We start from the raw sequence: 115,343 nt of genomic DNA, 5'->3' as shown, positions 1-115,343 counted from the left end.
CGGCGATCGTCAGTAGCCCGGATGAGATCAAACTGTCCGCGATACAAACCAACATCATCCTCAAAGTAATTGATGGTGGCGCTATCTGGTTTCTCGGTATCAAGCTGAAATGGCCATTTTAGCGACGGCTGGCTGCGATTATTTGCCCGGTCTTCTGCCACGGCACTCAACTCATATGCACCGTCGTTAGGCAGGTTCACTTCCACCTCCCATTTGCCATGCTGATTAGCGGTTACCGAAGCCAGGGGCGTTTTGCTGTTTTTGTTGTAGATGTATACCAGGCTATTTGCTTCTGCCTCGCCACGCACGACAGGATTTGCGTCATTGGTGTAACCATGTCGCTTAATGCTATTGCCGTTATGTATTCCACCCGCGGTATAGTCTTCGATTGCAGTAATTTGCGGCTTGTCTGGCGCGATTGTATCGATGTTGTAATTGACCGAAACGATATCACTTTGGTTATTAGCGCGATCAACGGCAACAAAGGTCAGCACATGTTCACCGTCAGGCAACGGTTGAGAAGGCGTCCAGGAAAAACGGCCGCCACTCACTGGCACACTTATTGGGTTTTTACCATTGACCATGATGATGACTGCAACGGTATCTGGCGAATGCGCACTGCCTTCCCATCGCTTCTGCGCATCGTTATACCAGTCGGATTGAATATGCACGGTGTGAGGTGAAGGGGTATTACTGGAAGCAGAGGCGTTAAAAAATAACATAAAAACTCCTTAAAAATAAATAATTTCAATGAGTTGCTAACTCACTTTCATCTTTATTATTTTGGTGTTTTTACGGTTATCAGATTCGTCCCGAATCTAAGGTTCTTAAATGCAGTGCATCTTAAAAGCAAAAAGCCAGCCGATTGGGCTGGCTTTGTTAGCTGAAGCAAATCATTAGCTTTTAACGTTCTGCATCAGTCCTTTGCGCTGCTCTTCCAGCACGGTTACGCGGTTGCATACTTCGTGGCCAAAGTTCTGGAAATCCTGCTCCTGCTTGTTCCACTCCGCCTGTACCGACTGTTGTAAACCGCCAAGGTTGCCCATAATGGCCTGCAGTGGATTGCTGCCACTCGCCGCCTGGCTGCTGCCCATTTCGTTGAGACTATCCTGCATGATGCCGCCTAGCGTGCTCTGCACCAGCTTCTCGCCTTCCGCGCGCACCTGATCGATAGCCTGATGATGGAACGTCAGTCCGTCTGGACGATGCTCAATAATGCGGTTCATTTGCTGCTTGAGCTGGCCATCCAGTTTAGTAAGACGGTTACGCACATTGCTGTTCGCGCCGAGCTTGTCGACAATCACTTTATCCAGCGCCACGCGGCTGCGTTCCAGACGCGAGGTTGCGCCGCTATCGATCCACGGCAAATCGCGACGCAGCGCGGTCTGGTAGTCGATGGCTTTCTGGCGCGCGGCGTTATCAACGTTGACCTTCTGGCCATTAAACTGCATGTCACCCTGCGGAGTGATTTCGAGGTTGCCGTTGGTTCCCACCACCTGCACGCTCTGCGGTTTAATGATCACATCATCCTGTGGCTTGACGCTGCATTCGTATGCAGCCTGAGCCTGAGTTGCCGCCAGCAGCAGCGCGGCGATAAGTACCTTACGAACCATGAAATCTCCCTTTTTTACGCGCTGAAAGGTCGGGCGTTGAGCGTCGCAGCCATTTTTGTGGCGGCCAGCGCGCAGCATCCGGAGCGTACATAAGTACGTGAGGAATGCGAGCACTGCCCGGTGCAAAAAGGGCAAGTAAGCTAGCCCGATACGATCTTTAGTCCCACCAAACGTCGAAGAGTTCAGTCACCTGCACATCCGTCAGGTTATGAGCTTCCAGCCACTTGCGCACCAGCTCGCGATGCTCGTCGGTGCATTTGCCGGTTTCCTGCAAGCACACCAGACCTTCCCACACCAGATAACCGCTGCCGTCATACGCCAGACCGTTCGGCGCAATCACTTCATTAATGAACTGATCAACAGTGGCGTCGATTTGCTCCTCGGTGGTGCCTTCGGCGAAACGCCAGGCGACGGAGAAGCCTAATTCCTGAAACTCATCAATATGCAGTTTTTTACGCAAACGACGGCTACGCTGTACGGCCATTATTTCACCCTCTCAAACATCAGATCCCACACGCCATGGCCCAGTCGCTGCCCGCGCTGCTCAAACTTGGTTAACGGACGCGTTTCAGGACGCGGCACGTAATTGTTACTTTCCGACTGATTTTTATATCCGTCGATGCTGCTCATCACTTCCAACATATGTTCGGCGTAGGCTTCCCAATCGGTCGCCATATGGAACACGCCGCCCAGCTTCAATTTGCGCATCACCAGCTCAGCAAACGGCACCTGTACGATGCGACGTTTGTTATGGCGCGCTTTGTGCCACGGATCCGGGAAGAACAGCTGCACCATGCGCAGCGAGTTATCCGGAATCATCTTCTGCAGCACTTCTACCGCGTCGTGACACATTACGCGCAGGTTCTCCACGCCCGCTTCCTTCGCCGACGCCAGGCAAGCACCCACGCCCGGCGCATGCACTTCCAGGCCAAGGAAATTCTGATGTGGATTGTTCTGCGCCATGGTCACCAGCGAGGCGCCCATGCCGAAACCGATCTCCAGCACTACCGGCGCGTCACGGCCAAACAGCGTCACCAGATCCAGCGGCTCCTGCTGGAACTCCACGCCCATCTCCGGCCATAAATTATCGAGCGCGAGCTGCTGTCCTTTCGTTAAGCGCCCCTGACGGCGCACAAAACTGCGGATACGGCGTAATGGCCGCCCGTTCTCATCAAATTCTGGGGTGATGACGTCATTAATCATGTTGAAGCCTGCTGGTTAGCCTGTTCTGGGAAACGGGCATTATGCAAAGTTAGGAAGCAGAAGCAAGCCTTTGCAATGTTCCGGTTTACACCCTGAGGTCTCTGTGCTGGAATTCCTGCCTGATTGTAGAGTAAACACGGAAAATTTCCTTCTTATGATGCAAGGGCCGACGTTCGCGCAACAAGTGCTGGATTGGTATCAGCGCTTTGGTCGCAAAACCCTGCCGTGGCAGCAGGAGAAAACGCCGTACAAGGTATGGCTCTCTGAAGTGATGCTGCAGCAAACCCAGGTTGCTACCGTCATTCCTTATTTTGAACGCTTTATGGCGCGCTTCCCGACGGTGGCCGATCTGGCAGCGGCACCGCTGGACGAAGTGCTGCATCTGTGGACCGGTCTCGGCTATTACGCGCGCGCGCGCAATCTGCACAAAGCCGCGAAACAGGTGGTGGAGAAGCACGGCGGCGAGTTCCCGCGAAACTTCGACGATGTCGCGGCGCTGCCGGGCATTGGCCGTTCTACCGCGGGCGCGGTGTTATCGCTGTCGCTCGGTCTGCACTTCCCAATTCTGGATGGCAACGTAAAACGCGTGCTGGCGCGCTGCTACGCGGTGGGCGGCTGGCCGGGTAAAAAGGACGTTGAAAAACGGCTATGGCAGATCAGCGAAGAAGTGACGCCAGCGGCAGGCGTCAGCCAGTTCAATCAGGCGATGATGGACCTTGGCGCATTAGTATGTACTCGCTCACGCCCTAAATGCGAAATCTGCCCGCTTAATAGCAGATGCGTTGCTTATGCCAACAACAGCTGGGCGGAGTATCCCGGTAAGAAACCCAAACAGACCTTGCCAGAACGTAGCGGCTGGATGCTGATGATGCAGGATGGCGATGACGTGTGGTTAGAGCAGCGCCCGCCGGTTGGCCTGTGGGGCGGACTGTTCTGCTTCCCGCAGTTTACAAGTGAGCAAGCGCTAACTGACTGGCTAATTGAGCGCGGCATTCATGTTAAACCGCAGCAGCTCACCGCATTCCGCCACACCTTTAGCCATTTCCACTTAGACATTGTGCCTATGTGGCTCGCAAAGCCTTCCGCTGGGTCGCTGATGGATGAAGCGGGCGGTCTCTGGTATAACTTAGCGCAACCACCGTCAGTGGGTTTGGCGGCGCCGGTTGAGCGCTTGCTGCATGAATTGCGCCATCCCCAGCAGCTTACGCGTCGAGCAGACGTGACCGAAGAGGAAGAGTAATGAGCCGCACCATTTTTTGTACTTATCTGCAACGCGATGCTGAAGGTCAGGACTTTCAGCTCTATCCTGGCGAATTGGGTAAGCGCATCTTTAATGAGATCTCAAAAGAGGCCTGGCAGCAGTGGATGTCCAAGCAAACCATGCTGATCAATGAGAAGAAATTGAGCATGATGAACCCGGAAGATCGCAAAGTGCTGGAGAAGGAGATGATCAATTTCCTGTTCGAAGGCAAAGATGTGCACATTGAAGGTTACACCCCGCCAGAAAAATAACCGTTCAGGGCTTCCCTTTGAGGCCCTCTTTTTCGATTCAGGCACGCATTAACAATGAATAAAAAACTGATAGCGCTCTTGGTGATTGCACCACTTTTGGTCTCCTGCTCCGGACAAAAAAAATCGCAGTTTCATGAAGAGTGGGTCAAGGACACCAACGGTTTCGATATTTTGATGGGCCAGTTTGCCCACAATATTGAAAACATTTGGGGAATCAATGAAGTTCTGATCGCCGGACCGAAAGATTACGTCAAATATAGCGACGGCTATTACACCCGCAGTCACATCAACTTTGACAGCGGTAGTATCACCATTGAGACCATTTCCGGCACCGATCCGATGGCCAGCCTGCGTCAGGCGATCATCACCACGCTGTTGATTGGCGAAGATCCGGGCAATGTCGATCTCTACTCCGATGCCAACGATATTCAAATCAGTAAAGAGCCGCTGCTGTACGGCCAGGTGCTGGATAATACCGGCCAGCCGATCCGCTGGCAGGGCCGCGCCGGCAGCTTTGCTGATTATCTGATTCAAAACAAACTGCAGAAACGCACCTCCGGATTGCACGTCATCTGGTCGGTTACCATTCCGATGGTGCCAAACCACCTCGACAAACGTGCGCACAAATATCTGCCAATGGTGCGTAAAGCCGCTGAACAATATGGCGTGGATGCGTCACTGATTCTGGCGATTATGCAGATTGAATCGAGCTTCAACCCGTATGCGGTGAGCCACGCTGATGCGCTGGGGTTAATGCAGGTGGTGCAGCATACCGCCGGTGTCGATGTGTTCCGTATGAAGGGCAAAGGTGGCAAACCGAGCCGCAGCTATCTGCTTGATCCTGAGAATAATATTGATGCGGGCACCGCGTATTTGTCGCTGCTGCAGAGAAGTTATTTAGGTGGGATTCAGGATCCGACATCACGGCGTTATGCGGTGATTACGGCGTACAACGGCGGCGCGGGCAGCGTGCTACGCGTGTTCTCCAGCGATAAGGATCGCGCGTTCTCGTCAATAAATAGTATGTCGCCGACGGAAGTTTACCAGACGCTGACCACCAACCATCCATCGGCAGAATCACGGCGTTATCTGTATAAAGTGAGCCAGGCGCAGCGCAGTTATCGACGATTTTAAGCTGATGCGGTTTGTCCCTCATCCCAACCTTCTCCCGCCCGCGGGAGAAGGGGCCGATCCAGCACGTACGTAACAATGAGCGCCCTCTAAACATTCCCTCTCCCGCTTGCGGGTGAGGGTTAGGGTGAGGGCAAGTGCAATCAGCTCACCATCATATTCGCCACCAGATGCTTACGCCCGTGCTCATCTTCTTCGGTGTAAACCCCTTGCAGCTCTGGCGAGAAGCCCGGCAGCAGATTGATGCCCTCTTCCAGCGCGAGGAAATAGCGCTGTACCGCGCCGCCCCACACTTCGCCTGGCACCACGCACAACACGCCGGGCGGATATGGCAACGCGCCTTCGGCCGCTATGCGCCCTTCAGCATCGGCAATCTTCACCAACTCCACTTCGCCACGAATATAGGCCTGATGCGCATCCTGCGGATTCACCTGCACCGGTGGGAAACAGGCTGAGCGGAACATGGCTTTTTGCAGATCCTTAACGTCAAAACTGACGTAGAGATCGTGCATCTCCTGACACAAGCGGCGCAGCGTGTAGCCTTTGTAACGCTCAATATTCTTGCGATACACGCTCGGCAGCACTTCCGCCAGCAGCGCATCCTCGCGCACGTGCTGCTCAAACTGCACCAGCATCGCCACCAGATGCGCCATCTTCTCAGGCGTTTCTGCTGGCGTCAGCAGGAACAGAATCGAGTTGAGGTCGCACTTCTCCGGCACGATGCCGTTCTCGCGCAGATAGTTGGCCAGAATGGTCGCTGGAATGCCGAAGCTGGTGTACTCACCGCTGGCGGCATCAATCCCCGTGGTGGTGAGCAGCAGCTTGCAGGGATCCACCAGATACTGCTCCTGTGCATAGCCTTCAAAACCGTGCCACTTTGCGCCCGGCTCAAGGCTGAAGTATGCCGGATCGATGGCGATGGCTTCCGTTTCCGCCGCTTGCCACAGCTTGCCGTGCACTTTCTCCGGCAGGAACGGCTGAATCATTTCGCAACGTTCAAGAATCGCTTTACGCGCATCAATGCCGATGGTGACGCACTCGTGCCACATGCTGCGTCCGGCCTCGCCTTTATGCATGCGGGCGTTGATATCCAGCGCGGCAAACAGCGGATAGAACGGGCTGGTTGAGGCGTGCAGCATAAACGCATTGTTGAGGCGTTTGTGCGGACAGAAACGCTGCTGCCCACGGATGTGATTGTCTTTCTTATGGATTTGCGACGTCTGTGAGAAACCGGCCAGCTGCTTGTGTACCGACTGCGTAACAAAAATGCCCGGATCGTTCTCGTTCAACTCCAGCGTCAGCGGTGAACAGCCGGCCATCAGCGGAATAAACTGCTCGTAACCCACCCACGCTGAATCAAACAGGATGTAATCGCACAGATGTCCGATGCGATCGACCACCTGACGCGCGTTGTACACCGTGCCATCGTAAGTGCCGAGCTGAATAATCGCCAGGCGGAATGGACGTTGATCGTTGGCACGATCGGGCGCCACTTTGGCAATTTGATCACGCAGATAAGCATCGTCAAAACAGTGCGCATCAATGCCGCCGATAAAGCCAAACGGATTACGCGCCGCTTCCAGATACACCGGCGTGGCGCCCGCCTGAATCAGTGCGCCATGATGGTTGGATTTGTGATTGTTGCGGTCAAACAGCACCAGATCGCCGCGCGTCAGCAGCGCATTGGTGACCACTTTATTGGCGCTGGAGGTGCCGTTAAGCACGAAGTAGGTTTTGTCGGCGTTAAACACTTTCGCCGCGAACTTCTGCGCATCTTTGGCTGAGCCTTCGTGGATCAGCAGATCGCCGAGCTTGACGTCGGCGTTGCACATATCCGAACGGAAGACGTTCTCGCCGTAGAACTCATAGAACTGACGTCCCGCCGGATGTTTGCGGAAGAAGGCACCACCCTGATGTCCCGGGCAGGCAAACGTGCTGTTCTGCATATCGACGTAGCGCGTGAGCGTGTCGAAAAATGGCGGCAGCAACTCGGCTTCATACGCCTGCGCGGCGTCCTCCAGCGCGTCCCACTCTTCTGGCGCGCCGTTGATTTCCCCTGTGACGCCCGGCAGCTTCAGCACTTCTTCATCGAACGCATTGGCGACAAACACCGGCAGATTAAAGCCGACCTTGCGCAATAGCGTCAGCACGCCACTGCGCGTGTCCGACAAGGTGATCACGACCGCAGCGACATCGGTAAAGTCGGTATTGTCCAGCGTCACCACGTCGCGCGCAGTGTTAAGACTAAGGGTTGGCGCTACAGCAACGCTGGCAGCAATTTTCAATGGGTTCATAACACAAATCCCTGAGAGAGGATGAGTGGGTGCCGATGGCACAGCAATGAGGAGGTTTCCTCGGCGAAGTCAATCTGAGAGTTGAATACTAACTGGGGCGCAATCATGTCATCTTTTTTTTGCCGGAACAACCGCTGCGCGGCCCTTCACCCCAGCCCTCTCCCGCAAGCGGGCGAGGGCGCCGTCCGAGCCGGTATAAAGGTGAGCTGGATCGGTTCCCTCTCCCACCTGTGGGAGAGGGTTAGGGTGAGGGCAAAAAAGGAGTACTATACCCCCACTTTCCTCAACCAGCCGGAGGCTGCATGTTCAAGGCATTGGTCATTGAAAATGATGAACAGGGATATCGCACATCCCTGAAAGATCTGTCAGAAAAACAACTGCCCGATCAGGATGTCACCCTCGAAGTAAGCTACTCCACGCTCAACTACAAAGACGCGCTCGCCATCTGCAACAAAGGCCCGATTGTGCGGCAATTCCCGATGGTGCCGGGCATCGACTTTGTTGGTCGGGTGATCAGCAGCCGCCATGCTGAATGGCAGCAGGACGATGTGGCGCTACTCACCGGCTGGGGCGTAGGCGAAAAGCATTGGGGTGGACTGGCGCAGAAAGCCAGCGTCTCGGGCGACTGGCTGGTAAAAGTGCCGGCCGCACTCAGCCCGCTACAAACCATGGCAATTGGCACCGCGGGCTTCACCGCCATGTTGTGCGTGCTGGCGCTGGAAAAACAGGGCATCACGCCGCAGCACGGCCCGGTTTTAGTCACCGGCGCGAGTGGCGGCGTTGGCAGCTTCAGCGTCAGCTTGCTGGCACGTCTCGGCTATGAGGTTATTGCTTCCAGCGGTCGCGCCAGCGATAGCGATTACCTGATCAACACGCTGGGCGCGACGTCGATTATTGATCGCGCAGAGCTGAGCGAGCCGGGCAAACCGCTGGCGAAAGAGCGCTGGGCGGCGGCGATTGATAGCGTCGGCAGTCACACGCTGGCCAATGTGTTAGCGGGCATCAAGCGCGATGGCGTGGTCGCGGCGTGCGGCATGGCGCAAGGTTTGGATCTGCCGACCAGCGTCGCGCCGTTCATCCTGCGCGGCGTGGTGCTGGCGGGCGTGGATAGCGTGATGTGTGCAAAACCGCTGCGGCAGCAGGCGTGGCAGCGCCTGGCGGAACTGGTGGATGGCGACCTGCTACAGCAGTTAACCAAGGTGATTCCGCTGAGCGAAGCGCGCGAAGGTGCCGAGCAGCTGCTGGCCGGTAAAGTACGCGGCAGATTGATCGTCGATTGCAGATAATCGCACATTACGTAGCGGCGCAATTTATGGCGCGTCTTTTCACAGAGCGCGATAAATCGCGCCGCTACGGTTTCAGGCACGCAGTTGAATCTGCGGTCTGCCCTTCTCATCCTGCATCACCACATCCAACTCCGCCTGATACCAGCGCGTCAGCGTGTGTTCGGTCATCACCTCATTGGGTGCGCCTTCCGCCACCAGCTTGCCCTGATGCAGTAACAGCACGCGATCCGACCACAGCGACGCGAGGTTAAGATCGTGCAGCACGGTGCAGACGCTGAAGCGTCCGTTGCGCGTCAGACGATGCAGCAAACGCAAACTGTGCTGCTGCCAGAACAGATCCAGCGCGGAAGTGGGTTCGTCGAGAAACAGCCAGCCGCGTGGCCCGTCATCGTGCCACAGCTGAGCCAGCACGCGCGCCAGCTGTACGCGCTGCTGTTCCCCACCGGAAAGCGATCGATAATCGCGCTGTGCCAGCTCAAGGCTGCCGGTAATGTGCATCACCTCGTCAATCACCGCTTTGGATTGAGCGCGCGGCCAGGGCGCGCGGCCCATCGCCACCACATCGGCGGCGGGCAGCGGAAAACTCACGCTATTTTGCTGACGCATCACCGCGCGGCGCTGCGCCAGCGGTTCGCGCGGCCAACTGTTTAGCGGACGATCGCCGAGCCAGCACTCGCCCGCTTGCGGCGTGAGAAAGCCGGTCAGCAAGCGCAGCAGCGTGGATTTCCCCGCGCCGTTGGGGCCGATCAGCGCGATCATTTCGCCAGGCTGCAAAGTCAGGGAAACGTCGTCGATCAACGCGCGTGAGCCGTGGCTAAATCGCAGCCCGCGCGCCTGCATGCAGTCACTCATTCATCCCCCTTTGCTCACGCAGAATCAGCCAGAGAAACCACGGGCCGCCCAGCAGGCTGGTTAACAGGCCCACCGGCATTTCCGCTGGCACCACCACGGTGCGCGCCAGCGTATCGGCCAGCAGCAGCAAAATCGCGCCCGCCAGCGCCGAACCGGGCAGCATCCAGCGATGATCGCTGCCGAGACAGAAACGCATCAGGTGCGGCACCACTAAACCGACAAAGCCGATAATGCCACTCACCGCCACGGCGGTGCCTACCAGCAACGCGCTCAGCACCAGCAGCTGACGCTGCGTACGCTTAACGTCGATGCCCATGTAATGTGCATCCTCTTCGCCGAGTTGCAGCAAATTGAGACGACGCGCGCGCAGCTGAATCGCTATCAGCGCCGGCAGAATCAGCACCGCGCACACCGCCAGGCTCGGCCACTGCGCCGCACTCAAACTGCCCATGCCCCACAACGCCAACTGACGCAACTGCTGATCGTTACTCAGCCACGACAGCACGCCGACCGCCGCGCCGCATAAGGCATTGATGGCGATACCAACCAGCAGCAAGCGTGACAAATTACCCAGCGCCAGACGGCTAAAGCTGAAGATCAGCAGCGTCACCACCAAACTGCCCACAAAGGCCGCGAGTGTTGGCAGCCACAGCGCCAGCAGCGGCGGCAAGCCGAGCGGGATAACGATCGATATCGCCACCGCTAAACCCGCTCCGCTGCTAATGCCGAGCAAACCGGGATCGGCCAGCGGATTGCGAAACAATCCCTGCATCACCGCGCCGGACACCGCCAGCGCCATGCCGAGCAGCACCGCCAGCAGCACGCGCGGCAGACGGATGTTGATCCAGATTTGCCACGCCATATCGCTGAGCGGCGCACGCAACAAAGTGCGCATTGAAAGCGGCATCGCGCCGAAGTTGGCCGCCATCAGCATCACTATCAGCATGCAGATGGCCATCAAACCGAGCCAGCGCATCACGGATGTATTCGCCATATTTTTCCCCTAAATAATTCAAGATGCAGGACGGCAGCAAGTGTTCGAATCCCCAGGAGCTTACACAAGTAAGTGACTGGGGTAAGAACACGCAGCTAACGCGCCTGCGGCTTGAAGTATGACGGGGAAGCCGCTTCGGCTGCGTGGCGCAGTTTGATAATCGCGCCCGGCGTATCAAGGCCAAAGCTCAGCAGCGCCATCTCATCCACCACCAGCAACGCGCGATGCTGACCGGCTGGCGTCAGTGCCAAACCGGGCAGCGACCACACTTTCTCTTCGCCGCCCAGCGTACGCAGGCCATCTTCACCCACCACGATCAAATCCGGTGCCGCCGCAACCACGCCTTCCTGCGACAGCTGCTGATAGTGCGGCACCGCTGCCATCGCGTTGATCAGACCCGCGCTGCGAATCGCGCCGTCCGCGCCGGTTTGTGCCCCCGCTGCCTGAGTGCGCATGCCGCCGTGCGCCATGATAAACAGCACTTTGATCGGCAAAGGTTTTTGTGGGATCTGCGCGCGCTGCTTGTTGACCTTTTCAATCAACGCGTTGGCTTCCTCTTCACGATGCAGCGCCTTGCCGATGGTAGCGATTTTTTCCGCGATGGCGTCGAGGCTGTTTTTGCCGGTGACATCCACCACTTTTACGCCAGCTTGTGCCACTTGCTGCAGCACCAGCGACGGTTTTGCCAGCTCGCTGCTCAGCACCAGCGTCGGTTTCAGCGCCAGAATCCCTTCGGCATTCAACTGCCGCATATAACCAACATCCGGCAACTTGTTGGCCTGCGCCGGATGCTGACTGGTGCTGTCGCGCGCTACCAGATCCTGCTGCGCATCCAATGCATAGATGATTTGCGTGACGTCACCGCCAATCGAGATCACCCGCTCGGCCGCAACAGCAGGCAGCGCCAGCGCAGTTAGCAGCAACAGAAGTTTTCTCATGCTAACGCCTCCAGCGACATCACCTGCTCGCGCCAGCGCGCCTGCTCCGGCGTGCCTTCGCTGCGCTGACCGTACAACTGCGCGATCTGCGTGCCGTCGGCGGCAAACAGTTCCAGGCTGGTGACGAAGCCGTCGCCGCTCGGTTTGCGCGTCACCCAGCTTTCGCTGATGTGATCCGCCATCAAATGCAGTGTGAAGGTGGGATTGAAAATGTTGATCCAGTTATCCATCGGCATCAGCTTCTGCACCGCGCCGGTGAAGATCTGCGTGCAGCCACGGTTGCCGATAAAAATCATGATTTCATTGCCATCCTGCTGCGCCAGATCCAGCAGCTGCGCCAGCGAGTCATTACTCACCTGACGCGCCAGATCGTCCGCCACCGCGTGGAACGCCTGCGGGCGCGAGATGTTGTGACGCTTCAGCAGACCAAAGAACTGATGCACATCGGTGATGGCGCGCCATTCGGCTTCCACTTTGCTGGCATCAACCGTACCGCTGTATTGCGGCGCGCTGGCGGGCTGCGGATCTAGCGCCGCCGCGTTTTCCAGCACAAACGCCGAAATCAGCGCATCCCACGCGGCGCGATCGGTATTTTCAGTGGTGTAGATTTTCAGCACCGCATCAGCGTGGCGATCAAAAATCTGGATGCTTTGAAGTTCACCGTGGGCGCTCAGCTCACGCAGGAAGAACGCGCTGTGCCACTGATGCGGGAACAGACGCTGATCGAGCGCGCGCGGGTTGAGAATTAGTCCGGCGTGTTCGCCGAGGTGCAGGTTTTCATATTTGCCCACCTGCTCGTGAACCGCATATTCATTGCGGGTGATGCTTTTGGTTTCACCCACCGCCGCCAGTGCTGCCAGCAGCGCAGGGAAATCAGCTTTTAACGCCTTTGCATCCTGGCCGACACGCGCTTCACACAGCTGCGCTTCGCCAATGCCCATCAGCGCGGCGAGATCGCGCGCGTACTTTTTCGGATGCTCGCCTTTCAGCGCCAGATAGTGATCGTAACGTGAGTTCATTGCCTTGCTCCATGAAAATGCCCTGCGCTGCCGCAGGGCGAAAAGGGATTAGAAATCGACGTTCACACCCAACTGGAAGGTGCGGCCTGGCATCACCGCCAGGTTGATGTCGTTGCGTTCCTGGGCGTTGCTGCTGGTCAGCGTGCGGCTGCTGGTGTAATCCCAGTATTTGCGATCGGTAATGTTGTAGATACCGCCGCTCAGCTTGACGTTTTTCGTCGCCTGCCAGTAAGCCGTTGCATCCACCATGCCGTAACCCGGCACGCGCATATATTCCGTGGTGGAATCAGTGATCGCCGTGCCGGTGTTGGTGTAGCTTTCGCGGTTGGTCGCCGTAGCCTGCTTGCCTTTCACGAAGGTGGCGGTCAGCGCTGCGCCGTAGCCGCGCGCTTTGTCATCCCACGCCAGGCCAACAATCGCTTTCAATGGCGCGACGCTATCGAGATCGATGTACTTGTCACCGGCGTAGCTGGACTTGGATTTACCTTCGTTATAGCCCAGCGCAAAGGTGCTGCTCAGGCCATCGACCTGCGGGAACCAGGTGCCGTAATTCACTTTGGTGGATATCTCAGCACCATAAATGTAGGCCTTATCGCGGTTTTCAGCCTGATAGCTGGTGTAGATGTTGCTCGGGACGTTGACGAACATCTCCGGATTGGTGGCGCGGCGATAGCGGGTGTAGGCGATGAAGTTTTTGTACTGGTTATAGAACACCGAGGTGTTGACCGTTACGCCTTCTGTCGCCTGGCCTTTCAGGCCCCACTCAAAGTTGTTGCTGGTTTCGGTTTTCAGATCGGTGTTACCAATCAGCGCATATTGCGCGCTACCCGCATAGCTGGAACCCAGGTTCCATGAGCCATACAGCTGGCTGGTGGTAGGGAACTGCACGCCGCGTTTGTATTGCAGATAGGTGGTCAGCGCTGGCGTTAAATCGTACTGGAAGGTCAGCGATGGCAGCACCTGCGTATCGGAGTTAGTTTTGCCATACAGCGCATCAACCTGCTCTTCGGTCAGCACCGTGCTGCCGGTGGTGAGATCGCCGAGATTTTTCGGCTTAGTGCTTTGATACATCACGCGCACGCCGGGAATGACCGCGAAGTTGTGGCTATCAAGATCGAAATTGATCTTATCTTGCAGGTATCCTGCCACCGCGAAAGTGCGGCTGTCAGACTGCGGTTGGGTGATGGCGCTAAAGGCGCTCGGCGCTGGTTCCTGGCGGAACGGACGCTCGCTGTTGTCCAGGCGCGCATTGACACCGGCACTCAGCTCGTGGCGGCCCAGCGTTTTGGTGCCGCGCGTGTCGAAGCCATAGCTATCGACGTTGAAATCGGAATAGACAAAGCCGTACTGGCTGGCGCTGGTCGGCAGATAGGTATTGTCGTGCGCCTGAGTTTGCTGCCAGTAAAGGCGCGTGGTCAGCGTATCGATAAAGTCGTTGTACGGCGTCCACTCATCCGCCAGATTGATGCCCCAACGGCGCGTATCGCTCTGCTGCTGCGCGGTGCCCCAAACGGTGTTGCCGCTGGTGTCCCAGGTATCGTAATGGCTGTGGTTGGTTTTGTGGTAGTAATCAAAGGTAGCGCTCAGCTTGTGCTGATCGTTCGGCTGCCAGATCCCGGACGTCATAAAGGCGTCAGAGTGCCAGTTGGCCGGATAAGCCTGTTTCACGTCGCTGTTGTTGCGGGTTTCCTGGCCATCGCGACGGCTGTAAACAAACAGGCCGCGCAGCTCGTCATCGCCAGCAGCGGCGGTGATGCCGTTGTGCCAGCTGCGATTCGATGAGTCGTAATCGCTCTGGTAACCGAAATAAGTATTTTTGTCGCTGCTAAGGTAATCGTCAGCGGTTTTATTGTGGAACGAGACGTTACCGCCAATCGAGGTATTCGGCTGATCCACCGCCGTGGCGCCCTTCTCAATTTCAACGCTGCCGAACAGGTAGGGATCGATGTAATCGCGGCCAATACCAAAGGTGTTGTTGCCGGTGCGGCTGACGTAAGGGCGGCCGGTGGCATCGGGAATCGGAATGCCGTCGATATCCATGCCGACGCGATTACTCTCCAGACCACGAATGTTGTAACCGGTGTAACCCGCGCGGTCGAAACCGCTTTTACCGGCAGAGGATCCGCCGCTGGATCCGGTGGCGCTGATCAGCGGCTCATAACGCATGATCGAACCGAAATCGTTCGCACCGCGTTTTTGCAGCTCTTGTGCTGTGATGGTGGTTTTATTGCCGGCCTGCTGTTTTGGCGCGGTGACGGTGAGAACCGGTTCATTGCTGGTGCTATCGCTGGCGGCAAAGCTGCAAGCGGCATGAATAGCTGAAGATAAGATGGCAACTTTGGAAAGACGTTGCTGGGCTGTTCCCTGAAAGAGTGAAGACATGCGCGAAATACCTGGTTAATTGTTAGTATTCGCTCACTTGCTTGCTGCCGGAAAGTACGGACCTTGGTTAAAAGACCGTAAAAATTATGGACTTATTTTTTGTAATAAATGATGTCGAAAGGAATGTAATGCAAGTGGTAATCATTATCAACTAGCAGTAAGCTAAGATGTATCTTGGACCGCACATTTTGTTAACTTCATTATCTAAATGAGACACGTTATGTCACAGAAACCAGCGATTACCATTCATTACTGCACACAATGTAACTGGCTGCTGCGTTCCGCCTGGATGGCGCAGGAGTTGCTGCATACCTTTGCCGAGGATTTAAGCGCGGTAACGCTACAGCCGGGAACCGGCGGCGTGTTTGAGATTACCATTGATGGTCAGGTGATTTGGGAGCGTAAGCAGGAAGGCGGATTCCCGGATGCGGCAGCGCTGAAGCAGCGCGTGCGCGACGTCTGCTGGCCGGATCGCGCGTTGGGGCATGTGGATAAGAAGAAGAGTTGATTTGGGGTTCGTGCATTATCGGAATAAACGGATGTACGCGCACCTAAGGTCGTCATTCATGGCGACCTGCTAACTTTTAGCGATTTTTTCCGCCGCTTCCTTCAGCGCGCTGATCACTATCTCCAGCGCCTCATCCGAAATATCTTCCTGCGCCAGACGATGATTCAAGGTGTATTTGATCAGATGAATCGCCTGTTCAACCTGCGGAATGCTGCGGTTATTCACCAGAATCGCCAGCGAGGTTAATCGCTCGATAATCGCATTCACGTTGTCACGATTCTCCGCCAGCAGCGCCTCGCCGCCTTCATTCAGCGCATAGGCTTTACGCGATGCCTGCGCATCGACCACGCGAATCGCATCCATCTCTTCGAGCAGCGTCAGGTTGGGATAGATAATGCCGGGGCTGGGTGAATATTCCCCTTTGGAGAGCTCTTCAACCGATTTGATCAACTCATAACCGTGCGCAGAGCTCATGGCGAGAAAGTGCAGCATTAACAGGCGGATATCGCTGGCATCCAGCATCCGCTCCCGACGCTTCTTGCGTGCGCCTGCACAGACGGTGCGCTGTGCGTGATCGGACTGCCATGGAAAATCCCGCTGCTGTTTCATTGCCTTCCTGAGCGCTAATTAAGGGAGGTTGATAGTAGTCTGCCGCCTGGCAAAATTCAACACAGGCGGCAGCGCGCGCGGCGTTGGCGTTATTTTTGATGCCAATAGGCTACGGCGCGCACGAAATCGGTATGTGCACCGCGTCCCTGGGTGAAGTAATCGCTCAGCAGTTTCACCGCTTCGCCCTCGCCCGTCAGCCAGATGAAGTATTCAGTGGCAGGCAGCGCAATCCTATCCAGCTGCGCCTTAATCGGTGTTAGGTTATCGGCCTGCATGGTGCCGCTGCCCAACCAACTCACCTGCACATTTGGCAGATCACCGAGATAATCGCGGCCGGTGGCTTCATCGGCATAGGCCAGCAGGTGAATTTCCTGCGCCTGGATTTCGCTGTAACGACGTTTAAAGGCGGGCAGACCGGTCTCATCACAGACGTAAATCTGGCAGGCGTAATCCGCCGGGATCACCAACGAACCGCGCGGACCGCCCATCGCGATTTGATCGCCCACTTTGGCTTGGTTTGCCCAGCTGCTGGCAACGCCGCCATCGTGGATGTAGAAATCGATGGTCAGAGAATCGACGCCGTTAAATTCCAGCGGCGTGTAATCACGCGCGGCAGGACGCACACCATTCGGCCAAACGATGCCTTCGTCGGTGATCTGCGGCAGCGCCAGCTCTGCACCAGCATGTTCCGGGAAGAACACTTTGATGTGATCGTCAAACGATGGCGAGTTGAAGCCGGCCAGATCGCTGCCGTTGAAAACAATGCGCCAGAATTCACCGGCAATCAGCGTCTTGCTGACCACGCTGATGTGGCGGAAACGCAGTTCATTGCGCACACGACGTGGCACGCGTTCGGAAGGGTGAGTTTGCAAGTGGTGTCTCCCTAAAAGATAGTGAAAGTCATTCTCATCTGATGGGGAGAGAATAGTTATGATATATCTTCGACGCAATGCCGAAAAATGCTATTGGAAAATTGGCACGTTAAAACAGCGCGATAAATCGCGCCGCTACGATGAAGAGCAGTTAGGGATAAGGTGCAAATGACAAGCAGAAAGTGTAGCGGCGCAATGTATTGCGCAATACATAAATGCGTTTGACTGCCGAGACCGCGCTTAGATTGCAGCGGTCACGGATTTTAAAAACGGATTACGCCTGGCGATTGCCGCAGGTCACGAAACTGCCATCATCCTGGCTATGTTTCGGCAGCACATTGTCGCCCAGAATTTCATGCTGCGCACAATGCGGTTGATGCGGATGCAGTCCGCCCGGCGGTGAAAAAGGCTCAGCCATTTGTGCACTTGCCAGCGAAGAAAACGCTACAAGCGCTGTCATGAGGAACAACGGTAGAAGTCGCATAATTTTTTTGTCTGTTCACTATAGCGGCCCGGAATGGACCAGAAATGCAGGTGATTATCCAGCCTGATGTGTGGCGGCTGGTGATTTACGCGGCCAATCAGGTTTCGATGAAGAATTTTACGCTTATTACGCCAGTGAGTTTATAAAATCGTGCGGTTTGTCACGGTTTACCGCACTAATTATGCATTACTTATCCGTCACCGGAATATAGAAGGTGCCTTGCAGCAGATCGGGCGTGCTGTATTTCAAATCCAGCTTAAGCAAATCTTTGCCCGCACGGCGTGCCACGCCCAGCGCTGGCAAATGGTTGTAGTAAATCTCTGCGGTGAACGCGTTGATCTCTTCCGGCGCGCCGTGCCAGTCAATCTCCGCATACAAACCACTCTCGCCGGTCCAGTTCTGCACGTTACGCGGCAGCACATCGGCGTATTGACTCTCCAGCGCCTGGAACAGGCTGATGTGTTGCTGGTCGGCAGAATGCACGCCCGGACTGAACTGAAAGCCCAGCCAGCCGCGGTTCACATGCTGACCGGCAAAAGCGATGAAATCGCGCGTATGCTGCGCCACCACATGATTTTGATGATCGATGTATTCCCCGAAACGGCATTCCCACTCAATCACTTCGCCACACAGCTGAATCTCCGGCTTCTGCGCCAGACGCGCATTGACCCACTCACGCTGCGTGGAGATGCGGCTGTGGAAATCCTTCATCAGCATTTCCGGAATGCGACGATAAGCACCCGGCGTCATCGAGAAGTGACTTTTAAACACACGGGTAAAATTCTGCTGATTATCAAAACCAAAGCGCACCGCAATATCGATCAGCGGCATGCTGGTCAGACGCAGCGCCATCGCCGCCATGGTCAGACGACGTTTGCGCGTGTAGGACGCCAGCGTTTGTCCGGTCATCTCTTTGAACATGCGCTGCATGTGCCATTTGGAGTAACCGGATTTCAGGGTAATCAGATCGATGTTGAGCTCGTCGGTCAGGTTCGCTTCTATCCAGTCCACCAGATCATTGATGTACTGTTTTTTTACATTCAGGCTGAGCATGATTTTGATAGTCGAATGAGGTGGTTAACGTCATGAATTTGCGTTATTCGTCACATAAATATAACAAAAACGTATTACCAACGTAAGGAAGAGTAAAGGTAGCGCAGCGGGAAAAGCATTAATTGCTTAGGTTACTAACGTTTTTATCGCGCACGAAAAGAAAAAGGTCGTCACGAATGACGACCTTACGGTGATATCAACAGATTGAAGCGGTGCGCGGGCTCAGTGCGAACGCATGCCCGCTGCCGTCATCATCATACGAAACAGTGATGCCACCACACCGAGTGCCAGCACGCTTGCGCCGTAAATGACTACCAGCCACATCACCTGCTTCCACCACGGAATCTTCGTTTCAGAGTGAGTTTTCATGTTGCTGACCTCGGTTTTCATATCAATGGTATCCTTCGTCGGCTTTGATTTTTCCGCGGAACACGTAGTAACTCCAGAAGGTGTAACCCAGAATTACCGGAATAATCAGCAAGCCGCCCACCAGCATAAACGCCTGGCTGCTCGCCGGAGACGCCGCCTGCCAGATAGTGATTGACGGTGGAATGATGTTCGGCCAGATGCTGATACCGAGGCCCGAGAAGCCAAGGAAAATCAGCGCCAATGTCAGGATGAACGGCGAGTAATGCGCTTCACGTTTGATGGCGCGCACAATCCCCCACGAACACAGCACCACCAGTACCGGAACCGGCAGGAACCAGAACAGGTTCGGACGCGAGAACCAGCGCTGCGCGATATCCGCGTGCGTCAGCGGCGTCCAGATACTGATAATGCCCACCACCAGCAGCAACGTCAGCGTCAGCGGCGTCGCCAGCGCAGACATTTTACGGTGCAGATCGTGTTCGGTTTTCATGATCAGCCAGGTACAACCCAGCAGTGCATAGGCGATGACCAGACCGACGCCGCAGAACAGCGGGAACGGCGCTAACCAGCTCATCGCTGAACCCGCATATTCACGGCCCACCACCGGGAAACCATTCAGGATAGCGCCCACGGCGACGCCCTGACTGAAGGTGGCCAGCAGTGAACCGGCAATGAATGACTTATCCCAGAACGCACGGTGTTCTAGCGTGGCTTTAAAGCGGAACTCAAACGCGACGCCACGGAAGATCAGGCCAATCAGCATCGCCGTCAAAGGAATCGACAGCGCATCCAGCAACACCGAGTAGGCCAGCGGGAACGCGCCATACAGCGCCGCGCCGCCCAGCACCAGCCAGGTTTCGTTGCCATCCCAAACCGGGGCAACGGTATTAACCATCATGTCGCGCTCGATGGGATCTTTATTGAACGGCAACAGCAGGCCAATGCCGAGATCGAAACCATCCATCACGATGTACATCAAGGTGCCAAACACGATGATGGCAAACCAGATAATTGAAAAGTCGATCATCTTAGTGCTCCCCACTCTTTTCGCTATGGGTTTTGGCCGCCGACAACGGACGCGCTGGCGTGTGATGCTGACCCGGACCACCGTGATCAACCTCTTTACCTTCGCCGGTCACCGGACCCTCTTTGATCAGACGCATCATGTAGAGGTAACCGACACCAAACACCGACGAGTAGACCAGAATGAACGCCAGCAGGCTGATGCTCATGTGCATATCGCCATGTGCCGAGACCGCATCAATGGTGCGCTGCACGCCATATACCACCCACGGCTGACGCCCAATCTCGGTGGTAAACCAACCGGCCAGAATGGCGATCAAACCCGATGGACCCATCAGCAGCGTGAACCACAGGAACGGACGCGAGTGATACAAACGGCCTTTGAAACGCAGCCACAAAGACACCACGCCGAGCGTAATCATCAGCAGGCCCAGCGCCACCATCACGCGGAATGACCAGAAGATGATGGTGGAGTTTGGACGGTCCTCTTTCGGGAAGCTCTTCAGCGCAGGAATTTGCTTCTCCAGGCTGTGCGTCAGAATCAGGCTGCCGAGGTACGGGATTTCCAGCGCGTACTTGGTGCGCTCCTGCTCCATATCCGGCACACCGAACAGAATCAGCGGCGTGGCTTCACCCGGCTTGTTTTCCCAGTGTCCTTCAATTGCCGCGATTTTCGCAGGCTGATGCTCAAGGGTGTTCAGGCCGTGCGCATCACCGATCATCGCCTGAATCGGTGCCACGATCAGCGCCATCCACAGCGCCATCGAGAACATCTTACGAATCGCTGGATTGTCATTACCGCGCAGTAAATGCCATGCGCCCGACGCGCCGACAAAGAAGGCGCTGGCCAGGAAGGCACCGACCGACATGTGAAACAAGCGATAAGGGAACGAGGGGTTGAAGATGATTTTCAGCCAATCTTCCGGTACCACGATGCCGTTCTGGATGATGTAGCCCTGCGGCGTATGCATCCAGCTGTTTGACGCCAGAATCCAGAAGGTGGAGAAGATGGTGCCGAGCGCGACCATGCAGGTTGCAAAGAAGTGCAAGCCCGGACCGACGCGGTTCCAGCCAAACAGCATCACGCCAAGGAAGCCCGCTTCAAGGAAAAAGGCGGTTAACACTTCATAGGTGAGCAGCGGGCCGGTGATACTGCCAGCAAACTGTGAGAAACCGCTCCAGTTAGTACCGAACTGGTACGCCATCACCAATCCGGATACCACGCCCATGCCGAAGTTAACGGCAAACGCTTTTGACCAGAAATGGTAGAGATCGCGATAGGTCTCGTTACGGGTTTTCAGCCACATCCCTTCAAGCACCGCCAGGAAACTGGCGAGACCGATGGTGATGGCTGGAAAGATAATATGGAAGGAAACAGTAAATGCGAACTGAATCCTGGCCAGATGAAAGGCGTCTAATCCAAACATTGCTTACCTCATTGCCACAAATTACACCGAATTTTTACTTATAATTAACAAGCAGAGCGCAGCGGTTATTTCGCCGTGCTTAAAGAAATGTCGCGCCAATGTAAAAGGAAGTGGTGCGAACAAAAAGATACAGGGGAAGTCGGTAAAACTATAACAGTGTTTTTTGATTTCGATCATTGTTTTCAGCAGAAACTAATACTTTAAAAATCACGACTTTAAGGTTAATCACCCTCATTCATTGTGACAATATTGTTATTGTTTTCCGCCTATTCCCGCTGTGCTTATCAGGTAAGCACTTCATTTATTTATTTTTTAGTGCGAAGAAAAATGGCGTTATTTACGGTAAATACGTTGAGCATGTAAATATTTCCGGACAGCGCAGGATGATCAGGATTGTTAATTAAAAGCTAATATTTTTAGAACAAAAAGATATATTTCTGCTGTTTATTAAACAGGTGATGTAAACGCAGTGACGTTAACCTACTGCGGCATGGTATTTGCCAGCGGCGACAAGCTGTGCTTTTTTAGAGCAGTAATCAACCAGTTAAACAGCGAAGGAGAGGTTATGGCCCGTCTTACTGCACAGGATTTCCCTCAGGAACTGCTCGAGCTTTACGATTACTACGCGCACGGCAAAATCAGCAAACGCGAATTTATCGCGATGGCGGCGAAATTCACCATCGCCGGCATGACCGGCGCCACGCTGCTCAGCGCCATGAGCCCCAATTATGCGCTGGCGCAGCAGGTGGAATTTACCGATCCGGCGATCAAACCGGAATACATTCACTATCCGTCACCGCAAGGTCACGGCGAGGTGCGCGGCTATCTGGTGCGACCGGCCAATGCATCCGGCAAAGTGCCTGCGGTGGTAGTGGTGCACGAGAATCGTGGCCTCAATCCCTACATCGAAGACGTGGCGCGACGGGTAGCGAAAGCCGGTTACATCGCGCTGGCGCCTGATGGTTTGAGCTCGCTGGGCGGTTATCCGGGGAATGATGATGAAGGCAAAGTGATGCAGGCCAAAGTCGACCCCACCAAGTTGATGAATGACTTCTTCGCCGCGATTGATTTCCTGATGCACCACGAGGAAGGCACCGGCAAAGTGGGTATCACCGGCTTCTGCTACGGCGGCGGCGTAGCCAATGCGGCGGCCGTCGCGTTTCCTGATTTGGCCTGCGCGGTACCGTTCTACGGCCGTCAGCCTAAAGCGGAAGATGTGCCGCGCATCAAAGCGCCGCTGTTGCTGCACTACGCCGCGCTGGATAAAGGCATCAACGAAGGTTGGCCAGCCTATGAAGAGGCGTTGAAAGCCAATCACAAAATCTATGAAGGCTATGTTTATCCCGGTGTGAATCATGGCTTCCACAATGATTCGACGCCGCGTTATGACAAAGCCGCCGCCGAATTAGCGTGGAGCCGCACGCTGGGTTGGTTTGAGAAGTATTTACGCGCTTGAGCGTGCGGCGGTCGCCATAAATGGCGGCCCTTCTCAATGCGCCTTCAAAATCCGATGCACATTGCTCTCCAGCCAATCCGCCAGTCCGGTCACCTGCCCTTCCACTTCGCGGCCTAACGACGTCAAACGATACTCAACGTGCGGTGGCACCACGTCATAGGCAATGCGTTCAACAAAACCATCCTCTTCCATATAGCGCAGCGTCTGCGCCAGCATACGTTCGCTGACGCCGCCAATCTTGCGGCGCAACTCGCTAAAACGCAGGGTTTCTTCACGCAGCGCCAGCAAAATCAGTACGCTCCAGCGGCTGGTAATGCGCTTCAACACGTCGCGTGACGGGCAATTCACGTTAAGCAACTCACCGCGCGTAAACTTTTCACTCAACTTTTCAGACATTTAACTCAGCTTCTCCAAACTAACCAATATGTAAGTACTTACTAAAAGTAAGTTTATCGCTTAGGCTGTTTTCATACCAGTTCAACAGGAGAACAACATGATTGCGATTACAGGTGCCACAGGCCAACTGGGCCGTCTGGTGATTAACGCGTTATTGAAAAAAGTGCCGGCTAGCGAAATCATTGCGGCGGTGCGTTCGCCCGAGAAAGCGGCCGATCTGCAGGCGCTGGGCGTAACGCTGCGAGCGGCGGATTACAGCCAACCGGAAACGCTGCAAAGCGCCTTCGCCGGTGTCGATAAACTGCTGCTGATCTCTTCCAGTGAAGTCGGCCAGCGTGAAGTGCAGCACAAGGCGGTGATCGATGCGGCTAAAGCCGCCGGCGTTGGCTTTATCGCCTACACCAGCTTACTGCATGCCGATACCTCGCCGTTGGGTTTAGGCGTTGAGCATCGTGCGACTGAAGCCCAGCTGAAAGCCTCAGGCATTCCTTTCGCGCTGCTGCGTAACGGCTGGTACACCGAAAACTACGCGGCGAGTATTGCGCCCGCGCTGGCGCATCATGCCTTTATTGGTGCGGTCGGCGAAGGTCGCATCGCTTCCGCGGCGCGCGCTGACTATGCGGCGGCAGCGGCCGAAGTGATCAGCCGTGACGATCAGGCGGGCAAGGTGTATGAACTGGCTGGCGACGACAGCTACACGCTGGCGCAGTTCAGCGCCGAGATTGCTAAACAGTCTGGCGAGCAAGTGGATTACATCAATCTGCCACAAGCCGAATTTGCCGCCGCGCTGAAAGGTGCCGGTTTGCCAGAGGGCTTGTCAGAGATGCTGGCAGATTCAGATGCCGGCGCCGAAAAAGGCGGTTTGTTTGACGATAGCCATACGCTAAGCAAACTGATTGGCCGCCCCACCACGCCGTATGCGGACGTGATAAAGGCGGCGTTGCAGAAGTAAGGTGCGGCCTGATGCCCTCACTCCGACCCTCTCCCACGGGGAGAGGGAGTCGCTGCCACATTTTAGCTCTATCGGTTCCCTCTCCCGCCTGCGGGAGAGGGTTAGGGTGAGGGAAATACAGCTCAATCTCCGCTGCGTTTGCCATAAATTGATCAAGCCATTCCACGCTTTTTTGCGCAAATTTTAGCGATTTTCTTAAATACAGATATTTCTGTGCAGCTATTTAAACATCCATCCTAAAAGCCGCTTTCATTTCCTGAAATATAGTCCGTTGTAATCACTGAAAAATCATAAAAACACCGGATCCATCGACATGATTTATTACGTTCATAGATAAATCGCATTGTTGTTTCGCCCGTTCAGAGCTCTATAATTTGTTCTTTACGCATTCAAGAATTTACCAGGAGGCTGCTATTAATACTAACCAACAGCAATATAACGCTTTCGAGGATCGACGCGCTGATGCTGAACTGGAGTATCAATATAATCCTCACGAGTTCGTTCGCGAAGGTATGCAGGATTCGGAGCCGGAACCCGAGCTGATTGAAGGTTTGCCCGCGCCGGATGCGCTGACGCCTGCCGATCGCTACATGGAACTGTTTGAGCAGGTACAGACATCGCACATATTTGCTGACAGTAAAACGTTTCCGGACTGCGCACCAAAATTCGATCCGCTGGATATTTTAATCCGTTTTCGTCGCCGTAAACGCGCAGCGGGTTTTGATCTGGAAGCATTCGTGCACGAACATTTTTATTCACCTCAGGTGAATGAGAGCTTTTATGTTTCCAATCCAGATAAAACCTTAACCGAACATATTGACGATCTGTGGCCGGTGTTAACCAAAATGCCACAGCAACATTTAGCGCACTCATCGCTGCTGCCGTTGCCGAAACCTTACGTGGTGCCCGGCGGCCGATTTGGAGAAACCTATTACTGGGACTCCTACTTCAGCATGCTCGGCCTCGCCGATGCAGGCCGCGACGATCTGCTGCGCCATATGGCGGATAACTTCGCCTGGCTGATTGATAACTACGGTCACGTGCCGAACGGCAACCGTACTTACTACCTCAGCCGTTCGCAGCCGCCGGTGTTTGCGCTGATGGTGGAACTGTTTGAAGAGGATGGCATTCGCGGCGCGAAACGCTATCTCGATCAGCTGATGAAAGAGTACCAGTTCTGGATGGACGGCGCGGGTGAGCTGATGCCGCATCAGGCCTATCGCCACGTGGTGCGCATGCCAGATGGTTCGCTACTCAACCGTTACTGGGACGATCGCGACACGCCGCGCGATGAGTCGTGGCTGGAAGATATTGAAACCGCGAAGAAATCAGGTCGTCCGGCCAACGAGGTTTATCGCGATCTGCGTGCCGGTGCCGCATCGGGCTGGGACTACTCTTCACGCTGGCTGCGCGATCCGCAGCGTCTGGCGAGTATCCGCACCACGCAATTTATTCCGATCGATCTCAACGCATTCCTCTACAAGCTGGAGCTGATGATTTCGACGCTGTCACATGCCAAAGGTGAAGAGCTCACGGCGCTGGCGTGGCAGAAAAAAGCCGATGCGCGTAAGCAGGCGATTCATCGCTATCTGTGGGATAACACTGCCGGGGTGTACCGCGATTACGACTGGCGTCGCGAACGCTTTGGCGCCTTCACCGCTGCTGCGGTGGTGCCGCTGTTCCTCGGCCTCGCCTCGCCCGAGCAGGCGCACCTGCAGGCCGTTGCGCTGCGTCATCTGTTACTGACGCAAGGCGGCTTGTTAACCTCGATGGTGGAGAGCGGCGAACAATGGGATAAACCCAATGCCTGGGCGCCGTTGCAGTGGATGGCGGTGGTCGGTTTGAATCACTACGGTGAAGAGACGCTGGCGACAGAAATTGCCGTTAACTGGCTGAATACGGTGAATAATTTCTATTCACTGCATCATAAGCTGGTGGAGAAATATGACATCAGCGGCGATCGCGCCCGTCCGGGTGGTGGTGGCGAGTATCCGCTGCAGGACGGCTTCGGCTGGACTAATGGCGTCACCCGCAGATTGATGACCATGTATGGGCATTTGCTGGCGGATTGAGATTGGTGCGGCTTGATGCCTTCACCCTGGCCCTCTCTCACTGGGAGAGGGAAATGCTGCCATAAGTAAGCTCGATGGGCCTGAGGAGAGGGAAACGCTGCCACATATCCACACGTATTCGCTCGATCGGTCCCCTCTCCCGCCTGCGGGAGAGGGTTAGGGTGAGGGTAAAAACTACCCCGCCAACCCAACCCCCTGCTTACCATTCTTCTTAATCTGATACATCGCCTCATCGGCCCGCGTCAGCGCTTCATCGAAGCTGTCGCGTTCCTGCACTTGCGCAATACCAATTGACGCACCAATCTGCGCATGGCCGTTATCGATATCAAACGGCGTCAGCGCAGCATCCAGCACCGCCTGCATCATAATGCGTACTTTCGGATAGTCGATCAGGAGCGGCATCAGCAGCACAAACTCGTCGCCTCCGAGTCGGCCAATCACCACGTTTGGGGGCACCACGTCGATGATGCGCTGGCTCAGCTGAATCAACACCTCATCACCACTGCGATGTCCCAAGGTATCGTTGACGTGTTTGAAGTTATCGAGATCGATAAACGCCACGCACAGTGGGCCGAGCGCTTTCATCCTGCTGAACTGCGTATTTAGCGCATGGCGATTAGTCAGTCCGGTTAGCGGATCGTGATGCGCCAGCGATGAGAGCTGCGCTTCGTACTGCTTCTCTTTGGTCATATCAATGTGCGTACCGGTGACTTTGAGCGGATTGCCCGCTGCGTCCCATTCGGTAACGCGTCCGCGATCCAGCACCCATTTGATGTTGTCGTTTTTGCCCAGCATGCGGTGCAGCGCTTCGTAATAAGGCGCGCGCCCTTCAATGTGATCGTAAAAAGCTTTGAGCACTTCGTCGGCGTCATCCGGATGCAGGCGTTCGCGCCACACATCGAACTGCGCTTTGGTCTCTTTCGGCTGAAAACCCAGCATCGCACCCCAGCGACGATTAAAAATCACCAGCTTACCGCTGGGAATATCCAGCTGCCACAAACATAAACCGGTTCCATCCAGCGCTGCACTCAGCTTATTACGCGCGTCATGCGCTATACGCTTTAACCGCGCATTATGCTTTTTCAGGTTCTGAATCTGCTGACGCAGCGCTTCTTCTGACATGGTTGGCTGAAGGAGAGGAAATAAGCGCTATTTTGCCTGCCGGGAAGTTTCTGTAAATAAAACAAATGAAAAGCCGATTAGCAGCGGCAAATTGGAGAAACTTCAGGAGTTACGTCGAAAGTTTGCTGTCAAAACAGCTGACTTAACTTACTTAAGTACCAGCCTGTAGTAAGCCCCGCCTACATACGTAAGAAATTTCTTAAAAAGCATTTAATAACCGTTGAGTTTCGTGCCGCTGTGAAGGGTCACTGGCGCATTAAAGCGCAGCCAGAGGGCCGCACCGCCGCACGGCAGTGCCTACAGCAGCAAAGAAAACTGAGAATCAATTCGTGGTCAAACGCATTTTTAGCATGATTTTTTTGTTGGGCTTTTGCCTGTCGGCCTGGAGCGCCACCACCTTAAAATTCACGCCGCGTTACGGTCTGGTTTCCCCTGAAGTGACGCTGAATGCAGAGGGACAGCAGTGGCTAAAACGTCATCCGGTGCTGCGCGTCGGCGTATGGAGCCATACGTTACCGCCCTATTCGGTTGAATTCGAAGAGGACACCTTTGAAGGACTGTCCGCCGATTATCTGGCCATCATCGCGAAAACGCTGAATCGCCCGGTCGAAGTTAAGCGCTATAACACCCGTCTCGATCTGGTTAACGCGCTCAATAACAAGCAAGTCGATTTAATTCCTTACTACCCGCAGGCTGCTAATCATGAAACCAAACTGGCGCTGAGTATTCCCTATTCGCTGGCGCAAAGCGTGTTGATTAGCCGCCGCCAGGCAAAATTTGATCGTCAGCTGAATGACAGCCGCTATCGCCTGATGTACTACGGTGACGACGAACTGAAAGCGCTGCTGCATAAACGCTATCCCGAAGCCACATTAGCGCCCGCCTCACCGCCGCTCTGGGCCTATACCGATACCGCTTTCAATGAGGACATGGTGTTCTGGAGTAACTCCGCCACGCAGCGCTATTTGTCGCAGCGCGGCTTGCAGAACATCATTGAAGGCCATAGCACGCCTTACATGAACGATGTGGATGCACGCTTTGCCGCCCGCGCGGACAATGCTGAGCTGATCGACGCCATTACTGAAATTCTTAAAAATATCCCGCTACGTAATGCAGTACAAATTGCCGAAGCCTGGGGGCTTGATTACCGGTCGGTGGTGAAGAATCATCCTTTAGACCTTAGCGAAGCCGAAGCAAAATGGCTGGCGGAGCACCGCGACATCACGGTGAATTACGACCCTACACATCTGCCTTTCACCTTTCTCGACAGCAAACAGCGTGTCGCCGGACTCAGCGTTGATTTGTTAAATCTCATCTCGCAACGCACCGGTATTCGTTTTCATTACAACCCAATGCGGGGCTTGAGCAACATGCGCGATGCGCTGGTTAATCAACGCAATTCCCTGATTGTGGTGAGTGACGGCGCGTCAAAGCAGAGCCCGCAGATTCAATACACGCGATCTTATGTCTATTCGCCTTGGGTGGTGATGACCCGCAGCGACAGTAACTGGCACAGTTTCGATGAGATGACAGGGAAACGCATCGGCATCTACGAGCGTTCTTACTATCGCTTTGATCTGCGTCGCCGCTGGCCAACCATCGATTTTAGTGAAAATGCGGTTTCGCTCGACTCCCTCGGGCAGCTGCAGGACAAAGAGGTTGACGGCTTTATCGTGCCCTACGAATCGGCGCAATATTTGCTAAATAACCACTTCAACGATCGCTTCAAAGTGGCGTTTGTCGCACCGTTGCCGATGTTTCGCATGGCGATGGCCACCAATGTGGCGGATGAGCATCTGAATTCCATCCTGAATAAAGCGCTGTCCGATATTCCGCAGCCAACCATGCAGTCACTGATGGAGCGCTGGATCAAGTACACGCCGCCCGCCACCAGCACGTCCTGGCAGAGCTATCGCAGTTACGTGCTGCGTATTGCTGCGGTGGCCGGCATTTGCCTGCTGTTTTTCCTGTGGCGCAACCATCTGCTGAAATCGTCGCTGGCGAGGCAGCGCCAGCACGAGCGTGAAATCAGCAACCAACTGCACACGATCGAAACCTTATTAGAGGACGTGCGTAAAGCGAAGCGTGCGGCACTGCGCTCCAGCGAGGCGAAAAGTACTTTCCTTTCACATATGAGCCATGAAATCCGCACGCCGTTGGCGGCACTGATTGGCCTGTTGGAGATTGAACATTTAGGTCAGAGCGACGAAGCGCAGCGGCAAAAGAATATCGATTTGGCATGGGAATCTTCTCGTTCACTGCTCTCGCTGGTCGGCGATATTCTCGACCTGGCGAAAATCGAATCCGGTCATTTCAGCATTCGCCACATGCCGATGTCACTGAGCGATGTGGTTTACGACACTGAAGCGCTATTCCGTCAGGTGGCGCTAAATAAAGGGCTGGCACTCAATGTCATGCTGGATATCGATCAGGACAGCGTGCTGTTTGATCCCGTGGCGTTGAAGCAGATCCTGGCGAACCTGGTCAGCAATGCCATTAAGTTTACCGCGCGGGGTGAAGTTGAAGTAGCGCTTTACCAGGCAGATATCACTAAACCCGAATACGTACTGGAAGTCTGCGACAGTGGGGTGGGTCTCACGCCAGAACAGCAAAAGGCGATTTTCGAGCCCTTTATTCAGGTGGATCAGGGCACTAATCGCGTCAGTGGCACCGGACTGGGTCTCAACATCTGTCGCCGTCTGGCGGTGATGCTGGGAACCGAGCTGCATGTAGAGAGCGAGCCCGATGAGGGCAGCGTATTTATGCTGCGCTTCATCGCCCAGCCCGCCACGCTGACTGAAGCAGAAGCTGAGCCAGTTGATGACGTTGTGCACGCATCCTTAAGAATGCTGGTTGTGGATGACAACGCCACCAATCGCCTGCTGCTGGCACAACAGTTGCGTTACGCCGGGCATCATGTGTTGGTGGCAGAAGACGGTGAAGCGGCGCTGGCACTGTGGCGCGAACATGACGTTGATCGTGTGATCACCGATTGCAATATGCCAGGCATGGATGGCTTTGAATTTACCCGCCAGTTACGTATTGAGGAGAAGCTAATGAATCGCCGCGCAGTCCCGATTTATGGCCTGACGGCGATGGCAGAAGAGCGCGTTGCACAACTCGCGACGCAGGCTGGCATGGATGGTTGCCTGTTTAAACCGCTGGAGCGCACCCAGCTGCTGCGAGTGGTCACCGGCAGCGCTGCCAGCAGCATGCGTAATGAAACCCTGCTTACCCTGGAAAACCTCGCGGCCAATGATCCGCAAGCCTGGCGCGATCTGGTCACCACCGCTCAGCAGCAAAATGCGCGCGATCTTGCACAACTGGAGCAAGCTGCCATGGCGGAGGACTTCCCCGGCGCACACCACGCTGCGCATCAATTACTTGGCAGCGCCAAATTACTGCGCGCTGAAAGCTTACAACAGAGTTGCCTTGCCGCCGAGCAGGCAGCCGAACAACGAGAGAGTGCGTTTCTGCAGCAGCTGATTCCCGCAGTCGCTACAGCAGTGGCCGAACTGGAAGCGATCTTCCTTCACGCACTAAAAAATAATCCTGATAATGAGGTGAAACTATGAAACAAGATGCAATCTGGCAGGTTGCCGTATTAGACGATCATCCACTGATCGGCAAAGCAATTCAGTATCGTCTGGCGCAGGAAGCGCTGCTGGAGCTGGCTGGCGCCTTTTCGCAACGCCAGCAGCTGATGGCATTTTTGCAGCGTCATTCAGTGGACGTGCTGGTGCTGGACTACATGCTTGGCGAAGACGAACTCGACGGCCTGCAGATGGTGAAACAGCTGCGCGCGCGTTATCCCGATTTGAAAATCCTGATCTCCTCGGCAGTAGAAAAACCGGCAATAGTGCAACTGCTGTTAAAAGCGGGTGTGCATGGCTTTGTGGGTAAAAGTGAAGATCAGGAAGTGCTGATTACCGCCCTGCATCAGGTATGCCGTAACAAGCGTTTTCTCACCGCCGATATGCTGCTGGAAATGGATAAGTTTCAGGAAAGCGATCGGGAAATGCATGACTATTTATTGCCGCGTCAAACTGGCGAAGATATCACGCTGCTGCTGCGCAATCTCAGCCCACGTGAGATCGAAGTGATCCGTTGCTATCTGGATGGATTAAGCATTACGCAAATCGCCGGAAAATATGCGCGCAGCCGTAAAACCATCAGCGGGCAAAAACAGACTGCACTGCGTAAATTGGGTCTGCGATCTGATTTGGAATTATTCAAATACAAAGAGCATTTCGGTGAAATTGTGCTGCATCACTGATGCATAAATTGTGTTCTGTGACGCGGATCAAGGCTTATTGGCCGCGCTGCGCTGTCATGATGTTTACTAGAATGGTAGTTTATCAGTTATCACAGACACGATAACGGTGGATGACATTATGCAGCTGACAATGCGTTGGTTTGGTCCGAAAGAAGATAAAGTTTCGCTGGAATATATTCGTCAGGTGCCGGGCGTGCGCGGCGTCGTGGGCGCGCTGTATGACGTGCCGGTAGGTGAAACCTGGCCGAAAGAGAAAATTAACGCGCTGGTTGAGCAGGTGCATGCCGCCGGGCTGACCGTGGAAGTGATCGAAAGCGTCAACATCCACGACGACATCAAAATTGGTCTGCCAAGCCGCGATCGCTACATCGAAAATTATCAGCAGAGCATCCGTAACCTGGCCGAAGCGGGTGTGAAAGTGATTTGCTACAACTTCATGCCGGTGTTTGACTGGATGAAGACCGACATGAACTACGTGCTGCCAGACGGCTCGCTCACCATGGCGTTCGAGAAGAAAGGCATTGATAAGAGCCTCGACGAAGTGGTGCAGGAAGTGCTGGGCAACGCCAATGGTTTCGCCCTGCCGGGCTGGGAACCGGAGCGTCTGGCAAAAGTGCAGGATCTGTTTGCCCAATACAAAGATGTTGATGACGCTAAGCTGCGTGAAAACCTCGCTTACTTTCTGAAAGCGGTGATCCCGGTATGTGAAGAAGTGGGCGTGAAGATGGCGATCCACCCGGACGATCCACCGTATTCGATTTTTGGCCTGCCGCGCGTGGTGAAGAACCGCGACGATCTCGACTGGATCTGTAACGTTGTCGATTCCGAGGCCAACGGCATCACGCTATGTACCGGATCGATTGCCGAAGATCCGAGTAATGATGTGTACGCCATTCTGGCGGAGTTCTCGCGCCGCAAACGTATTCCGTTCGCCCATGTGCGTAACATCAAGATTATTCGGGATAAAGATTTCTACGAATGCGCGCACCCAACCGAATACGGTTCGCTGGATATGTATAAAGTGCTGCAATCGATGTATGACAACGGCTTCGATGGCTACATCCGTTCAGATCACGGCCGCTTTATCTGGGGTGAAACCGGCCGTCCGGGCTACGGTTTGTACGACCGCGCGCTGGGCACCACCTATCTGCTGGGATTGTGGGAAGCGCTGGGTAAGCGCTGAGTTGGGTGCGCTTTGTCCCTCACCCTAGCCCTCTCCCGCAAGCGGGAGAGGAACTTTTTGCTCCCTCTCCCCGTGGGAGAGGGCCGGGGTGAGGGCATCAGCGCGCACCATAATCACCGCACAACCTGACAAACTCGCCTTCCCCACTTGCCGTTAAATATATACAGTCAAACTGTACATATTCAGCGGGGAATCACCATGTCAGAACATAACAAAGCCGTTGTGCGTCGATTCAATCAGCAGGTGATTGCCGAAGGCGATCGCCAGGCTTTCGATCAACTCGTCGGCGAAAACTTCATTAACCGCTCAGCGCCAGCCGGCGCGCCCAGCGATCGCGAAAGTCTTTGGCACACCTTCGATCAGATCCTGCGCCCCGCTTTCTCCCATCTTCAGGTGCACGTTGAAGATCAAATCGCCGAGCGCGATTGGGTCACCACGCGCAAAACAATAACCGGCGTTCACAGCGGATCGCTGATGGGCATCGCGCCCACCGGTTTACCCGTAACGATCGCGGTGATCGATATGGTGCGAATTGAAGAGGGAAAATACGCGGAACATTGGGGCATGAACACGCTGGCGGCGGTGATAACGCAGTTAAAGCAGTTTGCGTAACGCAGCCAGCCCTTTTTGCAGATCGTCGCGATCCTGCTGGTCGAGTGTTTCATTGATGCGCGCCGCAAGCCAGTCGGCACGCTGTTGACGTGCGGCCGCCAACGCAGCGCGCGCCTGATCGCTCAGCACAATCACCTGCGCCCGCGCGTCCTGCGCGCTTTTTTGTCGCAGCACCAAATCTTGCGCCTCGAGTTCGTTAATCACTAATCGCATGCTTTGATGCTTCACGCCGCGCAGCCGCGCGAGATCGGCGATAGAAAGCGCGTCATGGCTGTCGAGCAGATCTAAGGTTTCATATTGCGAGGTGCGCACGGTCGCGGTGCTGACGCGGACGTTACGTACCAAATGACTGACCATCTTACGGAGCTCTTCCGCCAGCTGCTGGGTTTCATTTTCCGTGCTCAAAGGGGCGATTCCTGCGCGCTATCGTCGGTCCATTATAGGAAACCTATTGCCAGGCTTTAAACAACAAACTGGCATTCACGCCGCCAAAGCCAAAACCGTTGGATAGCGCATAGGTCATCACCGTCGGCTGTGGTTTCAGCGCCACCAGATTCAGCCCAACAGCCGCTTCATCCGGATGCTGCAGATTGAGCGTCGGCGGAGCAACCTGATCGCGCAGCGCCAGAATCGAGAAGATCGCTTCCACACCGCCCGCCGCACCGAGCAGATGTCCGGTGGCCGATTTAGTGGAGGTGATCGCTACCTCGCTGCCAGCGAACAGCGAGCTAATTGCTGCCAGTTCGCCCCTGTCGCCGACCGGCGTCGACGCTAGCATGCGCATTGATATGCTGCACCTCGCTCGCCGTAATGCCTGCCTGCGCCAGCGCGGTTTCCATTGCCCGGCGTGCCCCTTCACCATTTTCCGGGCCGGCGGTGAGATGGTAAGCATCTGCGCTGGTGCCGTAACCTACCAGCTCCGCCAGCGGTGTCGCGCCGCGCGCCTGCGCATGTTCCAGCGATTCAATCACCAGCAATCCCGCGCCCTCGCCCATCACAAAACCGTCGCGGTCGCGATCAAACGGACGCGAAGCCTGCTCTGGACGATCGTTAAAGCCGCCCGACATCGCTTTCGCTGCGGCAAATCCGGCCAGGCTCACGCGATGGATCGCCGCTTCGGTGCCGCCGCACAGCGCAATATCCGCTTCGCCGCTGCGAATCAAGCGCGCCGCATCACCAATCGCCTGCGCACCCGCCGCGCACGCGGTTACCGGCGCGCCAATTGGCCCACGAAAACCGTGTGCAATCGAAACGTGTCCGGCGGCCAGATTGGCGAGAAACGAAGGAATGGTAAACGGCGACAAGCGACGCGGCCCACGCTCGGCGGTGGTTTCAACCGCGTTGGCGATTTCGTTAAAGCCGCCGATGCCGGTGGCGATCACCGTGGCGGTGCGCTGCTGTTGCGCACTGTCCTGCGGGAACCAGCTGGCCTGCGTCAGCGCTTCATGCGCCGCCACCAGCGCGAACTCAATAAAGCGATCCATTTTCTTGCGATCTTTGGCGGCGATAATGCCGTCGGGATTAAAACCGTGCTGGCGATCCTGCTCCAGCGTCGGCACCTGTCCCGCCACTTTGCAGGCGATGTCCTGCACCATCTCTGGCGGCAAGGCGCTGATGCCCGATTTTCCCGCCAGCAGCGACTGCCAAACCGCTACCGTGCCGCAGCCCAGCGGCGATACCAGCCCCATGCCGGTAATGACAATTCGTTTCATTTTTCATTCCTTAATCTGCGGATGCTTACTTGCGCGTTAGCGTTATGACTGCGGCTGGTGCAGCGGCGGCGGCGCAAATTTCTGGGTGTTATCTCCAGCGCGTTTTTTCTGCAGATAATCATGGCGATAGTGCATCATCGGCTCCGCTGCCGGGCCGGGCACCATCTGATAGTTATCCAGCGTCAGCGGCTGGCCGTTTTCGCTATCGACCAGCTGCATCTTCACCGGACGCTGCGTAGCGCTTTCCACCAGCTGCATCTGGCGACCTTCCGGCGAGAAATGCGTGCTGCCCCACTCGGTGAGCGCCAGAATCACGCCGCGAAAATCGCGACCGACGGCCGTCAGGTGATATTCGAAGCGCGCCGGGCTGGTGCTGTAACACACCTTCTCCAGCAAGCCATCGTCCACCAGCTCTTTCAGGCGCCGCGACAATATGTTGGGCGCTATACCGCTGCTTTTCTGGAACTCATCGAAGCGCGTAAAACCGGCCAGCGCATCGCGCATAATCAGTATGCTCCAGCCATCGCCAATGCGCCCAAGGCTGCGCGCGATGGGACAAGGCATGTTGTGGAGCGTTTGGTTTTTCAAGGTTGGCTATCCCACATCGGTTTGATGGCGGATACTGTTGCAGAGTGACTTTCATTTTGCAAGTAACTTGCAGAATGAAAGTGATTTGGCGGTGGCTTCTTTGCACAACAAAGTGCGCCGCTACGGTTGGGCGCACTTGATCGTAGCGGCGCGATTTATCGCGCGGATTGGGTCAGGTCCGTACCCGCAATCTCGCCTCAATCTTATCGGCGATCTTGGTCACCACATAGGCAATCACCATGTAAAACACCACCGCCACCAGGAAGGCTTCGAGGTAGTAGAAATTCAGCGCCGCGGTCAGTTGCGCCTGGGCGAAGATATCCACCACTTCGATGGCAAACGCCAGCGACAGCGCTTTCATGATCACCATAAAGGCGTTGGCCAGATCGGGAATCGCCGCCACGATAATCTGCGGGAACATCACGCGGCGGAACAGCTGGCCGCCGCTGTAACCGAGCGACAGCGCCGCATCCGATTGTCCGCTATCAAAGGAGTTGAGCGCGCCCTTCCACACTTCCGCCTGAAACGCCGCGACGCAGGCGCTCAGGGCGACGATGATGATCACCCAGTTCGGCAGCGAGTGCGCATTCACTTTCACGCCAATCAGCGTGGCGACGAAATCCAGCGCCGGCGGCAAACCGTAATAGGCGAGGAAAATCACCACCACCATCGGCACGCCTTTGAAGGCAATCTTGTACGCGATCACCAACTGGCGCAGCACAGGAATGCGGCGATGTTCAATAAAGGCAAACAACCCGCCGAGCAGCGTTGAGCAGATAAACACCGTCACCGCCATCAGCAGCGTCACCGGCACCGCATCGAGAATGCTCCAGAAGTCCGGCAGTAAAACCTCAAGATCAAACATGGTTTCTCTCCCTTATCAGACGCTGGTGAATTTGACGCGTGCAGCAGTTTTCGAGCTGTACTTCGCGTGACGTTGTTCGAAGAAACGGATAATCAACCAGGCCACGCCGCACAGCAGCGAATAGAGCACCGCCAGCACCAGATAAGTGCCGAACTGATATTGGTTGTAGTCGCGTTCCATGATCAGATGCGCAGTCGCCATCACATCCGCCGCACCGATGTACATCACCAGCGCCACGTTATGAATCAGATAGATAATCGCATTGCCGTAACCCGGCAGCGCATAGTGCACCGCTTGCGGACCGACAATACGCAGCATTTTCTGGCGGAAGCTGTAGCCCATGCTGTCGGCGGCGTCATGCTGACCGCTCTCCACGGCGAGGAACGCCGGGCGCATCACTTCCGACAGATAACCGCCGTGATACAGGCTCAGGCCAATCATCGCCGCGACGTTGGCGGTGACAAAATCGCTGAAGCCAAACTGCTCGGCCACCAGCGGCAAACCATAAAACGCGACAAACAGCTGCAGCACCACCGGCACGCTGCGCGCGTACGAGACGTACAAATCCACAAACTGGCTGATAACCGGGATGCGGCGCACGCGGAACACGGTGGCGATCAGCGCCAGGAAGAACCCGACGATCATCGCGACAAACATTATGCCAAGCGTCAACGGCAGCGCCGAGAGCAGCTCGGGAATCATCGAAGTCAGATTCACGGTGAAACACTCCTGCTAACAATGAAGCAACGCCCGGCTCAGCACCGGGCGCAGCTTTAGTGAATCCTTACTTCATGTACTTCGTGACGTCTTCGCCAAACCACTTCTGCGCCAGCTTATCCAGCGTGCCGTCCGCTTTCAGCTGTTGCAGCGTTTTGTTGATGTCATCGTTCAGCGCCTGGTTCTCGGCTGAACGGTGAATCAGCACGTAAGTGTTGTTAATGGCAACCGGCTCGCTGGCTTTGATCGCCAGTTTCTGGTTGTCGATCACCGTTTGCTCGCCGAGGTTCGAAGGCAGGATCAGCGCATCATATTTGCCACGCTGCACCTCTTTCAGACGATCCGGATAAGGCACGCCTGCGCTCGAAGCTTTGATCTCAACTTTGTTGTTCGGGTTGTCCTGCTGCCACTGCGTCACGAATTTGTACACGCCGCCGCCGGCGGTAACCGGCACAATCTTCTTGCCGACCAGATCTTTCATGCTGTTGATGGTGCTATCGCTGCGGCTGTAGATTTTCATCAGGCTGGCACCGATCGGTGCATCCGGAATCAGGAACTGTTTGCTGCGCGTTGGCGCTTTGTAATAACCGCCGGTCGCCATGTCATATTTGCCGGTGGCGAGGCCGGTTTCCTGGGCGATATCCGCCGCACCTTCCATCACAAATTTGTACTGCGGCAGTTTAGCGTTGATGGCTTTCAGCACGTCCGGCTCGTAGCCCTGCGGCTCGTGACCAATCGCGCCCCACGACAGCGGTTTAGACTCCGCCGCAGTGGCGATTTTGATAGTGCGCACCGCGTCGGCGAAGCTGTTACCGCTGATGAGTGCCAGCGCGATGATGCCAGGCGCAGCCAGGCGACGTAAAGTGGTTTTGATTGCAGGCATGTCATTGATTCCTTTGATTATTAGAATACGCGTTCTGAATTGAGGAACTGAGCAAGTCGCGGCAGGGTTGGATTATCAAATATCTCAGTCGGGCTGCCCTGCGCGGCCACCACGCCCTGATCCATAAAGACGATGCGGTTCGAGATACTTTTGGCGAACTGCATTTCGTGTGTCACCAGCAGCGAGGTAATGCCGGAGGACGCCACATCTTTAATCACTTTCAGCACCTCGCCCACCAGCTCCGGATCGAGCGATGAGGTCGGTTCATCAAACAACATCACATCAGGACGCACCGCCAGCGCGCGGGCGATGCCGGTACGCTGCAGCTGACCGCCGGAAAGCTGCGACGGATAGTGATCGAGTTTGGCGCCCAATCCGACGCGCTCCAGCTCCTGCACGGCGATATCGCGCGCTTGCTGTTTGCTTTTGCGTTGAATGACGATCAGCGGATCCATCACGTTTTCCAGCACCGTCATGTTTTTGAACACGTTGAACTGCTGGAACACCATCGCGGTGCGCAGGCGTATCGCCTGGATCGCCGCTTTATCCGGTGACTGATAATCCATGCGGATCTGATCGAGCTGAATGGTGCCCGACGCCGGTTTCGCCAGATAGTTAATGCAGCGCAGCAGCGTGGTTTTGCCGGTGCCGCTTGGCCCGATGATCGACACCACATCGCCACGTTTCACCGACAGATCGACACCTTTCAGAATCGGCGTGCTGCCGTAAGAGAGCGTAATATCGTTGAGTTCTAACATGCAGCAGCCCTTATTTGTGCAGGTCAGCATGGCCAAGCACATGCATCAGACGGTTGGCCCAGCCAAAAATGGCGATGGCGTGGATCAGATCGATAATCTCCTGATCGTTCATGCCGACCGCGCGCAGTGCCGCCATATCTTCGACGCTGGCTTCTGACGGCGTCACCGACAGGCGGCGGGCAAAACGGTAGATCGCCGCATCTCGCTCACCGAGCACATCCGCACGATCAAAGTAGATGGCGCTCACTACCGCATCGCTCTCCGCCAGCTGCGCATGGCGACGCGCATGCACCACCGCGCAATATTTGCAGCCGTTAACGATCGACGCGCCCAGCGCGCCGAGTTCACGATCCGCGCGATCCAGCCCGCCATCGACATACATAATGGCGTTGAACAGCACGGTACGCGCCACGTAGCTGTCAGGATCGTGCGCTAACGTGCGCACATATTCGGAGATCTTCTTATTCGATGGCGTCACTTTCATCGCATCGAGCTGCGCGGGCGTGGCCTCCTCTACCTCAACCGGCGCGATATACGGATGCCAGTGCAGCGGCTTGAGATTAACCGACGGAATCATGCAGACCTCAACAAACGTAATCCGGCCGCGACGCGCGTCTGGAAGTTAATAAAAGCGATCAGCTCGGAGAGCGCCACAATCTGTGAATTGCTCAATCCGGCTTGCTCCAGCAGGCGAATGTGCTGCTCGGTGGCGTGCATTGGCTGCTGGGTAATGAGATCGGCGTGGCGCGCGATGGTCGCCAGCGGTTCTGGCAGGTCGGTGGCGCCTGCCGCCAGCGCCAGCAGCGCCTCTGACGGCTGCAACGCCGCCAGCTGCGTCTGATAATCCTGTTGCAGCGCGGCATCGTTATTCAGCTGCGCCATGCGCTGCGCCAGCGCTAAACGCACATCCGGCGCTAAGCCCTGATCGTCGTTGGGTGCCAGCACCGAGATGCGGCACTGCTCCGCGCCGTCAACAAATTCCGGGCGCAGGCGGCGCGTGCCGTACAGCGCATCTTCAGCGTTTAAACCGACTGCGCGATCAATTGCGTCACTCACTGCGCGTTCTCCTGGTTGAGTAAGGGCGTAGAATCCACCCATTCATCGCCCTGCAATTCAGGGGTGTCAAAAGCCTGTAAGTTGGCGTAATGCTGCTCGACGTCTTCGGCAAACAGCGAAGCGGTAATGCCGCGCACCAGACGATCGGCACCGGCGCTCACCGCCGGGATATCGCCGGAGACTTTGCCGTGCGTCAGCATCGCGGCATCGTTGAAGCAGTGAATGTGCGCCAACAGCGGGCATGCGCCTGGTGTCAGTTCGCGGAATTCAAAGGCGAGGCCGAGATCCGGCGCTTCCAGCAGATTGGCTCGCGGCGCGCCCATTTCGGGCTGATAACGTCCGTCGCGCCAGCTGCGGATATGTGGCGCGAGCGCGGCAAACTCCGGGCGGTCGTGGAAATCGTTACTAAAGCCGGTAGCCGCAATGAGGTAGTCGTAGCGCAGCGCGCCTTGCGTGGTTTCGATCAGCAGCCCATCGGCCTCTTGCTTAACCGCTTTGATGCCGCAATTAAGCAAGAAGCGAGCATTGGCATGACGCGATACGCGCAGCGTCGAGGAGCGCGGCGGCGGCGTTTGCGTGGTGGCGGTGTAATCGACAAACTTCCACTTCCACGCGTCCGGCAGCTGATGCATGCCGTGCACCACGCCCTGACTGCCGATGCCGGTCATTTTGTTGATGCGCGGCATCTGCTTGCGACGAATCAGCAGATCCACCGCGCCCGCGCCGTTTTCCAGCGCGGTGGCGGCGTTATCCATTGACGATGCACCTGCGCCAATCACCGCGATGCGTTTGCCTTTTAGGGCTGAGAAATCAATGTCGTCAGCGGAGTGCGCCCAGAACTGGCGGCTAATACCTTGCAGGAAATCCGGCACGGCGAAGCCGCCAAGACCAGAACGTCCGGTGGCCAGCACCAAGCGGCGAGTGTATATGCGGCCGGTTTCGGCACCGCTTACATCGAGCGCAATCAGATCGCCAGCAAAGCCAATATGGGTGACGCGCACATTGTTGCGCACCGGCAGATTCAGCACCTTGCGATACCAAATCAGATAATCCATCCACTGCGCTTTGGGAATTTTATCCAGCGCTTGCCAGGCTTCTTTGCCCCACTGCGCGGTGAACCACGCGCGGAACGTCAGTTGCGCCATGCCGAGCGCCGGGCCTTGTAGAGATTTCGGTGAACGCAGCGTTTCCATGCGCGCAAAGGTCACCCACGGACCTTCCAGCCCAGCGGGTGCGGCGTCATACGCCACCACATTGCTGATGCCACTGAACTGCAATTTCGCCACCGCCGCCAGCCCGCACATGCCCGCGCCGATCACCACCACGTCACGCACGGGTGCGCCATCCTGCGTGCGCTCGGGCACCCAGGATTTAGCGGGCAGTTCAAGATATTCCAGATCCTGCTGAAGCTGAGCTTCCAGCGCGGCAAGGCCATCGGCGGAATAAGTCATACATGTTTTCCCAGAAATAAGTGGCGGCCAGAGTGCGGACGAAACCACCAAAGCGCGTGAGTGACTGTGCATTTCCATTATCCTGATAACACATAGTTAATGGTCATTAATCAATAAATCACATAGTAAGAGCTAAGGTTTCGCATAATCCTCTTGCCCTAAAACAGAGTCAATAATCGCGCTCAGCTTTTGACCAATGGATTTCTTATATCTTATGCCGGAAATGTTATAAGGCTTTTAAAAGAAGATTTTCATACGCAGGCTGATGACTGAAATCACGTACATTCCGTAGCGGCGCGATTTATCGCACCGCTAAAAAATACGATTGGGGTGAGATATTTAATCCTGATTAATTAACCGCATAATACGCGGATGCTCGCTGGCGGGCAGACGCTCAAAACCCGGCAGCAAATCGGCGGCCGCGCTGGCTAACGCCTCAACCAGCGCCTGCGCGGCAGCTGAAATCTGTCTTCCCTGCGGCGTGATCACGCCAAAGTAGTAGGGAATATCCTCCTCAATTGGACGGATCGCCACACCGGCCAGCGGCATGCCCCAACCGGTGACCGGTTCGAGAATCGCCACGCCCAGCCCGGCGCGCACGCAGCCAAGAATATTGGCGGAGGAGTTGGTTTCGATGGTTTCGTGCAGCGGCGTTTTGACTTTTTTCAGCGCTTTTTCGTAGCGTCCGCGCAACCGCTGCGGGCTCCACGGCGCAATCAAACGGCGTCCTGCCAGACTGCTTAACGACAGCTGAGATTGCGCCGCCAGCTCGTCATGCTCTGGCAGCGCCACCACGCATTGCGACTGGCCAATCCAGTGCAGCTCCACCGCGTGATGCTCCAGCGGCAAACTGCATAAACCGAGATCGGCTTCGGCAGTGATCACCGCATGTGCCGTCTGCACTGCGGATTCGCTGATGATCTGCACTTTGTTCTGCAGATTCAGCGCGGCCAGCGCCTGCGGCAGCAAACCCGCCGCCAATGCCGGCGTGGCGGCGATGCTCAGCGGACGATGCTGCTGATGGGCGATCTCCTGCGCGCGCAGGCGAATCTGCTGCAGCGAGAGCAGCGCTTTCTGCACGTATTGATGCAGCTGCAGCGCCTCTTCCGAAGGATGAATGCGCGGCCCGTTGCGGATAAACAGCGGATAACCCAGCGATTGTTCCAGCTCCTGAATCAAACGCGACACCGCCGGCTGCGAGCGATTGAGCGCCTTCGCCGCCGCCGTGACGCTACCGGCAGAGATCACCGCCGAAAAGGCTTCCAGCTGCCGCAAATCCAGGTCGTTTAAAATGGTCATCGCGCAATTTTTCCCTAACTCATTGATCGTTCCCGACATTGGCGCGGGAAAGTTTTCATCATAGAGAGAGTGGTGGGAATTAGCTACTGGAAGTAAAGTATATACAATCACTTAAAGCATTAAACATTTCACTTAATTATGAAATCTAAAGCATCAACCTAATTACAACCATCCTTAAGAGATAAAATTTAAAATTACGATTTAAAAATTTTTATTAAATCACACCTTAACAAACCCACTCTAGACACTACAAACATCTTATATTTACCATCTAAAAAATTAGACAAAACGTTCTTAAAGTAGTAAATTTTGTTACAACTCAAAACAATCCATTATTTTATTTTTGCATTAGGATATGCTGATGAACCAAAAAATCAAAAAACAACCTCCGGTTTCGAATTTAATTGAAAACATTCAAAAAATGATGAATGGAAAAGCATTTAAAAATTATATTCATCACGCAAGATTCCCTAACTTTAAAGGATTAGAAGAAAACGCAAAAATTACGTTTGACTTTCCTTTAACTGCATTAGTTGGCGCAAATGGAAGCGGTAAAAGCTCAATTCTTCATGCTTTGTACGGTATGCCTGAAAGATATAGTACATCACGTTTTTGGTTTTCAACTGATATAGATCCTATCATCGATATTAATAAAAACCCTGCTCGCTATATATATGGTCATTGGCATCAAAAATACAATAATATTGTTGAGACTAGAAAAGCTCGAATGAAACGTGTTAACAGAAATTATGAATACTGGGAACCAACGAAGATCAGCATTCGTGATAATATGAAAAAAATGCCTAAAGAGCCTTACGAAAGAAAAGATGCTGATCGCTGGAATCCAGTGCAACGTGAAGTTCTTTACATGAATATGAAAATGGTTATTGGCGCATTTGACAGGACAATGAATTTCGATGACAAAATTAATTATTCAATTCATAAAGGGCCAACTGGCCAAAGTGAGAAACATGAAGAAATGCTTAAGGGCGCAAAGCGACTTAGTCGAGTTGCCAGCAACAACATTCAGGAATGGAAGTTAGGCGGAGGCAGGGATAGAGTATTCTGCAATAGATTATTAAATGATAATGAACTGGAGATAGTTTCAAGGATCTTAGGTAGAAAGTATATTTCAGCCCGTTATATTGAACATTCTTTATATCCTAGCCAAAATGGAAGTGACCTTAGCGTTATCTTTGACCGAGGAATAAAGTATTCAGAAGCATATGCTGGAAGTGGTGAGCTTTCCATTGTGAAAATTGTTACTGAATTGTTAGCTTCTAATGAAAATACTTTAGTATTACTCGATGAACCAGAAACTTCTTTACATCCTGGAGCCCAAAGGGAACTCCTTTCGTTTTTACTGGAAATGATCATCATAAAAAAATTACAAATAATAATTTCCACACATTCAAGTGATATGATTTCTGAATTACCTAACAATGCTATTAAAGTTTTAGAAGGTAATGGAATGGGTAAAACAAGGATTATGAATAGCTGCTCATCTCTAATTGCATTAAATAGACTTGGAAGCTTAAATAATGATAAAACTACAATCTATGTTGAAGACTTGATGGCAAAAGCTGTTATCGAAAGAGCAACCAGACAGTTAGACTCCGGTGAAAAGTTGAGTATTGAAATAATTGTTGCGCCTGGTGGCGCCGATACTATTTTAAAATATATTATCCCAACACTAATAATAAAAGAATCCAAAAGTTTCGTATACCTTGACGGCGACCAAAAACTACTTGAAACTTTTCATGATCCAAGCACCATTCCACCATCTGAATACTTTACGCTGGATGAAAAAATCAAAGAAACAGTCAAATGCAAACCACAACTTTTATTAAATGGAGGAAATGACAAAGCTGGTAATAAAGTTGCTGAAACAGATATGAAATTAAAATACTTGTCATGGATTTATAATAATCTCAGTTACCTACCAAGATTATGTCCGGATGCTATCGTTTTAAATTCTATAGATGAAAGCGCGACTTATAATTCATCAGAAGAATATAAAAATGCATTAAAACAAATCTACAACGATCCGGATATTTCGTCACTTGAGATAATTACTCTATCAAAACACTACTTAAATAAAATGGATGACAATTCGGCTGATTTGGTTATAATTGCATCTAAAGTTAAGGAGTGGATTCAGCGTGGATAAATCAAAAGCCAAGACTATCAATAAAAAACATACTGCTATTGACCTTTTCAGTGGGTGTGGTGGTTTATCTCAAGGTTTAGTTCAAGCTGGCTTTAAGGTTTTGGCAGCTATTGAGTTAGATAAAAAAGCTGCAACAACATACACATTGAATCATCCCAAAACTAAAATGTTCAATATGGATATAATCTCTTTACCACCTGAAGAAGCACTTGATAAATTAAACATTTCCCCTGGGGAATTAGATCTTTTAGCTGGATGCCCGCCATGCCAAGGCTTTTCACGTCTAAGAACAAAAAATAAAGGATTTGCATCAGAAGATACCAGAAATGATCTTATATTTTATTTTCTTGAATATATTAAAGTCATGAAGCCTAAAAACATCATGCTTGAAAATGTCCCAACACTGATTAAAGACCATAGATTTCATGAGTTTTGCCTTTCATTAGACACATTGGGCTACTCTTATAAATTTGACGTACTCGATGCAAAAGATTATTCAGTCCCTCAAAGAAGGAAAAGATTAATCTTATTAGCTTCTATAAGTTGCATTCCTAATTTAGCAGCTAAGTCATCAAAATTTAAAACTGTAAGAGATGCGATTGGAAAAAAAGAAATTCCTGAGAATGATAACATACATAGTTTAACTGATAAACGTTCTCAAAAAGTAATGGAGATAATTAAAAACATCCCCAAAAATGGAGGTAGCAGAACTTCATTACCTCCACACCTACAACTTGAATGTCATAGAAAATCAAATGGATTCTATGATGTTTATGGTCGAATGCAATGGGATGATCCATCACCTACAATTACTAGCGGATGCAATAATCCATCGAAGGGACGTTTTATTCACCCTGAAAAGGATAGGGCAATATCATTAAGAGAAGCCGCGCTTTTACAGGGGTTTCCGATTAGTTACAAGTTCATCCCTGAACATGGTAAAGGTTCAATTTCATTGATGATTGGTAATGCTTTGCCTCCACCTTTTATAAAAGCACACGCATTAAGCATTATTAGACAAATCGAAGGCTCAAATTAACTCATAAATCTAAAGATAAAATCATTATCTTTAGATTTAACTTTAACTTTCAAGTTGTCGAAAAAAATTGTTCGAGAATTGTTTAAGCGACTCTTTCAAAAGCATGCTTCAATTTAAGCTGCTTAATAAGACCTTATGTTTCTCTTAAATTACATTTGAGTTTAAAAATATTTTTATCACAAATTCTCCGTCAACTCGCCATGATGCTCACGCAACAAACGCAGCATATCCAGTAGAAAACTATCTTCGTTGCCCTTCTGCCAGGCAATGCTCAATGGCAATCCTTTAATCTGCTCCGGCAGATCCAGCGCAATATAGCTAACGCTGTCGCTGTTCATGGTGCGATACGAGGCGGGCACCACCGCCAATCCCAGCCCCGCAGCAACCAGGCTCAGGATGGTTTGTTTCTCTTCGGCAAACTGCGCGATGTGCGGCGTGAATCCCGCCAGTTTAAACAGGCTCATGGTGAGATCGTGACTGTGCGGGCGTGTGCGCCGGTCTGGAATGATCATCGCTTCGTGTTGAAAATCAGCCACCGCCACCCGTTCACGAGCCGCCAGCGCATGCTGAATCGGCACCGCCAGCACGCAGCTTTCGCGCGTGATAAAGCGCACCGCTAATGACGCATCAATACTTTGCGGCTCGCGAATAAAAATCATATCCAGCCAACCCGACTTTAATTTCGGAATTAAATTAATGGTTTTGTCTTCAATAATATGAATATCGCTGTGCGGATGCAGCGGAACAAATAAATTAAGTAACGCCGGAACTAACCCACGCGCGGCACTATCAATCGCACCAATACGTAATGTGCGGCGTTCATCTTTTAATCCCACTTTAAAACGTTTCGCCAGCGCATCAAATTGATCGATTAATTTGCTGGCGTCGTCAAAAAAGAGCGCGCCTTCGGCAGTTAATGAAACATTACGCGTCGATCGATTTAACAGACGCACGCCGAGGTCCTCTTCCAGTAAACGAATGAAGCGAGAAAGTGACGCAGGCATCATTTCCATCTTTTGTGCGGCGCGGCCAAAATGCAGTTCTTTACCGACCGCAATAAAGCAACGCAATTGATTTATATCCACATTCCCCTCACCCGCTGATTATGCAAATAGTTTATATAATCCACATCTGATGATAAGCCAAAGCAAAACTGCATACTGAACTCGATTACAAAAAAATAACACCACCCTACACAATCTGGAGCACTTTAATATGAACTCTCACCTCGAAAAAAGGGTGATGCGTAAAGTGACGTTACGCATTGTGCCCTTCATCATGCTGCTCTACTTCATCGCTTTTCTCGATCGCGTCAATATTGGTTTTGCTGCATTAACTATGAATCAGGATTTAGGTTTCTCGCCCACGGTATTTGGCTTTGGCGCTGGAATCTTTTTCCTCGGTTATTTTCTGTTTGAAGTACCGTCGAATTTAATTCTGCATAAAGTCGGCGCCCGCATCTGGATTGCGCGCGTCATGATCACATGGGGATTGGTTTCCGGCTGCATGGCATTTGTGCAGGGCACCACCAGCTTCTACCTGCTGCGCTTTCTGCTTGGCGTGGCAGAAGCCGGTTTCTTCCCCGGCATCATCCTCTATCTCAGCTACTGGTTCCCGGCGGCAAAACGTGCGCAGGTCACCGCCATCTTTATGGCTGCGGCCCCACTTTCCACTGCGTTAGGTTCGCCCATTTCCGCCGCATTACTGGAGATGCATGGCCTGCTTGGCTACGCCGGTTGGCAATGGATGTTTGTGCTGGAAGCGATACCGGCACTGATATTCGGCATCGTGGTGCTGTTTTACCTCACCGATCGCCCGGCGAAAGCCAAGTGGCTCACCGATGAAGAACGGGCGTGGCTGGAAAAGACCATGCAGGCCGAAGAACAGGCGCGCGCGGCCAATCAAAGCCACAGCAGCGCCTGGCGCGGACTGGCCGATAAGCGTGTGTTAGCGCTGGCGCTGGTCTATTTCGGCACATCCGCAGGCTTGTACACGTTGGGCATTTGGTCACCGCAAATCATCCGCAGCTTCGGCGCGTCCTCAATAGAAATTGGTTTCCTCAACGCCTTCCCGGCGGTACTGGGCGTGATCGGCATGATTCTGTGGGCGCGCCATTCGGACCGCACCAAAGAGCGCAGCTGGCATGTTATCGGTGCCTGTTTGCTGGCGGCTGCCGGACTGATTTATGCCGGGAACGTCAGCACGCTGTTTACGGTGATTATCGCCCTGACGCTGGTCACCGTCGGCATCAGCGCCTCCAAACCGCCGCTGTGGAGCATGCCGACGCTGTTCCTGAGCGGTCCCGCGGCGGCCGCGGGCATCGCCACCATCAACTCTATCGGCAACCTTGGCGGTTTTGTCGGCCCGATGATGATTGGCGTGATCCGTCAGCAAACGGGCAGCTATACGTGGGGACTCTATTTTGTTGCCGGGCTGCTGGTGCTATCGGCGATTGTAGTTCTGATTCTCTCTGCCCGCGGCAAAACACCGCATCCCGCAGAGCTTGCTCATCCTCATACACATTGACCTAACTGGAGAAACATCATGCGTAACTACTCAATTGCCGCGATTCCTGCGGATGGTATTGGCCCGGAAGTGATCTCTGCTGGCGTTGCCGTGCTGCACGCCTTGACGCGCCGCGATCCGCAGCTGACGTTTACGGTGCAAACCTTTGACTGGGGCTCGGATTACTACAAGCAACACGGCGTAATGATGCCGGAAGATGGCCTGCAAACGCTGAAGACGTTTGATGCGATTTACTTTGGTGCGGTCGGCGCGCCCGACGTGCCGGATCACATCACGCTGTGGGGTTTGCGTTTGCCAATTTGTCAGGGCTTTGACCAGTACGCCAACGTGCGTCCGACCAAAATTCTGCCGGGCGTCACCTCGCCGCTGCGCAATCGCGGCCCCGGCGATCTCGACTGGGTGATTGTGCGGGAAAACTCAGAAGGCGAATATTCCGGTAATGGTGGGCGCGCGCATCGTGGTTTGCCGGAAGAAGTCGGCACCGAAGTGGCGATCTTCACCCGCGTTGGCGTGACGCGCATAATGCGTTATGCCTTCAAACTGGCGCAGTCACGCCCACGCAAGCTGCTGACGGTGGTGACCAAATCCAACGCCCAGCGTCACGGCATGGTGATGTGGGATGAGATTGCCGCCGAAGTGGCGCAGGAGTTCCCGGATGTGCAGTGGGACAAAATGCTGGTGGATGCGATGACGCATCGCATGACGCTGCATCCGCAGAGCCTCGATACCATTGTCGCCACCAATCTGCACGCCGATATTTTGTCGGATCTGGCCGGAGCGCTGGCGGGCAGTTTGGGCGTGGCGCCCACCGCCAATATCGATCCTGAACGTCGCTTCCCGTCGATGTTCGAACCGATTCACGGCTCGGCGTTTGATATCACCGGCAAAGGCATCGCCAACCCGATCGCCACGTTCTGGACGGCGGTGCAGATGCTGGAGCATCTCGGCGAGCGGGATGCTGCGGCGCTGATTATGCAAGGTATTGAATATGTCTGCGCTCAGGGCATTTTGACACCGGATGTCGGCGGCACGGCGAATACCGCTGAGGTAACGCGTGCGGTGGTGGAGTTTATTGAGGCAAAAGCTACTGTGGCAGAAGCCATCTGATTTTATCCAGTGCGCATCCTGTCATCGCACATTGCTTAGCGGCGCGATTTATCGCGCAATGAATTGCGCCGCTACGACTCATGCATTCTGTGATTTTGATTTGCACCTGCTGCGCTTTTCATTAAAAGTCTTTGCATCCTTCTGTTTTCGCAGGACCTCGCATGATCGACTCAGGCAGAGAAGCCCGACCGAATTCCCATCGCACCCTGCTGTTAGCGTTGTTGGTTGCCGTGACCTTCTTTATGGAAAACCTCGATGCCACGGTGATCACCACCGCGATTCCGCAGATGGCGCGCGACTTCGCCTCCAGCCCGGTAGCGCTGAACATTGGCGTCAGCGCGTATTTACTGGCGGTGGCGGTGTTCATTCCGATGAGCGGCTGGCTGGCGGAGCGCTTTGGCGCGCGCACGATATTCGCCAGCGCCATCCTGATTTTCACCCTCGCCTCGATCCTTTGCGGCTTGAGCGACACGCTGCCGACGTTCACGCTGAGTCGCATTCTGCAAGGGATTGGCGGCGCGATGATGGTGCCGGTCGGTCGCATGGTAGTGCTGCGCGTCACGGAGAAAAAGGACATGGTGAAGACCATCGCCTTTATTACCTGGCCGGGTTTGATTGCGCCGGTGCTTGGCCCGCCGCTGGGCGGATTGATTGTTACTTACGGGCATTGGCCGTGGATTTTCTGGCTCAATATTCCGCTCGGCATCCTCGCCATTATCGCCACCGCTTATCTGGTGCCGCAGTTTAAAAGCGAACAGCGGCGGCCGTTTGATGTGCGCGGCTTTGTGCTTACCGCCACCGCCTGCACCTCATTAATTATCGCGCTGGAAGCGCTGGGACAGATGCATCTCAGTTTTGGCATTCCGTTGCTGCTGCTGGGCATGCTGTGCAGCTGGCTGGCGTATCGCCACAGCTTCCGCCATGCGCAGCCGCTGCTGCCGTTTAGCGCGATGAAAATTGCCACCTTCCGTAATGCGGTGATTGGCGGCTCGTTGTTCCGCGCCTCGATCAACGCGGTGCCCTATTTGCTGCCGTTGCTGTTTCAGCTTGGCTTTGGCTGGAGCGCGGCGCAGGCCGGTGCGATGGTGCTGTGGGTATTTGCCGGAAACCTGGCGATGAAGCCAGCGACAACCTGGTTGATGAAGCGCTGGGGCTTTCGTCGCGTGCTGATGTTCAATGGCATGATCAGCCTTGCGGCGATGCTCGGCTGCTTGCTGCTCAATCCGTCGCTGGGCTACTTCGCGATTGCCGCGATTCTGTTTGTTGGCGGGCTGTCGCGCTCGCTGCAGTTCAGCTGCTACAACAGCCTGGGCTTCGCCGATGTGCCGCAAAACAAGATGAGCGATGCCTCGGTGGTGTTCAGCATCTTCTTCCAGTTCAGCATGAGCGCGGGTATTGCGCTGGCGGCGCTGTTCCTGCGCGCATCCATGTTGTGGCAGGAGCATAGCGAAATTGCGCAAAGCGATATTCATATCGCCTTCGCCGGTGTGGCGCTGTTGGTGCTGCTGTCGCTGTTTGACGTAATGCGACTGGAGAAAAACGCCGGTGCGCAGGTGCTGGTAAAATAATCCCAACGCACTATTTATGGTTAAAAAGCAGAAATAGTGCGCTTCGCTTAAAATAATCCCTTTTTTATTAGCATTTATATTTATTAAACCCCTTTTAAGATTATGGCTAATGATCTGGTCGCCACTCTCTGTTTGAGAAATAAATAAAAGCATCAGGAATGTTAATTTATTTCATCACGTTGGAAGAGAAAAAAGTTATAAGCGCAGCGGTCAATTATTTTCTCTCACCCATTAATCGCGAAGCTTTAATTATCTTTTTTGCCAAATCAAATTATTTTAAGTATGTAAAATAACTTAACGATTTCAACCATCTTAGGATAATTCCTAATTGCAATTGGTTGTACGTTTGGCTTTTAGGGCTAACCTTAAGTAGCAAATGAAATATGCGTTATCCCCTTTATCTGAGGTATTCATTATGACAACACCACGTGGCGGTTCTGGCAATTTTGCCATGGACCCGGAAAGAGCCCGCGAAGCGGGTAAAAAAGGCGGCCAATTAAGCGGCGGCAATTTTCGTAATAATCCAGAGCGTGCGATTGAAGCGGGACGAAAAGGCGGTAAAAAAAGCCGTCGAGTCGTCGATAAATCTCCCGCATAACGGCCGGTAATTCGGCAACAGCCGCAATCTCCTTTTATTTATTTGTCAGGAAAATATTATGAGCCACAACAGCGAAGAGCACTTTCTCGATTGGGTAAAAGATGCCCATGCCATGGAAAAACAGGCTGAAAGCATGCTGGAAAAAATGGCCTCGCGCCTTGAACACTATCCCGACCTTAAACTGCGTATCGAACAGCATATTGTTGAGACCCGTGAACATCAGACGCTGGTGCAGAGCGTGATCGATCGCTACTCCACTTCTCAATCGGTATTGAAAGATCTCGCCGGCAAAATCTCCGCTTTCGGTCAGTCGATTGGCGGCGTGATGGTGGAAGATGAAGTGGTGAAAGGCGCGATCAGCGGCCACGTGTTTGAGCACCTTGAGATTGCCAGCTACACCTCACTGATTGCGGCGGCGCAGCATCTCAACGATCACGAAAGTGCCGATATCTTCTCGCGCATCCGCGAGCAGGAAATCGCCATGGCCGACTGGACCTTGACGCATTTGCCGGACGTGACCGAACAGTATTTGATTCGCTCCGCTACGCCAGGCGTGGAAGCTAAGAAGTAGCTCCGGCACGATTCTTCCATTTTTCGCAACAATGACTTCGCTAACCCGGCTATTCTGCCGCTAAATTGTCTGTGCGAACCTTATGGCAAGGCTCGGGATTATCCCGAGCAACACCTAAGGAACCGCAACATGAAACTCTATCACTTCCCGCTTTCTGGTCATGCTCACCGCGCACGTCTGTTCCTGTCGCTGCTGGATTTACCGCATGAAGTCATCGATGTTGATCTCAAATCTGGCGAAAACAAAACGCCGGAATTCCTCGCCATGAATCCGTTTGGTCAGGTGCCGGTGCTGGAAGATGACGGCGTGTTTATTGCCGATTCCAACGCCATTCTGGTCTATCTGGCGAAGAAAAGCGGTCGCAGCGAATGGTTGCCGGAAGATGCGCAGGGCGCGGCGGCGGTACAGCGCTGGCTCACCGTGGCAGCCGGTGATATCGCCTTTGGTCCAGCCGCGGCGCGTTTGATTACCGTGTTTGGCCGCCCGTTCAATCCTGAAGAGGTGATTGCCCGCGCGCATCTGGTGCTGTCACGCATTGAGCAGCATCTTGAAGGCCGTGAATGGCTGGTTGGCGATCGCCCGACTATTGCCGACGTTGCGCAGTACAGCTATATCGTGGGTGCGCCAGAAGGCAATGTCGATCTCTCCGGCTATCCGGCGGTGAACGCGCTGTTGCGTCGCATCGAAGCGCTGCCGGGCTTTGTGCCCTTCCCTCAAACTGCGGCTGGCCTGCGCAGCATCGCCTGAGTCCACCATCATGAGCAAGAAACTACCGGTTTGGCATCAGGGTGAAATTGCGCTTCAGCAACAGGCGGGTGTGGCGGAGCGCATGGCGGACGTCGGCCAGCGCGTGATCCGCGATCACATGCCCGATCAACACCGCGACTTCTACGCGCAGCTGCCGTTTATTGTGGCGGGCAGCGTGGATGCGCACGGCGATGCGTGGGCCACGCTGCTGGAAGGCCAACCCGGTTTTATCTTCTCGCCGAATGCCACCACGCTGGATATCGAGGCGCGTCCGCATCAAGGCGATCCCGCGGCGGCGGGCATGCAGGATGGCGCGCCGATTGGGCTGCTGGGCATCGAACTGCATACGCGGCGACGTAACCGCATGAACGGCGTGCTGCAGGCGATTGGCGCTGGTTTTCGCGTGCAGGTGGAACAGAGTTTTGGCAACTGCCCGCGCTATATCCAGCTGCGTGACTTTCACTTTGCACATCCTCCCGCCGAACCTTATCGCGGTGAGGTGGAAACCCTGAGCGCGCTGGATGATGCCGCGCGCGCCAGCATCGGCGCGGCGGATACCTTTTACGTCGCCAGCTATGCCGAACGCCAGGTTGATGCCTCGCATCGCGGTGGTAAACCGGGTTTCGTGCGCGTCAGTGAAGATGGCCTGCTGACCATTCCCGACTTCAACGGCAATCTGTTTTTCTCCACGCTGGGCAACATTCACCAGAATGGCAAAGCGGGATTGCTGTTTGTTGATTACGCCAGCGGCGACACGCTGCAACTGAGCGGCGATGCCGAAGTGATTCTCGACTCGCCCGAGATCGCCGCCTTTCAGGGTGCCGAGCGGCTGTGGACGTTTCGTGCGCGCCGTATCGTGCGTCGTCGTGCCGCCCTCGCCTTACGCTGGTTAACGCCGCCGGATGGCGTCGCACCCAGTTCGCTGATGACCGGCGACTGGCAAGCCGCCGCCGAACGCCTGCGTGCAGCAGATCTGGCTTCGCGCTGGCGTCCGTTCAAGGTGATTAAGGTGGTGGATGAGAGCGCCACGATCCGCTCGTTTCATTTAGTGCCGGATGATGGCGCGGGTCTGTTGCCGCATCTGGCCGGTCAACATCTGCCGATTCGCCTGCAGTTGCCCGGTACGGATAAGCCGCTGATGCGCGCCTACACGCTTTCGGTCGCGCCATCGGAGAATTTTTACCGCATCAGCGTCAAGCGCGATGGCGCGGTTTCGCGTTACCTGCACGATCATCTCCACACCGGAGATACGCTGGAAGCGCGTGCGCCGGCGGGTGATTTTACTCTCGACGCCAGCGAACCGCGTCCGGCGGTGCTGCTTGCCGCTGGCGTGGGCATCACGCCGATGCTGGCGATGCTGCGACATCTGATATACGAAGGAGTGCGCAAACAGCGCCTGCGCCCTACGTTTCTGTTCCAGTCGGCGCGCAGCAAAGCCGAGCGCCCTTTTGTGCGCGAACTCGACCAGTTGCTGGCGGCGGCGCACGGCGCGGTGAAACTGGTGCGCGTGCTAAGCCAGACGGCGGATGCAGAACCGGATGTTGATTACGATTTTGCCGGCCGCATCGATATGGCGCTGCTCTCGCGGGTGCTGCCGTTTAACGATTACGACTTCTATCTGTGCGGTCCGCCGCAATTTACCCAGGCGCTGTACGACGGGCTGCGCGCCTTGAATATCGCCGACGATCGCATTCACGCCGAAGCCTTTGGGCCATCGTCGCTGCAGCGCACCAACGATATTGTTAAAGAAGCAAAACCGCTGTTGCCGATAGCAACCCAATCGGTGCCGGTGAAGTTCATGGATTCACTGAAAGAGGCGCGTTGGACGCCGGATACCGGTTCGCTGCTTGAGCTGGCTGAAGCGCGTGGCCTGAGCCCAGCGTACAGCTGTCGCGCCGGACATTGCGGCAGCTGTAAAACCAAACTGCTGCAAGGCGCGGTGACTTACCCAACGCCACCGAGCGCGCAAGTGGCGGATGATGAAGTGCTGATCTGCTGCGCGCGGCCGGCGCAGCAGGAGGATGAGGTGCAGGCGATTCAGCTGGCGCTGTGAGATTTATCACGCTTTGTTTTTGTAGATCTCAGGCCGGGTAATCGTCCACGCGTAATTCGGCTGGTTAACCGGTTGATAGCCAAACTTTTCATACAGCCACGGCGCCGTGCTGGTGAACAGCGTAATTCTGCGCAGCCGCGCAAAAACCGGATGCGCATGAATGCACGCCATCAACCAGCGTGCCAGGCCGTTTCCCTGATACGCGTCGAGCACGTAAACATCGCACAGATAAGCGAAGGTGGCGTAATCCGTGATTAACCGCGCAAAGCCAATCTGTTCGCCCTGATGGTAAAGACCAAAGTTAAGACTGTTTTGTATCGAAGCATTGACCGTCTCTTCATCAATGCCTGCTGCCCATGTCGAAGTGGTGAGATAACGGTGTATGGCGGCGAGGTCCAGTTTATTTTCGTCCGTGCTGATCAAATAACCCTCTTTGTTCCACTCTTCTACGACGAACTCACTCATCTCTGCGGCCTACGTTAATTTTGTTGGGGTGTGAAAGAATTTATGAAGGATTGTTGTGGGCGACAAGCGATTCTTTATTTGGACATAGCTGCTGTGGTAAGGCTGATTTCTGGAGTTAACCTTTTTACAGGCTTATCAATAATTCAATTGGCAGTGCTGATTTTATCAAACAAATTTTAGAGATAAATACTTATATCCAACTGTTTTATATTAAATAAAAAAAATAAAAACTACGCCATTCAAAAAAAACATTAGTTCAAAACGTTAGATCAACCCATAAGAATCCCTAACAATTTTTGGCACTATATTCCATTCATTGTTACTATCACCCACGGTTATTACATGGTTAATGAGGGAACGATGGCATTGAATGGAACACTTATTCTGAACGGCGCGGATTACGCACCATTAAACATCTATGGCGTCGGCGTTTTCATGGCGTTTTCTGGTAACGGCGCTTATCGAAATCGAGGTGGATGCGGCGCAGTTTCGGGTGACGGCCCATTGCCACCCGGGAAATACTGGGTTGTCGACCGCGGCGCGGGTGGTTTCTTTGGTAAGCGAAAGGCGGAATTACAGGACGCCTGGAACAAGTACACGAAAGGCGTGGCCTTTGGCCGAAGTGAATGGTTTGCACTCTATCGGGAGGATGCAGCCATTGACGACGAGACATGGTATGAGGGCGTGCGCCGCGAACTGTTCCGGCTTCATCCGGGAACCGTGTCAGAAGGTTGCATCACCATTCCCCACAACTCCGATTATGCGCGTATCCGCCAGGCGTTTATGAACACATTAATGGTGCCCGTGCCAGGCAAGCCTTCGCTGATGGCCCGAGGATTAATTGAGGTTGTAGCCAATGGCTCAAACACTTGCCCGTAGGGTCGCAAAATGCGTTTTCTTCATACTAATAACGCTGGCTGTGGGCAGATCGCTCGGTGGCGCTGAAACCTACATCTCACAGAATTTCGCACGAAAGGTTGCCGTGTTAATAAGCGGCGAATCCAACATTGAAACTCTCTACGACGCCTATTTCTACATTGATGTAGTCACCGTGGTGCCCATTGCCACGGCTGTTTACTTAATAACCATGAAGTTAATCAAAAAAATAAGGAGCAAGTAAAATGCCAATCCCTCCGTATATGTGGCTTAAAGATGATGGTGGCGCAGATATTCGAGGATCTGTCGATGTTCACGGCCGTGAAGGCAGCATTGAAATTATCGGCATGAGCCACGGCATTAACCTGCCAGTAGACGGATCTAACGGTAGGATCACCGGTACGCGCCAGCATTCATCAATGATGATTGAGAAAGAAGTGGATAGCTCCACGCCTTATCTGTACAAGGCAGCAGCCACCGGGCAGACGCTAAAAAGCGCTGAACTTCGCTTCTATAACATTAGCGATGCTGGCCAGGAGGTTTGCTATTACATAGTGCTGATGGAAAACGTGAAAGTCACCGGCGTTAACTGCGGCGTGGCAAATGTGAAGCTTGCAGGCAATGACAAACTAAACCATACGGAAAGCGTCAGTTTGCAGTATGAAAAAATCACGTGGCGAATTGTGGATGGCAACATCCAGTACACGGATGCATGGAACGAGCGTCCAACCGCTTAGAACAACCTTTCCTGCTTTTGAGATACTGAGACTCAATCACCGCATCGAGCCGTAATCGTCGCAAGGTTGTATGAAGAGTGATGAAACCCAGAAAAGCAAAAACCCAGCCATAAGCTGGGTTTTCAGAATGTTGGTGCCCGGACGCGGAATCGAACCACGGACACGGGGATTTTCAATCCCCGTGTGTAAGTGTTAATTTTTTCCGCTTTGATTGTTGTGAAATTGCTTATCTCACCTGAATAAACTTCAGGTGTTATAAATGCATTTAAAATCAGATGATTACAAATCACTTGGTGCCAGACCGAAAGTGATTCCAGTTGTTTCAACTAAAGGTGGCGAGGGTAAATCAACCCAGGCCGCAAATCTCGGCGGTTTTCTCGCGGATGCGGGCATCAAAACCCTCATTATCGACGGGGATCACGCTCAGCCAACTGCCAGCAGTATCTATCCCTTAGCATATGAAGCGCCTTGCGGTCTCTATGAGCTGCTCATGCAGACTGCAGACCTCTCACGGCCAGAAAACATAATTTCCCGCACCGAGATCGATAATCTGGACGTCATTGTCTCCAATGATCCCCGCAACCTTTTACCTACCTACATGCTCAATGTTGCCGACGGGCGCGTGCGCCTGCGGAATGCGCTGGCGAATCCAGTATTCAGCAGGTATGACGTCATCCTGATAGATTCACAGGGTTCACGTTCGGTGATGTCGGAACTGATTATTCTTGCCGCTACCGGTGAAATGATCGGCATGGTAAAGCCCGTTCTGCCCGATGTCCGCGAATTCATGCGCGGCACAGTTGCTCTTATGGAAGAGCTCCTTCCTTATCTGGCCTTTGGTATCAAACTCCCGCAGATACGCATGCTGGTTAACTGTATGGATTATACGGTGCTGGCCAAAACCACCGTTGAGCATGCTGAAGCCATCATTTCAGGCGGTGATTACAGTCAGCATTCGGACAAAATAGTTATTGAGATGCTTCAGACCAGAATCTATGACCTGGATATCTATAAACATGGTCATGCAGCAGGGCAGCCAGTTCACAGACTCGAGAAGAAAACCAGCCGTAAAAGTGATTCGGCCTTTGATTCCATGCACAACCTTGCATGCGAACTTTTTCCCGAATGGAAAGAGAAGTTTGACGAGCTTGCAGCAGAAGGGGGGCGTAAAGATGACCTCTAATCGCAGAAATATCCCCGGTCTGTTTTCTCTTGATGCTGAACAGTCTGTCATCGGTGGCCTGATGCTGGATAACGATCGCTGGGATGAAGTAGCAATCCGCCTCAGCGCCAGTGATTTCTTCCATAAGGTTCATAAAGCCATCTTTCAGGAAATGACGCGTCTGGTGGCGGCCAGTAAGCCCATAGACCTCGTGACGCTGGCTGAAAGTATTGAAAACCGTGGTAAAGATGCCCTTGACCAACTCGGTGGCTTTGCCTACCTGGCAGAGCTCGCTAAGAATACGCCCAGCGCGGCAAATATCGTTGCGTACTGTGACATCGTGGCAAAATACAGTCAGGGTCGTCAGTTAGCCGCAATTGGTACAGAAATCACTGAATCGGTAAAAAAACCGGGTGCTGATATTGAAAGGGTAATGGAAATTGCCGAGCAGAAAATCACCCGACTTGCCGAGCGAACTGAACCTGAACAGGCAGTTACTCTCATTGATGGTATGGAAAAGCTGCTGGTTGAGCTGGAGCGCCGGTGCAATGTCCCTGACGGTATTACCGGTACGCCTACAGGTTTTGAAGACTTCGATGCTATGACCAGCGGTCTTCAGGCTGGCGACTTAGTGCTTATAGCGGCACGTCCATCGATGGGTAAAACGGCGTTGCTAATAAGTTTGCTGATTAATTCCTTAATGAAAAAAAAGGAGTCAAACGGGCAGTTTTACAGTCTTGAACAGCCTACAGAACAGATCCTGATGCGCATGGTTGCTTCACTGGGCAGCATAGACCTGACGCACCTCAAGAGTGGGTTAATGGATGATGAAGACTGGGCGCGAGTGTCAAACGCTTATGGGCTATTAACAGGGGACCTCAAAGATCGCCTCATCATTGATGACACCGGTTCACTGACGCCCGCGATGCTTCGTATTCGCGCCAGACGCAACGCGCGGCGCTATGGTCATCCATCGATTATCGGTCTTGATTACCTGCAGCTGATGCGCTGCCCGGATCAGGAAAACCGCACGCAGGAAATTGCAGAAATATCGCGTTCTCTGAAAGCGCTGGCCAAAGAAATGGACTGCCCTGTTGTCGCGCTGTCACAACTGAACCGACAGCTTGAGAGCCGCGCAGATAAACGTCCGAATAATGGTGATCTTCGCGATTCCGGGGCTCTTGAACAGGACGCTGACGTCATCGTTTTTATCTACCGTGATGAGGTCTACCACGAAAACACGGATGATAAAGGCGTCGCTGAAATCATCATCAGCAAACAACGCCAGGGGCCTACAGGCACAATTCGCCTGCAATATGAAGGTCGTTTCACCCGATTTTCTGACCTGACGGCCAGCGCAGGGAGGACAGCAGCATGAGTAACGTTCGTAACCTGAACATCGGTGCTGCCATGCTGCAACGGGGTAAATCGCCTTCTCAGATCACTGACCCAATGGATGCCGCTTCGTTGCCGGTCAGCGAAATGGCAATGGTACTGACTCTGGATCAGCTGCGCCCGAATCCGGACAACCCCCGTAAAGGCCGCAATCCGCGTTATGAAGAAATCAAAGCCTCCGTGCGTGCTCGCGGGCTGGATTCCATTCCAAAAGTGACCCGCGATCCTCAGGGGGAAGACGTTTACATCTTCAGCGACGGCGGCAACACCCGATATCAGATTCTCTGTGAGTTATGGCAGGAAACCGGCGATGAACGTTTCTATCGCATACACACCATTTTTAAACCGTGGCCCGGGCGACTGAAATGTCTTGTCGGACATTTGGCTGAAAACGACGTCAGGGGAGATCTGAGCTTCATTGACAAAGCATTTGGGATTCACAATGCGAGAATTATTCAGGAAGAGCAGCTGGGAAGGCCTGTTTCACTTCGTGAGTTGTCTGAACTCCTGAACGATGAAGGCTATCCTGTTCACGCATCCAGTATCAGCCGGATGGAGGATACACTCAAATATCTTCATCCGCACATGCCTGACCTTCTGGAAAGAGGACTCAGTCGTGGGCAGGCCCTCCCCATCCTCAACCTCAGAATTCTGGCTGAGAAAGTATGGACTAAATATGACGTATCCGATGATTCGACAGATGAATTTGAGCGGGTATTTGGTGAAGCGTGCAAGAATTTTAATGATCCTGACAGCTTCTCCTTTGATCACCTGCGCGATGAATTAATAGGTCTCCTGGTTAAAGCTCTGCCCCATCCGAGCCTCAATTATGATCGATGGCTGATTGAGCTTGACCCCCGTGAACAGAAGCGCCGTGAGCAGTTTGGTGAGCCGCCACCGCTGCCGGCAATGTCGCCACCACAGGAAAGAGCGACAGGCCGGGAATCCCCGACGTCTAATGTCACTGTTCTGCCTCCGGATACAGATTCCGAAACCCCGGTAACGGGCCTGCGCAGCGGCACCCTGATCACACGCGGTCGTCCCGAGCCAGCTCCGGAACTGCACGCAGGCGCTGAACTACCTGTAAACGCACTGGTAACCGCCGGCAGTGAACCGCGTCGCGAAGTCCAGGATGACCTTTTTGGCGGCCGGCCGGTCATTACCGGTGAAACGGCTGGTACGGACAGCATTTCTCTTACTGATTTCAGTCAGAGCACACTGTTATCAGCAATTGGTGAGGAAAATGACCCTCTGCCGGCGTCAGTCAGCTCAGTCTCCTTCGCTGCTACCGGCCTTGAGCCCGTCAGCGATATCTGGCACATCCCGGCACTCCAGGATGATATCGAGCATCTGCAGGATATGGCCTACCGGCTTGTCTTCGAGATTGCTGAGGCGATGGGCTGTGCGGACAACGTGCGGGAGGATAAACACCCTCAGTCATCAGGCTTTGCCGTCTCCGAAACCGGCAGCGAATTTGTCCTCTTCCTGGCAGGCCTGTCCGGCTCACTCCCCAACAAACAGTTCAATATGTTTATGTTCTGTCTGAATTTCTTTGGTACTCAATCTCCGGCTGACGTGGCCGTATTCGACGATGTTACGGTTGTGAAAACAATGCGTCTTATCCGCATTATCCGCCGTCTGCGTGAGCTGCAGCGACTTGCTGCAAAGGGAGGGGAAAATGTCTGATGATCTGAACGATGAACTGGCGCAAGCCAGTACGGCTCTGTTCACCCAGCGCGGCATAGATGCAATCCGGGCGCAGGTGCACTCTGTAAAACCGTCAAAAGCGTTCTGCGAATGCTGCGGAGCAGACATACCGGTCGCTCGCCAGCAGGCTGTGCCGGGCGTGGAATTCTGTGCTGGCTGTCAGGATGTCAAAGAGAAACAGGACCGTCACCGTGCTACCGGGAGCAGGGGGATGCGCTATGTCGGATAACGCAAAAGTCACAGCCCGTATCCGCCGCCTGATGGCGCTGGGCACGCGCAACAGTAATCCTCATGAAGCCGCCCGTGCGGTTGCACTGGCCCAGCGGCTTATGCAGCGTCATGGTATGACGCCAGACATGCTTTCTCTCAGTGGCATCACCGAGTCAGTTTGCCTGAGCCTGACCAGCAATGCAGATAAAGTGCCAGCCTGGCTGAGCTCTCTGGCAACAGTGGTCTGCATGGCCACAGGATGTCGCTGCTGGTTTGGCTGGCATGTTCATGTCAGTTCACAGGGAACCAGCAGCGTTCGCCGTTCACTTCACTTTTATGGCTTCAGCGAACGACCCGAGGTGGCGCTCTACATCTATACCGTTCTGCAGCGCCAGCTGCGCGCCGCGTCTGAAACGCACATGGAACAGTATCGTACCCGTCGAATGCTGCTGCGTACGCGCCGTCGTCGTGCAGATCAGTTCAGGGAGGGCTGGGTATCCGGCGTCTGGCAGGTGCTGCGTTCATTTGCGCCCTCTGAGGAGGAAAATACCGTACTTCAGCGCTGGCTGACAAAGCGCCATGCCGGAGACGCACTGGCCGACTTGACTGTTCGTGAGGCGGGAAGCTGCCGCGGTGACAGCGCTGCCCGGATGGCCGGTTTTCTCGCCGGCCGGGATGCCGACCTTCATCATGGCCTCAGTGGTGAACAGGCTCCCCGGCAGATTTCAGCAGGGGGAGGCTCTCATGACTGATGTTTTTTTATGGTGTGCCTGCCTGTCGGGCTGGCTTTTTGATGTTCTGCTCGTCGCCGACCAGGCGATTTCAGGAGGTGGCCTGTGAGCCAGCATAACTTTTCTAATCTCTCTCAGGCTACCACGGCCATTCTTTCCGCACTGCTGATGGACATCAAAAACGGCAATATCCGCCGCTGCGAGTCACTGGGTATGTCCGTTGAAGAGATCCGTGCGCTAAGTCACCTTAGTCTTGACGAACTGCACTACCTCAGCCAGTCACACGTTTCCGTGCTAGATGTCTCCCTCAATCATGAAAATTTCTGGCTAATGCTGAATCAGGCCCGGAACGAGCAGAAGCGGTTCATGATGATTGACCGTGCACTTGAACTCGGCGGCTCAATGGAGCTTATCGACCGGTACTTTGGCCTGTCACCCTCAGAAGTGAGTGCACGCCGCCGTCTGATGGGCATCGAGTCCCGGCAGGGGCGAACTCAGGCCCTGACAGAGCCTCAGGACGCAGCGCTCTGGATCGAATGGAAAGCCTCAGGTCTGACATCTCCTGATTCCCATCAGGCGCTTGAGGCGATGATGCTCGCGGCGGAGCAGTTGGGTCTTTCCCTGACAGCAGTCTGGAGCCGCGTATGTCAGTTGTGCCGGGAGGCGGGTACCACTGCCCGCACTGCGCCCGCACAAATACGTAAGGAGGCGTGATGGAACTGGAAGATTTTTCTCCTCGTCAGCAGGTTTCCCCGGCGGTACGCCGCCGGGCGCAAAAGTTATTCCATGCACTTTGCTGCGGCCAGAAAGTGTTCCGCCGGCTGGCCATGAACGGATATCTCAAGATAGATGTTGGACCGTTCTGGCGCATCCTGAGCAAGGACGGTGGCCGGCAGTGGTGGCTGATGGATCATGAGACATACAACCGTGAAATACGCCGGTAACGGATTGCCGCTGATGACCACACTGTGCCGGGTTTATCCCGGCACAGTGCTGTCTCAGGCAGAAGAGGAGAGCATAAAATGACCATTCCCGCCGACAGTATCGTGGCGCATACGCTTGGCAGAATGCAGCAGAATCTTGAGCGGCGCGCTGATAACGGCGATGTAAGCCAGGAACGCAGCGGGCTGCTATTTATGGGAAACGTGCACGATGCGTTCCCGCGCAGGCTGTTTCTTGATACGCGTCTGTCACCGCTGGATAAAACCGCCTGGGTGATGATCAGGCTTTATGCGCAGCAGAATGAGGGAGCCATCTTTCCGACCTATGACGAGCTACAGGTTCAGCTGGCCTCCGCGCATTCCGAAAAATCCTCACGCGATACGGTGAGCCGCGTTCTACTGATGCTGCGCCTGACCGGCTGGCTCAGTCTGTGTAAGCGGGTGCGTGATGACCGTGGCCGCGTGAGGGGCAATATCTACGCGCAGCATGATGAGCCGCTGGGTTACCGTGACGCCGAAACCTTTGACCCGGGCTGGCTGACGCTTGTTGAAGAGAGCTGCCAGAATCGTAATAAAGCGGTCCGGATGACGGCGCTGGCCGTGGTGAATGATATCCTGCAGGACCCCGGGATGCGTCATCGCCACAGTCGCCTGGCCCTTATCGAAAGTCGCCTGAGCGCGCCGTCCACTCCTCAGCAGATGGTCTGCAATCGCCAGGCTGTGACCCGCAGTCCGGATTCCGGACTCAGTCAGAAAAGTGCAAAGAATCAACCAGATCCACTGAGTCCGGAAAACGGACTCAGTAATTCATTAATGGAGAAAACGCCGAGTCCGGAATCCGGACTCAGCCTGAAATCAATGACTTACACCGGAGTCCGAAATCCGGACTGTAACGTACGTTCTTTCACACAGAGTGTGAATAAAAAAACGTACGTACCGGGTGGAGAGCATTTTTTGCCTGAAGACTTTGTTAACGGGCTGAACAGTGAGGATCGACAGATGCTCACCACCCAGATGACCTCACTGCCGGAAGCGCTAGCGAAGGCGCTGGCTGACATGCTGCGCGAACAACTGCGACTTGGCAGGCTTAATAACCCGGTTGGCTGGTTGTTCACGATGCTGCGACGTGCCCGTTGCGGTGAGCTGAATTTGCATGAAACCGCAGTACATGGCAGTTCCGGCAGCAACAATTCCAGTACAACCGTCCCGCGTGCTGTACCAGCAGCCAGTCTGCCTGTAAAGCCTGCGAGCCGGCCTTCTAGGGAGGATGTCAGGGCGATGATTGAAAGCATACGCCAGAGTGTTAGCAAATAATTAGACGGTTGAAGCTTCAGCTTACCTCCATCCGGTAAGACACTTGCAGCTGACACAATCTACCCTGCGGTAATAAACGAGCAGTATTGCGGGATGCAACAGTGGCTAAAAAACAAGTAGCGTTGCGGGGCGCAACAGTGGTTAAAAAACAAGCAGTGTTGCGGGGCGCAACAGCGGCTAAAAAGTAAGCAGTGTTGCGGGGCGCAATCAAATCAAAATCTAACCCGCCGTTAATTTCTTATCCGTAATTATGAGTTTCACATTGTTGGGAATACATCTGATTCAGGACTATGCCAGCTCTTCTTAACTGAATACAGGTGACGATAACGATGGCAGATAAACAGGTAACAAAGACAGGTTCTCTTCAGTCTGAAATGACAATTGCCCTCCATACCAATTATGCAATTGGTTTGTGGCTGGGGCGCAAACGGGAGAAGCCGGAGGGAGACGCGCCTGCGAAACACGGCATTATCGGAATGCCTCAGTTCTTCGCGCGCGCAACACAAATTAACCAGGATTCGCTGAGTAACAATCCCTGGGCTGATGAAGCTATGTACCGTCTGGAAGAAAAGCTGAAATCTGCATCTGAAACGATGTCCGGGCTTATCAGTAAGCTGGATGAAGATATGAGTGCGCTCCCACAGGGCGTAACATTGACGGAAGTTTCTTCGGCAGAGCCACTGGATATTCATGTTTATACGCGTACTCCGCTGGGCTACCGGTGCGTGTTTCTGCTGGTAGGATTTGACCAATTTGCCAAAAAGGTGCTTCAGGCATCGCATTATGGACTGATCACGCGAAATGACCGGGACAGTTATCTCAGTGAAGGAGGACGGCTGCTGCGTCAGATTTACGGGACTGTTTTATCTTACCGTAGGGTGGATGCAACACGCCTGGATGCAGCAGAAAACAATGCTGTCTGGCAGAAGGCCTGCCAGGATGCAGGTTAGCCCGATCGTGCCGTTCTGCTCGGCGAAAAGCGCTCAGCCTTTTCACCGCCGGTGAATGAAGCGAGCGTAAATTTGCTGCGCATGCGTTATCAGTCAGTCTGACTCACAGGAGGGTGGCTATGCGCCTTTATATCTGTGAAAAGCCCTCTCAGGGGCGCGATCTGGCAGAGGTAGTCGGCGCCACCCGTCGCGGCGATGGGTTTCTGTCAGGCAGTGGCGTCACCGTCACCTGGGCTGTAGGCCACCTGCTGGAAACCGCCCCGCCGGAGGCCTATGGTCAGCAGTATGGTAAGCCCTGGTCGCTCTCTGCGCTTCCCATCCTGCCGGCCCCCTGGCAGGTCGTTGTTAAGAAGGAGACGCAGGATCAGTTTAAAGTCATTGAGCGGCTGCTGCGTCAGGTTGACGACGTGGTGATTGCCACTGATGCTGATCGTGAGGGTGAAGTCATCGCGCGCGAGCTGCTGGATTACTGCCGCTGGGAAGGCCCGGTGCAGCGGCTCTGGCTCTCCGCTCTGGATGAAATCAGCATCCGCGCAGCACTTAAGGACCTTCGCCCCGGCCAAGCCACGCTCGGGATGTATCACGCCGGTCTCGGGCGAGCCCGGGCCGACTGGCTGATAGGCATGAACCTCTCCCGTCTTTATACCCTGCGTGCAGCCGAGGCAGGCTTCGATGGCGTTGTCTCTGTAGGTCGTGTGCAGACACCGACGCTGGCGCTGGTTGTTCGCCGGGACCGGGAAATCGCCTCTTTCGTGCCCAGGCCTTACTGGCAGGTTAAAGCGATTATTTCGGCCGGCGGCATCACTTTTCCGGCGCAGTGGGTGCCGGCGAAGGTGTATACCGACGAAGAAAAGCGCTGTGTTCACCAGAACATCGCGCAGCAGGTGGCTCAGCTCTGCCGTCAGACGGGGCACGCAGTAGTGACAGAATGTGACACTAAGCGCGAAAAATCCGCCGCACCGCTGGCTTTTTCGCTGGGCACCCTGCAGCAGGCCTGTGGCAGAATGTGGGATATGTCACCCCAGCAGGTGCTTGATACCGCGCAGAGCCTGTATGAAAAGCACAAGGCAACCACTTACCCCCGCACCGACTGCGGTTACCTGCCTGAATCCATGCGGGAAGAGATTTCCGGTGTGCTCGATGCCATTGGCCGTACCGATCCGGAATGTGCACCGGTGCTGGCAGGCCTCGACATGGAATTTGTCTCGCGCATCTGGAACGACAAAAAAATAACGGCACACCACGGCATTATCCCCACGCGCAATGCGTTTCAGTTGTCCGCGCTGTCGGAGGCGGAACGTAACGTCTATCTGCTCATCCGCCGTAACTACCTGGCGCAGTTCCTGCCCCTACATGAGTCCGATATCACCCGACTGCAGTTCGATATTGGCGGGCAGCTGTTCCGCAGCACCGGACGAACAGAGGTGATAAAGGGCTGGAAGGTCCTGTTTGAACAAGACCGGGATAATGATGTTGATGAGGACGATGAAGCAGACGCTGCCCTGCCGCCGCTCAGCCGTAGTGACCGCTGTGCGGTGACCGGTGCTGAGGTGGCGCAGCTGATGACCCGTCCGCCGGCACACTATACGTTTGCCACCCTGATTGGAGCTATGATGAATGCGGCCGCTTTTGTTACGGACGTTGCGCTGCGTAAAGTGCTTAAAGACAATGCGGGGCTGGGCACCGAAGCCACCAGAGCAGGCATCGTTGAGCAGCTGCTGAACCGGCGTTTCATTGTGCGTAAAGGCAGCAAAATAATGGCGACCGAACTGGGAACCGATGTGATCGATGCCCTGCCGCCCCAGCTGACCGAGCCGGGCATGACCGCGCTCTGGGAACAGGCTCTGGATGAAGTTGCCGCCGGCCGTATGTCGCTGGACGACTTTCTGCAGCGCCAGGCCGGCTGGACGCGCAACCTGGTCAGCCACGGGGCTCAGCAGCAGGTCCGTATCCGGGTTCCGCCCACGCCAGCCTGCCCGATGTGCGGAGGGAAAACCCGCCTACGCAAAGGGGACAGGGGGGAGTTCTGGAGCTGCCAGCGCTACCCTGGGTGCAAAGGCGTCATCAACATCAGCGGCAGCAAAAACAAGCGTTCCCGGAAACCTAAGTCTGCTGAATCAAAGAAGAATTAATCCGTCGTCTCCGATTGCGGGCCGTCAGGGGCTTTGCTATTGTGGCACCGGCTCTGAAGCCGCACCCCGTGACTGCGGGTTTCGTCAGCATCTAATGCATGTGCTGACGGAATACAGTCTGACCGGCCCTGTCCACACCTGAACGGGAGCCGGTAAGGCACGAAAACTCCGTGAAACCCGTGCCGGGAACTGAACACGCCAGCGGAGCAACTGCTTTAAGCAGATTAACATCAGGTCGATGGTGCAGACCTCAGAGGGCGGTGCCGCAGGGTGCCGCTTTTTTTATTTTTATGTGCTGATGATTTTTTGCACGCTGCGACGTTGACATCCGCGGCGTCTGAATGAATGATTAAGTGGCTAATCGTTGTCGTTCCGACAACTGCCAATGTTCCGGTGATTTGAGAGGAACGCCTTCGGGTAATCACATGCCAATGCCATCATAACCTGAGAGATGGCGCTTTCGGGCGGTTCAAACCTGTTTAACCTTTGAAAACAGGAACCTGATCTACAGGTTAAGGTCCATTTCACCAACTCAGCCAGTCGGCAAATTTTGCTGACATCCCTGCGGGAAACACTTCCCGTAAGGGAAAGATGTTTCTCCGCAACCTGTTTAGTTTTTACTCCGGAGAAATTATCATGACTGCAACCACCAATACCCCTGCTTCAAATAGCTCTGCATCTGCTAATCAGAAAAAAGAGTTTTTCAACCTCAACGTCAGCGGTATCGGATATCTCAATTCGATACGTCGTGTTCAGGGACCCAATGGCGAATTCACCTGCGCCGTTATTAATGCTCTGACCGGCCCTACTGATAATGCGTCCTATACCCGCTTCGATGTCACAGTCGCTGGCGCGGATACCACCAAACTCATTAATCGCTGTCAAAAAGCCGTTGATGAAGAAGAAAAAGTGCTGATTGGCTTCGTGCTAAGCGGACTCAAAGCCGATGTGTTTACCCTTCAGTCGGGTGATCATGCTGGTGAAAGCCGTCCTTCCCTGAAGGCCCGCCTGATCAAGGTGGAGTTCATCAAGAAAGGTCAGGACGTAGTCTATCAGGCACCCAATGCTTCCCAGACGCCAGAATCCGGCTCATCGGCTCAGAAAGAGTACGATCCGAATTCGTTCTAAGCGTTACGGACACACCACCGGAACATCCCGGTGGTCGTGTTTCTCACCCCATATTTCTGAGAGGAAAACATTATGTCCGCACGCGGCGTCAACAAAGTTATTCTGGTCGGTCATCTCGGTCAGGACCCTGAAGTTCGTTACATGCCAGATGGCAAAGCGGTGACCGGCTTAAGCCTGGCCACTTCTGAAACCTGGCGTGATAAACAGACCGGTGAAAACCGGGAAATTACCGAATGGCATCGCGTCGTGCTGTTTGGCAAGCTGGCTGAAGTTGCCGGTGAATACCTTCGTAAGGGGTCACAGGTGTATATCGAAGGTCAGCTACGCACCCGTAAATGGACGGATAACAGCGGCACCGATCGCTGGACTACCGAAGTCGTTGTGGGAATAAACGGAACGATGCAGATGCTGGGCGGAGGCCGTAACAATGGCACCAACACCAGTGGAAACAATGCGCAGTCAGGTCAGCAGAGTGCATGGGGCCAGCCTCAGCAACCTCAGCAGCCTCATTCAGCGCCACAGAATCCGGCGAATGAGCCACCAATGGATTTTGACGATGACATACCGTTCCTCGGACACGGTTATGGCATATGCCGGAAAGCCATTTACGCCATTTCGTAATGGATTCATATAATTATGACCTAAAGTGCGCCGGTTCAGTCTGGCGCTTTTTTCTTCTATAATGATGTTCATTAATCAGGAATGTCACTGGAGATCTACCATGAACACACGATACGAAGCTGATGTTGTTGCCTGGGCTCAGGAGCAGGCAGCTTTACTGCGTGCCGGTCGGTTCTCTGAGATTGATATTGCTAATATCGCCGAGGAGATCGAGGACGTGGGCAAAAGCGAAAAGCGGGAACTTGCCAGTCGTATGGCCGTTCTGCTGGCGCATCTTCTCAAATGGAAGTTTCAGCCGGGCCGCCGAGGTTCCAGCTGGCAGCGAACCATCAAAGAACAAAGAAAAGCACTGGCATTACACATCAAAGGCACACCCAGCCTGAAAACTGCGCTCTCTGATCGTGACTGGATAGCTGCTGTATGGGCCGATGCTGTATCTTCTGCAACTCAGGAAACGCAACTTGACGTCTTTCCCGAGGACTGTATCTGGGATATGGAAAAAATTCTGTCTCAGGAATTTTATCCTGAATGAGTTACCACTATGCCAGACAAGAAAGCGCCTTCGGGCGCTTTTTTTATCCAATGCAACCTGAAACAGCGGGAAAATCGAGAACCCCTTCGGTACGTAAAACTTGCTTTTATGGACCGAAGAGGTTGCCCCGGAGGGGATTATTTCTGTAAAGCCGTTACCTCTGTAACCTTGAACGAGTCAGGGTGCAGTTCAATGCTGTTGAAGCTGGCGTTAATAACAAATTTCTGACCAGGCTCAATGTTACTGACAAAGTCTCCCGCCTGACCGATAACCACATCATCTTTAAGCAGGTTGATTTTGATGATTACATTTGCGAGGGTCTTTGAACTGGTATTTTGGCCCAGCCCCTGAATTATTTGTAATCCGTTTTGTGTGCTCTGAAAATGCAGATTACTTAACTGTACGTTATCGTTGCCTGCAGCCGTTGCTCCGGCGACCAGTGCTAAGTAAAGGCAAACACCGTAAATGCTTTTTTTCATGTCATCCTCATTTTGACTGTTTTGATAAAGTGACTGACTGCCACTTTTCTTCTATCGGTTTGCAAAACTTAATTCTTTAATCCGCAGACATAGTTTCGCATTGTCCGTTTTTCCTCCACCGCGAGAATAGCACTCCTGACTAAGACTATTCCTGGGGTGAATCCTGATGGCAGTACCTTCAAGACGCGCGGCAACGGGAGCCGGACTGCTTGCCTGCTCTGTCATGCTGGCAAGCTGCAGCAACCCGGCCTATGACGCAGCGCCATTAATCAATGGCCGTTATCAGCAGCCTGCCCGCTTCGATGACATTTACCGAAATCGTTCCCCTGAAGTGGTGCGCTACGACCGTTACACGCTCGTCAGCACACGCCCAGATGATGCGCAGCGCGATCCGCTTAATCAGATAATCGATATCACTATGCCTGCTCAGCTGGTGAACTCTGTGGGGGAAGGATTTCGTTATCTCCTGCTGGAATCCGGCTATTCACTATGCTCAGCCACTTCTTCAGCATTTTCAGAACTGCTCAGCCGCCCCCTTCCTGCCGTGCAGCGCGATATCGGTCCTGTGAAACTGAGTGAAGCCCTGCAGGTGCTGGCCGGTCCAGCCTGGCGCCTGAAGGTAGATGAGGTGAACCGCGAAATCTGCTTTGAGCTGCGTGACCAGTTCCGTAGTTTTGCTACCCCCCAGACGGTGCCAATCTCGCGTGCGCCACAGGCTGTAAATGTGAATCGTCCGGTTGTGACGCAGCCTGTTCAGCCCCCGGTGGTGACGGGAAAAGGCAATACCGTCTCACGCAACCCTTTTACCGGTGACACCATCAGCGTCAATGCCCCGGCCACCGCCCCGGAAACGTCGCTTAAACCGCAGAATCCCGCAGTTCCGTCTCCGGTGCTGACGGCGGCGAACGTGTCGGCACCACAGAAAATCCCTTCGGTGGCCCCGGTAAAAAGTAAACCGGTGTCATCCCCTGCTGCGACTCATGCACCTGATCAAAGAACAGCGCTGTCGCAGAAACCAACTGTTGCCGCAGCGCGCCCGGCGGCCGCGCTGCAGACTACAGTGAACGGTACCTCACCGTCGGCACCCGTCCGCCCCGTTACAGCGCTGCCGCCGGCGCCTCCCGTCAGCAGCCAGGCCTCATCTTCTTATGCGCCGGGTACGCCAGTTGCTGCGCTTCCCGTCGGGCAGACCTGGCGGGCGGAACCGGGTTCGACTCTGAAAGAGACGCTGACCAGCTGGGCTTCGAAAGCACAGTGCAGTAATGGCGGCAACTGGGTCGTTATCTGGCCCGTGACGCTTGATTACCGCATCGATGCGCCGCTGGTTTTCCACGGCAACTTTGAGTCGGTCATGGTTCAGGTTTTTGACCTCTACCGCAAAGCCGAAAAACCCCTTTTCGCTGAAGCCAATCGTATTCAGTGCCTGATTTCCGTGAGCGATACGCCAGCGGGAGGAGGTCACTGAGATGGGGTTTGCGCTGCCCATACTCGTGTTCTGCCTGGTCATTACGCTGATGGCGGGTGATGCGCAGCGCCATTCTGCTGAACACATCCGGCTTTCAATGCAGCAGACCCTGCCGGATCGGCTTGCCGGCGACGTGCTGCGCACCGCGGACGCGGTAAATAACTGGCGCTACGGAAAAGCGGTGGCTGATGGTCCGGTATCACTTGCTCAGACAGGTATGGTGCCGCTCCCGGACAATCGCATTAAGACCGTTATCCAGGGGGGGCGCCTCTGGATATGGGTGCCTGAAACTGACGGTGTTTTTGCCGCGCTGCGAGCGAGGTCTTTGACCTCGGCGCTGGCCCTGACCGTCAGCGGTGGCCGTCTGCGCATGGCGGATGGCACCGATATGAATCTCTCTCTGCCGTCCGGCGTATCGGAGGGCAGCATTGTTTACCTTAACTAACAACACCAGGGGGCTGCGGATGCCGCGTTTACCTTTCTGCCTGACAGCGCTGGCCGCCGCGTTTGTGCTGTCATCATGTTCGCTGAGTGAAATCAGCAAAATGGATAAGGAGGCCACAGGTCAGGCTGAAACGGCACAGCGGGTGCTGCAGAGCCGCCAGGCTTTATCTCAGCCTACCGTTGTCTGGTCTGATAAACCCTGGGTGAACCTGCAGCCGGTTGCACCGGTCGTGTCCACGCCGGATGAAAAAAAACTGCCTCCCTGTCAGATAACGATTAACCGGCCGGAAGGGATTTCACTGCCGGAGCTGGGTCAGCGCATCACCGCGCTTTGTGGCATCCGGGTGTCGATCACCCCCGATGCTTATGCAGCGCTGAGCAATGTCACAACCGGAGGTGTGGTCACCTCCCCGATGAGCGGTGCGTTGCCAGCACCCGATGATAACGGTCGTGTGCCGCTTTCACAGATCGGCGCTTCTGCAGTGCAGGCCGCGCCTGTTCAGCAAAGCACCATGATTGCGCGTGGCCTTAAGTTCCAGGGGGATGTCCGCGATCTTCTTGATATTGAAGCCAGCGGATACGGCCTGTCCTGGCGAAGTGACAGCAGCGGCGTGTATTTCTATCTTCAGGATACCCGCACTTTTCAGCTGGTTATCCTGAATACAAAGGTTAACAGCAGCGCCTCGATCAATTCCGGCTCAGGCAATCAGCTGGGCAGCGGCGGCGGGACGACCGGCGGGACGACGGGCGATATCAGCTCTAATCAGAAAACTGATTACGGCATGAACAGCGACCTTTACGATGATATTCGTAAAACGGTTGAGCAGATGCTGACCCCGAAATCCGGGCGATTCTGGCTTTCGGCCGCCACCGGCACGCTGAGCGTGACCGATACGCCTGACGTGCTTAACCGCGTCGGTCGCTATATCGAATATCAGAACAAGGTCCTGAGCCGTCAGGTACAGCTCAATATTCAGATTGTCAGCGTCAGCCAGACACGTAACGAGCAGCTGGGGCTTGACTGGGGGCTGGTTTATAAATCCCTGCATAACTTTGGCGCCAGCCTGACAGGGTCAATGGCCAATGCCTCCACGTCAGCCGCCAGCGCCGGTATCTCTATCCTCGATACGGCCACAGGTAATGCGGCTAAATTCTCCGGATCAAGCCTGCTTATCAAAGCCCTTTCCGAGCAGGGTAATGTCAGCATGGCGCTGAACCAGACTGACCCTACCGCCAACCTGACGCCGGTGGCCTATCAGCTCTCGGGCCAGAAAGGCATCCTGTCCAGTTCCAGCACAACCGCAACGGCAAACGTGGGCGTCACCTCATCAATGACGACGTCGACCATTACCACCGGCCTGTTCATGACCATGCTGCCGTTCATTCAGGAAAACGGTGACGTGCAGCTGCAGTTCGCCTTCAGCTATACCAGCCCGCCGCAGATTGAGAAATTCGTCAGCGCTGACGGCAATACCCGTAACGATCTGCCCACAACGTCAACCGAAGCGCTGGCCCGCAAGGTCAATCTGCGCTCTGGTCAGACGCTGGTGCTGACCGGTTCGGAACAGCAGAACCTTTCTGCAGACAAACAGGGCACCCTTACGCCAAACAACTTCATTCTGGGCGGCGGGCAGACAGGCTCCCGCGGCCGCACGACGCTCGTCATCATGATCACCCCTGTTCTGCTGAGGTAAACCATGTCATTACTGAAAAAAATGAGCCTCCGGGCCGGCATCCGTTTGACGCATCAGCGGCGGGACTGGATGGCAGGTCTGCACTGGGAGCCGCAGCGTAATGCGTTAAGTACCCGGTTTCGCAGTAAAGCGTCGCCTGATACGCATTATGCCGCTGCCGGAAGAGGAAATGCTTCCATGCGCGGCCTGGTTTCCCCGGGGCGCGTGCGCCGCAGCCAGCACGCGCTGGCCGTGGCATTCCTGCTGGCCGAGGGCGGAAATGCCTGGGGTATTTACCGCCTGAGTCACACCGAGGATTCGTGGGTCTTTTTCGCGGCTATCGGCGGGCAGTTATCCGTCATGGGCGATGTGACCGGCTCCCGCGCCATCATTGAACAGTCGGCGGCAAACTTCCTGCGTTTTAATGATGCTGATTCGCCGCGTTTACGCTGTGCCGCAACGGCAGACGACAACCTGCACGCCGGCACACTGACCGACAGACTCAGCCGGGCGCAGGTAAAACGCTGCCGGCTTCATAAGCGCGTGACCGCCGTGTCGGTCATTATCCCGGCAGCCGCCGTCAGCCTCGCGGTGGCCTGTGGCGTTTACTGGTTCGATGCGGCATCAGAGAAGGCTGAACAGGCCGCTGCAATGGCAGCGTTTCGCGCCCGCATGGCATTGACGAAAGAAAAGCCAGCTGAACCCGCACGCGCACCGCACCCGTGGGCTTCACTGCCTCCTGTTTCAGTGCTGCTAAGCAACTGCTGGCTCACGCGTGAGCCCGTATTCGCATCCGTTGCCGGCTGGCGCTTTACCGACGGGGAATGCGTCCCGGAGGGCCTGCGCCTGCGCTTTGTTGCCACCCCGGGTGCAACGGTCGAGGATTTCTCCCGCCGCGCCCGCGAGCTGTTCGGTCACTCAGCCGTCTTTAATCTTCAGGAAGGCGGTAAAAACGGTGATGTTTTCATTCCCTTTAACCATACCCCCCCGACCGGGTTCACTGACGAAGCTCTGCCCGGTGCTGATGCTCAGCTTATGCGCTTTATATCCCATCTGCAGCGCCGCAATCTCGACGTGAAATTTACCGAGGTGAAGCCGCCGCCGGTCGCGCCGGGTGAGGAAAAAATTACCCCTGTACAGGACTGGCGGGAATTTAACTTTTCTGTCAGCTCACGTCTGCAGCCCGAGCGACTGTTGCAGGATATTGATGCCACGGGGCTTCGCCTCAGCAGCCTTTCGATCACCATGAGCCCGCAGGGGCAGTTCGACTACACCATGAAGGGGAGCATCTATGCGCAGAATTAATCCCGCCCTGCCTGGGCTGCTTCTGTCCGCTCTGCTCTGCGGACCCGCGCCTGCGGCCACTGCCGGCGATGTGCTGCCGCCGAATGTCACACTCGGGGAGCTGGAAGCCGCGCAGGCCCGCAATCTGATTCTGGAGCAGAAAGTGCAGACGGCCCGGCTGGAGCAGCAGCTGCGGGAAAGTCAGTCCGGACAGAGTGCTGACCGGAATTATCTGGCCACCGCCAGCCAGCCGGCCATGCCGGTTATGGCGCAGCCTGCCCCCTCTCAGCAGACCGCGTCTGCCGGCACGGAGAAGCGCGTCGGCAGCGTTCGCCTGCAGGAAATTTACGGGCGTGGTAATCAGTTACGCGCGCGCATTGTCCTGCCTGACGGCGGGGTAACGGAGGTGGTAAAAGGCGACCAAATCCCGGGCACGGCTAGCCATTCCGTTTTCGGCCCGGCAGATAATGGCGCAGCTGATGGCCGTGCATTATGCTGACTGGTTTGGTGTAGCCGGTGCCGGTGGCCAGTTCGATCCGCAGGAGCGCTGGGAATGGCTCAGCAGTATGCCGGAGACAACCTGCCCCTGTGACATGCTGATGGTGATGCCGTCACGTCTTGCTACCGAACTCAACGGCGATACGGGTCTGTTCAGGGGGCTCAACACGTCGTCAGAACTTTACATGCAGCTTTTTGGCATGGAGTTCCCGGCAGGCCATCAGGCCAGCTGGAGCCGTGATGATGTGGGTTCGCTTACGTTGCACTTTGCGTCTCCCTGGTATCCGCCGTCAGGTGAGATCATGGGAGAAATGTCACAGTTGTTTGACTGCGAGATCCGGCACTACTGGATTTCACCGGATGCAGGCACGTCAGGTTACAACTGCTTTGACCGGGGCGATCATGTTGACAGCGGTCCGTACCCGGCTGAGGAGCTACGCCAGTCTGCATCGGGTGATGGTGCCCGTATGTACCTGGTTACGCCTGAACCTGCTTTAGTGCCCGCTGTAACCACAGCGCACTACGGCAGTATCCGCGCATAGCGACAATCCAGAACCGGTAATCCGGCTCTGTCGTCCGGCCACAGCGAAACCTGTGGCCGTTTTTTCACCCCGAAGGGAACAACGTTTCCCTTCAGGAAGCGTGTTCCCTTTTCTGAGGAAGCACGCATGAAACAAGTCATTAATCACGAAAAAGCCTTTCTTAAACTCTTTAATCAGACCGCCCGTTATCACCGCCGGCATCAGGTGTTTGAGGATTTCATCAGCTGCAGCGTCATCGCACTGGAAAATCGCCTGCAGTTCTGTGAAAAGCGTGAACAGAAGTACCTGCGCATCGTGTCCCGTTATGAAAAGCCTGACGTCAGTAATATGGCGCATCTGTTTGCTCATGTGGTGAACGGGCTTGAAGAGGAGCCAGGAGATTTTCTGGGACGGGTTTTTATGCAGCTCGAGATGGGGGATAAATACCGGGGCCAGTTTTTTACCCCGTGGAGCATCGCCCGTATGATGGCTCAGCTTCAGCTTGGAAATATTGAAGAACAGCTGAAGGTTAAACCGTTTATCACACTCTGGGAACCGGCGTGCGGCGCCGGTTCCATGGTGCTGGCGTATGCCAGTGTGATGATGGAGGCTGGTTATCCACCACACCGCCATTTGTGGTTTTCAGCAACGGACATAGATCCGCTGGCCGCAGGTATGGCTTACATTCAGCTCTCACTGTGCGGCGTAGCCGGAGAAGTCGTGATTGGAAATGCCCTGAGCGATGAGCGGCGAAGGGTTTTACGAACGCCGGTTCATCACTGGGAACGCTGGCCGGAAAGGTTGCGGAATGTCACTAAAGGGCAGAAACAACTTTTTCACGTAGCTTAAAACTCAGCAGGCAGACCTGAATACAGGTCTGTTTTTTTTGGAAATGTTCTGCCCGCTTCTCCCTGAGAAGCCGATTGCGAACACCTTTATGCTACTTTGTTTTTCGGTGCATATAAAGCATGACAGCTTCATCAGAAGTTAACTTGCCAATGCTGTATCCACAATAACAATCTTTCGCCACGTGTTCAGATTCGGCTAGCTGCTTTAATTTTTCAATCGGCGTCGTCATTTCTGCTCCTCCTTCTGATAAATCGGGTCAGTACCGCGCGGGAACTTCAGCGCTTCTTGCCGGTAGAATTGCAGACGCTCCCGGAAATATTCACGCATTTCTTCTGACTGCTGCCGCTCCACTTCTGCAGGTATTACTGGCAGGTTCATGCGTTCTTTGTAGGCCACGCCTGACGCAGCTAAATCCACGTTAACTCTGTCGCGTTCTTCCCGCGACCGGGCTGCAAGGTTATGAGACATGATGACTCCTCCGGATGAGAGTATACCGCCTATGCTAAATAGCAGGAGGTAATTATGTGTGGACGGTTTGCGCAGTACAGCAGCAGGGATGAATACTTTGAGGCGCTTGGCGCCAGCCCTGAAGAATTAACCCGGGACCCGGAGCCTATCGGGCGGTACAACGTGGCGCCGGGCACAAAGGTCCTGTTACTCAGTGAACGCGATGGGGATCTGGCGTTCGATCCGGTCTACTGGGGCTATGGTCCCGAGTGGTGGGATAAGGCGCCGCTCATTAATGCCCGCAGTGAAACCGCTGCATCAGGGCGCATGTTTAAGCCGTTGTGGGTACACGGCCGCGCCGTCGTGCCAGCAAACGGCTGGTTTGAGTGGCAAAAAAGTGGTGCCGGAAAACATCCCTACTTCATTCACCACCGTGACAGGCAGCCGCTGTTTTTTGCGGCCATCGGAAAGGCGCCCTTCAATCGGGAGCACGGGCGGGAAGGCTTCGTTATTGTCACCGCGGCCAGCAATCAGGGCATGGTAGACATACATGACCGCCGTACACTTGTGCTAACTGCAGACGCGGTTCGGGAATGGCTGAGTCATAATACTTCGCCGGCGCGCGCTGCGGAGATCGCGCGGACCAGCGCTCTGCCTGAATCCGCCTTTTCCTGGCATCCGGTGACCGCAAAGGTTGGCAATATTCATAATCAGGGGGCGGAGCTTATCCGTGAAACTGATGCAGGCTGACAGCAGCAAATCGAGAAGGCAATGTTTCGCCGCTGCCGGCATACGCAGATATCCGACTCGACCCGAGCAAATGCTGTTAGTACAGGGCTACGAAAGCAGCCCGGCCTAAGAGCGCCGGGCTATGTAAGTTTAGCCGGAAGCGCCTCTCCACATCTGCCGGCACTGATATGAGCATAGAGGTGCCGCTCAGTATCAGCCATGCAGACCTTCAAAAAAATTTCCAGGTGGGTCAGTCAGATGGCTTCGCTTCTGCGCCAACCCGTTTTGCTCCCCTTGCCAGATAATTCCGCCTCAATAATGCTGTATGAATAAACAGTAAAATAACAGGAGGAATTTTTATGCGCGATTTACTCAGTGCTTCAGCCGTCAAGCTGCAGTATGGCCGGAGCACCAAATCATGAACCCGGTCAGTTGTACCGCCGGCCTGACGCTTCTCTGGCCACCCATTTTTACGCCGAGGGTCAGGGTACCGCTTTATGCCGATCCGTGCGCCGCCGGCTTTCCCACACCTGCGCAGGATTACGTCGAGAAAGAACTCGATCTGAACGAGCTGTGCATCCGCCGGCGCGCCTCAACTTTCTTCGTGCGCGCCAGCGGCAACAGCATGCGTGACATGGGCCTGTGCGACGGCGACGTCACCCGCTACAACGGCCTGATTCATGACTACGGCCTGTTGAATCCGCTGAGTAATGTACCGGCAGTGAAAACTGCGCTGCGCCAGGCAGCCGAAGAATTGAAAACCCACCTGAAATAATCTGACGGGCCAGGCGTAATGTCTGGCCCAACTCCCACCTGTCATTTCCCATCTATACACAAACGTCAAAACCTTTTCCGGTAATGGGATGAGGGCAACTGTTCTGTAGTAAAAGTTGCTATTGAATGGACAATGAAACGAAGAAGCAGGGTTCACAGAGCTTAATCGACCGATTGTAAGTGTGTCGTTCAACGGAAAATGGCTAATGTCCCCCGCGTGATTGTCCGTCTGTGTAACATTTTAGAAATAATAAGCAAATTAAGGGGGCCTTAATGATTAATTTTGAATGCATTATTGAGGCGATTAAGCGTTTGCGCGGTTTCTTCAGTGCAGCCCAGGCTGGCACTGGATCAGGGCCAAACATCAGTATCTTTCATGCCGGGATCAAAAACTTAATAATTCAGCAACGTAACTAAATTGTCAGTTTCCAACCGCTAATCAATCATTTATCCTCGCATTTCCGTGCACAAAATGAATTTCTACTACAATTCATTAACATAGTTATGAGTTAGTAGCTTAAGAATTAATATATTGATCGGTAACCGTTAATATCCAATTGTATTTTAACAAAAATTTGTTCCCTCCTAGTATATGTAGCTTATTTATAAAACATAACTCCATTAAATCACTAATTTAGCCTGAAATATCGGGATAATCTTCTATTTAATCGATTTAGTAAAGGATAGATCGATCAAAGGTTATTTTTTGATAGGTAAAAACATAGATAAAACCGATCATTAAGTGTTTATTGATTGGTATTAGTGATCATAAAATGAGAATCATCTGATGTGTGTTTTGGAAAACATTGTCATGAATCTCAGCGAAGTCCTAACAGGTAAAGTTATCAGTGGTTATGAAGCAGAGCCGATAGTTGACAGAGCAGGGAACGTTCTGGCGGTAAAGATACGTAAAGACAGCGCCACACCTGGGTGGTTTTTCAGGCAAGCGGGGAAATCGGGTAATGCACAGAAAAAAAAAGTGTTGAAGGAACAACTTAGTCTCATAGATCTAAAGACAGCATATTTTCAAAACAATAATATTTTATGCTCCATCAATATTGATTTTGATATGGCCGCGATCCTGATACAGGAAGAGGAGTTCGCAGAGTTAGCCAAATCAAAACCCTTTTTACGTTTAGAGATTTCAGAAGGTTTTCCAAATCTTTCAGATGGGAGAAGCAACCGGGTATTGCAGGCGTTAGCCGAGGAGTATCGGTTGTGGTTGGGAGATTTAGGATCAGGCGAATCCAGCCTGAGAGCGTTACAGGAAAATCTCTATGACGCCGTTAAGATTGATAATGATTTTTTTAAGATCTACAGCAAGTCAGGTATCTGGCCGGTCATTATCAAGAACATCATGCGATATTGTAAGTTTATCATCATCGAAGGTGTGGACAGCAAAGAACAATACCATGCCATAGAAAAGGATATCAGAGCGGTACAAGGTGGATGTTTTAAAAGTGTTCGACTTGAAAATATCGAAAGTTTAAATAAGAAATTCATATTATAACTCTGCATTTTTTATAAAAGTCTTTTTTCACAGCAAAATGGCAGCGTTGTCCTGCCCATTATTTTTGTTTTTGCCTGTGTCGCAAAGGCGTCGCTGCGTCTGCTGTATTGATTATTTATTTTTCAGGCTATTGGCGCCAGTAAGCTAAGGGCGGTAGCGTGCCTGAAACGTCAGGAATGAGTGAGCAGTAAAAGTAGTGAAAAATATCATTCATTATCGCTAATAACCAAAAAGGTACCATTATGAAAATCACAGCAATGACTACATTGTTATTAACCGGTTTGCTGAGTTTGAGTGTAAACGCAGCAGAAGAAACGACTACGCAACAAACAGCAGCTGCACAGAATGTGGGCGCACCAGCCGGTGAAAGCGCCACGAGTTATGCCGCGGGAACCAGTGTGTTTGTCGGTGTTTCTGCAGTCTCCGCGCTGGCAGCACTGGCTTTAGCAACCCAGAACCACGATGGCAGCAGCACCGGTACGACCACCACGACCAGCACCACGGGCAGATAGTTCTAACCAGACAGCGGAGGGCATCGCAAAGGTGTCAGAGAGATATGAGGATAATATCTGATGATTACTACTTAAGTCTAGGGTTGAGGGAAGCGTTAAAAGTCCACGAAGGCGGACTACAGGACATGACTATTTCGTTAAGTTCTGACCTGAAAACCATCAGACTGTATAAAGGCATAAGCATTTATTCTAATGAGAAGTTTTTTGTCGGTAATTGCCTGACAACCTTTGTGATGAGTTACCAATTAGATGACGGGCTTACTCCATTGCATCATAAATTGTATCGACTCGTTGCTGAAAGAAAAACCATGTACCTTACTCCACGAGAAATCGATGTCCTGAAGGATTTATTAAACGGGCAGAACATCCTCGAAATCTCCAAGAATAGCGGGCTTAGTCCAAAAACCATTAGTGCACAAAAAAATTCAGGTTTAAAGAAACTGAAAGTCAGTAATTTACATATGTTGCATCGAGACATTTCATCATTCAGAAATCTGTTTTATGGAAAACAACGCAGCCACGCAGGGATGGATTTCTAAAGGTGGGTGGATGACATTTCCCTTTACTATGCATCTTTAGCACATTGATAAAGAGGCTTTATTTTCTTGCATTTAATAGGATGATAGTTCAATTCATGATGATGAAATTGCCTTTCAGATTATCCGCGATTGCGGTATCTGTTTTTGTGCTTTCTGCCTGCACCATCGTTCCCGGCCAACATTTATCAACGAGTGATAAAGATGTGGTGGAGCAGATGGATTCGAATACGGACATTAGCAAATACGTTACTGTTTATCCGCTAACACCAAAACTGCTTGATTCACTGCAACCGCAAAAAGTGATGTCCAGTGCGAACCCGCAGCTGGAAGATGAAATCAAAAACTACCAATATCGCATCGGCATTGGTGACGTCTTAATGGTCACGGTATGGGATCACCCTGAACTGACCACACCCGCCGGCCAGTACCGAAGTGCCAGCGACACCGGTAACTGGGTGAACACCGATGGCACCATTTTTTATCCTTATATTGGCAAGGTGAAAGTGGCCGGACGCACCATTGAGGAAGTCCGCAACGAAATCACCGATCGACTGAAAACCTATATTGAAAGCCCGCAAGTTGATGTCAGCATTGCAGCGTTCCGCTCGCAGAAGGCGTATGTGACAGGGGAGGTGGTGCGTTCGGGCCAGCAGGCTATCAGCAATATCCCGCTAACAGTGATGGACGCGATCAATGCCGCTGGCGGTTTAGCTCCGGATGCGGACTGGCGCAATGTGGTACTGACTCACAATGGTAAAGACAGCCTGATTTCTTTGCAGGCCTTAATGCAGCAAGGCGATCTCCGCGAAAACCGTTTGCTGACCCCTGGGGACATTTTGTTTGTACCGCGCAATGACGACCTGAAAGTGTTCGTGATGGGCGAAGTGAATAAACAATCCACGCTCAAGATGGATCGCAGCGGTATGACGTTAGCTGAAGCATTGGGTAATGCGGAGGGTGTTTCACAGGAACTGGCGGATGCATCGGGGATCTTTGTGATTAGACCGCTGCGTAATAAAGATGCTAACGGAAAAATGGCCAATATTTACCAGCTGAATGCGAAAGATGCATCAGCTATGGTAATGAGCACCGCCTTCAAGCTGCAACCTTATGACATTGTCTATGTCACCACCGCCCCGATAGTGCGTTGGAACCGCGTGATCTCCCAGCTGGTACCGACCATTGGTGGTGTGTATGACATGGTTGATGCCGCACATTATATCCGTGAGTGGTAATCAAGATGTTTGACTCAATTCTGGTGGTATGTACGGGAAACATATGTCGTTCACCTACAGCTGAACGTAGGTTACGACAATTACTACCTGGAAAGAAAATTGACTCGGCAGGTGTTAATGCTTTGATTGAACATCCCGCAGATGATTCAGCAGTACTTACTGCCAGATCACATGATGTCAATCTTGAAGGACACAAAGGGCGGCAGTTTACTAAACAGATCGGACGTCAATACGATCTGATCTTAGTAATGGAAAAACGCCAGATTGAATATGTCACGCGTATCGCAACTGAATGCAGGGGCAAAACCATGCTGCTGGGGCATTGGCTAGAGCAAAAAGAAATCCCTGACCCTTATCTCCAAAGCCAGGAAGCATTCAACTTTGTATACCAGTTAATTGACCGGGCTTGTAAAAGCTGGGCAGTTAAACTGGGCGGCTAACAACTAGGAATTATTTTATGTCATCTGTCATTTCTATAAAACCGCAGAGCAAACACTCAGATGAAGTAGAACTGGGTCGATTACTTAGGGAGTTATATGATCATCGGAAGATCATAATAACAATAACATGCGTCTTTGCAGTTATAGCCGTAATATATGCACAGTTCGCAACACCTATATACCAAGCTGATGCATTGATACAAATTGAGCAAAAACAAGGTAACGCTCTGATTAACAGTATAAATCAGATTCTTCCAGATGCGCAGCCGGAATCAGCTCCTGAAATAGGTCTCTTGCAATCCAGGATGATCTTGGGGAAAACAGTACAGGACTTGAATTTGCAGGCTAAGGTTGAACAGGTCTACTTTCCAATATTTGGCAGGGGGCTGGCACGTATGTTAGGTAAGCCTAAAGGAGAGATCAGTATCAGTCGTCTTTATTTGCAAGGGCAAGGAAGTGATTCTCCAGAAGTCAGTTTAACCGTTGAGGATGATCATACATTTCATATCAACGGGGATGGTATAGATGTCAGCGGGCGGGTTGGAGAGTTAATAGAGACAAAAGGAATGTCCATTCTTGTGACAGATCTTAATGCTTTGCCTGGTACAACGTTTAAAGTGCGATATCTAACGTATCTTGAGGCAATTGATAGTCTACAGAAATCTTTCTCAGTAGCGGATCAAGGGAAAGATACAGGAATGCTCAATCTCACGCTGACAGGAGATAACCCTGTATTGATTCAATCTATATTGAGAAATATAAGTGAAAACTATCTGGACCAAAACATAGCCAGGCAGGCTGCACAAGATGCAAAAAGTCTTAAATTTTTGAATTTACAGTTACCTCAAGTTCGTAATGACTTGAATGTTGCTGAGGATAAATTGAATGCATACCGTAAACAAAGTGACTCAGTTGACCTGTCTTTAGAAGCGAAGTCGGCGTTAGACCAGATCGTAAATGTTGACAATCAATTAAATGAACTGACGTTTCGCGAAGCAGAAATATCTCAGCTGTACACTAAATCTCATCCAACATATAAAGCACTACTTGAAAAACGTCAGACATTAGATGAAGAAAAAAATAAGTTGAATCAACGCGTCTCCAAAATGCCAGCAACACAACAAGAAGTGTTGAGATTAAGTCGTGATGTAGAGTCTGGTCAGGCTATTTACATGCAACTTTTGAATCGGCAACAAGAGCTTAACATTGCGGAATCTAGTGCAATCGGTAATGTCAGAATTATAGATAGTGCAGTAACACAACCGAAGCCAGTAAAACCTAAAAAGATACTAGTTGTTCTTATAGGAATAACTTTAGGTGGGATCCTTTCAGTGAGTCTTGTCCTCCTGAAAGTGCTGTTGCACAGGGGACTGGAGTCACCTGAGCAACTTGAAGAGTTAGGTATTAATGTTTATGCAAGCGTACCATTATCAGATTGGATGCAAAAAAGACAAAAAAGTAATAGAAGGAAAGGCAAGGGCAAGGGCAAGCAAGAAAATAGCCTTTTTCTGGCTGAAGAAAACTCTGCTGATTTGGCAATAGAAGCTATCCGTGGACTGCGTACAAGTTTACATTTCGCAATGTTAGAGGCTAAGAATAATGTTTTAATGATCTCAAGTGCCAGTCCTGACGCGGGAAAAACTTTTATTAGTACTAATATGACAGCACTTTTAGCATCTGGAAATCAGCGTGTTTTAATCATCGATGCTGATTTGAGGAAGGGATATGTTCATAAAATTTTTAAGGGTGATGTAAAGCCTGGCTTGTCTGATATCTTGGTTGGAAAATCAGATATACACGAATGTATCAAAAAAGTTGATAGCGTAGGGTTTGATTACATAACACGAGGTGAGATACCGCCGAATCCAGCGGAGCTGTTAATGCATAAGCGTTTTGCGGATCTTATAGACTGGGCGTCAGAGAATTACGATATAGTTATTATAGATACAGCTCCTATTCTTGCAGTGACAGATGCAGCAATAATCGGAAAATATGCCGGGACAACATTGTTAGTAGCTCGATTTCAAGTAAACTCAGCCAAAGAAATAGCGGTGGCCGAGAAATATTTTGAGCAAAGAGGCGTGAACATTAAAGGATGTATCCTAAATGGAGTTGTAAGAAAGTCTAGTGGCTACTATGGCTATGGTTGCAACCATTATGGGTATGCATATTCGGAAAAAAAATAGAACGATGACTACAGGGTCAACTTACAGACACTGTAGGATTTTATGATTCTATAATTGGTGTATTTAGTTTTTATGAATTTCATTATTTAGTATGGTTAGCGAATTTAATGCAATCTCTAAATCATAGAAAAGTTTTCATGTTAAATGAGCGGCAAAGGTTTAACTAATGAAGAAAAATACAAAGGTAGTAATCGTTGCTCGCTCTCTACCATTACATGGTATAGGTGGGATGGAAGTTGTATGTTGGGACCTCTGTTTGGAATTAGCTAGAAGAGGACTTAAAGTAATTGTTATAACAACACAGAATAATTCAAAAGAAGAAAGCTATAATCACGATAACCTTGACGTGGTTTTTTTAGAAAACACGAAGCCTGGACGATATTCTCGAAGATGGTGGCGTGAAGCATCAGAATATTTCTCATCATTAGATGCAGAAGATATTTCAGCTGTAATTAGTATTAGTGCAGCCGGAGTTAGCTTACTTAAACATAAAGATGATTTTAAAAAGGCAAGGTTTATCATGCAGGCACATGGTACATCTTTTGCTGAGTTCATATCTAAATTGAAATCTTTTTCTGCAAAAAAGTGGTTTGCTTCAGGCAGAAACATTATTTGGTTCTTTAAGGATTGGGTTTACTATAAAAAATTTGATTGTATAGTTTCTATAGGTTCTGCAGTAACAGAAAGTTTGAGAAGTAATCCTACAAAATTTATAACTCAAAATGTTGAAGTTGTAGAAATTGAGAATGGCGTAGATGAAGAAATGTTTAAGTTTAATATGGAGGAAAGAACGAAAATAAGGGAAAGTTTAGGTATTTCGGATGATGCATTATTACTCTTGTCCGTATCTCGATTGCACGAGCAGAAAGGAGTCGACAATAACATACAATCCTTTGCTAAAATTTATGAAAAAAAAAGAAATTCATACTATTTAATCTGCGGTGATGGGAAAGAAAAAAATAATTTAATTGAATTGTGTCGAAAATTGAAGATTGAAAATAATGTGTTTTTCTTAGGGAGTATGGACCGGATTGCAATTTCAGGTGTTATGAGTGCAGCAGATGTTTTTATTTTTCTTACAAAGAGAGTTGAAGGTCTACCATTGAATGTACTAGAAGCTATGGCTGCAGGTCTTCCTGTTATAACATCTAAGCATTTATCTTTTATTGAAAACAAAAAAATTAAAAAAATAGACAGCTCAGATTACGATTCAGCGGCTGAATTTGCTAAAGAGTTAAATTTTCTAGGAAAGCCAGAAAATAGAGAAAGCCACATCCCACTTAAAAATACACTGGCTTATTCTGTAGAGCAATATTGTCACTTGATCTCAGATTGACTCAGATCGTAATAACCCGAACTGTAATACATGAGTGTTTTGTAAGGTTAAAAGGATCTGCTCGTGAAAAAAGCCATTATTTCTTTAGTTAGTGGAAATTTGATATCAAAAGGGATGGGGTTGATTAGGGAGATTATTGTTGCAGCCCTGTTTGGGACTGGTTATATAAACGGGGCTTATAGAGTTGCTCAAACAGGTACTTTAGTTCCTGTAAATTTTTTGGTTAGTGATAGTCTGACTGCATTTATACCTTTATATAAGATTTTCTATAGAGATAACAAGAATAAAGCCCAGTTATTCTTTTGGTCAATGCAGTTGTTATTCCTTTTTTTCTCTTTGATATTAACTGTTAGTGCGGTTTTCTTTGTTCAAGAATGGTTGGAAATAATAGCGCCAGGATTAGATACAACAACAAGGGATTTATCAAAAGATATGCTTATTGTCATGAGTTTTGGTATTCCTCTATATCTTAGTTCGGCATTAATTAATTATGTCGAAGTGGCCCATGATGATTTTTTTCCGATGTCAGTCCGGCCTTCGGTACAGAATGTGGGAATGCTTATTGGTGCTGTAGTATCTTATTTTCTTAAAAACCCTATTTATTTGGCTTGGGGGTTTACAGCAAGTTATATATATTTTTTTGTTTGGGTCCTAATTCGAGGTGTTAGGAAAGGTTTGCTAGATTTTCCGACTATAATAGAGTGGGGTATATTAAAATCTGTTGTTAAAAACTTTTGGAAAACACTCAGGCCATTGATACTACTTCCTGTAATGAACCAAGGAAATATTGCAGTAGAAAGAGCCGTCGCTACACTAATTAGTATCACAGCAGTATCAGCACTTGATTACGCAAAATTTATAACTGAAACATTGATCTTGGTCGTATCAACACCAGTTGCTCTCGCTGGCCTTGCTAGTTGGGGAGGATTAAATGAAAATGAAATCAAGAAAATGCTTGTAAAAGCAGTTAATTTATTGATGTTGTTTTCAATTCCATTCTCACTATTTTTATACGTTCATTCAGAATTAATTGTGGCCGTGCTCTTTCAGCGAGGTAAATTTGATTCTTCTTCTATTAGTACGACATCTAATATATTACAAGGAATGTCATTTGGATTGTGGGCTAATGTTATTGGTTATGTTTTGATTAAAGGTTTAAATGCAAGACTAAAAAACATGTCTGTCATGATAATCATGGCGATTTCCTTATCAGGTAATATGATTTTTAATCTTATGTATCAATGAGTATTTTAGGGAAGCAACGCTTGGGTATGGGTATTCTATTTATGGTGTTTTAATGTTTCTAAGTAGTGTTATTGCTTTGAATATTTACAAGGAAATAACTGCGCGTTTGCTTATAATTTTTTCAGGATGTTTATTATATGTTCTGCTGTCAAGGTTTGAGTTTTATGTCCACAGTTCCATTATGTCTTTGATGCTAAACTGTGGTGTTTTTGTTTCGTTTTGGGGTTTGTATACTATGTTGTTCCCTCAGCTAAGAGGGAGTCTTTCCCTTATTTTAAATAAAAAAGGATCCTGATGATAAAAATATTTAAGCTTAGGTTTTTTATGGCTTTCATAAGATCTATAGCGATTAAAATAAGATATTGGAATAACATACAACTGAATCCATTCAAAGTATATATTTCCTCTTCGGTGATAATTAAAATCACAGGTGGTGGAAAGTTGATAATAAAATCAGATGCTGACAGGGTATTTATATCAAGAAATTCCACCATTCACTGTTCTAGTGGTGTATTGGTCATAGGTAATGGTGTTTTTTTTAATGAGAATAATAAAATAGTTTGTCACGAAAGTATTGAGATTGGAGATGATTGTTTATTCGGGCCGAATGTCTGTGTATATGACTCTGACCACTCTTTTTTAGCAAGAGAAGAGTTAATTAGAAAACAAGGTTATACAAAAGAGAAAATAATCTTGGGTAAAGATGTTTGGGTTGGTGCAGGTGCTGTTGTAACAAAAGGTACTACTGTGGGTTCCCATACTGTTATTGGTGCTAATGCAGTAGTTCGTGGTGAGTTAAGAACAAACTGTGTGTATGCAGGAAATCCCGTCAAACTAATCAAGGAAATATTATGAGTGAAAATAATAAGATAGTCCTGCTTTCAACGGCTGACTGGGATAATCCTTTCTGGACCAATAAACAACACGTTGCAGTCGAATTTGCAAGAAGAGGATACAAGGTATTTTACATTGATTCACTTGGTTTGCGAAAGCCGGGCTTAAACAAAAAAGACATGGGTAGGATGGTCCGTAAATTGTTTAAGGCGGTCAGCCCCCCCAAACTGGTTAGAGAGAATATTTATGTTTGGTCTCCGGTTACTCTACCATGGAATGAGTACGTGCTCATTCGTAAGATAAACAAGTTGTATATGACTTTATTTACAAAGTTATGGATTAAAGTATATGGGATTAATAACCCATGGTTATGGACTTATAATCCTCTAACTACCGAATTTATTGAGCCAACAGAATTTTCTAAAGTTATCTATCATTGTGTTGATGAAATAAAAGCTCAGCCAGGAATGCCGGTAGATATTCTCGAAAAGGAAGAAAGAAAATTATTATCTAAATCAGATGTAGTTTTCGTAACCGCACCTAAACTGAAAGAAAACAGAGATAAATGGAATAGTAATATTCACTATTTTTCCAATGTAGCCGATTTTTCACATTTTAATAAGGCCATGGTCGTGGATTATGACAAGCCTTCAGATTTAGAGTGTATTGATGGGCCTATTTTAGGATTTATAGGTGCTGTAAGTAGTTATAAAGTTGATTTCAATTTACTGAGTAAGTTGGCAAAAGAAAGGCCGGGGTATAACATAGTAGTGATAGGGTTAGTTGGTGAAGGTGATCCATCTACAAATATATCTATATTAACTTGCCATAAAAATATACATCTTCTAGGTCCTAAAGATTATGCGGTTCTACCCCAATACTTGAAATTCTTTAATGTGGCCTTGTTGCCAAATAAAATTAATGATTATACAGATAATATGTTTCCAATGAAGTTTTTTGAATATTTGTCTGCGGGCAAACCTGTGGTGAGTGTTGATTTAAAGGCTATCCGGGATTTCTCTGATATAGTTAAGATAGGTATGACTGATGAAGGATTCATTGAGGGGGTTGACCAAGCTTTATCAGGGGATGTTGCAGACATACAAAAAAGATTAGATCTAGCAAAACAGTATACATATGAAGCTCGGATGGAAAAAATGTTGGAACTTTTAATTTAAACTAGATGTTTTATGTCAGCTAAGAATTGTCTTTAGGATGTGCTCTTACGTAATTAAAATGCAGTAATATAATTTAAAGATAGCTATGGGATGAGCCATGTATCTAAAAATCATTGTTTTCTTAGCTCTAGTAACATCAGTTCCTCAATTATATGTTATTCCAGGTGGGACTGATGTTCCCCTGGCATTCATTTTTTCTTATTTATTATTCCCCACACTTGTTTCAAATATAAAATTTTTTATAAAAAAGAAACTATTCGTAGTATCGATAATGATTTTGCTTACACAGGTTGTTAGTCTATTGTGGTCAATTGAGATATCTGGTGGTTTTAGAGATATAAGCTATATGCTTAGTTTTTGGTTTTTGATTTCTGGGGTTTATAGTTTACATCGGAAAGAACCACAAGCATTAATGAAAATCCTGAAATTATTCTTGATGGTTGTATGTTTTGAGGCTATTACAATTATTTTATTCAGATTTCTTCCTGATGTTAAATTATCCTTAATTTTGTCTCCTCCAATGCGAATTATTTTAGGCCAAAATGTTTTAGACTCATTGGTTTTAGAAGGTGCGAGAAATAACTTTTACGATCCCGAGAAGTCCGGGGGGCTTATGTTTATAAATGCAAATATAGCTGCTTGCTATGTTGGTATAAGTTCATTCCTGGCATATTCTCTTGCGAGAATGCAAAGAAGTCTTTTGCTATATGCGATTTCGTTCATTCTATGGTTTTCTGTATTTTTTACTGGTTCAAAAGCATCAGCGATATTTGCAGTAATAATTCCTGTTTTTGCATACACATTGAACTCCAGTAGTCAAAAGAGGATAGGAATATTATTATTCTCATCTGCCATGGTTATGCTGCTTTGCTTGTTGCTATCAGTATCTAATATAAATCTTGATAATGCATTCTTGTCATCTACTGCAGATACAACAGATAGTAGAATTCAGATATGGGATTACGGCATCAATTCTTTCTTGTCAAGTCCTGTTTTGGGACAAGGATATGGTGGATGGATGGCTGGATACGCTAAAATTTCCACTATATTATACCCTCCACATAATACAATTATGTACATGTGGTCGAAATCCGGGATTCTATCCGCTTTTGCTGGTGTTTTTTTTATCTATTATGGATTAAGAGTTGCTATTTCCTCTCTGAGGAGCCGTGCCGATTATTTGAATGGATGTGGATTGATGCTTCTCATGGTGTCTGGTTGGCTTTTTGCCCATGGGATGGGGGAGAACTTTGGTTTAATTGGAGACCCTCACCAAATGATATTGTTGGCGATTTGCTTAGGAATTAACTACTCAGCTACTCAACTTCACATTGAAGAATCTGTTCCTGACAATGATGGTTATAAAAATCTGAGAAGGTTATCATGAGATTTGGCAAGATTTTTGTGTTGATGTCTTTGCTTGTTTTTATTTTACCATCGAGATCGGATGCGTTTACCTTAGGTATTAATGTGAGGGTTTTTAATCTCGATAAAAAAACCATAGCTAACTATTTGGACATGATTAAGTCTATGGGAGTGGACTCTATTCGTGTCGATATGCCCTGGAAGGTGGTGGAGCAGGAGAGGAATCAATTGCAAATACCAGCCAATTGGGATTATTTTATTGATTATGCTAATTCTCATGGAATGGAGGTGTTATGCATACTCGATTATGGAAACAAATTTTATGATGGCGGTGATAAACCAAGAAGTAAAGAGGCGATAATTGGGTTCGTTAGATACGTGGACTTTTTAACAAAACATTTCAGTGATAAGATTAAGTTTTATCAGATTTGGAATGAATGGAATGGTAAGGTAGGAAATACAACGCCTGGTAGCATTGATGATTACAAAAATCTTGTCAGGGCGTCTTATCCCGTGATTAAAATGAATTCTCCTGACTCTATCGTCATTACAGGCTCCTTCTCCTCTGCTGCCTTCAACAAAGCAATAGGCTTGGAGAATAGGGGTGATTATCTTCGTGATTATTTGTCACCGGAAATGGCGAAGTTCACAGATGCCATTTCTGTTCATCCTTATACAACATATCGGAAACATCCCTTTGATGAATATTCTTATTATCTTAAGCAAGCGCGTTATGCTTATACTTTAGTTAAAACTAATCCATTCTATAAGGATAAAAAGGTTTTTATTACTGAAATTGGCTGGAGTACTTCTATTACATCATACGGTGTTCCTATGAGGGTTCAGTCAAAGTTATTAGCTAACGCTGTTTGCGATGCTAAGAAAATTGGATACTCTGGTGTATTTTTATATAGCTTTAAGGACTCTAAGACATACTCAAATAATACCGAGGATGGCTTTGGTCTATTTAATGATGATCTTACTCCAAAAGAATCGGTTTCAACTATCAGCAGCATGTCTTGTCTATAATGTCAGTTGCTATGACTCGGGTTATTCTATTAATATCTAATTTAGGTGATGGTTATGATTTTACCCGTTATTATGGCGGGCGGCACTGGTAGCCGTCTCTGGCCAATGTCTCGCGAACTTTACCCAAAACAATTCCTTCGCCTTTATGGCGAGCATTCTATGCTTCAAGAAACAATTACGCGCCTTAAAGGCTTAAACGTTTCTGAATCATTAGTTATCTGCAATGAGCAGCATCGGTTTCTCGTCGCTGAGCAACTCCGTAATATTGGGCAATTATCTAAAAACATTATTCTCGAACCCGTTGGAAGAAATACTGCGCCTGCTATAACGTTGGCAGCGTTAAATGCAATCACTGAGGCTGAAGATCCACTTTTATTAGTGTTAGCAGCAGATCATGTCATTGGGAATCAAAAGGCATTTCACCGTGCGGTACAGGATGCAATTCCCTATGCAGAACAGGGAATGCTTGTGACGTTTGGTATTGTTGCGGCAGAGCCAGAAACAGGTTATGGGTACATTCAACGTGGTGCTTCATTAGGAAGTGGAAAATCTCCTGTATTCAGTGTTCATCGTTTTGTAGAGAAACCGGACCTTCCAACAGCATTACAGTATCTGGAGTCTGGTGAGTATTACTGGAATAGCGGTATGTTTCTGTTTCATGCAAGTCGGTTCCTCGAAGAAATGTCTCAGTTCAGACCGGATATTCTTGCAGCATGCAAAACAGCTATTGCGTCTGCTCAGACAGATACACATCAAGACTTTATCCGCGTTGATAAACAAGCTTTTATTTCGTGTCCCGATGAATCAGTTGATTACGCTGTCATGGAAAAAACAACTCATGCTGTCGTCGTTCCTCTTGATGCTGGTTGGAATGATGTAGGTTCATGGTCTGCACTTTGGGATGTCAATAATAAAGATGCTCAAGGCAACGCTCTGGCCGGTGATGTTTTCACACACCATACCAGTAACTGCTACATCAACACTGACGAAAAATTTATTGCGGCAGTTGGTGTTGATAACCTGGTAATTATCAATACCAAGGATGCGGTACTGGTTATTGATAAATCACAGGTTCAGGACGTTAAAAAAGTTGTTGAATTTCTCAAAAAAAATGAACGTGGTGAACATCGAGTCCACCGTGAATCATACCAACCCTGGGGAAAAAATGACAAAGTTGTGAGTATGCCTCGCTATAACGTTAACCGCGTGACGGTAAAACCCGGAGGTATGTTTTCACTGCAAATGCATCATCATCGTGCTGAACACTGGGTCGTTCTTTCAGGAACTGCAAAGGTGACTATTGAAGATAACACCTTTTTACTGACAGAGAATCAATCGACATTTATTCCCATAGGTTCTCAACATATGTTGGAAAACCCCGGAAGGATTCCACTCGAATTGTTGGAAATACAGTCCGGTTCCTATCTTGGTGATGACGACATTATTCGTACCAAAGATCACTATGGCCTTAGCTAAACAAGGAATGCAAAATGTCTGGTAAATTAACCTGCTTTAAAGCGTATGACATTAGAGGGAAATTAGGTGAAGAATTAAATGAAGATATTGCTTACCGGATTGGTCGTGCTTATGGTGAATATCTTAAACCTAAAAAAATGGTGGTCGGTGGAGATGTACGATTAACCAGTGAAGCCTTGAAAAATGCTTTGGCTAATGGTTTACGTGATGCTGGGACTGATGTTATAGATATTGGTTTATCCGGTACTGAAGAGATCTATTTTGCAACTTCATATTTAAGTATTGATGGTGGAATTGAAGTTACAGCCAGTCATAATCCGCTAGACTACAACGGGATGAAGCTAGTACGGGAAGGTTCTAAACCGATAAGCGGGGATACTGGTTTACGTGATATTCAGCGCCTTGCTGAAGCGAATGATTTCTCACCTACTAACCCAGAAACTCGTGGCAGCCATACCACACTTTCTGTTCTGGATGCTTACGTTGATAAATTGTTCAGCTATATCAACCTGGATAATTTCACGCAACCAATGAAACTAGTAGTTAACTCTGGTAACGGGGCTGCAGGCCATGTGATTGATGCAATCCAAGAGCGCTTTGAACAAGCTGGCGTTAATATTGAGTTTATTAAGGTACATCACCAATCAGATGGTAATTTTCCTAATGGTATTCCCAATCCGCTGTTGCCTGAATGCCGTGCGGACACCACAGATGCAGTAATTGCAAATGCAGCAGATATGGGTATCGCATTTGATGGGGATTTTGACCGTTGTTTCCTATTCGATAGCGAAGGGAAATTCATTGAAGGTTATTATATTGTCGGATTACTTGCTGCTGCCTTCCTTGAAAAAGAACCGGGTGCACGCATAATTCATGATCCTCGCCTGAGCTGGAATACCATAGATATCGTTACGGGTGCTGGCGGTGTGCCTGTCATGTCGAAAACTGGTCACGCATTTATCAAGGAACGCATGCGCCATGAAGATGCGGTTTATGGTGGAGAAATGAGTGCTCATCATTACTTCCGTGATTTCGCTTATTGCGATAGTGGGATGATTCCGTGGTTGCTTGTCACTGAATTACTTCAGGTCAAAGGTCAATCTTTAAGGCAGTTAGTTAACAGTCGCATGCTTGCTTACCCAGCTTCAGGTGAGATAAACAGTGTACTTGAACAGCCACAACAGGCGATTGAACGTGTATTACAACACTATGAAGATGACGCATTAAGCCTTGATAGAACTGATGGTATTAGTCTTGAGTTTTCTGACTGGCGATTCAACTTAAGAAGTTCCAACACTGAACCAGTAGTTAGACTTAATGTGGAATCTCGTGCAAACGTGGCTTTAATGCAAAAGCATACTGATAATATCCTTGCTATTCTCCGTAGTTAATCATTATTCATTGCCACGTAATGATATAAGTCTTTCTCATATTAATATTAACTTTCTTTTCAGATTCTTCATAATCGAGTTAAAGAACTAGCCTTGTTAAAGCTGGTTTTGTTTATCGTGATCAGTACTAAAGAGGGGTACACTATGTCACAGAATATAAGTATAGGAATCGTGGCCGACTGGTTAGTAGGTTTTGCCGGTGCTGAGCGCGTGATTGCCGAATTCATTCATCTATTCCCCGCATCTGAGATTTATTCGGTTGTCGATTTTTTGTCAGATGATTCTCGTCATCATTTTCAAGACAAAAAAGCGACGACATCGTTTATTCAGCGTCTTCCTGGAGCCAAAAAAAAGTATCAAACCTATCTACCATTAATGCCATTAGCCATTGAACAACTCGATGTCACTCAACATGACGTCGTGTTATCAAGTAGCCATGCTGTGGCGAAAGGGGTGTTAACCGGGCCTGATCAACTTCATGTTAGCTATGTTCATTCACCCATACGTTATGCCTGGGATTTCCAGCATCAATACTTGCGTGAGTCCGGGCTAGACAGAGGATTGAAAGGTAAGCTTGCTCGTTGGATGCTTCACAATATCCGCATGTGGGATTGCCGTACTGCAAACGGTGTTGACCACTTTATTGCTAACTCCCATTTTATTGCGCGTCGTATCAAAAAAGTTTATGGCAGGGATGCTGACGTTATCTATCCTCCTGTTGATGTCGATCGGTTCACGTTACATGAAAAGAAAGACGACTTCTATTTTACAGCCTCGCGTATGGTGCCTTACAAGCGAATTGATCTGATTGTTGAAGCTTTTAGTCGTATGCCAGAGAAAAAATTAGTTGTAATTGGCGATGGTTCTGAGATGGCTAAAATTAAGTCGAAGGCGACAGCAAACGTTGAAATTCTAGGCTATCAACCGAATGAGGTGATGGAAGACTACATGAGACGTGCCAAAGCATTCGTGTTTGCTGCTGAAGAGGACTTCGGCATTACACCGGTTGAAGCGCAAGCATGTGGCACTCCGGTAATAGCCTTTGGCAAAGGAGGAGCGTTGGAAACTATTCGTCCTTATGGTGAAGAGTATCCGACAGGATTGTTTTTCTATGAACAGTCTGCCGATGCTATTGTCGAAGCGGTAGAGAGTTTTGATATTATTGGGCATGACATACAACCAATTGATTGCCGCACCAATGCTACGCGTTTCTCAGCCGAGCGTTTTCGTAAAGAACTGGATATATACATTAAAACCAAATGGGAGATGTTCAAACTGAGCAAGGAAGTGGTTTATTCATGAGAGTTAAACCAATATTTGTCGTTTTTCAGTCTCGACATATCAGGCCGCACAGAAATTAAACTCAAGTTTAATTTTAAAGAGTAAAGGCATCCCTATGCACCAGACGCTATTAGTTGTCGTTTTAAGCGGAAAGACTTACAAGGACTCAACAACGCTCAATTGCCTAATGAGTAAGTCATATGCAAATGTTGAACTCATTATTATTAATATAGGTCCTGATGCGTTACGGTTTGATAAGGATTTCATTCACACATTGGGTTTTTACGTCAAAAGTATCGATATCAAAGAGTATCTGGATGCCAGACCGCTGAGCGGTATATTCAATGAAATTATCAATGAGCATCGTGAGGTTGAACGAATCGTATTATTAGACGATGGTTGTTATCTGAGTAAAGATTATATATATAATCTTGATAAATTTCATACCGGTGAAATTGATCTGCAAGTTCCTCACATCAGATCAAAAATTGACGGAAAAATTTATTATCCTATCATCGATGAAACTGTAGCAAATGTAGCTGATGGTTTGGTTCTAAATCCCACACAAAATATACATTCGCTGGGATTCGGTTTGGTTGTTTACCGCTCAGCAATTAATAAATTCCTAGAAATTAGAAAAAAAATTTTTGATGATGATTTTTCTTTATATGATGTTGACTGCGTTTTTTTTGAAAGAATTATCTTGTTAAAAGATAATAATCTCAACATTAAGATTCAAGTGGTTAATACACTGGGGCATGTTCTCAATAGTAGCAGTGGAAAGGACAGCAAATGGCGAGTGATATCACGTCTTAAAGAAGGGATCTTGCTAATCAAATCATATTTTACAAGTTAATCAATTCTCTATTTTTAGCGCACTCTGATTATCACTATGCAACAAGAAATGCAGATTTTATTGTTGCATTTTTTGGCAAGACTTATCTAATCATTAATGGATTTATTGGCCGGGTTTAATAATATGACAACACTCCAGCATCGTATACAGATTACCTCAGAGTTTACATACAAAACTCTTCTCACAAAATTTTCCTTGGCGTTTTCAGATTTACTTTTTTTTAACGCAGCGTTGTTCGTTGCGCTAAAAATTATTGATTCGGGAGCTCATTCAATACTTTCTGATATATCGGTAAAAGATCTCAATCTAAAGATTTTTACTCATATATGCTTGTCGGTTATCTGTGTTGTTTGGTTTTGGGTACGGCTGCGTCATTTTACCTATAGAAAGCCATTTTGGTTTGAACTGAAAGAAATTTTTCGCACTATTCTTATCTTCTCAGTGATCGATCTTGCAATCACTGCTTTATCACAATGGCAGATGTCACGATTCGTGTGGGCTTTGACTTGGTTGTTAGCATTGATTGTGATTCCAATTGGGCGCAGCATTGCACGTCGTTTACTAGACCATTTTGGTATGTGGAAAAAACAGACAATCATCATTGGTAGTAATAATAATGCACAGGAAGCGTGGAAGGCATTACAAAGTGAAGAAGTCATGGGCTTCGATACCATTGCGTTCTATGACGTCGATGGTAGCTGCCAACAGTCTAGTGTGGGTGGTATTCCGGTATTAAGAAATGAACATGATCTTTGGTTGCTGACAAATAATGAAACACAGTTCATTGTCGCAGTAGAGACTGAACAAAGTCTGTATCGTGATCAGTGGTTGAAAACTTTGGCAAAACGCAATTGCCGTTCTGTTTCAGTCGTTCCTACATTAAGAGGTGTACCACTTTATGGAACGGAAATGGCCTATATATTTAGCCATGAGGTGATGATCCTTCTTGTGAATAACAATCTGGCAAAACGAACTTCACGTTTCCTGAAGCGGGCATTCGACCTCTTGGGGGCACTTTCGATTATCATAGCATTGTCTCCTGCATTATTGATTCTTGGTTATCTTGTGAGTCGTGACGGAGGTAGTCCAATTTATGGCCATGAACGTGTTGGCATGAATGGTCGCAAGTTCAAGTGCCTCAAATTCCGCTCGATGGTTATCAACTCAAAAGAAGTGCTGGAGGAGGTATTGCGCACCGACCCTGTTGCGAGAGCTGAGTGGGACAAAGATTTTAAACTGAAGAACGATCCTCGTATCACTAAGGTTGGTAACTTTATTCGCAAAACCAGCCTAGATGAGCTACCACAATTGTGGAATGTGGTTCGGGGTGATATGAGTCTTGTGGGGCCACGCCCAGTTATTGAAGATGAGCTCAGCCGTTACGCTGGAGACGTCGATTATTACCTGATGGCTAAGCCAGGCATGACTGGATTATGGCAGATCAGTGGCCGTAACGATGTTGATTATCAAACGCGTGTTTATTTTGATTCTTGGTATGTTAAGAACTGGTCACTTTGGAATGACATAGCGATTCTATTTAAGACGGTTGGCGTAGTGCTCAAGCGTGACGGCGCCTATTAGTTTCCTCTTATTTATTAAATGGAGTTAATATGACAAAAATCAACCCAGTCACTACTCAGTTGCAGAACAGTTTTATTGAATGTGCAATAGATCAGCTATCTCTCAGCGTGCCTTTTAATAAAGTGAATTTATTTGTATGTGATATTCATTATTTCCTTATAGCTCTAAGTCGAGGGGATATTAACTCCAGATCAAAAAATGTTGTCTTAGTCTATAACAACTATCTCGAAGTATTCATACTACAATCAATCTGTGATGTGTCTTTTATAGCGCTTGATGTTCGTACACAAGATGTTTTTGATTATTTTCAAGGAACAAAATCCTTTAAGAAGGTAAAGCCCTTCAAGCAGAAGGAAGACAGTGCAAGAATGCGTGTGTTTCTTCTTATTTTGCGCGGTTGGGACGATAATCGTATTTGTGACACATTAATGATCACGATGAAAAAGTTACGAGAATATAAATCTCAACTCACATATACATTCTTCGTCAAAAGAAGAAATCTTTTTTATCTAACTTTAAATGGTTTCCTACAAACTGAAGTATTAGCAGCATAATTTCTGTGATTATGACTTGGCGGGATGAAATGGACGAATCCCTAGATAGTTTAATGGTCTTAACTTTTAGGGCAGAGTTATCCACTTGGGTAGTTATTAATCACCAACGTTTGATGCAAAACATGGATTCTTGCTGAGATTAATTATGGATTCACTCTCATATAAAATGACTTCAGTGCTGTTAATGTGTTCCAAATTGTAGTTCATCTGAGATAATAATCATGACACCAATTACTTTTGCTCGAAAGGCTGTTCGTAAACTCTACTCTATTGGTGCTACACCACTCTATTCTTCATTTCTACATAAGAGAAATATAAATGGCATTAAGAAGGTATCTGGAGTTTCGGGTCCTATCATAAGCTTAACTTCATATCATAAAAGATTTAATATTCTTTATCTGACAATTGAATCGTTAATTAATCAAAATTATGCTAATGATTATCAGATAGTAGTAACGATATCTGATGAGGATGTTGATATTTATGGGGGGCTTCCTGATAACATTAGTTCACAGATAAACAGAGGCGTTAGATTAATTCGTGTAAAAGAAAATATTAAAAGCCATAAGAAGGTTTTTTATATTAGCAATGAGAATGAAAAATCACCAATTATTACAGTGGATGATGATATATTGTATCCGAATTGGTGGCTCTCTGAAATATTGAATAATGCATCACTTGAACCAGATTGTGTTCTTGCATTTAGAGGGCATCATATTATCAGAGATGAGAATGAAATAATTTTCGACTACGGGTTGTGGTTCAATAAATCTGATCAAATTACAACGTCATTTTCTAAATGTTCTTTTCTTCCCACTGGAACAAGTGGGGTCTATTATCCAGTTGGATCACTGAAAGGATTGGAATCAACAAAGAATGACTTCCTTGCACTATGTCCTCATGCAGATGACCTTTGGTTGAAATATATAACCACTGTCAATGGTTTTAAGGCAAAGAGAATAAGAAAACGCAATGTTCATTTCTTATGTTCTGACCTTAGTGATAGTCTTCACACAGTTAATGTACATAATGGTGGTAATGATATTCAATTCAAGAAAATAATAGAGCATTCTGAAATATTTAGGCAGAGGGTTTTTAATGATGCGACACTAATATCTTAATATGTGCTTTAATTATTATATGACTTATAAATGGCTTCATTTTCTGGGAGGTTTATTGTTTTATGGGTAATAAGAAATTTTCGTACATACATTACATACGAGGGATTGCTATATTCTTCATCGTCACAACGCATTGCAATTTATTTACTACTGATGATAGTGTTTTAGCCCGCCTATGGAGTGAAGTTTTAAGGGAATGGACTGCAATTTTCCTCCTGATTTCTGGATTTTTATTTCAATATTTAGTGCCTCGGTATGAAGTAAAGAAATTTTACGCCAGTAAGTTCAAAAATGTAATCCTTCCATATTTAATAATATCTATTCCTGCAATTAGTATTTATGTTTTAGGTTTGAAGAAAGAACACAACTGGGTTGATATTAATGAGTTGATGAAACATTCTATTCTTTATATCTTGATATTCTTCTATGCTACAGGGGCAAACTTGGGGCCATTGTGGTTTATCCCAATGCTTTCCCTGATTTTTCTTAGCTCAATTCCGTTAAAAATGCTGGGGGAGAATAGAAAAAATATTTTATATGCAGCGGTGTTTTCTATTGTTGTGATTCTTTTCACTTCGCGACCAGTGGTGACTCTAATGCTTTCTTGGCATATATTCACTTCTTTCCTGTATATGTTTTGGGTATGTTTATATGCGAGTATAGAGATACTTTGATTGAAAATAAGAATAAGTGATATTTCCTTTTCGCTTTTTTAGTACTGTTTGGTATTCGTTTGGTTTTTGACGTCACACCAAGTCTTTCAGTATTATCGAAGATTTTTTATTTCTTTATTTATTCATTACTCTTTCCTCAACTAATATGCTATATGTGACAACACCATTGTCATGGTTGGCTACGTCAAGTTTCGCTATTTATTTTCTTCATGGGTATTTTGTCGGTTTTCTTCGGAAGAAGATTGAACTCATTAACTCTTATTCCTTGGGCTCGAGTGTCATAATTTAAGTTTCAATTAGTGCTATTTTTTCTATAGTTATCATATCTATAATATCCTTTTGCGTGTACGCATTGAAAAAACACGCGTTAACACGCGATTGATACTTGGTTCTTGATAAGACCTGTAAATGTTGGAATATGGTGCCATGCTGCTGTATCAGAATTATAACAACATGGCATCAAAACTAAATGCGCTTAGGCTATGTTTCATCATTCAAAAAATAAACTCGCCACCACTCCTCAATCGCCGTCAGCAGCGCATTCTGAATAATCTTCTGCGCCAACAGCGGATTCTGTTCCGCTTGAGCAGCCTGCAATGCTGCAATATCCAGCTTATCCAACGTACGATACACATGCTTCAGGAAGCGAATCGATAGGTTCGCTGCTTCCACATTATCCTCACGGAACGGGAACTGATCCAATTGCCAGACTCCCTCCCAGTTGTTGATCTTCAGTACGTAAAAGAACTCGAAGATCTCCGTCATATGCACCGTGCCGACCACCAGGTCATCATCCCAGCCACGTAGGTTGTCGTTTACATCCATACCGAACAGGCGGCCATGATCGATAATCAACTGCGCGGACCCGGCAGGTGATTCATCGGCAAATAACGCATGGCCAAAATCCAACAGGATGCCAACATTATCCAACCCCATCTCCTCAATCCCCAGTAAAGTCCGTGCAGCCGAATCCCAGGTCATTTTTACCCGAGGTTCTCGGGGTTTGTACTCAATGGCAAATTTGACATCCGGATTGGCGCTGGCCAGTTCGCGCATGCCATCAACCGCCAGGCGTTAGAGGTTTTATGGTCAACCTGGAATGGATAATCCCAACCATCCTGGCCTGGCCATACCTTGACATAGTTAGCTCCTAACTCACGTACCACGTTTGCGGCTTCATGCATAAGATCAAATGCCTGCTTACGTAGCTCTGGGTCTGGGTTGGTAAACGCCCCCTGAGAAAAACGACGTAAGTAGATCTCCGGGGTCACGCCGATGGCTTTCAAACCTGCTGCTGCCAGCGCTTGTTTGACATCGCCCACGCTGACACCCTCGGTAAAGGGATAGGGGACGTCAACATAGGAAAGATCTTCAACGGTACCGGCAATGCGGATTTGTTCCAGCGTACTCAAAGCGTGACCGTAACCTGATCCTACCCGCGTAATGTGGACACGGCCCTAAGCGAGGTTCTGGTTTTCAAACTGTTCCGGGCTGAGACCACCACAGGCACTGTGGCGACGCCAGCGATTGTAATCACACTCGATATAATTAAACACCGTTGCCCGCATTATTTCACGGCTGGCAAAGGGTTCGCCGTGGATACATTCCACTTTCAGTGAGTGGAAGAAGCTTTCAGCACAGGCGTTGTCATAACAGTTGCCACGGGCGCTCATGCTGCCGCGCAGGTTATGTCGCTTCAGCACTGCCTGATAATCCGCTGAGCAGTATTGCCCACCGCGATCGGTGTGGACGATGACATTCTCTGGACGTTTACGCCGCCACAGCGCCATCTGCAACGCATCACAGGCGAGATGTGCTGTCATCCGTGATGACATCGACCAGCCGATAACGGCCCGCGACCACAGGTCGATGACCACGGCAAGGTACAGCCAGCCCTCATCGGTACGTAAGTAAGTAATGTCTCCCGACCACTTCTGGTTCGGGCCGCTGGCGTAAAAGTTCTGCTTCAGCAGGTTTTCTGACACCGGCAGACCGTGCTTACGGTAACTGACCGGGCTGAACTTACGTGCAGCTTTTGCCCGCAACTCCTGACGGCGCAGGCTGGCAGCGATGGTTTTAATATTGTATTCAGGCAGTTCTTCGGCGAGACGAGGCGCACCATGACGCTGTTTTGCCTCGGTGAATGCCTGGCTGACAACAGTATCGCAGATGAGCCGGAACTGTTGGCGTGGACCGGATTGATGGCGACGTTTGAGCCATGCATACCAACCGCTTCGGGCAATCCGGAGGACGCGACACATAGCTTTGATGCTGAACTCAGCCTGATGCTTTTCGATAAAGACATACTTCATTTCAGGCGCTTCGCGAAGTATGTCGCGGCCTTTTGGAGAATAGCCAGCTCCTCGTCCCGTTCTGCCAGCTGGCGTTTGAGGCGGGCAATTTCCGCAGCCTGTTCGCTCTAGCGTTCTGATGTGGTTGCCTGATTCTGCTGTTTGCTGCGCCAGTTATAGGGCTGGGACTCATACAGGCTGAGTTCGCGGGCGGCGGCAGCGACGCCAATACGCTCAGCGAGTTTCAGTGCTTCACCGCGAAACTCTGGCGTGTGCTGCTTACGGGGTTTCCTGCTGGTTGATACGGATTTTGTCATGTGAGTCACCTCTGGTTGAGAGTTTACTCACTTAGTCGCGTGTCCACTATTGGCGGGTCGGAACAAATGGCCTTGGGCCAACGGTGCCACGCCGCCATGGCCCCTAAATTAGGCTATTCATCAATTCTATATATCTTAATGAGTTACAAGAGTTAACGAACAATTAGACGGGCACACCGGATACTCAGAGCGCACAATGAGTTCGGCACATAACAAAAAAAGTCAATCGGACTGCTTTGCCGCTCGCTGCATTGAACGTTAACGTCCGCTTCTCGCTCAAAGCAGACATTCAACTCTGTAAGCTCGCCCGCTTTTTACCCGCGCGTAAATCAAGAGCCGCACACTGTAACAAATCTATGAATCCGCCGTTTTGCGGACAGCAAAATAGTGCGCTGGCGTACTGCCCATGGTTTTTCTGAACATGGTGATAAACGCGTTAACCGACTCATACCCTAAGTTTGCTGCCACGTTTTTTACCGACACCCCACTTGCCAGATCCCGCAGAGCAATAATCAAGTGCAGTTGCTGACGCCATCGACCGAAGGTAAGACCGGTTTCACGCAGCATTAAGCGCGCTAACGAGCGCTCGCTGAGTGCCAGTCGCTTTGCCCAGACTTTGAATGTGCTTCGATCGCCTGGATTGCTGACCAGTGCATCGGCCATAGCGCTAATTTTAGGGTTAGCTGATACTGGCAGGCTCAATTTCTGCTGCGGCATGGTCACGAGTTCATCGAGCGTCACTCTGGTCAGCCTGCCAACATGACTCAGTGGTGCGTAATCAACGCCTTCATTCGTTAAGCGACCAACTAACTCTTTAACCAGGGGGGAAATTGCCAGCGTGCAGCATTTCACCGGCATTGCGGCAGCGCCCGGCTCAATAAACAGATAGTTAAGGTGCGCATTCCAGGTCGCTTTGGCGCTATGGGGGACTCCGCCTGGGATCCACACTGCGCAATCGGGTGGCACAATCCAGATATTGTTTTCCGCACGACAAATTACCGCCCCATACAGAGCAATAATCAACTGCCCTTTACGGTGCGTATGAACCGGCACTTCGGCTGCGTAATCAACGAAATCGATATGACGAGCGACTGCGGGGCTCGACGTGCTGTCGGGATCAAACAACGTATTGGCAAGTCGGGGTGTCATGTTATTGGCAACATTTAGATATTTTTTGACAGAATAGAGTATTTAGTGACGTGCGCAAACCGGCAATAATTCTCGGCATGAATACAATGATCTCTTTTTGGCACGCAATACGCCGCTGGTCAGGCCACATAATCACTCCATTGCTATTGAGCGATGCGCATGCACTGCTCTATTCCATCAGGAGTTTTGCCGCAGCGATGCTCGCCTATTACATCGCCCTTTCGATTGGTCTTGAACGCCCCTCCTGGGCCATTATCACCGTCTACATCGTTTCGCAAACGTCGGTGGGGGCCTCGCTGAGCAGATGTCTCTATCGTCTTGCAGGCACGGTGGCTGGCGCGGGGGCAACCGTGCTGATCGTGCCCATGTTTGTGAATATGCCCATTTTATGCAGCGCGATGCTGACAGGCTGGATCACATTCTGCCTTTGGTTATCCCTGCTTGAGCGCACTCCCCGCGCCTATGCCTTTGTACTGGCCGGTTACACCGCAAGCCTGATTGGCTTTCCCTCCGTATCCGACCCAGGCTCGGTGTTTAACATTGCTATCATCCGGGTGCAGGAGATAACGATCGGCATCCTCTGCGCTGCGCTGATTCATCGGTACATTCTGCCCAGCAGGATATCGGGCCTGTTCAACAGCAAATTGACGCAGACGCTACATGCGGCACGACAAAGGCTTGCCGATACCCTGGCGGGCAAGTCTGATGCTGATTCATCCCCCCTTCACTTTGCGCCGGCACTGCAATTCCTGCAGGGTATCAGCCACCACATCCCGTATGATTTTGCCCTCTCAGTTCCGGTTCGGCAGGCCAGAAAAGCACTCCATGACAGGCTGGCGCGATTAGTCATCGTGAACGCTGAATTACGCGATCGCTTGCAGGTGAACACGGATATGCCCGCCGATATAAAAATGCTGCTGGACGATGTTCAGGCCTGGCTCACCTGCGAGAATGCCGGGAAACGCAAAAGCACCGCAGATACCCTACAAAAACGTAGCACCCGGTTACTACAGGAGCGTGCAGTGCAGGCACTGAACTTTGAGGACGCGCTGAGGGTAAACATCTTAGGCTACTTAGCAGAGTTGATAAGCCTTATTCACCAGTGTGAGCGTCTTTCGCAGGCTATATTTCACACGAAACCCGCGCCCGTACGGGCGGAAGATAGCGCGGCGAAAGGGTATGTTTTTCATCGCGATCCTCTGAGTGCAGCCCGCACGGCACTGGGCGCATTTGTCAGCATCCTGAGTGGCTGTCTGATATGGATTGGCTCAGCGTGGTCAGATGGCGGTACGGCGGTCTCCATTCTTGGGGTTTGTTGCACGCTGTTTAGCAGTTTCGACACGCCGGCACCCCATATTGTGAAATACATCATCGGCTCTTTCTGGGGCGTATTGATAAGTCTCATCTATAGTTTTGCCCTGCTTCCCCAGCTCAGCGATTTTCCCGTACTGGTTGCCGTGCTTGCTCCGGTCTATCTGCTTGCCGGGTCACTCCAGGCACGGCCGCCCACCACGTTTATGGCGATGGGAATAACGTTGACGTTGCCCATATTGAGCGAGTTGAATGCGCACTACAGCGGCAACTTCGCCGACGCGGCTAACACCGCTATCGCGCTATTTTTCGCAACCGGTTTTGCGGTCTTTAGCATGAGCCTGCTGCAAACCGTACAAGCTGACGCGGCTATAAACCGCCTGTTGAAACTTTGCCAGCGTGATATCCGCCGGAGTGTGAACGGCGTATTTAAAGGCGATGAAACGCTCTGGACCAATCTGATGATTGATCGGGCAGCCCTGCTGCTCCCACGCATGTCACGTAGCAAGCCGTCATCCGCTCGGGCACTTGTTCACCTGATGCACTTTCTGCGCGTTGGCCTTACTGTGATGCATCTTCGCCGCTGGGACATGCTCCCAGGTCATGGCATCAACACCATCCTTTATGACCTTACTCGCTGTACGGAGACAGAAGCTTTACGCGAGCGCATTGCTGCTATAGCAGATCTCTATTTGCCCGCTACTGATGAACCATCACGCCAGCTAGTCGACAAACTGGTTGATCTGCACTGCGCGTTACGAACGCAGGACGAGGAATCCACAAATGATAAATGACATCAATATCGGGGGGGTTTTTATCCCCGGCCTGCTGATGAATGCGCTCATCGCGCTGGTCTGTACGTTATCACTCATACCAATTTTCTCTTTCAGCAGGCTTTACCGCCATTTGCCCTTTCGCCCGTTGATTGATTTTTCAATACTTATCATTAGCTTCTTCCTGCTTTTGCAGGGCCTGACCACTCTGGGATTATTTGCATGAAATCTTTCCTTTCTTTACTGGGTCGCTATGCGCTGACGTTAACTGCAGTGGCTGTGGCGACACTCGTTGCATTTATTTTCTGGAAACACTATGCGCAGACACCCTGGACACGCGACGGGCGGGTTCGTGCGGATGTGGTGCAGATTGCACCGGAGGTTTCCGGGCCGGTGATTCGCGTGTTGGTCCGTGATAACCAGTGGGTTAACCGTGGCGATGTTCTCTATGCAATCGATCCGAACTGGCTGAAGCTGGCCGTGCTGAGTGCACAGGCTGACGTTGAGGCAAAACGTCATGAGATGCTGATGCGACAGGATTCGGCCAGGCGACGGGCGCTGATCAAAGGGGCAATTTCCAGTGAGGACATCCAGCAATCAGGCAGTGCTGCAAGCATCGCGGCGGCCAATTATCAGGGCGCACTGGCCACTCTTGAACTGGCGCAGCTTAATTTAGCGCATGCCACCGTGAGATCACCGGTGGATGGTTATGTCACGCATCTCCGTCTTCGCCCCGGTGACTACGCCACTGCAGGAGAGACAAAAGTCGCTATTCTCGATGCGCACAGTTACTGGGTGGTGGGCTATTTTGAAGAGACGAAACTACGTCATATCCGCGTCGGGAAAACAGCGCAGATTTCGCTGATGGGTTTTGAACCGCTGATCACGGGCCATGTTGAGAGCATCGGGCGAGGAATTGATGATAGCAACGATGAGACAGGCGCGCTTGGGCTGCCGGATGTCAATCCCACCTTTAGCTGGGTTCGGCTGGCTCAACGCGTACCGGTGCGCATCCAGTTAGATACCGTGCCTACAGGTATAGTGTTAGTGGCAGGATTATCCGCTAGCGTATCTGTCATGCCTTAACAGGTATTCTGAGAATACCATCACTAACATTTATGCCATCGTGTTAAGCGGCGAAAGCGCTTTTGGTCTGTAAGCCTCACATGGCGTGTTGAAATATCTTGAAGAAAACGATATTGGCTAGGATAACGAGTTTGCGAATGTCCGCTTCGTGCCAAAAGCGGACCTTTTTAGGACAGAATAATGTTACTGTCATTATGGATTAAATAGCGTTAGATAATTTTCTGCTCTTTAAAATTGTTATCACCCCTTCAATAATTAGAATGAATACAGATAACGCTACGCAAAGGTAGATTACCGTGTTTTCTTTTGATGGCATCTGGCCAACCAACATGGCGACAGCAACAAGTAATACCGGTTCTATGTAATTCATAAAACCAAAAATAATCAGATCCAGTTTTTGACTTGCCATAATCATTAATAATAAAGCCCGGGTGCTGATAATACCCAATCCTGTAAGCACAAATATCATATTAAGCCCAGCTCCAGAAATACCCGGAGCAACATTAAGGCGAATAAATAAAGCCATGGGTAAATTCAGATAGACATCCATTATAAGGCCAGCGACGTTATCACTGGCAGACATCCGCCTGATAACATAGTAGATGGGATATCCGAGGCTGCTTAGCGGCGGGTTTAATGAGAGAAGACAGATTATCCGGGTTGAGATAGTCTGCGAGAGTATTGCCGCTGCAGCCGGTTAGCATTATTACAAGAGTCGTAATGGAGATAATTTTTTTCATACTAATAGCCTATGGAATGAAGGGCAGCACATGATCGTTCAATTCGAATACAAGAATTAAATCAGTGTGAACATTCCAGCTACGCCCCAATACCCGAAATTATTTTTCCGACTATGAAGATTTACGCCGCAGAACCAGCACGGGCCAGTCACTGCGGAAGTCTGTGCGCCAGCGCCACCGTCGGAAGAGGATCTCCAGCTGCATCAGCGCCTTCATGGCCGGTGTAAAAGGGATGCGGTAAGTGCGGTGGTGGACGATGAGTCCACCTTCAGCGATACAGGCCAGCACACGGCGGGCACGAATGTCGGTCAGAAGGTGCGAGGAGATGATAACGATATGGTGCTTTTCCAGAGCCTGTCTGGTTGACGCCTTTACGCTTTGCCAGAACTGATGAACCCGCTCTGGCGTCAGATTTGTGGTGGGCTGCCAGGGGGCAAGATGCACCCACGCCCGGCTGCGACGATGACGGATCAGCGTCATCGCCGGTCTTAACTGCCTCTCGGCCCATGCGAGCGGGCGGAGCAGGAAGGGGAGACAGAACAGCAGCACCCATACCATATAAAACCCGGTGGATGTGCCCTGGAGGGTGAAACTCAGGCTCATCGTCCCGCACAGGGCCAGCCAGATCATAAAAAAAAACAAAACAAAGAATTGCTGCATGCGATGGCTCCCGATACCGGTGTAAACAGAGGCATGCAGGAAACCATTACGGGGTTACCAGAGCACCCTGAAACTCTGAAACCACTTTTTAATATTTTAACAAGCAGGATTTCTGTCAGAGACGGTTCCGGGTTTACTGTTGAAATTGCCCGGAGTGCTTTTAGGTTAGCGTCTTATTCAGCAGGCATATTCCGGCGGAGGTGACGGTGATTGGACTTAACTGGTTAACAGGCAGAGGCAGACAGGAAAGCCAGCCCGGAGAGAGACTCTCTAAGGGAGACACATCATCCCGGCCTGTTGCTGACGGTAGCTGGCACCCTGCTCAGACGGGAAATGTGCTACTGCAGACAAACGAAAACCGTCGCCTCATCAGGGTGCTGACAGAAAACAGCCCGCTTTCAAAAGAAGTCACTGAAGCCTGGTGGCTCAGGCCTCTGGAGGAGATGGCGGCAAGGGTGCAGACCTGCCCGGCAGCCTGGTCCGGCCCGTACTCTGGTCCCGGAGGATTTAATGAACTCAGCCTGAACGTCGCCGCGCGTGCGGTCAGGCTGGTCCGCGGCATGATGCTGCCACCGGGCGCCACGCCTGAAGAACAGGCTGAGCAAACTCCCGGCTGGGTCTGTGCTGCTTACTGGGCAGGGCTGTTCCATCATTTGCCCTGGCTGATGCAGGTGGAAGGGGCTCTGAAAAACGGTCGGGTCTGGTATCCCGGTCTTAGCGTGCCTGGAGAGCAATGGCGGGTCAGGCAGACCACCGAACCATCAGGCGAGATGAACTGCGTATTTGTGGCGCTGAGACTATTGCCTGAGGCGGCCCTGCTGTGGCTTCAGCGCTGGCCCGCTCTTTCTGATACGCTCCTGCTCTTTCTGTCGGGACGCCGTGCTGAAGCCGGGATATTAACCAGTATTGTTAACGATGCCCTGAGCAGCTGCGGCCTTTCAAATGAGACCGTAATGTCCGGGCAAAAACCTCAGCAGGTTTCTCTGGTTAAAATCACATCAGTAACAGACCATACCCCCCCGAAATTATATGAAGTAAAACCTAACTCATTGTCCAGTCTCGATAATGCGGAAGGTTCTTTAGTGCCAGTTAAAACTGGAATTTCATACTACAGTTCTGCTCAGGAAAGCGAGTTGTCGCCTGAGAAGATTATCCCACCTGCGCCTTTACTGGAGCTGGAATCCGCACTCACAGCTGAGGAACCGCTGCTTTCTGCAGAAAACGCCATCAGTACGGGAGAAGAAGTGCAGATGCAGGGATCTACGGAGAATCTCCTGTCATTGCTTGATTTAATGGCTGAAGGGAAAACTGCTACGGCAATGGATAATTCTTCTGCGGATAATCGTCCAGCCACGCCAATTACAACTGATGAGTTTCATTCTGATGAAAACAGGATAGATAAGGGAGAAGAATCCGGTGTGCTCTTTCTTGAATGGATCAGGGACAGCATTGAGGACGGCACGCTGAGCGTAAATCAAAAAGACAGTCTGCTTCACGTTCTGGCGCAGTTTGTTTTTGTGGTCTCACCGGCCTGTTTTTACCGTTACACCACGACTGCAGGAGGCAGTGATACGGATAAGGCCAGACTACAAAAAAGTTTTGAGGCACTCAACGTACACCATTCACGAAATGGTAAGGGATTATTCCATTACCATCAATACGATACGCCGGATAAGAGCGGTCGTTTTACAAAAGTGTCAGGCTATATGATTAATGCCGACATTTTATTTAAAAAAGGGAGCTGTCCTTCGGACAGCACATGGCTTTCAGCCAGGAAATGACTGGCTGGGGAGCATTTATAAAACTGAGGTCAAAATGAAAGATTTATGTTCATTTGATGAACTTATTGAAGGATATTTTTTTAGTAAAACTCTTCGAGTTGCAACTGAATGGAGTTACAGAAAAGTATTAAAGACTTTCCTTAACTTTGCTGGAGCAGCCATATCTCCTGCTGATGTTGATGACAGGTTGGTTTTAAACTGGCGCAGACATGTACTTAATGTGGAGGGTCTGACAAAAACCACTTGGAACAATAAGCTCACACACATGAGAGCATTATTCAACTTTGCGATTGAAGAAGGTTATATTCCGGCAACCAAAAATCCCTTTAATGGCAAGATTGCACGGCCAGATGTAAAGCGAAAGAAAACCCTGACTGATATCCAGATTAATAAAATATATCTTTTAATGGAGGCCCGGGAGGCGGATGAACAGTATGGTAAAAACTATAACCACAGGTCGGCATTGAGGCCTGCATGGTTCTGGCTTACCGTGCTGGATGCTTTACGAAGGACAGGGATGAGGCAGAATCAGCTTCTGCATATACGTTTATGTGACGTTAATTTTATGCATAACTGGATAAGCCTTCGACCGGAAGGAGCAAAAAACCATCGCGAGCATCTTGTTCCGATCACGCGTTATCTGAGACCAAGATTAGAAATGCTTTATAACCGTTCTCTGGAAAGAGGAGCAAAGATGGAGGATCAGCTTTTCAATTTATCCCGATTTGATGGTCGCAGAAATGAGACAAGTGAAAACATGGATAATCCACCATTGCGTGCATTTTTTCGACGGCTTTCAAATGAATGTGGCTTTGTTGTGAGTCCTCATCGATTCCGGCACACCATAGCTACAAATCTGATGAGTATGCCTGACCGAAACCTGAAAATGGCTCAGGATCTTCTGGGCCATTCAACGCCTGCAGTCACTCTGCAATACGTTGAGAGCGACATCAACAAGGTCAGGAGCGTTCTCGAACAGCTAGAGGTAGCCTAAGAGTAATCTTAAGTCAAATCTCAACGATATGATTCTAAAAGAGGAAAAAAAGGGAGGCAAACCTTTACAAAAGATTGACAGAAAACATTTCTAAAGGTAAATACGATGCTGAAGTACTTTTTAAGGATGTGAGAAGTCCAGAGGATGCTAGAACATCCTCCGGACTTTAAGTCCCGTGTTCAACAATGGTGCGGTAAGCAAACTACCAACATCATGCTGGGGACCACTGTCATGCCCGTTAAGGATCTCAACCCCTAACGAACAGGCTCTGAAGAGTGGTGCCCGGAGGCGGAATCGAACCACCGACACGGGGATTTTCAATCCCCTGCTCTACCGACTGAGCTATCCGGGCAACGGGGCGCATTAAACCCTACTCGCGCGGCACCGTCAAACGCTTTTCGGCAAAAATCAGCTGACTGATGCCTTTTACAGCAACCTCCAGACCAACCGGTAAAAATTCATTCGCCTATCGCTGGTATAGGTGCATTTTTAGTCGCTTGTGCCGATAACCTTGCTGACATCCGATACCAATAATAAGGTCCACCATGTTCAGCACTATTACATCAGGAATATTGTCACGCCTTGCGTGGCAAAAACGCGGTCACAGCAAGGCAACGCTCAGTTCATTGCAAGATGCCATCGCCATGGTCGAATTCACCCCAGAAGGGAAGATCCTTACCGCCAACGAGCTGTTTCTCGAGCGCATGGGTTACACGCTCAAAGAGATTGTTGGTCAGCATCACAGCATGTTCTGCACCGCCGATATGCTTAACTCGCCGCAATACCGCGACTTCTGGCGACGCCTGAATCGCGGCGAAGGCTTCAGCGATAAATTCCTGCGCGTGGCAAAACACAGCCGTCCTATCTGGCTGGAGGCGAATTACGTACCGGTGCAGGATCGCAGCGGCCGCGTGATTAAAATCGTCAAGCTGGCGAGCGATATCACCGCGCGCATCATGGACGCGCAAGAGCAGCGCGCCATGACCACCGCGATTGAGCGTTCGATGGCGGTGATCGCCTTCAATCTCAAGGGCGAAGTGTTGATGACCAACGACAACTTCCTGAAAACCATGGGCTATAACGCGTCAGAAGTAATCGGCGTGCATCACAGCCAGTTCTGCCCGCCGGAGATGCGCAACAGCGACGAATATCGCCGCTTCTGGCACAAGCTGAATCAGGGCGAATTTATCTCCGGCCAGTTCCAGCGCCTGAATAAACGCGGCCAAACGGTGTGGCTGCGCGCCACTTACAATCCGGTGTTTAACGAAACCGGCGAGCTGTACAAAGTGGTGAAGTTCGCTACCGATGTCACCGCGCAGGTGGAGAAGAATCAGCAAGAGCGCGACGCGGCGCAGCAGGCGTATCAAACCGCGCTGCAAACCAGCGAAAGCACGCGCCTTGGCGCCACGGTGATTGAGAACAGCGTGCAGACCATGAATGATTTGGCGGGCGAGCTGCACGGCATTTCTGGTGATATCAACGATCTGAGTCAGTCGTCGGATCGCATTGGCGCCATTGTTGAGAGTATTCGCCGGATTGCCGATCAAACCAACCTGCTGGCGCTGAACGCCGCGGTGGAAGCGGCGCGTGCCGGTCAGCATGGTCGCAGCTTTGCCGTGGTGGCCAATGAAGTGCGCACGCTGGCGGCCAACATCAACCGCGCCACCACCGAAATTGAGAACATGGTGCAGCAGAACCATACGCTGGCGGAGAAAGCGCTGAAAGGTATCGCCTCCAACCTGAAACGCGCCGATCAGGGCGTAGGGTTGGCGAAAGAGGCTGGCGGCATGATGGCGGATATTCGTGACAGTTCCAGCGAAGTGGTGCGCGCGATTGGGCATGTTACCGCGACATTGCGAGAGGAGTGATGCGTTGCAGGTCGCAATGCACCGCGACCCCACAAACTATGCTGCATGACAATAACCTGCCAAGGCCGCATGGTTTAGTGCGCCGCCGTCGCCACCGGCGGCGGTGAGGCTTCCGGCATAAAGATGTGGTCGAGAATATTACGCATCAGCGGTGCCGCCGTGACGCCTTCGTTGCCGCCGTTTTCCAGAATCAACGCCACCGCCACTTTGGGATCGTTAAACGGCGCAAACGCGGTGTAGAAGATGTGGTCACGCAGACGCATCGGCGTCATTTTGGCGTTATACACCTGATTCTGTTTCAGGCTGAATACCTGCGAGGTGCCCGATTTCGCTGCAATGCCATAAGGCGCGGTGTGAAAGTATTTGTAGCCGGTGCCGTTCGGCGCATTCGCCATACCGAACATGGCGTGGCGCACCAGCGACCAATACGGCGATTTAGCATCGCCAATCTGCGGCTGCGGTAGTTTTGCCTGGTAGAGCTGCACCTCCTTGCCGCGCTGTGATTTCTCCAGCAGATGGGGATTGATCACACGCCCGTTGTTGATTAGCGCCACCATCGCTTTCACCATCTGAATCGGCGTCGCCACCCAATAACCTTGCCCAATGCCCACTGAAACGGT

At 50.9% G+C, this 115,343-nt stretch carries 111 protein-coding genes, 1 tRNA gene and 5 pseudogenes (2 of these 117 only partly in view); 74 read left to right on the top strand and 43 right to left on the bottom strand.

The genetic code is table 11. From position 1 onward, the window contains the following. The 4 genes from Q3H59_RS03920 to trmB form a co-directional block, all read right to left on the bottom strand. Nucleotides 1-722: the 5' end (the start) of an Ig-like domain-containing protein gene (locus Q3H59_RS03920; protein ID WP_309833363.1), read on the bottom strand. Its footprint begins 1,042 nt before the window's first position; only the first 722 of its 1,764 coding nucleotides appear in the window; its start codon is at nt 720-722; the stop codon falls past the left edge of the window. Nucleotides 723-896: 174 nt separating this feature from the next. Further along, on the bottom strand, nt 897-1,613 hold the full coding sequence (locus tag Q3H59_RS03915; protein WP_309833362.1) for a DUF2884 domain-containing protein: 717 nt from the start codon (nt 1,611-1,613) through the stop codon (nt 897-899). Nucleotides 1,614-1,770: 157 nt separating this feature from the next. Next, on the bottom strand, nt 1,771-2,097 hold the full coding sequence (locus tag Q3H59_RS03910; RefSeq protein ID WP_008107231.1) for a YggL family protein: 327 nt from the start codon (nt 2,095-2,097) through the stop codon (nt 1,771-1,773). Further along, nucleotides 2,097-2,816 (bottom strand): tRNA (guanosine(46)-N7)-methyltransferase TrmB, encoded by a 720-nt coding sequence (gene trmB, locus Q3H59_RS03905; RefSeq protein ID WP_008107230.1) that lies wholly within the window; start codon nt 2,814-2,816, stop codon nt 2,097-2,099. Before trmB ends, Q3H59_RS03910 begins: the two co-directional genes overlap by 1 nt. Before the next feature lie 154 nt (nt 2,817-2,970). On the opposite strand from trmB, the gene mutY reads away from it, so the two are divergent. From mutY to mltC, 3 genes are read left to right on the top strand one after another with little or no spacing between them, the layout of a single operon-like run. Further along, complete coding sequence (gene mutY, locus Q3H59_RS03900; protein ID WP_309833357.1) at nt 2,971-4,056, top strand: A/G-specific adenine glycosylase; 1,086 nt, start codon at nt 2,971-2,973, stop codon at nt 4,054-4,056. Continuing rightward, nucleotides 4,056-4,328 carry an oxidative damage protection protein gene (locus Q3H59_RS03895; RefSeq protein WP_007890330.1) on the top strand — a complete coding sequence of 91 codons (273 nt, stop codon included), beginning with the start codon at nt 4,056-4,058 and terminating at the stop codon, nt 4,326-4,328. The genes mutY and Q3H59_RS03895 overlap by 1 nt, the downstream gene beginning before the upstream one ends. Before the next feature lie 54 nt (nt 4,329-4,382). Next, nucleotides 4,383-5,462 (top strand): membrane-bound lytic murein transglycosylase MltC, encoded by a 1,080-nt coding sequence (gene mltC, locus Q3H59_RS03890; protein ID WP_192236401.1) that lies wholly within the window; start codon nt 4,383-4,385, stop codon nt 5,460-5,462. A 140-nt stretch (nt 5,463-5,602) separates the two neighbouring features. Here mltC and Q3H59_RS03885 read toward each other — a convergent pair whose 3' ends face one another. After that, entirely contained in the window at nt 5,603-7,753 is a 2,151-nt protein-coding gene (locus tag Q3H59_RS03885) for an ornithine decarboxylase (RefSeq protein WP_110868030.1), read from the bottom strand. A 302-nt stretch (nt 7,754-8,055) separates the two neighbouring features. On the opposite strand from Q3H59_RS03885, the gene Q3H59_RS03880 reads away from it, so the two are divergent. Next, entirely contained in the window at nt 8,056-9,039 is a 984-nt protein-coding gene (locus Q3H59_RS03880; RefSeq protein ID WP_110868031.1) for an MDR family oxidoreductase, read from the top strand. Between the two features lie 72 nt (nt 9,040-9,111). Here Q3H59_RS03880 and Q3H59_RS03875 read toward each other — a convergent pair whose 3' ends face one another. The 5 genes from Q3H59_RS03875 to Q3H59_RS03855 form a co-directional block, all read right to left on the bottom strand. Beyond that, a complete protein-coding gene (locus Q3H59_RS03875; protein WP_101761895.1) occupies nt 9,112-9,891 on the bottom strand; it encodes a heme ABC transporter ATP-binding protein in 780 nt (259 codons plus the stop codon). Then, on the bottom strand, nt 9,884-10,885 hold the full coding sequence (locus tag Q3H59_RS03870) for an iron ABC transporter permease (RefSeq protein ID WP_192412072.1): 1,002 nt from the start codon (nt 10,883-10,885) through the stop codon (nt 9,884-9,886). The genes Q3H59_RS03875 and Q3H59_RS03870 overlap by 8 nt, the downstream gene beginning before the upstream one ends. Before the next feature lie 95 nt (nt 10,886-10,980). Continuing rightward, a complete protein-coding gene (locus tag Q3H59_RS03865) occupies nt 10,981-11,823 on the bottom strand; it encodes a hemin ABC transporter substrate-binding protein (protein ID WP_101761893.1) in 843 nt (280 codons plus the stop codon). Further along, the gene (locus Q3H59_RS03860; protein WP_309833344.1) at nt 11,820-12,842 is read right to left on the bottom strand and encodes a ChuX/HutX family heme-like substrate-binding protein; all 1,023 of its coding nucleotides are present in this window, start codon (nt 12,840-12,842) and stop codon (nt 11,820-11,822) included. The genes Q3H59_RS03865 and Q3H59_RS03860 overlap by 4 nt, the downstream gene beginning before the upstream one ends. A gap of 48 nt (nt 12,843-12,890) precedes the next feature. Continuing rightward, a complete protein-coding gene (locus Q3H59_RS03855) occupies nt 12,891-15,224 on the bottom strand; it encodes a TonB-dependent receptor domain-containing protein (protein ID WP_192412074.1) in 2,334 nt (777 codons plus the stop codon). A 220-nt stretch (nt 15,225-15,444) separates the two neighbouring features. Between Q3H59_RS03855 and Q3H59_RS03850 the strand changes: the two genes are divergently transcribed. Continuing rightward, nucleotides 15,445-15,732 (top strand): SelT/SelW/SelH family protein, encoded by a 288-nt coding sequence (locus tag Q3H59_RS03850; protein ID WP_192412075.1) that lies wholly within the window; start codon nt 15,445-15,447, stop codon nt 15,730-15,732. A gap of 69 nt (nt 15,733-15,801) precedes the next feature. Here the strand turns inward: Q3H59_RS03850 and Q3H59_RS03845 are convergent, their stop codons facing one another. The 3 genes from Q3H59_RS03845 to Q3H59_RS03835 form a co-directional block, all read right to left on the bottom strand. After that, a complete protein-coding gene (locus Q3H59_RS03845) occupies nt 15,802-16,341 on the bottom strand; it encodes a PadR family transcriptional regulator (protein ID WP_192412076.1) in 540 nt (179 codons plus the stop codon). 89 nt (nt 16,342-16,430) lie between these two features. Further along, complete coding sequence (locus Q3H59_RS03840) at nt 16,431-17,213, bottom strand: siderophore-interacting protein (RefSeq protein ID WP_192412077.1); 783 nt, start codon at nt 17,211-17,213, stop codon at nt 16,431-16,433. A 274-nt stretch (nt 17,214-17,487) separates the two neighbouring features. After that, a complete protein-coding gene (locus Q3H59_RS03835) occupies nt 17,488-17,631 on the bottom strand; it encodes a hypothetical protein (protein ID WP_167391184.1) in 144 nt (47 codons plus the stop codon). Here Q3H59_RS03835 and Q3H59_RS24680 point away from each other — a divergent pair, their 5' ends adjacent. Next, the gene (locus Q3H59_RS24680) at nt 17,632-17,688 is read left to right on the top strand and encodes an SEC-C metal-binding domain-containing protein (RefSeq protein ID WP_137386906.1); all 57 of its coding nucleotides are present in this window, start codon (nt 17,632-17,634) and stop codon (nt 17,686-17,688) included. A 195-nt stretch (nt 17,689-17,883) separates the two neighbouring features. On the opposite strand, the gene Q3H59_RS03830 is transcribed toward Q3H59_RS24680, so the two are convergent. From Q3H59_RS03830 to Q3H59_RS03815, 4 genes are all read right to left on the bottom strand, one after another. After that, entirely contained in the window at nt 17,884-18,750 is an 867-nt protein-coding gene (locus tag Q3H59_RS03830) for a helix-turn-helix domain-containing protein (protein ID WP_309833340.1), read from the bottom strand. A gap of 222 nt (nt 18,751-18,972) precedes the next feature. Further along, nucleotides 18,973-19,140, bottom strand: coding sequence for a DUF2474 domain-containing protein (locus Q3H59_RS03825; protein WP_101761885.1), 168 nt, complete (start codon nt 19,138-19,140; stop codon nt 18,973-18,975). Nucleotide 19,141: 1 nt separating this feature from the next. After that, entirely contained in the window at nt 19,142-20,146 is a 1,005-nt protein-coding gene (gene cydB / locus Q3H59_RS03820; protein WP_064738586.1) for a cytochrome d ubiquinol oxidase subunit II, read from the bottom strand. 1 nt (nt 20,147) lies between these two features. Next, nucleotides 20,148-21,569, bottom strand: a complete 1,422-nt coding sequence (locus tag Q3H59_RS03815) for a cytochrome ubiquinol oxidase subunit I (protein ID WP_101761884.1) — start codon at nt 21,567-21,569, stop codon at nt 20,148-20,150. A gap of 565 nt (nt 21,570-22,134) precedes the next feature. Between Q3H59_RS03815 and yghX the strand changes: the two genes are divergently transcribed. Beyond that, on the top strand, nt 22,135-23,025 hold the full coding sequence (gene yghX, locus Q3H59_RS03810) for a YghX family hydrolase (protein ID WP_137386438.1): 891 nt from the start codon (nt 22,135-22,137) through the stop codon (nt 23,023-23,025). A gap of 33 nt (nt 23,026-23,058) precedes the next feature. Here the strand turns inward: yghX and Q3H59_RS03805 are convergent, their stop codons facing one another. Continuing rightward, nucleotides 23,059-23,421 carry a helix-turn-helix domain-containing protein gene (locus tag Q3H59_RS03805; RefSeq protein WP_101761882.1) on the bottom strand — a complete coding sequence of 121 codons (363 nt, stop codon included), beginning with the start codon at nt 23,419-23,421 and terminating at the stop codon, nt 23,059-23,061. A gap of 97 nt (nt 23,422-23,518) precedes the next feature. Here Q3H59_RS03805 and Q3H59_RS03800 point away from each other — a divergent pair, with 97 nt between their 5' ends. Further along, a complete protein-coding gene (locus Q3H59_RS03800; RefSeq protein WP_110867251.1) occupies nt 23,519-24,373 on the top strand; it encodes an SDR family oxidoreductase in 855 nt (284 codons plus the stop codon). 413 nt (nt 24,374-24,786) lie between these two features. Continuing rightward, a complete protein-coding gene (gene treF / locus Q3H59_RS03795; RefSeq protein ID WP_192236543.1) occupies nt 24,787-26,445 on the top strand; it encodes an alpha,alpha-trehalase TreF in 1,659 nt (552 codons plus the stop codon). 174 nt (nt 26,446-26,619) lie between these two features. Here treF and Q3H59_RS03790 read toward each other — a convergent pair whose 3' ends face one another. Then, nucleotides 26,620-27,567 carry a sensor domain-containing diguanylate cyclase gene (locus Q3H59_RS03790; RefSeq protein ID WP_309833336.1) on the bottom strand — a complete coding sequence of 316 codons (948 nt, stop codon included), beginning with the start codon at nt 27,565-27,567 and terminating at the stop codon, nt 26,620-26,622. Nucleotides 27,568-27,917: 350 nt separating this feature from the next. Between Q3H59_RS03790 and Q3H59_RS03785 the strand changes: the two genes are divergently transcribed. The 4 genes from Q3H59_RS03785 (at nt 27,918) to Q3H59_RS03770 (ending at nt 33,638) form a co-directional block, all read left to right on the top strand. Next, a complete protein-coding gene (locus Q3H59_RS03785; protein WP_309833334.1) occupies nt 27,918-31,142 on the top strand; it encodes a response regulator in 3,225 nt (1,074 codons plus the stop codon). Then, entirely contained in the window at nt 31,139-31,843 is a 705-nt protein-coding gene (locus tag Q3H59_RS03780) for a response regulator transcription factor (RefSeq protein WP_137386443.1), read from the top strand. Before Q3H59_RS03785 ends, Q3H59_RS03780 begins: the two co-directional genes overlap by 4 nt. A gap of 118 nt (nt 31,844-31,961) precedes the next feature. After that, nucleotides 31,962-33,026: a mannonate dehydratase gene (uxuA, locus tag Q3H59_RS03775; protein WP_192412082.1), complete on the top strand. Its 1,065-nt coding sequence runs from the start codon at nt 31,962-31,964 to the stop codon at nt 33,024-33,026. A gap of 198 nt (nt 33,027-33,224) precedes the next feature. After that, nucleotides 33,225-33,638 (top strand): ester cyclase, encoded by a 414-nt coding sequence (locus Q3H59_RS03770; RefSeq protein ID WP_137386445.1) that lies wholly within the window; start codon nt 33,225-33,227, stop codon nt 33,636-33,638. Here Q3H59_RS03770 and Q3H59_RS03765 read toward each other — a convergent pair. The 11 genes and pseudogenes from Q3H59_RS03765 to Q3H59_RS03715 form a co-directional block, all read right to left on the bottom strand. Next, nucleotides 33,621-34,043, bottom strand: coding sequence for a MarR family winged helix-turn-helix transcriptional regulator (locus Q3H59_RS03765; protein WP_101761875.1), 423 nt, complete (start codon nt 34,041-34,043; stop codon nt 33,621-33,623). The two genes, Q3H59_RS03770 and Q3H59_RS03765, sit on opposite strands and share 18 nt — an antisense overlap. 43 nt (nt 34,044-34,086) lie before the next feature. Then, nucleotides 34,087-35,350, bottom strand: a pseudogene (fabF, locus tag Q3H59_RS03760) (beta-ketoacyl-ACP synthase II). Nucleotides 35,351-35,392: 42 nt separating this feature from the next. Next, on the bottom strand, nt 35,393-35,938 hold the full coding sequence (locus Q3H59_RS03755; protein WP_309833329.1) for a helix-turn-helix domain-containing protein: 546 nt from the start codon (nt 35,936-35,938) through the stop codon (nt 35,393-35,395). Nucleotides 35,939-36,110: 172 nt separating this feature from the next. After that, nucleotides 36,111-36,803, bottom strand: coding sequence for an amino acid ABC transporter permease (locus tag Q3H59_RS03750; protein WP_192412085.1), 693 nt, complete (start codon nt 36,801-36,803; stop codon nt 36,111-36,113). Between the two features lie 15 nt (nt 36,804-36,818). Beyond that, entirely contained in the window at nt 36,819-37,505 is a 687-nt protein-coding gene (locus Q3H59_RS03745; RefSeq protein ID WP_277974939.1) for an amino acid ABC transporter permease, read from the bottom strand. Between the two features lie 82 nt (nt 37,506-37,587). Continuing rightward, nucleotides 37,588-38,403, bottom strand: coding sequence for a transporter substrate-binding domain-containing protein (locus Q3H59_RS03740; RefSeq protein WP_277974094.1), 816 nt, complete (start codon nt 38,401-38,403; stop codon nt 37,588-37,590). Nucleotides 38,404-38,423: 20 nt separating this feature from the next. Beyond that, nucleotides 38,424-39,161 (bottom strand): amino acid ABC transporter ATP-binding protein, encoded by a 738-nt coding sequence (locus Q3H59_RS03735; protein WP_277974095.1) that lies wholly within the window; start codon nt 39,159-39,161, stop codon nt 38,424-38,426. 10 nt (nt 39,162-39,171) lie between these two features. Beyond that, on the bottom strand, nt 39,172-39,738 hold the full coding sequence (locus Q3H59_RS03730) for a peroxidase-related enzyme (protein WP_137386449.1): 567 nt from the start codon (nt 39,736-39,738) through the stop codon (nt 39,172-39,174). Further along, nucleotides 39,735-40,217 (bottom strand): CMD domain-containing protein, encoded by a 483-nt coding sequence (locus Q3H59_RS03725; RefSeq protein WP_110867263.1) that lies wholly within the window; start codon nt 40,215-40,217, stop codon nt 39,735-39,737. The genes Q3H59_RS03730 and Q3H59_RS03725 overlap by 4 nt, the downstream gene beginning before the upstream one ends. Next, nucleotides 40,214-41,668, bottom strand: a complete 1,455-nt coding sequence (locus tag Q3H59_RS03720) for an NAD(P)/FAD-dependent oxidoreductase (protein WP_309833317.1) — start codon at nt 41,666-41,668, stop codon at nt 40,214-40,216. The genes Q3H59_RS03725 and Q3H59_RS03720 overlap by 4 nt, the downstream gene beginning before the upstream one ends. A 339-nt stretch (nt 41,669-42,007) precedes the next feature. Next, on the bottom strand, nt 42,008-42,967 hold the full coding sequence (locus tag Q3H59_RS03715) for a LysR family transcriptional regulator (RefSeq protein ID WP_309833313.1): 960 nt from the start codon (nt 42,965-42,967) through the stop codon (nt 42,008-42,010). Nucleotides 42,968-43,328: 361 nt separating this feature from the next. Here Q3H59_RS03715 and Q3H59_RS03710 point away from each other — a divergent pair, with 361 nt between their 5' ends. Further along, nucleotides 43,329-45,137, top strand: coding sequence for an AAA family ATPase (locus Q3H59_RS03710; RefSeq protein WP_309833311.1), 1,809 nt, complete (start codon nt 43,329-43,331; stop codon nt 45,135-45,137). Next, nucleotides 45,130-46,176 carry a DNA cytosine methyltransferase gene (locus Q3H59_RS03705; protein WP_192412090.1) on the top strand — a complete coding sequence of 349 codons (1,047 nt, stop codon included), beginning with the start codon at nt 45,130-45,132 and terminating at the stop codon, nt 46,174-46,176. The genes Q3H59_RS03710 and Q3H59_RS03705 overlap by 8 nt, the downstream gene beginning before the upstream one ends. Nucleotides 46,177-46,352: 176 nt before the next feature. Here the strand turns inward: Q3H59_RS03705 and Q3H59_RS03700 are convergent, their stop codons facing one another. Then, on the bottom strand, nt 46,353-47,261 hold the full coding sequence (locus Q3H59_RS03700) for a LysR family transcriptional regulator (protein ID WP_192412091.1): 909 nt from the start codon (nt 47,259-47,261) through the stop codon (nt 46,353-46,355). Between the two features lie 130 nt (nt 47,262-47,391). On the opposite strand from Q3H59_RS03700, the gene Q3H59_RS03695 reads away from it, so the two are divergent. The 7 genes from Q3H59_RS03695 (at nt 47,392) to Q3H59_RS03665 (ending at nt 55,346) form a co-directional block, all read left to right on the top strand. Beyond that, nucleotides 47,392-48,702, top strand: a complete 1,311-nt coding sequence (locus Q3H59_RS03695; RefSeq protein WP_101761864.1) for an MFS transporter — start codon at nt 47,392-47,394, stop codon at nt 48,700-48,702. Between the two features lie 18 nt (nt 48,703-48,720). Further along, nucleotides 48,721-49,809: a tartrate dehydrogenase gene (locus Q3H59_RS03690; RefSeq protein ID WP_192412092.1), complete on the top strand. Its 1,089-nt coding sequence runs from the start codon at nt 48,721-48,723 to the stop codon at nt 49,807-49,809. A gap of 161 nt (nt 49,810-49,970) precedes the next feature. Then, complete coding sequence (locus Q3H59_RS03685) at nt 49,971-51,377, top strand: MFS transporter (protein ID WP_309833298.1); 1,407 nt, start codon at nt 49,971-49,973, stop codon at nt 51,375-51,377. Nucleotides 51,378-51,792: 415 nt separating this feature from the next. Continuing rightward, a complete protein-coding gene (locus tag Q3H59_RS03680; RefSeq protein ID WP_110867269.1) occupies nt 51,793-51,975 on the top strand; it encodes a general stress protein in 183 nt (60 codons plus the stop codon). 58 nt (nt 51,976-52,033) lie between these two features. Next, nucleotides 52,034-52,546 carry a ferritin-like domain-containing protein gene (locus tag Q3H59_RS03675; RefSeq protein WP_137386456.1) on the top strand — a complete coding sequence of 171 codons (513 nt, stop codon included), beginning with the start codon at nt 52,034-52,036 and terminating at the stop codon, nt 52,544-52,546. A gap of 129 nt (nt 52,547-52,675) precedes the next feature. Beyond that, nucleotides 52,676-53,293, top strand: coding sequence for a glutathione S-transferase family protein (locus Q3H59_RS03670; RefSeq protein ID WP_192236345.1), 618 nt, complete (start codon nt 52,676-52,678; stop codon nt 53,291-53,293). Nucleotides 53,294-53,303: 10 nt separating this feature from the next. Next, nucleotides 53,304-55,346: a pyridoxamine 5'-phosphate oxidase family protein gene (locus Q3H59_RS03665; RefSeq protein WP_192412094.1), complete on the top strand. Its 2,043-nt coding sequence runs from the start codon at nt 53,304-53,306 to the stop codon at nt 55,344-55,346. Nucleotides 55,347-55,352: 6 nt separating this feature from the next. Here Q3H59_RS03665 and Q3H59_RS03660 read toward each other — a convergent pair whose 3' ends face one another. Then, a complete protein-coding gene (locus tag Q3H59_RS03660; protein ID WP_192412095.1) occupies nt 55,353-55,811 on the bottom strand; it encodes a GNAT family N-acetyltransferase in 459 nt (152 codons plus the stop codon). Between the two features lie 360 nt (nt 55,812-56,171). Between Q3H59_RS03660 and Q3H59_RS03655 the strand changes: the two genes are divergently transcribed. The 16 genes and pseudogenes from Q3H59_RS03655 (at nt 56,172) to Q3H59_RS03580 (ending at nt 70,247) form a co-directional block, all read left to right on the top strand. Then, nucleotides 56,172-56,690 carry a DUF2778 domain-containing protein gene (locus Q3H59_RS03655; protein ID WP_222185473.1) on the top strand — a complete coding sequence of 173 codons (519 nt, stop codon included), beginning with the start codon at nt 56,172-56,174 and terminating at the stop codon, nt 56,688-56,690. Further along, nucleotides 56,668-56,931, top strand: a complete 264-nt coding sequence (locus tag Q3H59_RS03650; protein ID WP_309833287.1) for a hypothetical protein — start codon at nt 56,668-56,670, stop codon at nt 56,929-56,931. The genes Q3H59_RS03655 and Q3H59_RS03650 overlap by 23 nt, the downstream gene beginning before the upstream one ends. 1 nt (nt 56,932) lies before the next feature. Then, nucleotides 56,933-57,424 carry a type VI secretion system tube protein TssD gene (locus tag Q3H59_RS03645; RefSeq protein ID WP_309833285.1) on the top strand — a complete coding sequence of 164 codons (492 nt, stop codon included), beginning with the start codon at nt 56,933-56,935 and terminating at the stop codon, nt 57,422-57,424. A 259-nt stretch (nt 57,425-57,683) separates the two neighbouring features. Continuing rightward, nucleotides 57,684-58,607, top strand: coding sequence for a ParA family protein (locus Q3H59_RS03640; RefSeq protein ID WP_309833283.1), 924 nt, complete (start codon nt 57,684-57,686; stop codon nt 58,605-58,607). After that, the gene (dnaB-PI, locus tag Q3H59_RS03635) at nt 58,597-59,964 is read left to right on the top strand and encodes an SPI-7-type island replicative DNA helicase (protein WP_267411405.1); all 1,368 of its coding nucleotides are present in this window, start codon (nt 58,597-58,599) and stop codon (nt 59,962-59,964) included. The genes Q3H59_RS03640 and dnaB-PI overlap by 11 nt, the downstream gene beginning before the upstream one ends. Then, on the top strand, nt 59,961-61,667 hold the full coding sequence (locus tag Q3H59_RS03630; RefSeq protein ID WP_309833280.1) for a ParB family protein: 1,707 nt from the start codon (nt 59,961-59,963) through the stop codon (nt 61,665-61,667). The genes dnaB-PI and Q3H59_RS03630 overlap by 4 nt, the downstream gene beginning before the upstream one ends. After that, complete coding sequence (locus Q3H59_RS03625; RefSeq protein WP_309833278.1) at nt 61,660-61,917, top strand: TraR/DksA C4-type zinc finger protein; 258 nt, start codon at nt 61,660-61,662, stop codon at nt 61,915-61,917. Before Q3H59_RS03630 ends, Q3H59_RS03625 begins: the two co-directional genes overlap by 8 nt. Next, nucleotides 61,907-62,650, top strand: coding sequence for a DUF2786 domain-containing protein (locus tag Q3H59_RS03620; protein ID WP_309833277.1), 744 nt, complete (start codon nt 61,907-61,909; stop codon nt 62,648-62,650). Before Q3H59_RS03625 ends, Q3H59_RS03620 begins: the two co-directional genes overlap by 11 nt. An 84-nt stretch (nt 62,651-62,734) precedes the next feature. Beyond that, nucleotides 62,735-63,343, top strand: coding sequence for a DUF2857 domain-containing protein (locus Q3H59_RS03615; RefSeq protein ID WP_309833275.1), 609 nt, complete (start codon nt 62,735-62,737; stop codon nt 63,341-63,343). Next, nucleotides 63,343-63,573 (top strand): hypothetical protein, encoded by a 231-nt coding sequence (locus tag Q3H59_RS03610; RefSeq protein ID WP_058770063.1) that lies wholly within the window; start codon nt 63,343-63,345, stop codon nt 63,571-63,573. Before Q3H59_RS03615 ends, Q3H59_RS03610 begins: the two co-directional genes overlap by 1 nt. Before the next feature lie 78 nt (nt 63,574-63,651). Next, nucleotides 63,652-64,884 carry an STY4528 family pathogenicity island replication protein gene (locus Q3H59_RS03605; protein WP_309833273.1) on the top strand — a complete coding sequence of 411 codons (1,233 nt, stop codon included), beginning with the start codon at nt 63,652-63,654 and terminating at the stop codon, nt 64,882-64,884. A gap of 329 nt (nt 64,885-65,213) precedes the next feature. After that, nucleotides 65,214-65,936 (top strand): annotated as a pseudogene (locus Q3H59_RS03600) (PFL_4669 family integrating conjugative element protein). A 17-nt stretch (nt 65,937-65,953) separates the two neighbouring features. Continuing rightward, complete coding sequence (locus Q3H59_RS03595) at nt 65,954-67,966, top strand: DNA topoisomerase III (RefSeq protein WP_309833271.1); 2,013 nt, start codon at nt 65,954-65,956, stop codon at nt 67,964-67,966. 636 nt (nt 67,967-68,602) lie between these two features. Beyond that, on the top strand, nt 68,603-69,094 hold the full coding sequence (locus Q3H59_RS03590) for an STY4534 family ICE replication protein (RefSeq protein WP_058770118.1): 492 nt from the start codon (nt 68,603-68,605) through the stop codon (nt 69,092-69,094). Between the two features lie 72 nt (nt 69,095-69,166). Then, nucleotides 69,167-69,715, top strand: a complete 549-nt coding sequence (locus Q3H59_RS03585) for a single-stranded DNA-binding protein (RefSeq protein ID WP_309833269.1) — start codon at nt 69,167-69,169, stop codon at nt 69,713-69,715. A 100-nt stretch (nt 69,716-69,815) separates the two neighbouring features. Next, the gene (locus tag Q3H59_RS03580; RefSeq protein WP_309833267.1) at nt 69,816-70,247 is read left to right on the top strand and encodes a DUF29 domain-containing protein; all 432 of its coding nucleotides are present in this window, start codon (nt 69,816-69,818) and stop codon (nt 70,245-70,247) included. Nucleotides 70,248-70,384: 137 nt separating this feature from the next. Here the strand turns inward: Q3H59_RS03580 and Q3H59_RS03575 are convergent, their stop codons facing one another. Next, on the bottom strand, nt 70,385-70,726 hold the full coding sequence (locus tag Q3H59_RS03575) for an FxLYD domain-containing protein (protein WP_309833265.1): 342 nt from the start codon (nt 70,724-70,726) through the stop codon (nt 70,385-70,387). Nucleotides 70,727-70,892: 166 nt separating this feature from the next. Here Q3H59_RS03575 and Q3H59_RS03570 point away from each other — a divergent pair, with 166 nt between their 5' ends. From Q3H59_RS03570 to Q3H59_RS03540, 7 genes and pseudogenes are all read left to right on the top strand, one after another. Continuing rightward, entirely contained in the window at nt 70,893-72,191 is a 1,299-nt protein-coding gene (locus Q3H59_RS03570) for a TcpQ domain-containing protein (protein WP_309833263.1), read from the top strand. Between the two features lies 1 nt (nt 72,192). After that, nucleotides 72,193-72,636: a type IV pilus biogenesis protein PilM gene (gene pilM / locus Q3H59_RS03565; RefSeq protein ID WP_309833261.1), complete on the top strand. Its 444-nt coding sequence runs from the start codon at nt 72,193-72,195 to the stop codon at nt 72,634-72,636. Between the two features lie 19 nt (nt 72,637-72,655). Continuing rightward, nucleotides 72,656-74,329, top strand: a complete 1,674-nt coding sequence (locus Q3H59_RS03560; RefSeq protein WP_309836625.1) for a PilN family type IVB pilus formation outer membrane protein — start codon at nt 72,656-72,658, stop codon at nt 74,327-74,329. 3 nt (nt 74,330-74,332) lie between these two features. Beyond that, the gene (pilO2, locus tag Q3H59_RS03555) at nt 74,333-75,613 is read left to right on the top strand and encodes a type 4b pilus protein PilO2 (protein WP_309833260.1); all 1,281 of its coding nucleotides are present in this window, start codon (nt 74,333-74,335) and stop codon (nt 75,611-75,613) included. Further along, nucleotides 75,600-76,091: a type IV pilus biogenesis protein PilP gene (gene pilP, locus Q3H59_RS03550; RefSeq protein WP_309833256.1), complete on the top strand. Its 492-nt coding sequence runs from the start codon at nt 75,600-75,602 to the stop codon at nt 76,089-76,091. The genes pilO2 and pilP overlap by 14 nt, the downstream gene beginning before the upstream one ends. Further along, a pseudogene (locus Q3H59_RS03545) lies at nt 76,033-76,632 on the top strand (DUF1281 domain-containing protein); the annotation flags it as partial. The gene pilP and the pseudogene Q3H59_RS03545, both read left to right, overlap by 59 nt. A gap of 126 nt (nt 76,633-76,758) precedes the next feature. Beyond that, a complete protein-coding gene (locus Q3H59_RS03540) occupies nt 76,759-77,460 on the top strand; it encodes an N-6 DNA methylase (protein WP_309833254.1) in 702 nt (233 codons plus the stop codon). Between the two features lie 91 nt (nt 77,461-77,551). On the opposite strand, the gene Q3H59_RS03535 is transcribed toward Q3H59_RS03540, so the two are convergent. Both Q3H59_RS03535 and Q3H59_RS03530 read right to left on the bottom strand, forming a co-directional pair. Further along, entirely contained in the window at nt 77,552-77,689 is a 138-nt protein-coding gene (locus Q3H59_RS03535) for a hypothetical protein (RefSeq protein WP_309833253.1), read from the bottom strand. Beyond that, nucleotides 77,686-77,928, bottom strand: coding sequence for a DNA polymerase III subunit theta (locus Q3H59_RS03530; RefSeq protein ID WP_309833249.1), 243 nt, complete (start codon nt 77,926-77,928; stop codon nt 77,686-77,688). The genes Q3H59_RS03535 and Q3H59_RS03530 overlap by 4 nt, the downstream gene beginning before the upstream one ends. Nucleotides 77,929-77,982: 54 nt before the next feature. Here Q3H59_RS03530 and Q3H59_RS03525 point away from each other — a divergent pair, with 54 nt between their 5' ends. The 23 genes from Q3H59_RS03525 to Q3H59_RS03415 all read left to right on the top strand — a co-directional run bounded on the left by Q3H59_RS03525 (nt 77,983) and on the right by Q3H59_RS03415 (nt 101,753). Beyond that, a complete protein-coding gene (locus Q3H59_RS03525) occupies nt 77,983-78,657 on the top strand; it encodes an SOS response-associated peptidase family protein (protein ID WP_309833246.1) in 675 nt (224 codons plus the stop codon). Between the two features lie 397 nt (nt 78,658-79,054). Continuing rightward, nucleotides 79,055-79,411, top strand: coding sequence for a S24 family peptidase (locus Q3H59_RS03520; RefSeq protein ID WP_309833244.1), 357 nt, complete (start codon nt 79,055-79,057; stop codon nt 79,409-79,411). Between the two features lie 272 nt (nt 79,412-79,683). Next, a complete protein-coding gene (locus Q3H59_RS03515; RefSeq protein WP_309833243.1) occupies nt 79,684-79,827 on the top strand; it encodes a hypothetical protein in 144 nt (47 codons plus the stop codon). 394 nt (nt 79,828-80,221) lie between these two features. After that, nucleotides 80,222-80,920 (top strand): EAL domain-containing protein, encoded by a 699-nt coding sequence (locus Q3H59_RS03510; protein WP_309833242.1) that lies wholly within the window; start codon nt 80,222-80,224, stop codon nt 80,918-80,920. Nucleotides 80,921-81,162: 242 nt separating this feature from the next. Then, nucleotides 81,163-81,432 (top strand): exopolysaccharide production protein YjbE, encoded by a 270-nt coding sequence (gene yjbE, locus Q3H59_RS03505; protein ID WP_309833237.1) that lies wholly within the window; start codon nt 81,163-81,165, stop codon nt 81,430-81,432. Nucleotides 81,433-81,557: 125 nt separating this feature from the next. After that, entirely contained in the window at nt 81,558-81,971 is a 414-nt protein-coding gene (locus tag Q3H59_RS03500; protein WP_309833234.1) for a LuxR C-terminal-related transcriptional regulator, read from the top strand. A gap of 98 nt (nt 81,972-82,069) precedes the next feature. Continuing rightward, nucleotides 82,070-83,206, top strand: a complete 1,137-nt coding sequence (locus tag Q3H59_RS03495) for a polysaccharide export protein (protein WP_405042187.1) — start codon at nt 82,070-82,072, stop codon at nt 83,204-83,206. A 5-nt stretch (nt 83,207-83,211) separates the two neighbouring features. Continuing rightward, a complete protein-coding gene (locus Q3H59_RS03490) occupies nt 83,212-83,646 on the top strand; it encodes a protein tyrosine phosphatase (RefSeq protein ID WP_309833230.1) in 435 nt (144 codons plus the stop codon). A 17-nt stretch (nt 83,647-83,663) separates the two neighbouring features. Further along, nucleotides 83,664-85,832 (top strand): polysaccharide biosynthesis tyrosine autokinase, encoded by a 2,169-nt coding sequence (locus tag Q3H59_RS03485; RefSeq protein ID WP_309833227.1) that lies wholly within the window; start codon nt 83,664-83,666, stop codon nt 85,830-85,832. Between the two features lie 166 nt (nt 85,833-85,998). Then, nucleotides 85,999-87,168 carry a glycosyltransferase family 4 protein gene (locus Q3H59_RS03480; RefSeq protein WP_309833225.1) on the top strand — a complete coding sequence of 390 codons (1,170 nt, stop codon included), beginning with the start codon at nt 85,999-86,001 and terminating at the stop codon, nt 87,166-87,168. Between the two features lie 63 nt (nt 87,169-87,231). Continuing rightward, nucleotides 87,232-88,413: a lipid II flippase MurJ gene (gene murJ / locus Q3H59_RS03475; RefSeq protein ID WP_309833223.1), complete on the top strand. Its 1,182-nt coding sequence runs from the start codon at nt 87,232-87,234 to the stop codon at nt 88,411-88,413. A gap of 294 nt (nt 88,414-88,707) precedes the next feature. Then, nucleotides 88,708-89,268: an acyltransferase gene (locus tag Q3H59_RS03470; RefSeq protein ID WP_309833221.1), complete on the top strand. Its 561-nt coding sequence runs from the start codon at nt 88,708-88,710 to the stop codon at nt 89,266-89,268. After that, nucleotides 89,265-90,425 carry a glycosyltransferase gene (locus Q3H59_RS03465; protein WP_309833219.1) on the top strand — a complete coding sequence of 387 codons (1,161 nt, stop codon included), beginning with the start codon at nt 89,265-89,267 and terminating at the stop codon, nt 90,423-90,425. Before Q3H59_RS03470 ends, Q3H59_RS03465 begins: the two co-directional genes overlap by 4 nt. Before the next feature lie 97 nt (nt 90,426-90,522). Continuing rightward, entirely contained in the window at nt 90,523-91,812 is a 1,290-nt protein-coding gene (locus Q3H59_RS03460) for an O-antigen ligase family protein (protein WP_309833217.1), read from the top strand. Next, nucleotides 91,809-92,819, top strand: a complete 1,011-nt coding sequence (locus tag Q3H59_RS03455) for a cellulase family glycosylhydrolase (protein ID WP_309833214.1) — start codon at nt 91,809-91,811, stop codon at nt 92,817-92,819. The genes Q3H59_RS03460 and Q3H59_RS03455 overlap by 4 nt, the downstream gene beginning before the upstream one ends. 54 nt (nt 92,820-92,873) lie before the next feature. Then, nucleotides 92,874-94,295 carry a mannose-1-phosphate guanylyltransferase/mannose-6-phosphate isomerase gene (locus Q3H59_RS03450; protein ID WP_309833210.1) on the top strand — a complete coding sequence of 474 codons (1,422 nt, stop codon included), beginning with the start codon at nt 92,874-92,876 and terminating at the stop codon, nt 94,293-94,295. A gap of 14 nt (nt 94,296-94,309) precedes the next feature. Then, complete coding sequence (gene cpsG, locus Q3H59_RS03445) at nt 94,310-95,686, top strand: phosphomannomutase CpsG (RefSeq protein WP_309833208.1); 1,377 nt, start codon at nt 94,310-94,312, stop codon at nt 95,684-95,686. Between the two features lie 144 nt (nt 95,687-95,830). Beyond that, nucleotides 95,831-96,988, top strand: a complete 1,158-nt coding sequence (locus Q3H59_RS03440; protein ID WP_309833206.1) for a glycosyltransferase family 4 protein — start codon at nt 95,831-95,833, stop codon at nt 96,986-96,988. A 94-nt stretch (nt 96,989-97,082) separates the two neighbouring features. Then, nucleotides 97,083-97,823, top strand: coding sequence for a hypothetical protein (locus Q3H59_RS03435; protein WP_309833203.1), 741 nt, complete (start codon nt 97,083-97,085; stop codon nt 97,821-97,823). A gap of 123 nt (nt 97,824-97,946) precedes the next feature. After that, the gene (wbaP, locus tag Q3H59_RS03430; protein WP_309833198.1) at nt 97,947-99,404 is read left to right on the top strand and encodes an undecaprenyl-phosphate galactose phosphotransferase WbaP; all 1,458 of its coding nucleotides are present in this window, start codon (nt 97,947-97,949) and stop codon (nt 99,402-99,404) included. Between the two features lie 29 nt (nt 99,405-99,433). After that, a complete protein-coding gene (locus Q3H59_RS03425) occupies nt 99,434-99,958 on the top strand; it encodes a hypothetical protein (RefSeq protein ID WP_309833194.1) in 525 nt (174 codons plus the stop codon). Between the two features lie 221 nt (nt 99,959-100,179). Next, nucleotides 100,180-101,079 (top strand): hypothetical protein, encoded by a 900-nt coding sequence (locus Q3H59_RS03420; RefSeq protein ID WP_309833191.1) that lies wholly within the window; start codon nt 100,180-100,182, stop codon nt 101,077-101,079. A gap of 62 nt (nt 101,080-101,141) precedes the next feature. Beyond that, nucleotides 101,142-101,753 carry an acyltransferase family protein gene (locus Q3H59_RS03415; RefSeq protein ID WP_309833190.1) on the top strand — a complete coding sequence of 204 codons (612 nt, stop codon included), beginning with the start codon at nt 101,142-101,144 and terminating at the stop codon, nt 101,751-101,753. A 480-nt stretch (nt 101,754-102,233) separates the two neighbouring features. On the opposite strand, the pseudogene Q3H59_RS03410 reads toward Q3H59_RS03415, so the two are convergent. The 3 genes and pseudogenes from Q3H59_RS03410 to Q3H59_RS03400 all read right to left on the bottom strand — a co-directional run. Beyond that, nucleotides 102,234-103,180 (bottom strand): annotated as a pseudogene (locus Q3H59_RS03410) (sugar phosphate isomerase/epimerase family protein); the annotation flags it as partial. A 30-nt stretch (nt 103,181-103,210) separates the two neighbouring features. Beyond that, a pseudogene (locus Q3H59_RS03405) lies at nt 103,211-104,361 on the bottom strand (IS3 family transposase). A 354-nt stretch (nt 104,362-104,715) separates the two neighbouring features. Then, nucleotides 104,716-105,510, bottom strand: a complete 795-nt coding sequence (locus tag Q3H59_RS03400; RefSeq protein WP_058776671.1) for a helix-turn-helix transcriptional regulator — start codon at nt 105,508-105,510, stop codon at nt 104,716-104,718. Between the two features lie 86 nt (nt 105,511-105,596). Here Q3H59_RS03400 and Q3H59_RS03395 point away from each other — a divergent pair, with 86 nt between their 5' ends. The 3 genes from Q3H59_RS03395 to Q3H59_RS03385 are packed head-to-tail and all read left to right on the top strand — an operon-like array spanning nt 105,597 to nt 108,680. Then, complete coding sequence (locus tag Q3H59_RS03395; protein ID WP_405042185.1) at nt 105,597-107,615, top strand: FUSC family protein; 2,019 nt, start codon at nt 105,597-105,599, stop codon at nt 107,613-107,615. Then, nucleotides 107,605-107,820: a DUF1656 domain-containing protein gene (locus Q3H59_RS03390; protein WP_058776673.1), complete on the top strand. Its 216-nt coding sequence runs from the start codon at nt 107,605-107,607 to the stop codon at nt 107,818-107,820. Before Q3H59_RS03395 ends, Q3H59_RS03390 begins: the two co-directional genes overlap by 11 nt. Further along, on the top strand, nt 107,817-108,680 hold the full coding sequence (locus tag Q3H59_RS03385; RefSeq protein WP_309833183.1) for an HlyD family secretion protein: 864 nt from the start codon (nt 107,817-107,819) through the stop codon (nt 108,678-108,680). The genes Q3H59_RS03390 and Q3H59_RS03385 overlap by 4 nt, the downstream gene beginning before the upstream one ends. Before the next feature lie 199 nt (nt 108,681-108,879). Here the strand turns inward: Q3H59_RS03385 and Q3H59_RS03380 are convergent, their stop codons facing one another. From Q3H59_RS03380 to Q3H59_RS03375, 3 genes are all read right to left on the bottom strand, one after another. Beyond that, nucleotides 108,880-109,263, bottom strand: coding sequence for a hypothetical protein (locus Q3H59_RS03380; RefSeq protein ID WP_309833181.1), 384 nt, complete (start codon nt 109,261-109,263; stop codon nt 108,880-108,882). Next, on the bottom strand, nt 109,250-109,420 hold the full coding sequence (locus tag Q3H59_RS24675; RefSeq protein WP_193751888.1) for a lipoprotein: 171 nt from the start codon (nt 109,418-109,420) through the stop codon (nt 109,250-109,252). Before Q3H59_RS24675 ends, Q3H59_RS03380 begins: the two co-directional genes overlap by 14 nt. 111 nt (nt 109,421-109,531) lie before the next feature. After that, complete coding sequence (locus tag Q3H59_RS03375; protein ID WP_309833178.1) at nt 109,532-110,080, bottom strand: hypothetical protein; 549 nt, start codon at nt 110,078-110,080, stop codon at nt 109,532-109,534. 206 nt (nt 110,081-110,286) lie between these two features. On the opposite strand from Q3H59_RS03375, the gene Q3H59_RS03370 reads away from it, so the two are divergent. Both Q3H59_RS03370 and Q3H59_RS03365 read left to right on the top strand, forming a co-directional pair. Continuing rightward, the gene (locus Q3H59_RS03370; protein ID WP_309833176.1) at nt 110,287-111,861 is read left to right on the top strand and encodes a TraI domain-containing protein; all 1,575 of its coding nucleotides are present in this window, start codon (nt 110,287-110,289) and stop codon (nt 111,859-111,861) included. 34 nt (nt 111,862-111,895) lie between these two features. Then, the gene (locus tag Q3H59_RS03365; RefSeq protein ID WP_309836622.1) at nt 111,896-112,855 is read left to right on the top strand and encodes a tyrosine-type recombinase/integrase; all 960 of its coding nucleotides are present in this window, start codon (nt 111,896-111,898) and stop codon (nt 112,853-112,855) included. A 276-nt stretch (nt 112,856-113,131) separates the two neighbouring features. Here Q3H59_RS03365 and Q3H59_RS03360 read toward each other — a convergent pair. After that, nucleotides 113,132-113,207 (bottom strand) — tRNA-Phe (locus Q3H59_RS03360). 193 nt (nt 113,208-113,400) lie between these two features. Here Q3H59_RS03360 and Q3H59_RS03355 point away from each other — a divergent pair. Then, a complete protein-coding gene (locus Q3H59_RS03355) occupies nt 113,401-114,723 on the top strand; it encodes a PAS domain-containing methyl-accepting chemotaxis protein (RefSeq protein WP_309833175.1) in 1,323 nt (440 codons plus the stop codon). Between the two features lie 74 nt (nt 114,724-114,797). Here Q3H59_RS03355 and mrdA read toward each other — a convergent pair whose 3' ends face one another. Beyond that, nucleotides 114,798-115,343, bottom strand: partial view of a penicillin-binding protein 2 gene (mrdA, locus tag Q3H59_RS03350; protein WP_309833171.1) — the 3' portion only. 1,329 nt of this gene lie beyond the right edge of the window; 546 of the gene's 1,875 nt are visible here — the last part of the coding sequence; its start codon lies beyond the right edge, outside the window; its stop codon occupies nt 114,798-114,800.

The organism is Pantoea sp. SORGH_AS_0659 (assembly GCF_031453915.1).
GTDB classification, from domain to species: Bacteria; Pseudomonadota; Gammaproteobacteria; order Enterobacterales; family Enterobacteriaceae; genus Pantoea; species Pantoea leporis.
This window is presented reverse-complemented; position numbering and strand designations above follow the sequence as displayed.

Excerpts from the sequence above, each read along its gene's own strand:
- Q3H59_RS03915 (WP_309833362.1), bottom strand. The coding sequence starts at position 1,613 with ATGGTTCGTAAGGTACTTATCGCCGCGCTGCTGCTGGCGGCAACTCAG.
- Q3H59_RS03910 (WP_008107231.1), bottom strand. The coding sequence starts at position 2,097 with ATGGCCGTACAGCGTAGCCGTCGTTTGCGTAAAAAACTGCATATTGAT.
- trmB (WP_008107230.1), bottom strand. The coding sequence starts at position 2,816 with ATGATTAATGACGTCATCACCCCAGAATTTGATGAGAACGGGCGGCCA.
- mutY (WP_309833357.1), top strand. The coding sequence starts at position 2,971 with ATGATGCAAGGGCCGACGTTCGCGCAACAAGTGCTGGATTGGTATCAG.
- Q3H59_RS03895 (WP_007890330.1), top strand. The coding sequence starts at position 4,056 with ATGAGCCGCACCATTTTTTGTACTTATCTGCAACGCGATGCTGAAGGT.
- mltC (WP_192236401.1), top strand. The coding sequence starts at position 4,383 with ATGAATAAAAAACTGATAGCGCTCTTGGTGATTGCACCACTTTTGGTC.
- Q3H59_RS03885 (WP_110868030.1), bottom strand. The coding sequence starts at position 7,753 with ATGAACCCATTGAAAATTGCTGCCAGCGTTGCTGTAGCGCCAACCCTT.
- Q3H59_RS03880 (WP_110868031.1), top strand. The coding sequence starts at position 8,056 with ATGTTCAAGGCATTGGTCATTGAAAATGATGAACAGGGATATCGCACA.
- Q3H59_RS03875 (WP_101761895.1), bottom strand. The coding sequence starts at position 9,891 with ATGAGTGACTGCATGCAGGCGCGCGGGCTGCGATTTAGCCACGGCTCA.
- Q3H59_RS03870 (WP_192412072.1), bottom strand. The coding sequence starts at position 10,885 with ATGGCGAATACATCCGTGATGCGCTGGCTCGGTTTGATGGCCATCTGC.
- Q3H59_RS03865 (WP_101761893.1), bottom strand. The coding sequence starts at position 11,823 with ATGAGAAAACTTCTGTTGCTGCTAACTGCGCTGGCGCTGCCTGCTGTT.
- Q3H59_RS03860 (WP_309833344.1), bottom strand. The coding sequence starts at position 12,842 with ATGAACTCACGTTACGATCACTATCTGGCGCTGAAAGGCGAGCATCCG.
- Q3H59_RS03855 (WP_192412074.1), bottom strand. The coding sequence starts at position 15,224 with ATGTCTTCACTCTTTCAGGGAACAGCCCAGCAACGTCTTTCCAAAGTT.
- Q3H59_RS03850 (WP_192412075.1), top strand. The coding sequence starts at position 15,445 with ATGTCACAGAAACCAGCGATTACCATTCATTACTGCACACAATGTAAC.
- Q3H59_RS03845 (WP_192412076.1), bottom strand. The coding sequence starts at position 16,341 with ATGAAACAGCAGCGGGATTTTCCATGGCAGTCCGATCACGCACAGCGC.
- Q3H59_RS03835 (WP_167391184.1), bottom strand. The coding sequence starts at position 17,631 with ATGGCTGAGCCTTTTTCACCGCCGGGCGGACTGCATCCGCATCAACCG.
- Q3H59_RS03830 (WP_309833340.1), bottom strand. The coding sequence starts at position 18,750 with ATGCTCAGCCTGAATGTAAAAAAACAGTACATCAATGATCTGGTGGAC.
- Q3H59_RS03825 (WP_101761885.1), bottom strand. The coding sequence starts at position 19,140 with ATGAAAACCGAGGTCAGCAACATGAAAACTCACTCTGAAACGAAGATT.
- cydB (WP_064738586.1), bottom strand. The coding sequence starts at position 20,146 with ATGATCGACTTTTCAATTATCTGGTTTGCCATCATCGTGTTTGGCACC.
- Q3H59_RS03815 (WP_101761884.1), bottom strand. The coding sequence starts at position 21,569 with ATGTTTGGATTAGACGCCTTTCATCTGGCCAGGATTCAGTTCGCATTT.
- yghX (WP_137386438.1), top strand. The coding sequence starts at position 22,135 with ATGGCCCGTCTTACTGCACAGGATTTCCCTCAGGAACTGCTCGAGCTT.
- Q3H59_RS03805 (WP_101761882.1), bottom strand. The coding sequence starts at position 23,421 with ATGTCTGAAAAGTTGAGTGAAAAGTTTACGCGCGGTGAGTTGCTTAAC.
- Q3H59_RS03800 (WP_110867251.1), top strand. The coding sequence starts at position 23,519 with ATGATTGCGATTACAGGTGCCACAGGCCAACTGGGCCGTCTGGTGATT.
- Q3H59_RS03790 (WP_309833336.1), bottom strand. The coding sequence starts at position 27,567 with ATGTCAGAAGAAGCGCTGCGTCAGCAGATTCAGAACCTGAAAAAGCAT.
- Q3H59_RS03785 (WP_309833334.1), top strand. The coding sequence starts at position 27,918 with ATGATTTTTTTGTTGGGCTTTTGCCTGTCGGCCTGGAGCGCCACCACC.
- Q3H59_RS03780 (WP_137386443.1), top strand. The coding sequence starts at position 31,139 with ATGAAACAAGATGCAATCTGGCAGGTTGCCGTATTAGACGATCATCCA.
- uxuA (WP_192412082.1), top strand. The coding sequence starts at position 31,962 with ATGCAGCTGACAATGCGTTGGTTTGGTCCGAAAGAAGATAAAGTTTCG.
- Q3H59_RS03770 (WP_137386445.1), top strand. The coding sequence starts at position 33,225 with ATGTCAGAACATAACAAAGCCGTTGTGCGTCGATTCAATCAGCAGGTG.
- Q3H59_RS03750 (WP_192412085.1), bottom strand. The coding sequence starts at position 36,803 with ATGTTTGATCTTGAGGTTTTACTGCCGGACTTCTGGAGCATTCTCGAT.
- Q3H59_RS03745 (WP_277974939.1), bottom strand. The coding sequence starts at position 37,505 with ATGATTCCCGAGCTGCTCTCGGCGCTGCCGTTGACGCTTGGCATAATG.
- Q3H59_RS03740 (WP_277974094.1), bottom strand. The coding sequence starts at position 38,403 with ATGCCTGCAATCAAAACCACTTTACGTCGCCTGGCTGCGCCTGGCATC.
- Q3H59_RS03735 (WP_277974095.1), bottom strand. The coding sequence starts at position 39,161 with ATGTTAGAACTCAACGATATTACGCTCTCTTACGGCAGCACGCCGATT.
- Q3H59_RS03730 (WP_137386449.1), bottom strand. The coding sequence starts at position 39,738 with ATGATTCCGTCGGTTAATCTCAAGCCGCTGCACTGGCATCCGTATATC.
- Q3H59_RS03720 (WP_309833317.1), bottom strand. The coding sequence starts at position 41,668 with ATGACTTATTCCGCCGATGGCCTTGCCGCGCTGGAAGCTCAGCTTCAG.
- Q3H59_RS03715 (WP_309833313.1), bottom strand. The coding sequence starts at position 42,967 with ATGACCATTTTAAACGACCTGGATTTGCGGCAGCTGGAAGCCTTTTCG.
- Q3H59_RS03710 (WP_309833311.1), top strand. The coding sequence starts at position 43,329 with ATGAACCAAAAAATCAAAAAACAACCTCCGGTTTCGAATTTAATTGAA.
- Q3H59_RS03695 (WP_101761864.1), top strand. The coding sequence starts at position 47,392 with ATGAACTCTCACCTCGAAAAAAGGGTGATGCGTAAAGTGACGTTACGC.
- Q3H59_RS03690 (WP_192412092.1), top strand. The coding sequence starts at position 48,721 with ATGCGTAACTACTCAATTGCCGCGATTCCTGCGGATGGTATTGGCCCG.
- Q3H59_RS03685 (WP_309833298.1), top strand. The coding sequence starts at position 49,971 with ATGATCGACTCAGGCAGAGAAGCCCGACCGAATTCCCATCGCACCCTG.
- Q3H59_RS03680 (WP_110867269.1), top strand. The coding sequence starts at position 51,793 with ATGACAACACCACGTGGCGGTTCTGGCAATTTTGCCATGGACCCGGAA.
- Q3H59_RS03675 (WP_137386456.1), top strand. The coding sequence starts at position 52,034 with ATGAGCCACAACAGCGAAGAGCACTTTCTCGATTGGGTAAAAGATGCC.
- Q3H59_RS03670 (WP_192236345.1), top strand. The coding sequence starts at position 52,676 with ATGAAACTCTATCACTTCCCGCTTTCTGGTCATGCTCACCGCGCACGT.
- Q3H59_RS03665 (WP_192412094.1), top strand. The coding sequence starts at position 53,304 with ATGAGCAAGAAACTACCGGTTTGGCATCAGGGTGAAATTGCGCTTCAG.
- Q3H59_RS03660 (WP_192412095.1), bottom strand. The coding sequence starts at position 55,811 with ATGAGTGAGTTCGTCGTAGAAGAGTGGAACAAAGAGGGTTATTTGATC.
- Q3H59_RS03655 (WP_222185473.1), top strand. The coding sequence starts at position 56,172 with ATGGCATTGAATGGAACACTTATTCTGAACGGCGCGGATTACGCACCA.
- Q3H59_RS03650 (WP_309833287.1), top strand. The coding sequence starts at position 56,668 with ATGGCTCAAACACTTGCCCGTAGGGTCGCAAAATGCGTTTTCTTCATA.
- Q3H59_RS03645 (WP_309833285.1), top strand. The coding sequence starts at position 56,933 with ATGCCAATCCCTCCGTATATGTGGCTTAAAGATGATGGTGGCGCAGAT.
- Q3H59_RS03640 (WP_309833283.1), top strand. The coding sequence starts at position 57,684 with ATGCATTTAAAATCAGATGATTACAAATCACTTGGTGCCAGACCGAAA.
- dnaB-PI (WP_267411405.1), top strand. The coding sequence starts at position 58,597 with ATGACCTCTAATCGCAGAAATATCCCCGGTCTGTTTTCTCTTGATGCT.
- Q3H59_RS03630 (WP_309833280.1), top strand. The coding sequence starts at position 59,961 with ATGAGTAACGTTCGTAACCTGAACATCGGTGCTGCCATGCTGCAACGG.
- Q3H59_RS03625 (WP_309833278.1), top strand. The coding sequence starts at position 61,660 with ATGTCTGATGATCTGAACGATGAACTGGCGCAAGCCAGTACGGCTCTG.
- Q3H59_RS03620 (WP_309833277.1), top strand. The coding sequence starts at position 61,907 with ATGTCGGATAACGCAAAAGTCACAGCCCGTATCCGCCGCCTGATGGCG.
- Q3H59_RS03610 (WP_058770063.1), top strand. The coding sequence starts at position 63,343 with ATGGAACTGGAAGATTTTTCTCCTCGTCAGCAGGTTTCCCCGGCGGTA.
- Q3H59_RS03605 (WP_309833273.1), top strand. The coding sequence starts at position 63,652 with ATGACCATTCCCGCCGACAGTATCGTGGCGCATACGCTTGGCAGAATG.
- Q3H59_RS03595 (WP_309833271.1), top strand. The coding sequence starts at position 65,954 with ATGCGCCTTTATATCTGTGAAAAGCCCTCTCAGGGGCGCGATCTGGCA.
- Q3H59_RS03590 (WP_058770118.1), top strand. The coding sequence starts at position 68,603 with ATGACTGCAACCACCAATACCCCTGCTTCAAATAGCTCTGCATCTGCT.
- Q3H59_RS03585 (WP_309833269.1), top strand. The coding sequence starts at position 69,167 with ATGTCCGCACGCGGCGTCAACAAAGTTATTCTGGTCGGTCATCTCGGT.
- Q3H59_RS03580 (WP_309833267.1), top strand. The coding sequence starts at position 69,816 with ATGAACACACGATACGAAGCTGATGTTGTTGCCTGGGCTCAGGAGCAG.
- Q3H59_RS03575 (WP_309833265.1), bottom strand. The coding sequence starts at position 70,726 with ATGAAAAAAAGCATTTACGGTGTTTGCCTTTACTTAGCACTGGTCGCC.
- Q3H59_RS03570 (WP_309833263.1), top strand. The coding sequence starts at position 70,893 with ATGGCAGTACCTTCAAGACGCGCGGCAACGGGAGCCGGACTGCTTGCC.
- pilM (WP_309833261.1), top strand. The coding sequence starts at position 72,193 with ATGGGGTTTGCGCTGCCCATACTCGTGTTCTGCCTGGTCATTACGCTG.
- Q3H59_RS03560 (WP_309836625.1), top strand. The coding sequence starts at position 72,656 with ATGCCGCGTTTACCTTTCTGCCTGACAGCGCTGGCCGCCGCGTTTGTG.
- pilO2 (WP_309833260.1), top strand. The coding sequence starts at position 74,333 with ATGTCATTACTGAAAAAAATGAGCCTCCGGGCCGGCATCCGTTTGACG.
- pilP (WP_309833256.1), top strand. The coding sequence starts at position 75,600 with ATGCGCAGAATTAATCCCGCCCTGCCTGGGCTGCTTCTGTCCGCTCTG.
- Q3H59_RS03540 (WP_309833254.1), top strand. The coding sequence starts at position 76,759 with ATGAAACAAGTCATTAATCACGAAAAAGCCTTTCTTAAACTCTTTAAT.
- Q3H59_RS03535 (WP_309833253.1), bottom strand. The coding sequence starts at position 77,689 with ATGACGACGCCGATTGAAAAATTAAAGCAGCTAGCCGAATCTGAACAC.
- Q3H59_RS03530 (WP_309833249.1), bottom strand. The coding sequence starts at position 77,928 with ATGTCTCATAACCTTGCAGCCCGGTCGCGGGAAGAACGCGACAGAGTT.
- Q3H59_RS03525 (WP_309833246.1), top strand. The coding sequence starts at position 77,983 with ATGTGTGGACGGTTTGCGCAGTACAGCAGCAGGGATGAATACTTTGAG.
- Q3H59_RS03520 (WP_309833244.1), top strand. The coding sequence starts at position 79,055 with ATGAACCCGGTCAGTTGTACCGCCGGCCTGACGCTTCTCTGGCCACCC.
- Q3H59_RS03515 (WP_309833243.1), top strand. The coding sequence starts at position 79,684 with ATGATTAATTTTGAATGCATTATTGAGGCGATTAAGCGTTTGCGCGGT.
- Q3H59_RS03510 (WP_309833242.1), top strand. The coding sequence starts at position 80,222 with ATGAATCTCAGCGAAGTCCTAACAGGTAAAGTTATCAGTGGTTATGAA.
- yjbE (WP_309833237.1), top strand. The coding sequence starts at position 81,163 with ATGAAAATCACAGCAATGACTACATTGTTATTAACCGGTTTGCTGAGT.
- Q3H59_RS03500 (WP_309833234.1), top strand. The coding sequence starts at position 81,558 with ATGACTATTTCGTTAAGTTCTGACCTGAAAACCATCAGACTGTATAAA.
- Q3H59_RS03495 (WP_405042187.1), top strand. The coding sequence starts at position 82,070 with ATGATGAAATTGCCTTTCAGATTATCCGCGATTGCGGTATCTGTTTTT.
- Q3H59_RS03490 (WP_309833230.1), top strand. The coding sequence starts at position 83,212 with ATGTTTGACTCAATTCTGGTGGTATGTACGGGAAACATATGTCGTTCA.
- Q3H59_RS03485 (WP_309833227.1), top strand. The coding sequence starts at position 83,664 with ATGTCATCTGTCATTTCTATAAAACCGCAGAGCAAACACTCAGATGAA.
- Q3H59_RS03480 (WP_309833225.1), top strand. The coding sequence starts at position 85,999 with ATGAAGAAAAATACAAAGGTAGTAATCGTTGCTCGCTCTCTACCATTA.
- Q3H59_RS03470 (WP_309833221.1), top strand. The coding sequence starts at position 88,708 with ATGATAAAAATATTTAAGCTTAGGTTTTTTATGGCTTTCATAAGATCT.
- Q3H59_RS03465 (WP_309833219.1), top strand. The coding sequence starts at position 89,265 with ATGAGTGAAAATAATAAGATAGTCCTGCTTTCAACGGCTGACTGGGAT.
- Q3H59_RS03460 (WP_309833217.1), top strand. The coding sequence starts at position 90,523 with ATGTATCTAAAAATCATTGTTTTCTTAGCTCTAGTAACATCAGTTCCT.
- Q3H59_RS03455 (WP_309833214.1), top strand. The coding sequence starts at position 91,809 with ATGAGATTTGGCAAGATTTTTGTGTTGATGTCTTTGCTTGTTTTTATT.
- Q3H59_RS03450 (WP_309833210.1), top strand. The coding sequence starts at position 92,874 with ATGATTTTACCCGTTATTATGGCGGGCGGCACTGGTAGCCGTCTCTGG.
- cpsG (WP_309833208.1), top strand. The coding sequence starts at position 94,310 with ATGTCTGGTAAATTAACCTGCTTTAAAGCGTATGACATTAGAGGGAAA.
- Q3H59_RS03440 (WP_309833206.1), top strand. The coding sequence starts at position 95,831 with ATGTCACAGAATATAAGTATAGGAATCGTGGCCGACTGGTTAGTAGGT.
- Q3H59_RS03435 (WP_309833203.1), top strand. The coding sequence starts at position 97,083 with ATGCACCAGACGCTATTAGTTGTCGTTTTAAGCGGAAAGACTTACAAG.
- wbaP (WP_309833198.1), top strand. The coding sequence starts at position 97,947 with ATGACAACACTCCAGCATCGTATACAGATTACCTCAGAGTTTACATAC.
- Q3H59_RS03425 (WP_309833194.1), top strand. The coding sequence starts at position 99,434 with ATGACAAAAATCAACCCAGTCACTACTCAGTTGCAGAACAGTTTTATT.
- Q3H59_RS03420 (WP_309833191.1), top strand. The coding sequence starts at position 100,180 with ATGACACCAATTACTTTTGCTCGAAAGGCTGTTCGTAAACTCTACTCT.
- Q3H59_RS03415 (WP_309833190.1), top strand. The coding sequence starts at position 101,142 with ATGGGTAATAAGAAATTTTCGTACATACATTACATACGAGGGATTGCT.
- Q3H59_RS03400 (WP_058776671.1), bottom strand. The coding sequence starts at position 105,510 with ATGACACCCCGACTTGCCAATACGTTGTTTGATCCCGACAGCACGTCG.
- Q3H59_RS03395 (WP_405042185.1), top strand. The coding sequence starts at position 105,597 with ATGATCTCTTTTTGGCACGCAATACGCCGCTGGTCAGGCCACATAATC.
- Q3H59_RS03390 (WP_058776673.1), top strand. The coding sequence starts at position 107,605 with ATGATAAATGACATCAATATCGGGGGGGTTTTTATCCCCGGCCTGCTG.
- Q3H59_RS03385 (WP_309833183.1), top strand. The coding sequence starts at position 107,817 with ATGAAATCTTTCCTTTCTTTACTGGGTCGCTATGCGCTGACGTTAACT.
- Q3H59_RS03380 (WP_309833181.1), bottom strand. The coding sequence starts at position 109,263 with ATGTCTGCCAGTGATAACGTCGCTGGCCTTATAATGGATGTCTATCTG.
- Q3H59_RS24675 (WP_193751888.1), bottom strand. The coding sequence starts at position 109,420 with ATGAAAAAAATTATCTCCATTACGACTCTTGTAATAATGCTAACCGGC.
- Q3H59_RS03375 (WP_309833178.1), bottom strand. The coding sequence starts at position 110,080 with ATGCAGCAATTCTTTGTTTTGTTTTTTTTTATGATCTGGCTGGCCCTG.
- Q3H59_RS03365 (WP_309836622.1), top strand. The coding sequence starts at position 111,896 with ATGAAAGATTTATGTTCATTTGATGAACTTATTGAAGGATATTTTTTT.
- Q3H59_RS03355 (WP_309833175.1), top strand. The coding sequence starts at position 113,401 with ATGTTCAGCACTATTACATCAGGAATATTGTCACGCCTTGCGTGGCAA.